Here is a 103401-nt window from a genome sequence, read left to right on the forward strand (position 1 = left end):
CTGCTTGGCCAGCTTACGGTGATCGCGTTTTTCCGCTTCTTCGATACGGGTGATGTAGGCCTTCAGATCTTTTTTGTCGTTCCAGGCAGTACCGTAAATACGCTGCAGCTGTTTGTTCTGCGAGTCACCACGCCAGTAAGCACCGGAAACACGCATCAGCTTAAATACACGCATAACACGGGTATTCGGCACGTGCGGGCCACGACACATGTCGATGTATTCTTCGTGATGATACAGACCAACGGCCTCTTCACCTTTCTGAATCAGGTCGTCAATCAGCTCAACTTTGTAGTCTTCGCCACGGTCAACGAAAACACGACGCGCTTCTTTAATCGGCGTCATTTTCTTGATGACTTCGTAGTCTTTCTTGATCAGCTCACCAACACGTTTTTCGATGGCGGTTACGTCTTCCGGAGTAAAAGGACGTTCAAACTCGATGTCGTAATAAAAGCCGTTATCGATAACAGGACCGATTGCCATTTTTGCTGTTGGGTACAGCTGCTTTACCGCATGTCCGACCAGGTGCGCAAAGGAGTGGCGGATAACTTCCAGACCTTCTTCATCGCGACCGGTGATCAGCGTGATATTTGCGTCTTCGGTGATCAGTTCACAGGCGTCCACCAGCTGGCCATTAATACGGCCACACACCGTTGCTTTTGCCAGACCGGGGCCAATATCTTCGGCCACCTGCAGCAGTGTTACCGGCTGGGCAAATTCGCGTTTGGAACCATCAGGAAGGGTAATAACAGGCATATCAGATCCTTGTCAGTGGTGGCCCCCACGACAGGCCACATGAATAAAAAAAGAGGACGTACTCTACAGACCGCGCCGCGTGCTGTAAACCGCGGGTTTTATCACACCAGCAACCTCAGCTCCGGTGCAGCCACTGGCGCGGCGATAATCCGCTTTCACGCTTAAACGCCCGGCTGAAGGCGCTCTGCTCGGAATAGCCCAGCAGCAACGCAATTTCGCTGTGCGTCAGGCGGCCTTCACTCAGATATTCTTTCGCCAGCTGCATACGCGTTTGCGCCAGCACCTCTTTAAAGGCCAGCTGGTGCTCTTCCAGACGACGGAATAATGTGCGCTCGGAAAGATGCAGCAAGCGGGCAACTGTACGCGAGGTTGGTTCGCCACTCTGTAAGGCTTTCAGCAGCGCCGTACGCAGACTCTGCACAAAGCTTTCGCTCTGCGGCAGCACATCCATTAATGCCTGGGCCTGCTGCTCCAGCAATTGCTTTAAGCCGGCATTGTGGTTATTGACCGGCAACGCCAGATATTCCGGCCGGATCAGAATGGCAGTTTGCGCCTGCTGAAACAGCACCTCACACCCCAGCGTCTGACGATAGGGTCCGGTATCGGCCGGCTCGGCAAAGGAAAAGTGCACCGTCTGCGGGCTTAAATCGGCTCGCGCCGTCATCTGACGGATAAAGGTGAGCATACCCACCACCAACACCTCATCCGACAATCGTGATGACGGGCCATAGTCGGTACTCCAGCTCAGACGCAGACAACCATCCTGCAGGCTGGCCGTTGCCCGGTCGCCATCGTGCAGCAGCCGCTGATAACGCTGAAACCCCTGCAGAGCGTCAGCCACCGTTTCACTCGACAGCAACAGATAACCCAGCACGCCGACAAACTCCGGCCGCACCAGCAAACCCAGCTCCAGGCCGATATGACGCTGCGGATAACGCTGCTGCAAACGCTCAAGCAGCTCCCACCACTGGCTGAAGCTGATGCGACTATCGGCGGTAAAGCCCTGCAGATAGGCATACAGGTCGCAGCGGGTATCGTCCTCCTGCTCAAGAAAACAGCGCGCCAGACCGGCCAGATCACCACTGACCTGCAGCTGCGCCAGCATTGTCATACCTGTTTCTCCATCGACCCAACGTCCTCATCAGCCCAACATCCATACGCACAACGGCAACATCATATCGCCCACACCCGTAAGATGGCAGGAATTGTCAAAATAAAGACAGCAAATGTCAATTCAGCATTCCAGCCAAGTCCTAAAGTAGAGGCCTAAAACAATAATAAGGAGTCACGCATGCAAGATGTTCTGCACGCCCTGTTTTTCGTCGTTGCCTTTGGCGGTCTGTTTCTTGGCGTTATGCTGGCGGAATACTGGTATGCCCGCCGTCAGGGTAAAACCGGCATTTACCATGCGCGCGAAACCCTCGCCAACCTGACCACCGGTTTTTCCTACAAGCTGGTCGACGGCATCGCCATTGCTTTGTTTATTCAGGCGTTCTATCTGTGGGTGTACAACTATGGCCTGCAATGGAATCCGGAATTGTCATTTTTCAGCGTGTTGGCGCTGATTGTGTTTATCGACTTCTGCTTTTACATCAACCATGTACTGATGCACAAAGTGCGCTGGTTCTGGAATGTGCACGTTACCCATCATTCGTCTGAACATATGAATTTCTCCACTGCGCTGCGCCAGAACTTTACCTTTGCCCTGTCCGGCTCCTGGTTGTTCTGGTGGATTCCGGCGGCGCTGATTGGCTTTGATAAAAACTGGGTTCTGCTCGCGATTGAAGGCAATCTTGTTTATCAGTTTTTCCTGCACACCGAGCAGGTGCGCAAGCTGGGCTGGCTGGAAAAATTTATGAATACCCCGTCACACCACCGCGTGCATCACGGCAGCAACCCGAAGCAGATTGATACCAACTTCGGCGGTATTTTTATCTTCTGGGACAAAATATTCGGTACTTTCCGGGCAGAAGATGACGCCGGCGAAATTAAGTACGGCGTAACCCGTATGCCGGCAAAACCTTACAACCCTTTCTACCTGCAAGTGCACGACTGGGTGGATATGTTCCGCGATGTCTGGCGTTATAAAGACCTGCGGATTCTGTATAAGCATCCCGACTGGGCGCAGCAGCAATACGGCAGCCGCAACGGGTTAAAATAATTATATTTAAGGACGCCTGCTGGCGTCCTTAACTACGCCAGCAACTGCACCAGAAAATACACCAACAACAAAGAAAACCGCACCAGCACACACACTGATAAAATCATCAGAAAAATTCATAACCTCCTCCCGCCATTGCTGCAAATCAAGACAGAGCGAAATTCCGCAGCAGTCATTGCTGCACTCAGCAGAGCAGTCTAAGCTCACCGATATACTGGCCAACATTTCCGACATGACTAAGCCTCCTGACACAACCGCAAATACTCCACCGGACGCAGTACAGCAAGCGGCCCAGGACTCTGCCGTTGTCACCGTTCTGAACAGCCTTGATGCGCTGATTTATGTCGCCGACATGTCGACCCATGAGCTGCTGTTTATCAACGATTATGCCCGCCAGAAATGGGGCGAACCCGGTAACAAACGCTGCTGGGAATATCTGCAGAAAGATCAGCAAGGCCCCTGTGCGTTCTGCACCAATCACAAACTGGTGGATGAGCATCAACAGCCAACGGGGGTATACGTCTGGGAATTCCAGAACACTCAGAACAAGCACTGGTATCAGTGTCGCGATGAAGCCATCCGCTGGGTCGACGGCCGCCTGGTGCGTATTGAAATTGCAACCGATATTTCCGACCGCAAACGTATGGAGCAGGAACTGGAAGCAGCCCGCCGCGAAGCTGAATATCTGGCCGGCACCGATGCCCTGACCCGGCTGAATAACCGCCGCGCCTTTTTTAAACTGGGCGAACAGGTTCTTAAAGAAGCCCTGCGTTTCAGCCGTCCAACCTCGATCATTATGTTCGATCTGGATCACTTTAAGCAGATCAATGATACCTGGGGACACAGTGCCGGTGATGCCGTTTTGCAGCGGGTTGCGACGCTGGCTGAAGCCACCGTGAGAAATGCGGATATTCTGGCCCGCATTGGTGGCGAAGAATTTGCCATCCTGCTGCCACAGACCGATATGCCGCAGGCACGTATCCTGGCAGAGCGCATCCGGCAAGCACTGACCGATGACGTATTACCCATCAACGGCATGGACATTAATGTTCAGGCAAGCTTTGGTATAAGCAGCTGCGAGCATTGCGACGATATGACGCTGGCTGACCTGCTGAACACTGCTGATGAGCAGCTTTACCTTTCCAAAAAACTTGGCCGTAACCGCATATCGTCACATCAGATCAGCAAACCTTAACCCCACCACCGGCAACGCCACCCCATCCTTTGCGAACGCAGAACCACTGCGCAGGTGATTGTTTTTCAAGCACTTATCAGACAGAAATTCATTAACCGATGGCGAAAAGCACTTGCACCTATGAAAAGGCATCGTTAATATACGCGCCACTCCAGGACTATAGCTCAGTTGGTTAGAGCGCTACCTTGACATGGTAGAGGTCGCCAGTTCGAATCTGGCTAGTCCTACCAGAATTACCTTACAAATCAGTCGCTTATAAGCGGCTGTTTTTGTTTCTGGGGTCTGGTATCAAAATAGTATCAACAGACTATCAATATCCAGTACTTCCCTAACCTCTAAAACACCAGTTCAGCAGCACATTCTGTCCATTGCTGATGTCTGTCTGTGTAGTCGTCTGTCATCTTCTGAGTTGTGTGACCCATGAGCAGATTCACATACTCTTTGCTGAATCCCTGCCTTAAATAGAGAGCACCACCCAAAGCCCGTATCTCATGAAATGTCGGACGTTCTTCTGGTTCCATTTCTTTAAAGACCGGTATCTGATCCCGCACTTTCTGAAATGTCTTCCCAAGGTAATCACCCTGAACCTGTCCGTGATGCTCCTGACCATCAAACGGAATGCGTCTGGCCGGTAGCCGGTGGACAATAAATGGACAGTTTAGGGGTTTGATTTGCTGTGATCGCTCAATGATGCCGGCAAGGCTTTCCCCTATCTGGATTTTCAGAAAGGCACGATGGCCATGCTGTTCGGTTTTTGCCTGAATGATTTTTAATCTATCGCCTTCAATATCGTTAAACCTTGCAAGCACCAAATCACCGCGGCGCTGAAGTGTCACCAGAGCCAATGCCATGGCAACCTGTAGCCATTCTGGCGCGCCTTGATAAATCAGGTCATACCATTCTTTGCTAAGCGGCCGTCTGCGCTTCTTCTCTGTGAGTCGCGGAGCAGTCATTGTGTTAAGCCCTACATTCACCCGCATCAACCCCTTTGATACTGCGAATGTACAGACTTTAATCAGCGTTCCCCGATGCTTTGTATAGGCATTGCCTTTGAACCCATCCAACCACTCAGCACAGGCTTTAACGGTCAGGTCATCTGCGAGGTAATGCCCAAGGTCTTTGCTTAGTGCATTGAGCCGGTAGTTTTCCAGCTTAACGGTTGCCGGTTTCAGTGACTCCAGCGGTTGACGTTCTTCCTGATAACGTCGAATGCAGTTAGCGAATGACTCATGACTGCTATCCAGTACAGCCCGAACAAGATCAGAGGGTTTCATCAGGATGTGATTGAGCTTTTTAGCTGCTGCAATCGCCTTGATCTTGTCTGACCCCATGCCATGCATTTTCCCGGTTTGCGGGTGCCGGTACCGGAAGTATTGGTTGTCCCTTCCGTAACGGTACAGGTTTTCGGGTAGATCGCTGTTTGCCTTGGTTCTCTGTCTCGCCACTGGTTACGCCTGCAGTACCGCATCTACCAGAGAATCGCCGGTAGTGTTCTGTTCTTCGCTGATGATCACAAACCACATGCCACCGATACGCTTGGCGGGTAGATCACCATTTTTGATCCAACGATGAACCGTTGATGTGCTGGGAGGCTTACCAACGAAACGCTTTTCCCGCCATTCAGACAGGGACATGAGCTGAGTGTTTAACCCCATGGAATCCTCCTAAAACGGAACGGCATTAATGGATTGATTGGTACCTACACCATTCATCCGGTGGAAAATGAGTTTTTCTTCTACGAATTCCATAAGCATGGATTCAAGCTCTGATGAGTTGCCGTAGAGAAGCAGGCCGAAATATTGGGCGACATCACTATCAAGCCCGGCGCTCAGGATGTGTTTTACACAGACTTCCGGTTTAAGGCCCTTTCGGGCCGCCAGCTTTAAATAGTTACCGATGAACATGGCAACGTTCCGCTTACTGGTGTCTGTCTGGGCAATTTTCTGAGCACGGGAGTACACAAAGTCTGGGTGAATGTCCTGCCACTGTATGTCTTCAATCAGCTTCTGCCAGATGGGATGCATGTATGTGGTGGAATGCTGGAGACGGAAGTTATTGAGGGCATACAGCCAAAGACCGCGCAGATGCTTTGTTAGGTCACGTGGTTCACGAATACAGATATATTCGCCGGTTTTCAGAAGGTTGCCGTTCTCAAACTCTTTGATGATTCTGTGAGAGAACCGGAATTCTACCCGGTGAACTTGATCACCCCGCTTGTATTCGGTGTCTTCTGGGTTCTCTGCACCCGGGGTTCTCTTCCAGATATCCTCCCAGAAGTCGATTTTGTCTGAGTGATTGGCTTCTTCTGTTTTGTCGTAACAGCAGAATTGCAGACCTGATGCACTGCCAAACATGTATGTTTGATTCTGTCCGTAAATAAAGGCTGCACCACGCGCGTCATAGGCCGCATTGGATATACCCGTCACCTTGAGTTGTCGCTGTGCGCGCGTAACAAGCCGTTGCTCAAAGTCTTCAGGCAGTTCAAGCCCTTTCATATCTAAAGCCATGTGAACAGCAACCCCGGAGGCAATCAGGGAGTCAGCGAACAATGAGCCTACAGTGTGCAATTCTTTGGTGAGTCGGTTCAGGCCGTATCGTTCGACAGATTCGGGGGTGACTTCGATTTTGAGGTGTGGACCTTGTTTGTCTGCTTCGTGATAGAAGCTTTTTAACAACACAACGAAGCCAATTTCTAAGTTTTTCAGCAGGTACTGGTAACCGGAGGTTTTACCGGCACGAGAAAATCGCCATGCATGCTCACCAAATACAATCAGGTCTGTTTTCTTGTTGTCGTAATGGTTAGCCAGTTTCTCAAGCACATCTTCACGAGGAACACAGTCAAAAAGCTGCTTGATGGTATCCACACCACAATGCAAAAAACGAAGACCGGACAGGTCATAAGATACGGTTGAATTTTGGTTCTCAAAAACATCACCGATTCGTTTCATTGGTTTTGATTCATAACGCATGGAAAAATCCTTTTATGAAGCATGTGGGAGGATTTACCCCCCTTTTAATATAAGTGTTACAGCAGCTTATGGCGCAGCCCAATGGCTAGCGCCCAGCTGGATCTAGTGCGCTGTTCGCTGCGTCGCCCAGCTGGGCGCGCCAGAGCATTGGAGCAGCTTCAGCACCAGATGCTGGTGCTGAACCACACAAAACATTTTGAAGACCCCACACGGCCTCCTGTTGCGTTTCAGTCACTGCTAATACATTGATTCGCATATTTTCATGCTCCGCCATTTCTGGAATTTTTCGGTTCATTATTTCGGTTAATCATGGGGCGCTACCGCCCCCATACCCCCGGCAGGCGCTCCAAAGGCGCGAGCCTTGGTTAATCAGGAAGGAGTTATCCGCCCGGTAGTACTTGGGCAATAACAGGCTCAGGGGCTTGTTCTATAGGCTCAGGTGAGCACAGTGCAAAATAGGTAATTCGCGGTAATGCAATACGGACGAGACAGCGGGATAGCTTTTGAACCTCATACCCTGCTGCTTTGAAATCATCTGATGTCAGGCTGATATAGTCGTCATCTGACACGAGGCTGAAGTGGTGCAGATTAAACGTGCCGGTGTAGTAGATTTTTCGCCCCTGAACAATATCAATGGTTTCTGTTTTTAAACCACTAACAGTCTCAGGATCAGACGCATCGCCCCGGCCATCAGGTACATGATCAGGAGCATCAGAAAAATGCGGGATACCTTGCGGAGCAGGTACAGGCTCACTGTCCGAATAGCGGTCAACAACTTTAGCCAGATTGTAGAAAAACCAGACAACAACACATGCAATAAATCCGAGCAGTACTCGTAGCTTTGGATCAGCAAAAATACTTTTATTTTCGCTAGACCCTTTAGCTTGCCCTGTTGCTGTTGATTGGTAGCACTCGAAGACTCTGGGGTCTGCCTTTCTACGGACTGGGGTTCCGATATAGTGACTAACGGATTTTCCGCTGGTTTCTGCATCATGTTTGAATTCCCGCCATGAGTTTTTCCACCACGGCACGACGCCGGACATTTCACGATGGCGGTATGCGTATTCCGCAACCGCCCGCACTTCTTTGTGTATTTTTCCGATATTGGTGGTGCTGATATAAATATCCCAGTTCATGTGCCGGTGCTGGTCGAAAGCATTTTCGACTGTACAGGGACGCTGAGCACCACTGTCTAGGGTTTCTTTTTCGGAGTCTGGCGTATCGAATACTGCCAGTGTTTTTAAACGCGTTGGGTAAACCCGCTGGCCTTCATCCATTACGATCAGAGCGCCCGGTGGTGCCCACTGAAAGAACTTAGCCATGTACTCAAAGCCTTCATCGCTATCATGTTTGATAGCGATCAGGCGAGCTTCTGCCGGCACATCAATCGCCATTGCTGACTTGATACGTTCGATATCGTCAAGACCACGGATATTTGTGCAGACTGTCCGCCCCTGCTGCAATGCAGGAATGACGACGTTCTGCACAATGGAAAAGCTTTTATATGATCCCGGTGGCCCATGATGAATAACGGCAGTCATTACATGATCCCCAGAACCAGACGTGCAGCATGGGCTGACAGCACAATATTTAATGCTTCAAGCACATTGAGGTAATCAAGAAAGGCGTACACCTGCTGATTGAGACCAGACATGGTGCTTTTTATCTGATTAACGATACCCAGCTGCTGCACCAGATGAACTGCAATGTCATAGCTAAAAGCAACTGCAAACAGTTTGATTTCCAGCCACCAGAGAATCAGCCAGGCAGCCACCCTTTCAAACACGGTATCAATCCACGTATAAGATTCGGTGGTGAACAGCGAGTCATACATAGATAAGGTTTCAACAGCTGATCCTGAATCAGCAGCCCAGCCGGAAACCGGAATAGCCAATAATAAAAACAGTGGAATATAGCGAATCATTTACGCATCCCCCCAAGCAGAATAAATGCTGCATAAACAGAAGCCATGAATAGAATTAATGCGGGTAAGAAATCTAGGAACGGCTGAAAACGTATGGTGCCGAATTCAATATCGACGCCAAATATGTTCAGTTTATTGCTGCCAAATGGGCTGCCTGAGCTGTTGTTGTTCAGCTTCAGTAAGTCTGAAAAGCGATCCTGATATTCTTCCAGCTTGTCGAAATACTCGCCCTTTTTAGCGGCGACTTTTTCTTTAAGACTTGAGAAGTTATCGATACCCAGAGGGTCACCCGTTGGGTTATCGCCACCGGTACCGCCGCCACCCGTCCCCGGATCTGTAGGATCGGTGGTGCCGCCGCCATCACCACCGGTATCGCCGCCGCCAGAATCGCCGCCATCACCCGTTCCGGGCCCTGTTGGGTCTGTTGGATCAGTAGAGGGAGGCTGGCAAAGCAGAGAGCAAGTAGCAGCATCCTGAACAATGACTTTATAGCCCTGTTCAGTTGGGCACTGAAAATTCTGAACCTCATCAGCACAGTCTTCGACGGGATCTGTACCGGGATCTGTACCGGGATCTGTGCCGGGATCTGTGCCGGGGTCTGTGCCGGGGTCTGTGCCGGGGTCTGTGCCGGGGTCTGTGCCGGGGTCTGTGCCGGGATTGTTATCTGTATCGTCCCCACCGAGGTTACGACAAGATGTGAAAATAAATTCTACAGAGCCACCCGCAGAATATTCATAACAGTTTTTTGATTCATCACCAGAGGTCGCAGGATCATCTGATGCAGCGCGACACATGCCACCCGGATTCTGAGATAAATAACTTAAACAAGAATTTTCAGCATGGGTATTCGGATCGGAGTAAGGCCCATCACACTTATGAATAGTTCCAGGACCTATTTTGCCTTCGATATTTGAACCAGAACCTGGACAATAATCAGAACAACTTTTTGATTTTTCGATGAAATAAACGGTGCCGTTCGATGAAGTACATTCCTTATTCTCTTCACCGGAACAAGTGCCGGCCGGATTATTCAATTCATCAGCATAACATCCATCTTCACTAGAATCATCAGATGGAGTTGAAGCGCAGTCTTTAGGTAATACTTCAAAAAGAATCCAAGTCCCCGCATTACCTAGATCGCCCGACTCACGACACTCAGCAGGATTCACCCTACTTGAAAGAGAAATAGCGCAATTTTCCTGTGTCATATTGAAATAACGAGGATAAGCCCCTCTATAACCATAAGGACATTGAACTGACAGCCCCGAAAAAGCATCAGCAGAAAATAAAGCGAGCAATAAAAATAGGTATTTCATATCAACGACCCGGAATATTAGCCAAAGAAAAGGCCGGATAACCGGCCCTTAACGACGCCCAGTCGCTTAACTGATCCTGCCCGTGTAGTACCCGAATACAAACGAGCTGTGCACTGCTAAACAGAGCAGGACAGTTACCAGCATGATTACGAACGACGCAGCATGCTGATGATGAAGCCAACAGCCACACCGATGGCTGCCAGACCAATCAGACCGCCTACAGCAAGCTGATAGTTGGTCTCACCAGCAGTAAAGGCATCAGTGATGTCCGTCGCGGTATCCGCAAATGCAGCAGAGCTGGCAACAGTGCCGGTGATTACGAACGCAGCACGGCGAGCGGATGCATTCAGGCGTTGAGTGATTTTTTTCATAAGGTTTCCCCTGATTTAATGGTTTGCACTAAGTGCGGTTTAAAGTTTTCACAATGACACCGGCAACATGAGCACCGATAAACGAGAGCAACAGACCACCAGTAATCATTGCGAACAGCGCCGGATCAAAACGCAGCAGGTCAACCAGCTGGTTAAAATCCGACATCTGTGCGAGCGATTCATAATCAGCCATCTGCCAGGCGGCGCACTGGACATAGCCAGAGCCATCAATCACTGGCTGATCACAAATCAGGATTTTCATTTACGCTGTCTTCTTCGGAGCTGGAGCCGGTGCAGACGCATCCGGCAGTACCTTCAGCGCAAACTCTGTCATTGTTCCGGATTTGATTTTTTGCCGAACTGAAAGCCGGACATTGATTGGATACGCTGCCCGTGGGTCGAGTGCATCGCAGACATGAGGGTCGCAAGACATACGGGTGATCTGATAACCGCCCATGCCTTCAGCATGATCAGTTTCGTCTGTTTGAAAGCCCACGTAGATAGAGGCATACACCACCCCATCAACAATGGTTTTCTTAAAGCCAAAAACGGTACGTTCGCTAATTGTTGCCATGATAATTTCCTCTGTGTTTCCTGCTTTGATGAACTGACCCCGCGCAGGATTAACGGGATCAGGAAAGCAATTACTTGACTGACAAAATATGAGGTACAGATTCACCGCGTTTAGAGCGGTTAACAGCTATGACGGTTACTACTTTGGGGTAGTCAGAAATATCTGCCGGAAGCGAATTCAGAACCGACTTTTCACACGATATGCGGGAGGAACGATATCCACGGGAGTTAGCCAATTCAGAAGTGGAAGGCGGCAATAATGTAAAGATATTGTTAATAAACTGGCCTTCCGGATACTCAATACTACTGGCACCGAGAACATACACAGACATTTCATATTCCATTTTGAAAATCCTCATTCAATTCGTCCTGCTCTGATGACCTGATCCCCGCGCAGGATTAACGGGGTCAGGAATAAAATTCAGGAGGCTGCAAAGCTCAGAATGCGTTCACGCGCTCGTTGTTGACGCTCGTCGTTCAGATCAAGACGAATCTGGTTAGCGAAGCGTTTTATTTCTTCGTTCGGCTTGTCGGTAATGATCTGAAAGATCAGATAGCGGAGTGCCACTTCTGCCAAATGGCAGCACTGGTCACGTTCGGCATTCACGTATTCCTGAATGACGACCGCAGGAGAAATTGAGAGCAACTCCCCTTGTGTGGGGATTGGTGGCTGTATGGCCTGAGTAGTTAAAGCGTCCATTGCTGGCTCCTTGCCCACCTATCAGCGCTTTACGGCTGGTACGCTTTCCGATAGCTTGGGCGGTTACGAACTTTTAAGCGGGTGCTGCAACACCCTGACAACAGAACTTTAGGAGAATTAATCATTATGATCAACTAATTAATCATAATGATTTAATTGTATTTATCTATATGGATTCCAGTATTGATAGGTTTTTGATTCTGTTTGCAGAAGAAAGGATGACGGCCCCTTGGTTAGAAGAAAAAACGGGCATAGAAGCGACACGATGGAGAAACATAAAACAAAGGAAGGTAATGAGGACGTCAGAACTTGACGCTGTTTTGAGTCTTTTCCCAGAGTACGCACTCTGGATAACAACTGGTAAAGAAATACCGGAAGCGGGCCAGATCAGCCCTATGACCAAACGGGCACAAACAAGCTTAAAGCCAACCCCCGAGGTTGGCTAATCGCAAAAAAGCCGCAGACAGGTGGAAGCTGTAGCGGCTAGAAATTAGCGAGACTTGAGCTGGTTATACTCTTCGCAAGCTTTATCCCTTGCAGACTGATTCGCGGGAGTCGGATCACCCATCACAATGGCAATTGCACCATTACATGCTGACCTAGCCTTTTCTAGGTCAGTCGGCTCATGAGCCGGCTGCATCTTTGCAACAATCGCTTTATAAGAAGAAGCCGCATGACAAAACATACTGCGCACTCTTCCCGCCCTGGCTTTTGGCAACTGGTCAAAAGACTCTGAATAACAGGCATTTCTGAATAACTGAGCAGCCGCCTGACTACACTCTGAATATTTCAATATATCCGCTTGATAAGTCGCACAAACAGATTTTGGCCGAATACGCCAAAGCTGGAAATCAAAAGGAACACCCTGCCCCTCATACTGGATGACTACAGACTTCAGGTGGTATCCGACCTTCTCAAAGTAATCATCCAAGATCACGGAGCGGGTGAACTTCATGTAGGAACCAAAAGCAGAAGCCAGCGGAGATACTGGCCGGTCAGATTGAAAAGCCCCAGCTAAAGAACTATCTTCTGCCTTAACAAAGTTGCTTAGTAAGAGCACTGCGAACAAGAAATTACGCATGACACATCCCTTTGTCGATATAGGGCATACTATAACAAACTATTGTGCCTACAGTCGAAAAAGGCATGTAAACCTGTAGAAGGATGGACTAACCGCAGGTGTGTCAAAGGAGCAAGCCTAAAGGCTTGAAAAGACATTTAAAAAGGACTTTTAAAATGTTTCACACAAAAAATATTACCATCCCCCTACTATTAACGACCCTTCTGTCAGCCTGTACTAAAGAAATAGCAGGTGATGTAAAACTGACCGACTTCCAAACCATCCCCTCTCAAATTCTGGTCTGTGCAGAGACACACAGACAATACGGCGAAATGTTCGAAGCAGCCATTGAATACAAATTAGATGATCTGGATTTTCTGGAACAGAATGCTGAACAAAATAAGCAATACGCCAAGGTATTTCGTGGGATATTCGACGGTTACGACCAGATAGAAAAAGAGAATGCAGAGGAAGAAACGGAGGAATATACAAGTATAATTAAAAAAAGAAGACCGGAAGAGATAGTAGCAATGTCGCAAAATTGTTTGTGGTTACTTGTGAGTATGACCCCCTCCTAACAGAAAGGGCATTACAAAACAAAGTATGCGAAACTAAAAAGTAGAATCTAACCAGAATCATCATTAGCAACTTTAATATGCATAGGCAACTGACCGTCTTTCGATGCTTTCTTCGCCTTTTCCTCAATCTTATTCCAGTATCCTTTATTCATACGGAGATATTTATATAGTCCAGAAAAACCTACTGGCACTATTCCACTAGAAGAAGAAAACAACTTAATATCATCCACAGAATCAAGAGGGTCGGATTCTGCCTTCCACGAAGCAAAATCAAATATTACAGCAATTGACTTAATATCAATAGACGATGATTCGTACAAAGAATCAGGACAAAAGTAACTTAGCACAAAGTGCCTCTCATTATCCAACAAAAGGGCATAATATTTAAATCGATAATACTCGTTATATTCGTCAGCAATAGACTGATAAGCTTTTCTTACGATTTTTGCCTTTATATTTTTAGCACGAACCAACATTCGAGCAGTGGTCAGCCACAACAAGCGATCATTTTCTATTGGACAGTCGCCGTTCTGAGTAAAAAGCTCGTAAGATCTTTCAAGTAAATTTTTATATTCTTTTAAATATTCCTCAGAAGCCTTATCAAGAGAATTAACTCGATAAGTGTTAAAGGCAAGTATTGCACCAGATGCAACCGATATAGAACTCACAACCTGAAGAACCGCTGGCAACTCAAAACCGCACAACAAAAGACCAGTTGCGAGTGACACCAAAAACAACACAAGCGCCAATATTAAAAACATAACAGAAACCTTTATAACTACCATCTATCGCAACAGTCTGAACAATAGTATCCCCTTAAGACGAAGGAGAAAAGAGACCAAAGAAATACCTACCGGGACGACATAAACCCGTACAACAGGCATCTGCACAACGTTTTACAAGAGCTTAGTTTTTACATCCATTTTTATCGCAAGTAATACGCTCATTACTGCTAACCCAGTGACTTGGGTTTTCATTGGTATCAAAACCACAACCGGTCTTTCCGCCTTTGACGCCCTTATGAACTTCATTAGTCGGTGTATGTTTAACTGCCATTTCATTCTCCTAAAAGGTATTGATTATCGAATGCAAAGACAAAATAACAATTTTGTCGATACCCAGAGAAAGTAACAGCGACGTAAAGGAATCAAAGGCCAATCGATCAAATGTGGTACTAAAGAACTAAAGCAGTAACTATAAGCCCGATCAACTAGCAAAGGCACTCAATGGAAGGAACCAACGGTTGTCGTCTTTTGCCAGTCTGATAAAACCGAATTTTTGATAGAAGGCTGCGGCATTATCGTCAATGGCATCGACCACCACGGCATAAATACCAATGCTTAAACTCACTGCGATGGTTCGTTTAATAGCATCAACAAGCAGAAGAGCGCCAATCCCCTGCCCCTGACTCTGTTCAGAGACTGCAAGTCGTCCGATTAATGCTGTCGGTAGTGGGTGTCTGGGGAGCTTTTTCAGCAGGTCAGAAGGCAAGGCAGACAGATCAACAGACAGGGTACTGAGTGTGTAGTAGCCAACAATGTCGGACTCGTTATCCGGCTTTGTCGCCACATATACACGGGCAATACTGCGCTTTACATCCTGACTGGCCTGGCGTTTGAGGTAGGTATCAAGGGATGGATTGCCACATACAAAAGACGGCCTATTATGGCCGCCATTCAGTTCTTCGATAATCAGTTCTGTCATCTGCTGGTCACACGACGATCATGAGCAGCAAAGGCAGCTTTCAGCTTGTCGTTGGCTTTTACAGACCCCAGAGCTTCGAAAAAGGCACGGGCATCCTGAGCATTCAGTTCCATCACTTCGTGTTCAGCGATGGTCTGTTCTGCCTGTTGCAGAGCACTTGCCAGAATAAAAGAGCTGACCGTTTTACCCTCAAGGCTTGCCGCACGCTCAAGCACCGCCTTGGCCTGATTTTTCAGACGGAGGTTGATACGTTCATCTTTGATATGTTGTACAGCACTCATGGCTACACTCCTGAGGTTTAACACTAGACACCAATTGTACGTCATTTTGGTGCCTACCAGCAAAAGAAGTTAAAGGAATATACAGTAAGAAGCCAGCGATAAAAGCAGTATAAAACGGTTGTATCTGAACAATACGGTACACCGTTACAGATACGAAAAACCATTTAAAATCATACAGATAGCCTTATTAGGCCATCTTTTTGACATGGTAGAGGTCGCCAGTTCGAATCTGGCTAGTCCTACCAGAATTAAAAAAACCGGCTTCTGGCCGGTTTTTTCGTTTCTGCACTTTGCTTCAGTTCTGTACGTGGCTTTTTATCAGACTGCGCCAGTGAAACAAGAACAGCCTCAGCTGTTCTCGATCACCTTATTTTTCATCTGATGCAATAAGTCACGCAGACGCGCCGCTTCTTCAAAATTCAGATCCTTCGCGGCCTTAAACATCTGATCTTCGACTTTAGCCATGCGCTTAACCAGCTCAGCGGCAGACAATGCCTGCCAGTCATCCGCCGCATAACCGGCCTGATCTTCAGCCACTTTACGCCCACGGGTCTTACCTTTGCCTTTCTTACCCAGCGGTGGCGCCGCTTCGAGAATGTCTTCCACCGACTTGGTCACCCCAACCGGAGTAATGCCATGCTCGGTATTGAAAGCCACCTGTTTTTCACGGCGGCGGTCGGTTTCATCGATGGCTCTCTGCATCGAATCGGTCATGCGGTCAGCGTAGAGAATCGCTTTACCATTGAGGTTACGCGCAGCCCGGCCGATGGTCTGAATAAGCGAGCGCTCAGAACGCAGGAAGCCTTCTTTATCAGCATCGAAAATCGCCACCAGCGACACTTCCGGAATATCCAGACCTTCACGCAATAAGTTAATACCCACCAACACGTCAAACTCGCCCAGACGCAGGTCGCGGATAATTTCCACCCGCTCAACCGTATCAATATCAGAGTGCAGATAACGCACGCGGATACCCTGCTCGAGCAAAAACTCGGTCAGGTCTTCGGCCATGCGTTTGGTCAGCACGGTAATCAGAATCCGCTCGCCGTTGGCGACGCGCTCGCGCAATTCATGCAGCACATCGTCCACCTGGCCGGTGGCCGGACGCACTTCAATTTCAGGGTCAATCAGACCGGTCGGACGCACCACCTGCTCAACCACAGCATCCTGATGCTCTTTTTCATAATTACCCGGCGTCGCCGAAACAAAAATGCACTGCGGCACAATGGCTTCCCATTCTTCAAAGCGCATCGGCCGGTTATCCAGCGCCGACGGCAGACGGAAACCAAACTGCACCAGGGTTTCTTTACGCGAGCGGTCACCGCGGTACATACCGCCGATCTGCGGAATGGTCACATGGGATTCATCGACAAACACCAGCGCATCGTCGGGAATATAATCAAACAGCGTTGGCGGTGGCGCGCCCTCTTCACGCCCGGATAAATAGCGCGAGTAATTTTCGATACCGGAGCAATAACCCAGCTCCTGCATCATCTCGATATCATAACGGGTGCGCTGCTCCAGCCGCTGCGCTTCCACCAACAGATTATTATCGCGGTAATACTGCAGGCGTTCTTCCAGCTCGACCTTAATACCTTCAACCGCATCAAGGATGCGCTGGCGGGGGGTCACATAGTGGGTTTTCGGATAAATAGTTACCCGCGCCAGACGGTTCAGCACCTCACCGGTCAGCGGGTCAAAACTGCTGATCTGCTCAACTTCATCGTCGAACAGTTCAACACGTACCGCTTCGTCGTCGCTTTCCGCCGGGAAGATATCAATCACATCACCACGCACCCGGTAAGTACCGCGATGAAAATCCATATCGTTACGGGTGTATTGCAGCTCAGCCAGACGACGCAGCACGGTGCGCTGATCAATGCGGTCACCACGCACAATGTGCAGCATCATTTTCAGATAGGAGTCCGGATCACCCAGACCATAAATCGCCGATACGGTAGCCACAATCACCGCATCGCGACGCTCCATCAGCGCTTTGGTTGCTGACAGCCGCATCTGCTCAATGTGCTCGTTAACCGAAGCATCCTTATCGATAAAGGTGTCGGACGATGGTACATAGGCTTCCGGCTGGTAGTAGTCGTAGTAAGAAACGAAATACTCAACCGCGTTATTGGGGAAAAACTCTTTAAACTCACCGTACAGCTGAGCCGCCAGGGTCTTATTATGCGCCATGATAATGGCCGGGCGCTGACACTGAGCGATTACATTGGCCATGGTGTAGGTCTTGCCTGAACCGGTCACACCCAGCAGGGTTTGCTTCAGCAGACCGGCATTTACACCACCGACCAGCTGGCGGATGGCTTCCGGCTGATCACCGGCGGGAGAATATTTGGCAGAAAGCTCAAATGCCTTGCTCATCAGGATTCCAGTTATAGGTTAAATCAAGTAGCATTATACGGTTTTTTTTACCGGCAGGACTTGGCGCTTTACGCCCGTTTCTGCCGCCGACCATCGCGTTATTGAGGATACACATTTTGGATCTGCAATTGTCTGATCGCGTTCAACAGATCAAGCCCTCCCCAACACTGGCCGTGACTAACCGTGCTGCCGAACTCAAGGCTGCAGGCAAAGACATTATTGGCCTGGGTGCCGGTGAGCCGGATTTCGATACCCCCGAGCATATCAAGCAGGCGGCGGTTGAGGCTATTAACAACGGTTTTACCAAATACACCGCGGTGGACGGTACTCCGGGTCTGAAGAAAGCGATTATTAACAAGCTGCAGAACGATAATGGCCTGAGCTACGAAGCCAACCAGATTCTGGTGTCCTGCGGCGGCAAGCAGAGCTTCTTTAACCTGGCTCTGGCCTACATCAATCCGGGCGATGAAGTTGTGATTCCGGCGCCATACTGGGTTTCTTACCCGGACATGGTCGTGATTGCCGGTGGCGTGCCGGTGGTTATCGAAACCGATGAAAGCACCCGCTTTAAAATCACCGCCGAGCAGCTGGAAGCGTCGATCACCGATAAAACCAAACTGGTGGTGCTGAACAGCCCGTCCAACCCGTCTGGTGTGGCCTATACCGCCGACGAACTGAAGGCCCTGGGCGCCGTTCTGAAAAAGCATCCGCAGATCATGATCGCTACCGATGATATGTACGAGTACATCTGGTGGGCAGATTTTGCCTTCGAAAACATTCTTACCGTCTGCCCTGAACTGTACGACCGCACCATCGTGCTGAACGGTGTATCCAAGGCGTACAGCATGACCGGCTGGCGTATCGGCTATGCCGCTGGTCCGGCCAAGCTGATTGGCGCGATGAAGAAGGTACAGTCGCAGAGCACCTCTAACCCGACTTCTATTTCCCAGGTAGCGGCAGAAGCGGCACTGAATGGCGGGCGCGATTGCGTTCTGCCAATGGTTGAAGCGTTTAAAGAGCGTCACGACTACGTGGTGAAAACCCTGAACGAGATTCCGGGCTTCAGCTGCATCCCGGCCGACGGCGCTTTCTACGCCTTCCCGAATGTCAAAGGCGCCATGGATAAAGCCGGTATCGATAACGATGTCGACTTTGCCGAAAAACTGTTGCTGGAAGCCGGTGTCGCGCTGGTTCCGGGTTCTGCCTTCGGCTCACCGGGCTATATGCGCCTGTCATTCGCGACCAGCATGAAAACTCTGGAAGATGCCCTGAACCGCATCAAAAAAGCACTCAGCTGAGTGCTTTGACGACACGGTTCACGCACATAAAAAAACCGCCTGCTGGCGGTTTTTTTATGTCTGCTGTTCATCTGGCTCCCACGCTCTGCATGCTAGCCCTTGCTGGCACAGTTGCATTCCCACGCGGAGCGCAGGAACGAGGAAAAAAGCTTACCAGCCCATTTCCGCCTTAATAAAAGGAATGGTCAGCTTACGCTGGGCCGACAAAGAGGCCTGATCGAGGGTTTCCAGCAAATCAAACAGGCCCTGCATATCACGCGGACCACGGGTCAGAATAAAGCGCGCCACTTCATCACTCATATTCAGACCACGGCGCTTGGCGCGCAGCAACAGAGCCAGTACTTTATCGTTATCTTCCAGCGGCTCGACCTGATACACCATGCCCCAGCTGAGACGGGATGACAGATCGGGCAGCTGCACACCGATATGACCCGGCGCCTGACTGGCGGCAATCAGTAAGTGCCCCTGACGGTCACGGATACGGTTAAACAAATGAAACAGCCCTTCTTCCCAATCCGGGCGACCTGCAACGGCCTGAATATTATCCAGCGCAACCAGCGGTAACTGCTCCATCGCATCCAGAACCGCCGGGCTGTATTCCACCAGTTCGTCCAGCGGCAGATAGACGCTTTGATGTCCCAGCCCTTCAGCATAATGACAGGAAGCCTGCAGCAGATGACTGCAGCCAACTCCCGGCGCGCCCCACAAGTACAGGTAAGGCTCGCCATGCACCGTCCACTGCTGCTGCAGCGATTGCACGATCTGCTCGTTCGGGCCGGCGTAATAGTTAGCAAAGCGCGCATCATCGCGCACCGCGACCGACAGGGTCAGTTGTTGATGATGATCCATGATCTGCATTTATGGCTGCCAGCGAAAAACCTGCTCCTGCTCCGTGGCGAGCAGGCGCTTATCCAGGGCCAGAGTGCTCCAGACCTGCGCCCAGTCGGCCGCCAGATCCAGCTCCAGTGTTAAATCCTGCTGATTAACCGCCAGCACACGTACCGAGTTCACCGCCACATTGGCGTTCAGATAACTGATCACATCGTGATACTGGCGGAAATTCTGCACGCCCTGAATCATCAGCTGATGACCACCGGCAATACCATCACTGCGCAGGGCATAGCGCGCAGAAAGAAAACCAGCCACCTGATCGGCCACCTGCAGCAGTACCGCATTCACGTCATCGCCTTCGGCCTGCAGGTCGAGCCAGTCACCCTTATGCTGAATAAAGCCCTGATAAAGCCAGCCATTATCGCGCCCCGGAGACAAACGCCCGGCCATAAACGCATCGGCGGCATAACGGGCGGAGGCTTTCTGCACGTCATCTTTAAACAGGCCCCACAGGCGCTCCACCGGCAACACCAGTTCGTCTTCCAGATCCTGCGCTGGCCATAACAGCGGAATTCCGCGCTCACTCATGGCGCGCTCAAGCCGTGCACGCCAGGCGCCGCTGTTCTGATTCAGCGCCTTGCGCTGTAATTCATCTTCAACCCCCTGCCACAGCAATACCAGCGGACGGCTTTTACCCCACACCGGCTGCTGAGCGTCTTTTAACAGGGAATCAATCAGGTTCTGGGCAAATAAAACTTCAAGCAGCAGACTGTCGTCGGCTTCGTCACGGCTGTAGCGAAAACTTTTTACGTAACGGTCAGCATTGGCCGCCGCAGCCTGTACTGTCTCATTCTGCACACTGGCCGTCTGGCCGGAGACCTTCACCAGCACCTGCTGCAGCGCATCCTGAATACCGCTCTGGCGGCTGCCCTGCGACTGATCGGCAACCGGCACACGTACCTGATACAGGTCAGAGACGGTCACCGCATGACTGCCAAGGCTTAGAAACAACAATAAAATCAGACTGGCTGCACGCACAGACAGGTTCCTTACAGCTGAAGATTTAAATCGGGCGGTATTGTGCCACGAATGTTCAACATAACCACTATCATGACCGAAATTGTGCCGCAGGCCGCAAAATAACGGTTTAACATAACCACTACCGCAGCCGAAATTGTGCCGCAGGCCGCAAAATAAGAATGTGCCTCCCGCCGTCTTTACTCACAACATCTGTGCGAAAATCTGACCATACAGACAGCTTTCGGCCACTCTCAGATTTGCTCATTTCCATGATGCAGGACGGCGCACAAATCGTTAGAATACGCGCCTTTCTATGGGCCACCCAGTGACGACGGCATGAGTGAACAACAATCCCTGAGCTACAAAGACGCTGGTGTCGATATCGACGCCGGAAATGCATTGGTCGAACGCATCAAAGGCGTTGCCAAACGTACCCGCCGCCCGGAAGTGATGGCCGGACTGGGTGGTTTTGGCGCCCTGTTCGAGCTGCCACAGGGCTACCGCCAACCGGTTCTGGTATCCGGCACTGACGGTGTAGGCACCAAGCTGCGCCTGGCAATGGATCTGAAAAAGCACGACACCATCGGTATCGATCTGGTGGCCATGTGTGTGAACGATCTGGTGGTTGCCGGCGCTGAACCGCTGTTTTTCCTCGACTACTACGCCACCGGCAAACTGAACGTGGACGTAGCCGCGGCCGTGGTCAGTGGTATCGGTGATGGCTGTGAACAGGCCGGAGCCTCTCTGGTCGGTGGCGAAACCGCCGAAATGCCGGGCATGTACGAAGGCGAAGACTACGATCTGGCCGGTTTCTGCGTAGGTATCGTTGAGAAAGACGACATCATCGACGGCTCCAAAGTAAAAGCCGGCGACAAGCTGATCGCTATGGCGTCCAGCGGCCCGCACTCCAATGGTTACTCGCTGATCCGTAAGATTATCGAAGTATCCGGTGCCGACCTGAGTGCCGATCTGGATGGCCAGCCTGTTGCTGATGCGCTGATGGCGCCAACCCGTATTTATGTAAAATCCGCACTGAAACTGATTAACGCTTCTGACGTACACGCTATGTGCCACGTCACCGGCGGCGGTTTCCAGGAAAACATTCCGCGCGTTCTGCCTGACGACTGCAAAGCCGTTATCGATACCAACAGCTGGAAATGGCCTGCGGTTTTTGAATGGCTGCAGAGCAACGGCAAAGTGGCTACCTCAGAAATGTTCCGCACCTTTAACTGTGGTGTCGGCATGATTGTCGCGCTGCCGGAAGAAAAAGCCGATGCCGCTATCGCCCTGCTCAACGCCGAAGGCGAACAGGCATGGCTGATTGGTGAAGTTCAGGCCAAAGGTGAGGCTGACGAACAGGTTGAATTTACCGGTAACCGCAGTCTATGAACGACAGCAGCACCCACGATAAGCCTGCCGTACCGCGTATCGTGATTCTGATCTCCGGCAGTGGCAGCAATATGGTTGCCATTGCCGATGCCATTAAAAGTGGCAGTATGGAAGCCGAAATCGCCGCGGTTATCTGCAACCGTCCGGAAGCCGCGGGCCTGCAGAAAGCCCGCGACCGCGATCTGCCAACCTCCGTACTGGATCACAAAGAATTCAGCAGCCGTGAAGACTTCGACCGCGCACTGATGGCAGAAATCGACGAGCACGCTCCCGATCTGGTGGTGCTGGCCGGATTTATGCGTATTCTGACGCCGGATTTTGTCGCTCATTATCATGGCCGCATGCTGAATATTCACCCGTCATTACTGCCGAAATATCAGGGGCTGCATACCCATCAGCGCGCCCTTGATGATGACGAGAGTGAGCATGGTGTGACGGTGCATTTTGTAACCGAAGAACTAGATGGCGGACCTAACGTGATTCAGGCCGTGGTGCCGGTATACGACGGCGACGATGCCGCCAGCCTGCAGAAACGCGTACAAATTCAGGAACACGTGATTTATCCGATTGCGGTTAAATGGTTTGTTGAAGGCCGCCTGACCATGGCCGGCAACAATGCCCGCCTGGATGGAAATGTGATTCCCGCCACCGGATTGCAACTGACGTCCTGATTTTGCTCCGATATACTGTTGGCCAAATGGACTTGGCTGACCTTTATGACTTCCTTTTTACTTCCCCGCCTTCTGGCCTTTGCCCTGATCGCCTGCCCCACTTTTTCTTTTGCAACAGCCGCAGAAGAGACTGCTGACAAAGAAAAATCTGCTGCCAGCCATCGTGAATTCACAACCCTTAAACCTTTTTCTGCACGCTACAAAACAGAGTGGAAACTCGGCTGGTTCAGCATTGATGTAGAAGCCGAACGCAACTTACGCCAACTCCCCAGTGGCCACTGGCTGTTAACGTTTGAAGCAGAAACCAGCGCCGCCGCACTGAAAGAAACATCCGAATTCAGCTTTGATGACGGCCAGATAAAACCACTGGAATATCGCTACCGCGCCACCGGCTTGTTTAACGAGGCTGACCGCACGCTGTTATTTTCCCCACAACTGAAGCTGATCAAAGACCTGGAAAACAACAAAGACTATCCGAAGGCATGGACAAACGAGGTTCATGACAACCTAACCTATATGCTGCAGGCCAGTCTCGATCTTTCTACCCTCAGAAAAGACACAGGCAGCCCCGAGAACCCAGCCAACAATCATGAGCTGAGTTACCCCGTATTTGAGAAAAAACGTGTTAAAGATTTCCAGTTCAGAATTATCGGCGAAGAGCAGCTGAGTACACGGATAGGTAAGCTGAAAACCATCAAGGTTGAACAGATTCGTCAGAAAAAAGGCCGCGAAGTCTTTGCCTGGTTTGCCATCGATCGCGGCTATCAGCTGGTACGCCTGGTCGACAAAGAAAAAGGCAAAACCCGCTATCAGATTGATATTACCGACCTCAAGGGCTGAACATTTCACCCGCTTCGCGCTGCTGCGCTTTTCAGGTAAACTGCGCCCTCTTTTTTACTCAACAGGAAGCACAGCATGCGACTCAGCGACGGCGATATTGAACAGCGCATTGCCGATGGCAGCATTGTTATCGATCCAAAGCCAGCCAGCGATGCCATTGCCGGCATCAGCGTAGATCTGCGCCTCGACCACCGCTTCCGCGTATTCAACAACAACTCAGTGACCCACCTCGATCTGTCCGGTGACCGCATTCAGCTTGAACGCGATATCAACCGTATTATGAGTAAAGAGATCGAGATTGAAGCCGATGACGCTTTGTTTATTCACCCGGGAGAACTGGTGCTGGGAGCAACACTGGAATCGGTCTGCGTACCCGAAGATCTGGTCGGCTGGCTGGATGGCCGCAGCTCCCTTGCCCGCCTGGGCCTGATGGTGCATGTGACCGCAGGACGCATTGATCCGGGCTGGCAGGGGCAGATCGTGCTGGAGTTCTACAATAACGGCAAGCTGCCACTGGCACTGCGTCCGGGTATGGTGATCTGCGCCATGTCATTTGAGATGCTTTCAAGCCCGGCGCTGCGCCCTTATAACAAGCGTGAAAACGCCAAGTATCGCGATCAGAAAGGGGCAACCTTCAGCCGGATTGCGAAGGACTGATCCTCAGATAACAGGCATAAAAAAGCCCGGCAAGGTTGCCGGGCTTTTTTGTATCCATCACCTGAGGATGTGCAGCCTTAACCCTTTACGCGTGAAGACAGCATAGCCGCCCGGATCAATGCCAGCATAACCCCAAGCATTCCGCCCAGAATAATTCCCAGTGCCAGATGCAGCCCCATTTTCCGCCCCATCTGAAAGCTTCCACCACGCACTACCGGCGCAGCATCTGCCACAAACAATTGCCCACCACTTTGCAATGTCTGCTCGCGATAAGCTCCGATAAAATTATCGAGTTGCTGCTGAATCGTGTTCAGATTAGTCTCAACGCCTTCCAAAGCAGCCTTTAAAATTGACTGTGAGTCCAGGTTGCCATAGGTCTTGTCATCAGATCCCGCCAGAATCGCAATCTCTTTCTCAAGCTCCAGCAACTCTTCGGTCGCAGCTGTACGGCGCTTGAATAAATCCTGACGCATCTCTACACCACCCAGCTTATTACCCAACACCAGCAGGGAGTCTAAAAATGACTGGTCAAACTGCGCCCCGGAAGATTCATTACTGCCAGCCGTTTTATTCAGGTCCTGAGTGCTGGTGCTCGACAGCTGATTCAGTGCGGAATCGTAGGAAGCAACTAACTTCGTTAATCGCTCATGCTCCAGACGCAACAAACGCTGACGGGAAAACAGACGGACCATGATTGCCGGATCTTTCGCAGCCAGCTCAGAAGAATTTGAATAGGCAAACTCACGCAAAGGGCCGATATCACTACCCTCCAGCATCACCAACTGACGGCGTACATCATTCAGAGTCCGCCCATCGACAACCATGCTGCCGGAACCTGGCATTTTGGACAACTTACTTACCGCAGACCGCAGTGCTTCCAGATAGGTGGTAGCACCATCGTAAACGTCAATCAGATTAGTACCTTCAACAGCACTAAAGGCAACCAAAGGCCGGTCAATATCAACATTCGTTAAGCCGCGTTCAATCGACAGCTGCGCCCAGGTATCCACCACCGCAGTCAGCACCTCCGTACCTTGCACGACATTCAACCCGGCCTCCTGAAGATTCAGACTGAGGGTAAGAAACCCATGGGATTTATCATGCAGTTCAGTCAAAGCCGTATCCGCAGCGGTACGTATTTCCTGCGGTGTTTTGGCGTTCGCCAATAACTCGTTCAGCTTGTCTTCACTCTCCTGATAAAGGGAATTAGAATATGATACGTTCAGCGCATTCACCAATTTGTCGGCTGATACTGCAATTTCGCCCCGTGCAGCGAGTGCGTTGATCACCGCTGGGGCGATAATATCACGGGGACTGAATACTGTTCCGTTCGGGTATTTACCGTCGCTCAGGAAAGTCAGAGCAATGGGGTATTCAACCTGCTGCGGCACAGAAAAAGACGCCTTGAAAAAATGGAATGCCATAACAGCCACTCCCATAAATAAGGTAACCCCGATCACCAGCCCCCGCTGACGCCAGATATTACGGAACAGATCCGTCAAATTAATTTCATCGTCTGGACCGACAACAGGGGTCGTAACCGCAGAGTTAGCGGGGTATTGCTGGTTCATACAAGCTCCATTGGACTAAAGCGAAATCTGATTGCCAAGAATACCTTAAATTTATGACAGATAAAGCATCTCCGAGGTTGTTAATCGTCCTGCAATCAGCCTCCTCACTGTTGACGCTAAAAATTAAAAGCCAACAAAATCAAACAGATGCTTGACAGAGAAAATCTGCATCAGCATAATGCGCGCACTTGCTGATGTTCCCCGATAGCTCAGTCGGTAGAGCAGTAGACTGTTAATCTATTGGTCGTTGGTTCAAGTCCAACTCGGGGAGCCATTTCAGCAGACACCTCCTATTGCAACACACATAATCTCAGGATGAGATCAAGATTACTGCACCCTCAAGCATCGCTATAATTTACAGTCCGCTGCAGCACAAACGCGGAGAAAATTGCTAAACTTCAGGGAAGTCACAATAAAATGAATTTCAGCCCCATGATTAATTTCCTGCTGAATGCTCCCCGCCCGACTAAGCGTTTTATTTCTGTATCCTATGACCTTATAGCAATTCCCGTTGCTATTTACTTGGCTCTGGCTCTGCGCTATGGAACCATTACGCCGAGAATAGACAACGCGGTTATTTCAGCAACGCTGATCACAACCTTTTTGACGCTGACTGTCTTCGTCAGACTCGGCCTGTATCGTGCCGTTGTCCGTTTTATGGCTGGCCAGGCGTTTACGACCATGGCTCTGGGAATCGCTATTTCTGCCATTGCACTCGCCAGCAGTTCATTCTTCACGCATGCAAACGTCCCCCGCTCCAGCCTGATCATTTATTTTTTTACGGCATTCGCACTCCTGGGCACCCCCAGACTATTTATACGCAGTATTGTTGGCCAGTTAAGCAAAGGTAAATGCGAACCGGTTCTGATTTATGGTGCAGGGCAGCAGGGTGTCGCATTAGCCAAAGCACTGGCGGGCAGCGACCACTATCGCCCCTTTGCTTTTATTGATGACGATAATAAAAAGCAAAATATGAATATTCATGGCCTCAAAGTCTATCGTGCCAACAATATAGAAAACATCATCGAGCATCATAATATTAGAAAAGTTTTACTGGCTCTGGGCCGAACCAGCATATCTGAGCGTAAGCAGCTGATTGAAAAGCTAACGGAAAGCAAGCTGGAGGTTCTTACCGCTCCCTCAGTAAACGATATCGTCAGTGGTAAAGCACGCATAGAAGAAGTTCGTGAAGTAGAAATCGAAGACCTACTAGGCCGGGATTGCGTTAACCCCAGAATAGAGCTATTACAAAACAATATCCTCAATAAAGTCGTATTAGTTACCGGAGCAGGCGGCTCAATTGGCTCGGAGCTATGCCGACAGGCCCTTTTACAACAGCCCAAACAACTGATTCTGTTTGAACTAAACGAATACAGTCTGTATGCCATTGAGCAGGAACTACAACAACTGAAAAGTGCCCATGAATTAGCTACTGACATTGTCTCTATTCTCGGCTCAGTACAAAAGCAGAATCGCCTGGAAACCATTTTCCGCACCTTCTGCGTACAAACCATCTACCACGCCGCAGCTTATAAACACGTGCCCATGGTTGAACATAACGTGGTTGAAGGTGTGCGTAACAATGTATTTGGTACCTGGTATTGTGCTGAAGCGGCGATAGCTGCCGGCGTAGAGCGCTTTGTATTAATCTCTACCGATAAAGCCGTTCGCCCCACCAATGTCATGGGGGCTTCTAAGCGTATGGCGGAACTTGTTTTGCAGGCACTGGCAAACCGTCAGAGTGACACCCTGTTCTGCATGGTGCGTTTTGGCAACGTGCTGGGCTCATCCGGTTCGGTTGTGCCTTTGTTCCGCAAACAAATTAAAGATGGCGGCCCGATTACCGTTACCCACCCTGATATTATTCGTTATTTTATGACTATACCCGAAGCCTCACAGTTGGTTATTCAGGCAGGTGCCATGGGCAAAGGTGGTGATGTATTCGTATTGGATATGGGTGAACCGGTAAAAATTACCAGCCTAGCCAAGAAAATGATTCGCCTCTCAGGGCTGACCGAAAAGACCGACCAGAACCCTCATGGCGATATAGAGCTGCAATTTACCGGCTTACGCCCAGGCGAAAAACTCTATGAAGAGCTGCTAATTGGCGACAATGTGGAGGGCACTGATCATCCACGAATTATGACGGCAAACGAAGTACACCTATCCTGGCCCGAGACACACAACTTGCTGAATCGCCTGGACAAAGCCTGTCACGACTTTAAAGTCGAAGAGGTTATCAATCTGCTACTTGAAGCCCCAGCCGCTTACAATAAACAAGGCGAGTGCCCAGACTGGGTACTGAATGCATCAAAAGTAAGCCACTAAAATGTTCCGATAATACCCGCCCTTTGATGAACATTTTCAAAAATGGCGGAGCCGAAGCATGTGAATGAAAAACAATACCCGCAAAGCGGGTATTCTGAAAGACTCTATAGATGGCATGGTTTGCAAACAGATCTCACCATCAACTCACAATACACTACTCAGTAAGCTTTGCGCTTCATCAATAAGTTGTTGCAGATGTTTATCATCCACAAAACTTTCAGCATAAATTTTGTAAATATCTTCAGTGCCACTTGGACGTGCAGCAAACCACCCCTGCGCCGTACTCACTTTAATACCACCAATAGAAGCACCATTGCCAGGTGCTTCGGTATGCACTGCAATAATATCGTAACCTGCTAACTGTGAAGCAGTAATACTAGCTGCCGTCAGCTTCTTAAAGGCTGCTTTTTGATCCGGTGTTGCTGGTGCGTCAATACGGCGGTAGACAGGGTTGCCATGTTGCTGCACCAGTTTTGCGTAATACTCCGATGGTTTCAAACCCGTTACAGCCATAATTTCAGCGGCGAGCAGACAGAGTAAAATACCATCTTTATCGGTAGACCAGGGCTTGCCATCAAAGGTTAGAAAGCTTGCTCCGGCACTCTCTTCACCACCGAATGCCAGCTCGCCATTAAACAGACCTGCGACAAACCACTTAAATCCTACCGGAACCTCATACAGTTCGCGGCTGTTTGCCTGCACAACACGATCCATCATTGAACTGGTAACCAGGGTTTTACCCACTTTAAGAGTGGCTGGCCAATGTGGACGATGGGTTAATAAATAATCGACACATACGCACAGGAAATGATTCGGATTCATTAAGCCTGCAGAATCGACAATACCATGACGATCGGCATCGGGGTCGTTACCAAAGGCAATATCAAACTGATCTCTGACCTTAAGCAAATTCGCCATCGCAGCGGTACTGGAACAATCCATACGGATACGGCCATCGTGATCCGGCGGCATAAAAGCAAATGCCGGATCGACCTGCTGATTAACCACGCTGATCTTCATACCGGCTTCAGCGCCCAGCGCCTGCCACACCGGCAGCGCAGTACCGCCCATAGGATCAGCACCCAGCTTCAGCCCGCTGTTACGGATAGCCTGCAAATCAACAACCTGACCCAGCTGGGCAATATACTCAGCAACAAAGTCGTATTCCTGCGCCTGCGTGCGGGCCGTACTGATATCCAGGCGCTTCACATCCGTGCAGCCATTATGCAGATATTCATTAGCACGCTGTTCAATCCAGCCGGTAACGTCACTATCGGCAGGGCCGCCATCCGGGGTGTTGTACTTAATACCACCGTCCTCCGGCGGATTATGCGAAGGCGTAATAATCAGACCGTCGGCCTGCCCTGCCGGCTCAGACGCGTTAAAACTGAGAATGGCACGGCTGACCAGCGGCGTTGCCGTAACCTCTCCACCCGCGGCAATACGCACATCAATATTGTTAGCAGCCAGCACCTGCAAAGCGGTTTCCCAGGCAGGCTGTGACAAAGCATGAGTATCCTGACCGAGAAACAGTGGCCCACCAATATTGGCCTGAGCGCGGTAATCGGCCACAGCCTGAGCAATACTCAGAATATGCCACTCGTTAAAGGTACTTTTTAATGCAGAGCCACGGTGCCCGGATGTGCCAAAAGCAACGCGCTGCGCCGCGACAGAGGCGTCTGGTTTAACTGCATAAAAAGCATCCGGTAAATTCTGAATCACACCTGTATCCTCATTTTTGGTGTTCTGATAATGGCCCCATAATAGCATGAGTGGCTCCTGTAACACGGAGCTCCGGGAGTGACACGTCTTTCGCGATGAACCCCTAAGAGCGGAATTTCTGCCGCGACACATCGTTTTGTGCAGGAGCGGCCCATGGCCGCGATGCCCGCCAACGGCGGGCCGATAAACATCAACGCTGCATAGCCACTGCTGTCCCATAGTTTTTAATCAGCACCGTAGCTGACAAAAACTGCACTATTTAACATCCAGGTCCAATGCCTCGCAGGGGAACTTATCCCCTTGCCGGCGGGCCGACCCCAGCTTCGCGCTTTCTGGGCCGTATTCCTTGAAACCTTGATATTTACTGGCCTCGTGCCTCATCGGCCATCCATGGCCGGAGCCACTTGTCCGCATCCCTGCGGACAGGCCAGACATATCTGCGGTTTCTGCAGCGGCCCCAGAGGCGCAGAAAACCATCACCGCAATGCCACTTTTCAGATCAAACGCATTTTTTAAATATCATGTCTCAAACACGGTTTCCGTTGAAATACGGCTGAGCGGATTACTTAAACCGGCGATCGTGCGGCGCCAGACAACCAGATGATTCTGCGGCCTTCAGAGCAAAACCCTGCCCCGGGACGATACAAGTTGTTGGTGTTTTAAAGTGTCGTTCCGGGCGGGCTAAATGGCAGGAGCCATTTCAACAGCCGCAGGCTGGCCCGAAGGGTGAAGGGCATGGATGCCCGGAGTCATTGTTTTGCGTGCCGCATAATTATTGCCGTTGGCTGGATGAAGCCGAACGCGCCGAAAAGAGAGGATCGTAAGGAGATACCTCTCCTTACAGGGGGCCAGGGGCTTGCCCCGGAAAAGCGTTTCAGATTGAAAAACAGTAGTCGATGAATGCTGCGGTTTGGAGTGACACAATGTCACTCCAAGCTGTGGGACAGTAGTGACTGCATAGCGACTTTAAAAACCCGATTCGCGGCCATGGGCCGCTCCTACCCAATCACCACATCGGTATCCGGTAACATCTCCCGGTAGAGCCGCCGCAATTCACGCTTCGCCTCATCATCACCATGCACAATACGGATATGCTGCGGCTTATGGCGCATACGTTTGACAAAATTAAGCAGGTCGCGCTGATCGGCATGGGCACTGTATCCACCAAGCGTATACACACCCGCTTTAATATCTACCCGCTGACCATCCAGCACCACGTAACCAGGTGATTTACCCTCGCGGAAACGCGGGCCATATTGCTGAATATCTCGCCCCGCTGTACCACGCGCCTGATAACCAACAAATATCACATCGGTACGCTCATCCGGCAGCAGGGCTTTTAAATAATTCTGAATACGGCCACCGCTGCACATTCCACTGGCGGCAATTACAACAGCCGCACGGCCGGTCTTTTTAAGATAAGCAACGGTATTCAGATGATCGGCATGGCGGTTAACAGTAAGCAACTGCTCAAAATCCAGCGGATGCCGCCCTGCCCTTACCTTATTGCGCGCCTCAGCATCCCACAGATGCTTTAATGCGCGATAACTGGCGGTAAATTCAGCAGCCAGCGGCGAATCGACAATAATATCCAGATGCTCCCACACATTGTCAGAGCCACTGTTACGGGTATTGGCCGCGCTTACCCGGTGAATAATCTCCTCAAGCTCGTACAACAACTCCTGCGTACGGCCAATCGAAAATGCCGGGATTAATACCGTTCCGCCATTCTTCAGACACTTTTCAATAACCTGCTGCAACTGTGCGCGGCGCTGGCGGCGCGATTCATGCACCCTGTCACCATAGGTGCTTTCAATAACCAGGGTATCGGCGCGATACGGGGCTTTTGGCGCAGGTAATAACGGTGAATACGGTGCACCCAAATCACCGGAAAATACGATTTTATGGGACTTTTTCCGACCATGCTTTTCTGCCGGAGAGGCAGCCTCTGCCAGAGAGGCGGCAGCCAGATCAAACTCAACATAGGCAGAACCCAGAATATGCCCTGCACAATGAAATTTTGCTTTTAAACCGTCGATACCCGCAATATCAAACCACTGCTTATAAGGCACCGGCACCAACAGCGACTGCAACTTCTGCAACACCGAACGAATTAACCGCTCATCACGACTGACGCCCACTTTAATAGCATCTTCAATTACCAGAGGCAGTAACTGTGCCGTTGCCTCACTGGCATACACCGGGCCGTTAAATCCCGCCGCCAATAAATAAGGGATACGCCCAACATGATCAATATGGCAATGGGTAACCACTAAAGCCTGAATACCTGCCAGCGGAAAATCGATTTGCTTGCGGTTAAAATCTTCGTTACCGCTTTCCCGGTCAATGGACTCCGCCCCCTGAAACAAACCGCAATCAACCAACAACGACAGCCCGCTCGCCAGTTTCAGCTGATGACAGGAACCGGTTACACCATTAACCGCACCATGATGAAGTATTTCAAACATAAAAATCCTTTTAAATGCTGCAATAACCACATCAGTATGCTGACACGCCCCTGAACCCAAACCTATCAGGCATGTTTCGGATGCGCTGCAAACGTTACGGGATTATTACTGTAGGAGCACGCAGAACGTCCAACGTTAAACCCTCAACGCCTTAACCTATTCCGGTTATCCCGACTGCTTTTTATCAGCTCATCCCCTGATTTAATGTCCTTTGCCGGGCCAAGCTTTGCCAAGCGGTCATAAAGCACAACATTAACCGTTGCTGACAGATTCATACACCCCACCGTAGGGATATAAACCACCTCATCGGCAGCACTGACAATATCCTGCGGAATACTGCCATCTTCAGGGCCGAACACATAAAGTGCATGCTCAGGATGCTCAAACTCCGGCAGCGGCGTTGCACCGACAACCAGCTCCACACAAATCAGGCGGGCATCATCCGGCAATTGCTCTTTAACCAGAAGCAGACTCCCGACATGAGACATCTGCGCTTTTTCTGCCACGTTACGCGTATCGGTACTGTGCTTTACGGCACGGTCATAACGGCTGCCGGTGTAAAAGATGCCATCAGCCTGATAACACCCCAGCGCCCGTAAAACCGAACCGACGTTACCGGCATCTTTGGGGTTTTCTAAACCAAGATAAACCATAAACTTTTGTAAAAATCCTGCTGCAGGGTGGGAATTATCCTTTCACTCTGTCACCAGAACCTTTACCGGTAACTGTCTGAAGAATATAGCGAAAGTAGTTGGCAACAGACATTTCTGCAATCATCTTTGCATCGGTCTCTGCCAACAACTTCGGCGTAGACATATCAATCTCATTTACCTGCGCCAATCCGGTAATACCCGGCCGGACTGCATACACACCCAGCGCATCACGTTCGGCAATTAATTCATCCTGATTAAACAAGTTCGGGCGCGGGCCAACCAGACTCATTTCACCTTTCAGCACATTCCAAAGTTGTGGCAGCTCATCCAGCTTGGTTTTACGTAAAAAACCACCCATGCGGGTAATAGATGCTGTAGATGCAAGATGACTGGCTACCGACGCAGTATCAACGGCCATAGTCCTGAACTTCACCAGCGTAAAGGGCTTTTTATAACGCCCAACCCGTTCCTGTTTAAACAATGGCGAGCCAGTATCAAACATTCCCAGAACATAAATAACGAATAATACCGGAGAGCCAAATAACAGTCCCAATAGAGCAAGGGTAAAATCAAACACTCTTAACATATTTATCTACTTTATCAACAAGTTTTAAAGCTAAATTATCATAAAGATGATTTTCAATAATATATTTTTGTGCGTTTTTCTTCATAAGACTATACTCTTCGGTGCTTAGTGAAGTTAGTTTTATAATTGCTCTATAAAATTCTTGCAAGTCACTCGACGTAACTTGCTCACCACACCCTGCATCCCTGACCGGGTGATACCCAACAGTATCGATATAGTAAAGAACAGGCACACCAGAATAAATATACTCGTATAGTTTATTAGGAGAAACACCATAACGATACAACGGCGAGGGCTTAGCACCCACACACAAAACATCCATCATAGACTGGACTTTATAAACATCTGCCTTGGTAACAGCATCCATGAAAATAACATTAGTGATATTGTTATCTTCGCAATATGAAATCAGTGAACTCTGTTCCTTTCCACTACCCACAATTAAAAATACATACTCAGGCTTATCTATAAACAAACGTGCAACCTGAAGTAATGTAATAATAGAGTTAGCTTCCCCCAGAGTCCCAGTATAACCAATAACTTTTTTATTATTACATTGAATTGGAAGTTTAATATTTGAATTTGTCAGACTAAACTCTACACCCTTAATATCGACACCATTTGAGATCCACAGAAAATTATCAACATTCAAGCCAAGTTCATTAAAACGAACCTCCAAATTAGCAAGATTAGAAGTCACAACATCAGCATTTCTATAGCTAAACGACTCCACCCAACCAAGAAAGCGAACAAATAAATTTCTACGCGATATACCGCCTATCTCAATCAGTGTTTCGGGCCAAACATCTCGAACATCAAAGACGGTTTTAGATTTAAACAACTTAGAAAGCAAGCAAACACCTAAAAAAGGAATCGGTGAAGGCGATGAAAAGTGAATTTGCTTAGGTCGAGCCTTCAACAAGCGCAGAAAAGGCATATACAAAGCAAACAAAAACCAATTAATCACACGTATTGGGCTGTTTGCTCGAGTGTAAGGCAGGGTTTTTAGCCAAAGAACATCTAGACCATCATAATTCGAAAAATGCCACAAACCATTGAATACAGGTTTTTGCCTCAATAAATGGTGATTTGAACTGGTTACTAAAAGTACTTTCTCACCATGCTCTTGCAGCACCTTAGAAAAATAATAGTAACGCCCACCAAATCCCTCTACTGGAGTAGAAGCATATTGATTAATGAAAAGATAATCTGCCATTACAAATCTCTTATTTTCTTAGCGGGATTACCTGCATAAACGGATTTAGCAGAAACATCCTTTGTAACAACCGCCCCAAGACCCACAATTGAATCATCACCAATTACAATTTTTTGATGAGTACAGCTATTCGGTGCAATCCAAGAATTTCGACCAACTTCAACACCACCACTTATCTCAGCACAAGCGATAACAAAAGCACCATTTCTTACTAAACAATTGTGCGCAATATGAACAAGATTATCAATTTTTACATTATCTTCAATAACTGTATCCGATAAAGTTCCGCGAGCAACTGCTGTGCATGAACCTATCTCTACATCATCACCAATCACAACACCACCAAGATGAGGAAATCTCAACGGCGTACCATCCTGTAAACGTTCAAACCCAAAACCATCACCTCCGATAGATGAGCAAGAACGTATCCGGCTATTTTCTCCAATACGTGTACCAGCATGTAACACAACATTATGCTCAATAATTGTGTTAGCACCGACAAAACAACCATCTTCAACAACTACGTTTTGGCCGATTTTAGCTGTAGGATGAATAACAGAAGGTGAATCCCATGTTGAAAACCCTATCTCACTCACTAAAAAATTGAGAGCTTTGATAAACGTCAACCGAGGATTATCTGAAAACAAAACACCTGAAAATTCAATATCCAGTGATGAATCCGAGATTCTTGTGATAAGTGCAATCCCAGCGGCACCTTGTGCAGCCTGCTTTAAAAAGGTTAAATCAGACTCAAGTGCAGTATTAAATGACGATACACCTTCAATTTTAATATCCACCCCCTTCCATTCACACTCCAACTTGGCAGCAAGAACGGAAAGCATTATCGGTGCATTTAATTTATAACCCATCTCACCACCTCAAAACTTTCGGCATACTCCGCACCGATTTGAACACCACGGGTTTTTGCCAGAGCAAAAATAAAGTCTCTACTCATGTAATCTCGACCAGACTGAGAAGTGTAGCACTGCAATGCGGAATACTTCGCCTCAATATGTCTAGACTCAAGCTTAATAAAAGATGTAGTATCAAAGCTTAGGTTATTCCAGATCAATTCATAACCTAAAATCGTAGTCCCTTTAAAAGCACGAAGCCCTTCCTGAGCAATGGTAGTATGATCCTGGTGAATATCCTTAAGCGAAGGCATCAACACCAAGTCAAAATTACTACTCTTACGAATTCTAACTAAATCCTCTAAAATCTCCTGACGAGCATAATTTAATTTACGAACCTGATAATTTAAAATAACTAAATTATTTTCAGACATACCAAGCTTACCGGTCGCACTACGAACTTCAGTCTTCAGAATATCTCTAGGCAAATGGTCTGGAACTGATTCTTCAGCAGTAGAAAAAGCCACATAGGTTACTTTAGCCCCCTGCTCAATTAGTTTTGAGATAAAACCACCGGCACCCAACTCTCCATCATCAGTATGAGGAGCAAGCACTAACACGTTAGAAAAATTCATATTATTTATTTCCAAACTACATATATCAAAAATCTACACAATGAGATTTTCATAAATCTTCAACATTTTCTGGACACAAGCATCCCATGAATAATTTTTAGCTACATGCTTCTGGCCTGCAAAACCCATACGGTGGCGCAGAACAGCATCCAACACTAGCTCTTCTAAAGCGGCCGCAGCCGCCTGGGGGTTTTCCCTAGGGACCACAAAACCCGTTTCACCATTAATGGTTACTTCTGGAAGGCCACCCGCATCAGATACAACCACCGGGCGACCTGCCGCACCGGCTTCAATAATAGCTACACCAAAGCTTTCAATACGACTTAATGCAACGTAGATATCGAGCCTTGCCAGCTCCTTAGGAACTTCATTATGCGAAACACGGCCAACAAAATTGACACTATCAGCAACTCCTAAACGCTGACTCAGTGCCTGCAACTCAGTTGTTTGATCTCCACCGCCTACCAATCGCAGTTCTAGTTCTGGCGTATCTAATTTTGGCTTGGTCTTTAACGAGTTCCGCAATAATGCATAGGCTTCAATCAGTGTATCCACACCATATGTAGGCTTCATAGTCTTAACTGTACCAATCACCAATTTAGGCTTTTGCTCAGCCGACACTGGCTTGATGTCCCCATAAGCACTAAGTTCAACACCAAAGGGCGTGATAGCGATATCAGTAAGTTCTGGAGTTAAGGTTCGGGTTTCATCAGCCATACAATAACTGGTAGAAGCAACCCGGTCTGCACCCCGTAGGTTTTTCTTGACCAGCCATTTGTGTAAGGATGATTTATGCGGGAAGTCATAGACGTCACTCCCCCAAACTGACAGCACCCACGGGCGATAACCGACTAGCCGAGCCGTGGTGCCATAGCCACTGGCATAATGGGCATTAACAATATCAGGGTTAATTTCACGTAGCAGCTTACGTACTGCTGGGACCATGGTGAAGTAACCCAAGACACCACGATTGCGAAATAGATGTAGCTTTACTGCTGAGCTGAAAGGGTCAACGACCGGATGTTGAGAGATGACATGAACTTCATGGCCAGCTTCGGCAAAGCCATTAGCCCAGCGGACGGTGTGGATAGAACTGGCACCAGACAATAGGACAATACGCATAAAAACTCAAATAAACAGAAATACAAAGTGAGAAACAATAGCAACACCGATAAATCTCCCTATCATAATATAATATATTGTATTTATCGAATCTTGATCTTTAGTGTCAATTCGCCTTGCTAAGGCAGGCTCCACTATAAATGTCAACAAAACTGTAGCAAAACCATTAATAACACCTGATAACTGACTAATAGTAACCCTATATTCATAAAATTGCAGAGCATAATAAAATGAGGCGAACACACCTATTGAATATACACAAAATACGACACATGACAAAAAGACTATTTTCTTATTATTAAGAAAACCACAAAAAGAAAATTTCCTGTATGCCGTATCAAAGACAACAGGAGCACCAAGGCGCCGCTCAAAAAACTTGACAATACCACCTCTAAAAAAATACGCGACAGCATAAAAAAAACCCGCACTTAAAAGACTTAAGTGAACAAGCTCTTTGTACAAATCCAGACGAATATTACTATCAACAACAATCCCCAACAAAGGCATCAACCCTATATAGAAAAACCTTGTCACAACAAAACACATCTGCTGATATGAATACCCCAAAAGAATAGACGAGGTCCTCAAACCTGCAACTCTAGCGTAGTAGCTAGAAAACTCGAAGAAATGAATCCCTGCAAATGCAACTGGAATAGCATAAAATAGAAACTCAAATTTGAAATAAGGATTCATACCCTACACCTATCAAATCCAATCATAAAACCAATAAATGCCCAAGCAGGATAACTTAGTGCCAAATTATTTTGCAACAGCGTAACTTCAAAGTTCTGAACCAGCAAAATATAAAGAAACACAGACAGAGAACCTTTAAAACCCAGAACATTCTGAATTTTTAGAATTGAATTAAAAATAGAAAAAATAATCAACAGAAGGAAAAATATACCGACAAAACCAACTTGAATAAAAGTTTGAATATAAAAATTGTGCGCTGAAAGATTAACACCGACAATATCATAAACCTGCATCCCTGCCCCCCAACCCAAAAGTGGCTTATAAAATGCATACTCCATTAACAACGGCCAAATTTCATTTCTACCAGAAAGTAGATTTTTACCGGAATAATTTCTGACCAACTCATTAATCGCTACAACATCTGACGACGTAGAATCGATATTAACATAAAGATACAACAGAACAAATGAAGAAAATAAAACAATCACAAGCATCGAATAACTGACAAACTTATTTCTCAAAACTCTAACAGGCAATAGAAACACTATGAAACACAGAAAATATGCAGCAAGCGCCGTTCTAGACGAGCTAATATAGATCAAATAAATGGTTAACACAGGAAGTAAAATTTTTTGAATACAGCCTTCGTCTTTCCATCCTTGCAGAAGAACCAAACCAAACAACCCCACCCAAAGACCGAATCCATTCGGATTAAGAAGCCCCCCATCAAAATTTGAATACTGCGCAAAAACTAAAGAAATACAGAAGTAAAAAATGAACAGGAACTTTAGCAACAAAATTACATAAGGAAAATAATCATCATTTACTTTCCTTCCCAAGAAGTAAAAAACATAAAAAACCGATAAAACTGAAACTACCTGAAAACCTCTTTGCAACCCTGTAAAAACATTCAAGCCATTAAAAGAAAGAATACAATATAAAATCGAGTACAACGAAAAGCTCAGGAGCACAACCAATATAGATCTATCTATAGGAAGGAATATTGACCTTATAATAAGAAATGACACACAGGCGACCGACAACAGAATTAGTATAATTTTAAAAGAGTACGAAATATAAGCCTGCTGACTCCCATTATTAACAATAAATATCAACAAAGAGAAAAGAAATAAAAAATAGAAGCCAACCAATGAACGTTTAAACAATCAGATCACCATAGAATACATAAACCCATAAATAACAATATTGTATATTATAAGAAATACTAAAATACAAGATCCTAAATATTAACTAAGAAGCCCTTTACTATCCGATCAACATCAATGCTTTTCATGTACGGGTACATAGGCAGACTCATTACCTGATCAGCCACCTCGTCGCCTACTGGTAATAATGCCTCGACATTCGCTACAGCCGGTTGTTTGTTAAGTGGAATGGGGTAATGCACAGCGGTAGGTATGCCCTGCTCGTTTAGCCTCTTTTGTATATGTTCGCGGTTTTTAACTCGAATTGTGTATTGCGCCCATGCACTAATGTTATGTTCTGCGATATACGGAGTCGTGGTTATGCCGGCTGCGTTTAACTGTTGTGTGTAAGCTTGCGCTATTTTATTACGCAGCTTGATTTCTTCCGACAGTATTTCCAGTTTCGGTAACAAAATGGCGGCTTGCAATGTATCTAAACGGCTGTTTACCCCTACACGGATATGGTGATAGCGTCGATTCTGCCCGTGGCGAGCGATCTGACGCAGCACAACAGACAGCTCGTCATCATTAGTGAAGAGAGCACCACCATCGCCATAGCATCCCAGAGGCTTGCTAGGAAAGAAGCTTGTACAGGCCACCGTGCTTAAATTACCGGATCTTTTGCCTTTGTAGCTTGCACCAAAGCTTTGGGCTGCGTCTTCGATTACGGGAATACCGTGTTTGTTTGCAATAGCGTTGATGGCATCGAAGTCGGCACACTGGCCGTACAGGCTTACTGGGATAATGGCTTTGGTTTTTGTAGTAATGGCCGCTTCTAGCTTGGTTGGGTCAAGGTTGTAAGTTTTAGGGCAAACGTCTACATACACGGGTTTCGCGCCCAGCAGGGCGACCGTTTCTGCAGTGGCTATGTAGGTAAATCCGGGGGTAATTACCTCATCGCCAGGGCCAATACCAAAAGCCATTTGGGCAATTTGCAGAGCGTCAGTGCCGTTCGCAACTGTAATGCAGTGTTTAGCACCAGTGAAAGCGGCAAGTCTTTCTTCCAGCTCGGTCACTTCGGGGCCGAGGATGTATTGGCCGTGGGCCAGCACTTTTTGAATATTAGCGTTGATCTTATCTTTTATGCGGGCTTGTTGAGCGGCAAGGTCGATGAACTGCATGATTATTATCGCGACAGAAATGTCGCTCCTACAGAAAGTGGTTATTGCGGCAGTAATGCCGCACATACAAGATTATGATCGCGACAATAATGTCGCTCCTACAGTGTTCAATCGCGGCAAGAAGACCGCGGATGTAAAAATCACTATCGCGCCAGTAATGTCGCTTCTACATTTCAACTTTTGTTAGTTGGGTGCCGTTGAGCGTGTATTTTGCGCCAGTGTGCGGACAAGTTACTTCCGCGTTACCATGTAATGGTAAATCCAACTGTTCGCCGAATTCACTCATCCAGCCTTTTTGCTTGGCAGGCACGCCTACCATTAGGGCATAAGCGGGTACGTCTTTGTTAACAACGGCACCCGCTCCAACAAAGGCGTATTCGCCAATGGTAACGCCGCATACAATGGTGCAGTTGGCGCCGAGGGTGGCGCCTTTTTTTACCAGTGTGTCGCGGTATTGGTCTTTGCGTTCGATGAGTGAGCGTGGGTTATATACATTGGTGAACACCATGCTGGGGCCACAGAATACCCCCTCTTCCAGGTGCACGTTATCGTATACCGATACGTTGTTCTGAACTTTGCAGTGGTCGCCAATGGTTACTTTGTTGCCGACAAATACGTTTTGGCCCAGCGATACGCCTTTGCCAATTTTTGCGCCGCCGCACACATGCACGAAGTGCCATACACGGCTGCCTTCACCAATTTGGGCACCATCGTCTACGATGGCGCTTTCATGTTTGTAGTAGCTCATGCTTGTGCGCCTTTTACCTTCGCCAACAATGGGTGGGCATTGGCAGGGTTGTTTACGATTGGGGCATTACGCATTTTCGCCACAGTTTCAATGGCAGCACGGTTGTCTTCTACGCCATAGCCCTGGCCGGCCAGAATACGCTGGTAGCTTTGGGTGTGCAGGTCGGTAAAGCCGCCAGAGAACTCCAGCTCTTCCCCTTCAATATCAATGCTACGGTAGGTAAGTTTTTCACCCTGAACGGCATTATCGGGCAGGTGGTTGGCATCAATCGACAAGAACCAGCGCACATTAGCACGCTCGTAGCGCAGGAACCCGCAGGATGTTTTTTCATCGCGGTAATGCACTTCGTTATGCAAAATTTTACCGAAGATGAAATGCAACATGTCGTAAAAGTGCACACCAATGTTAGTGGCCACACCACCAGACTTTTCGTCAAAGCCTTTCCAGCTTTTTAAGTACCACTTACCCCGCGAGGTTAAATAGGTAAGGTTTACATCAAAGACTTTATCAGCAGGAGCTGCCGCTACCTTGTCGCGCAGGGCAATAATAGACGGATGCAGGCGCAACTGAAGAATGGAGTTTACTTTGGCCTCGTATTGCTGCTCGTAGCGCTTCAAGGTATCCAGATCTTCGGTATGCAGTACCAGCGGTTTTTCACAAATAACGTCAATACCATTTTGCAGGGCAAACTTCATGTGTGGTAGGTGCAGATAGTTTGGTGAACAAACGGCTACATAATCCAGTTTTTCACCTTTCTGCTTCAGATCTTCTACAAAGCCTGAAAACTGTTCAAATTCAGTAAAGAATTCAGCTTCTGGGAAGTGGCTATCCATAATTCCAACTGAATCGTTAATATCCATAGCTACAACCAGATCGTTACCGGTTTCTTTAATCGCTTTAAGATGGCGTGGTGCGATATAACCTGCGGCACCAATAAGGGCAAATTTTTTCATATTTTTACTATCCGAAATTACAGGCGGAATACGGTGAAGCCAGCAGCGGCTACATCATCACGCTTGTACAGGCTTTTCACATCAGCCAGTACTGGTTTGTCGGTGCGAACAAAACTACGCAGCTGTTCTGAGGTTAACTCACGGAACTCATGGTGGCCAACCGCCACCACCAGGCTGTCTACCGGATTATTTTCGTCAATAGTACCTAGCTCTACACCGTATTCGTGTCTAACTTCTTCAGCATCGGCCCATGGGTCTGCCACTATTACTTCAGCCCCCCACGCTTGAAATTCTTTAATTAAATCAGCTACTTTGCTGTTGCGGATATCCGGGCAGTTTTCTTTGAAGGTAATACCCAAAACGCCCACCTTCGCACGGGGTACGTCAATGCCGTTTTTCAACATGTGCTTAATTGTATTACGAGCAACGTAGCGGGCCATATTGTCATTAATACGACGCCCAGCAAGAATAACCTGCGGGTGATAACCTACTTCTTCCGCTTTGTGCGTTAAGTAGTAAGGATCTACACCAATGCAGTGACCACCAACCAAGCCCGGACGGAAAGGCAAGAAATTCCACTTACTGCCTGCAGCTTCCAGAACATCCACTGTATCAATACCAATACGATCAAAAATAACGGACAGCTCGTTTACCAAGGCGATGTTGAGATCGCGCTGGGTGTTTTCAATTACTTTGGCAGCCTCGGCTACTTTAATGTTGGCAGCCTTATGGGTACCGGCGGTAATGATACTGGCGTATAAGCTATCGACCACGGTAGCAATTTCTGAAGTGCTGCCGCTGGTGATTTTTTTTATTTTGGTCAGAGTGTTTACCTTATCACCCGGGTTAATACGCTCCGGGCTGTAACCGGCAAAGAAATCGACGTTAAACTTCAGACCAGAGATTTTTTCCAGTACAGGCACACAGACTTCTTCTGTCGCACCGGGATATACGGTGGATTCATAAATAACAATGTCGCCTTTCTTCAGCGCCATACCTACAGTGTGGCTGGCTTTCTGTAACGGTGTTAAATCCGGGCGATTCACCTGGTCTACCGGGGTTGGTACGGTAACAATGAAGATGGTACAGCTTTTTAAATCTTCGATGTTGCAGCTGTAACTGAGTTGTTTGGCTGCTGCCAGGTTTTCTGGCTCGATTTCTAAGGTTGAATCTTTACCTGCTTGGAGTTCTGCTATGCGGGCCTGATTAATATCAAATCCCAGCACTTCACGGTGCTTACCGAATTCTACGGCCAGTGGCAGGCCAACATACCCTAAGCCGATGATGGCGATTTTGGCGTTTTCGTGTGACAGCATTCAGGATTCCTTGCTGAAATGTTTATTTATGAGTTTTAGGACCCGCCAATACTGAGTATCTGAGAGGGTAGCCCTTACAAATTATCGCGACAAAAATGTCGCTCCTACGCAATTTACGTCATCGTAGCGATGAGCCGTACCTGCTTTAATCACTACCAAACAAATCACGGGTGTAGACTTTGCTTGCTACATCTTCCAGCTCGGCGGATGGCCGGTTGGCGACAATCACATCTGCAGTCTTTTTAAATTCTTCAAGGTTATTGATCACCCGCGAGTGGAAGAATTCTTCTTCTTCCAGTACCGGCTCGTACACCACCACTTCGATACCCTTGGCTTTAATACGCTTCATTACGCCCTGAATGGCCGAGGCACGGAAGTTGTCCGAGCCGGTTTTCATGACCAGACGATAAATGCCAACCACTTTCGGATTACGGCGCAGAATCGAGTCGGCAACAAAGTCTTTACGGGTGGTATTGGAGTCTACAATGGCACGGATAATGTTATTGGGTACATCATCAAAGTTGGCCAGCAGCTGTTTGGTATCTTTCGGCAGGCAGTAACCACCGTATCCAAAGGATGGGTTGTTGTAGTGGTTGCCAATACGCGGGTCGAGTCCTACCCCCTGAATAATCTGTTTGGCATCCAGGCCATGGGTTTCGGCATAGGTGTCGAGCTCGTTGAAGTAAGCAACCCGTAATGCCAGGTAAGTGTTGGAGAACAGTTTTACTGCTTCGGCTTCGGTACTGTCGGTAAACAATACCGGAATATCCTGCTTAACCGCTCCTTGCTTCAGCAAGCCTGCAAAGGTTTCTGCGCGCTTGCTTTGCTCACCAACAATAATCCGTGACGGGTACAGGTTATCGTACAGAGCTTTTCCTTCACGCAGGAATTCCGGCGAGAAAATCAGGTTGTCACAGCCAAACTCTTCTTTCAGTCGCTTGGTATAACCTACAGGGATGGTGGACTTAATCACCATTATCGCAGCAGGGTTGATCGCCATAACATCTTTAATAACCGATTCAACGCTTTTGGTGTTGAAGTAGTTGGTTTGCGGGTCGTAATCGGTTGGCGTAGCAATAATTACGAACTCAGCACCTGCGTAGGCTTCTTCTTTGTTCAGTGTTGCACGGAAGTTGAGTTGTTTGTTCTGCAGAAAATCTTCGATCTCAGCATCGACTATGGGAGATTGCTTGTTGTTAAGCAACTCGACTTTTTCGGCAATAATATCAACTGCAACCACTTCGTTGTGTTGTGCCAGTAACATGGCATTGGAAAGACCGACGTAACCAGTACCGGCGATGGCGATTTTCATATTGGTTCCTTGCTTAACACCCGCTGATTGCGACAAAGATGTCGCGCCTACCGTGGGTGGTGCTAATTATTCGTATATTTATTTGCTTGCTGGTGCAGGCTTTCTGTAATTTTTTTGCGACAGATTACAGGCTTTTAATCCACTCACTGAAGGCCTTGCCTTCTGTTTCATGACGCATGCTGTATTCAACAAAGGCTTTCATATAGCCCAGCTTGCCGCCACAATCATGGGATTTACCGGTCATGTAGAACGCATTAACAACATCCTGCTTCATCAGGGTAAAAATCGCATCGGTCAGCTGGATTTCATCCCCGGCACCAGGAGCTGTGTGCTCAAGAATTTCCCATATACTAGCTGGTAATACATAACGGCCAACAACAGCAAGATTGGATGGCGCTTCTTTAATTGCTGGTTTTTCAACAATGGTTGAAATCGGGGCGCTTTCACCGGGTTTGAGTTCGGCCCCTGAAATATCCACGATGCCGTATTTGTCCACGTCCTGCTGAGCAACCGCTTCTACCAGAATCTGGCTGGCGCCGGTTGTTTCGTACTCGCGGATCATGGCGGCGAGATTTTCCTGCTCCAGATCGGCACTGGCGTCATCAATCAGCACGTCTGGTAACACCACAGCAAATGGAGCATCGCCAACCAGTGGCTTGGCACAGAGTACGGCATGGCCAAGGCCTTTAGCCTGTCCCTGGCGAATATGCATAATGGTTACCCCTTTCGGAGTAATAGAACGGACTTCGTCCAGCAACTGGCGCTTAACCCGGGCTTCCAGTGCCGATTCCAGTTCAAAGGAGGTATCAAAGTGGTTTTCAATCGCATTCTTTGAAGAGTGTGTTACCAGGACAATCTCAGTAATACCCGCTGATGCACATTCATTAACGACATATTGAATCAGCGGCTTATCAGCCAGTGTCAGCATTTCTTTGGGAATGGCTTTGCTGGCAGGGAGCATGCGGGTGCCAAGACCAGCAACGGGGATTACAGCTTTAGTGACCTTTGTCATAATAAATCGGGATAACCCACTCCTGGTTTAAATAAATAGTGCCAGACGATTCAGCGTGCCGGATCAGCAGGAAAAGCTTATCCCGCCAGCATTCAGACACGCTGCCGCCCGAGGGTTATTCGCGAATAGTCCCTGATATCGCATCATTGCTCTTAATTTTCATTCGGCCAATTTTTCAGGCCTGCAGCAGTTCGCTCAATTCCACAAGCAATTCGCTCTGCTGCCCCAGCAGAGAAAGTAAAATAACGGCTCTCTCTGCACCATCATATTCCTGAAAGATGGCTTCATAATGCTTAAAAGGCCCGCTCTGCAGCGTGACTTTTTGGCCCTCTTTATACAGGGCGTCATTTTCGTTGCAAAGACTGCGTCGCTGCAAGTCATTAACCAGTAAAGTGCTGACAACCGCTGGCTGTGTGCCGAAATACAATAAGCCCCGCGCGCCAAGCGTGGAGCGGATCTTACTCAACAACGGATCAGCAGGGCCAGATTGTAAAAAGAGATACCCGGGAAACAAAGGCTCAGCGCGAAGTGTGCGTTTACCCTTGGTAATATGCTCACGCTGGAAAAGAGGCAGAAAAGCACAGGCACCTTGCTGCTCAAGATGCTCCAGTGCACGCTGTTCCTGACGGGGCTTGGTCAGAACAACATACCATTGTGTTGATACATCCATGTTGTTCAAGAAGCCTCAGCCAAGACCTGCCAGTATCTGCTCACAAGCCAGAGCAGGATCCGCAGCCTGGGTAATTGGCCGACCGATAACCATATAGTTAACCCCGGCAAGTTGCGCCTGGCGCGGCGTCAACACCCGGCGCTGATCGCCCTGCTCCGTCCCCTCTGGACGAATACCTGGCGTGACCGTCAGGAATTCCGAACCACAGGCTGTGCGGATAATAGCAACCTCCTGCGCAGAACAGACAACACCATCGAGTCCGGATTGCTCCGTTAATTTTGCCAGTCGTTCGACCTGAACCTGGGGATCGATATCCAACCCGATATCAGCCAGGTCTGCACGCTCCATCGACGTCAGCACGGTAACGCCAATCAGCAGAGGTTTATGCGATTTTTTTTCAATCTCATTGCGGGCGGCTTCCATCATACGCCGGCCACCGGAAGCATGAACATTCACCATCCATACACCGAGTTCAGCAGCAGCACCGACGGCTTTTGCGCAGGTGTTGGGAATGTCGTGAAATTTGAGATCAAGAAACACGTCAAAACCGAGGCCGTGAAGCGATTCAACAACCGCCGGGCCCGCTGCAGTAAAGAGTTCTTTACCAACCTTAACCCGGCACTGGGCAGGATCCAGCAGGCCTGCCATAGCCAAAGCCTGCTTCTGATCGGGATAATCCAGCGCAACCACAACAGGAGAACTGACAGTACAGGAAGAGCCTGTATTTTCAGCAGAAAAAGATTGCTTATTCATAAATCGAGCTTCGCTTTTGGCAACTGCGGCACAAAAGAATTAATGGTCGACCAATCCTTACAACTAGGACAGCGCCAGTGAAATTCCTTGGCCTTAAAACCACAATTTTTACAAACGAACTTAGGCTCGTTTTCAACAATGCGGCGCAGAATATCATACACAACCAGCAACTGCGACTTGTCGAGCTGCTGCCTGTGACGCACAACCAATTCAACCAGGGCAAAAAAACCCAGATTCGATGGTTGCTCCGCCAACTCCGAGAGCAATGTCGTCATTGCCCGGCTGATGCCCTGCACTTCCACATCACACTCAGCCCGGGCGACCAAAGCTGGTACATACTGTGTTGCCTGCCACTGCCTTGCCAGATGAGCAACCAAGCCAGAACCATCATCAACCTGGCGGAAAGACTCAACCATTCTTTCCAGCACAGTAACAATTGCCTGACTATCCACATCAACAGCCTTTAAATAACAGCGAATTGCTTCCCGCGGTTCTTTCTGGCCATAAGCCATATCACCCTGAACAACAAATGCACGCGCACAGCGATTGTCTATTTTAAGCGCCTGACGACACAACTGCTGAGTTTCGAGAAAGTCGCCACGGGCAGACGCATCTTCTGCCAGCTCGCACACAGCATGGGCAATACGTTTATCCAGCGAGGCGTTGCCTGCCAGTTTTTTGTCCCGATAAAGATCAAAAATCCGCTGCCATTCACCCTCTTCTTCATACAGTTCAACCAGATAACGCGACGCCTGCTCCTGCACACGGCCACGCGCACCCAGCAATTCAACAAACAACCGCTCAGCCCGATCCAGCAAGCCGGCATAGGAGTAATCAATAGCCAGCTCCAGTTCGAGCAACATCTGCGTATTACGCGCAAGATCGGTACGGGCGAAGAGCGCCTGATGCAGATGAATTGACCGGTCAACCTCTCCTTTCTCACGTAACGAGCGGCCAAGCTTAAGAAACAGGTCGATAGCATCATCATCAAGCTGAGGAATATTTAAAAGCCGCTCAAGCGAAGCATCATTGGCTTCTGCAAGCAAAAACTCGACACTGGGAATCCAGTCAGGGGGAGAATCTTTTTTAACCTGGCGGGCAAAGCGATAACCCAGGGTCCAGCCGATGGCAACACCCAGCAGCAGCAGCACATAAACCAGTGCAGAATCCATCATAGGTGCCTACGGCAGTTTATTCAGGCGTTGTTTTGTGTCAGCAAGCTCTTTTCGTAACTGTCGTAACTGCAGCTTCTGACGGGCATTAATCACCACACCACTGACAAGTCCTGCAATTGTTCCTAATAGCAGCACAAGCCCCAACCACAGGGATACCGGTAAAGTAACGGGCGCTCCCAGCAGAAAGTTTAACTCTACCAGCAGGCTGTTTTGTGCAGCAAACGCCAGCGTATAGGCCAGTACGACAACAAAAAGTACAACACTCAGGCCTACTTTCAGCGTTTTCATAGCATCGACTCCATATGCCGGGACATTTACTCGTCTTCCGGGCTGTCATTCACCTGGTCACGCAGCTCTTTGCCGGGCTTGAAGTGAGGAACAAACTTACCCTTGAGATCGACGGTCTCACCGGTTTTGGGATTACGCCCCATACGCGGCGCACGGTAATGCAGCGAAAAACTGCCGAAACCACGAATCTCAATGCGCTCACCTGATGACAGCGTTTGCGACATATGATCCAGCAAGGTCTTAACCGCAAGCTCGACATCTTTCGATGACAACTGTGGCTGGCGGCTGACGATTTTTTCTATCAGTTCAGATTTTGTCATGTCTTTTCCCTCCTTGAGAACGAAGCATGGCAATAAACCTAGCCAAATCATGCAGTTAGCTCAACCCTTTTGCAAGTGTTGATTGTTTGTACAACAACTTTCCGCTGATCCTGACCAAAATCTGTAACAAACAACGTCAAAGCAGCCAGGCACAGGCCCCGATTGATCGGGAACAACGCTTAACGTACGCAGTACGGCCCGTAAGGTGACAGCCATGGATGGCAGCGCCGGGAGCGTTGATCAACATTGCGTAGCGATGGCCCGGGGTGGCGGCCATGTATGGCAGGCATAACATCAGCGCCGGGAGCGCTGATCAACATCGCGTAGCGATGGCCCGCAGGGTGCGGCGCCACGGACGGTGCCCATAAAAAAACCCGCCGCAGCGGGTTTTTTCAGATCAGCTTAATTCAGCAAGACTTAGTCTTTCTGGTTCAGCTGCTCTTTGATCAGGTCACCGATAGTGGTAGGACCAGTCATTTCGGCATCAGCCTTAGCACGCTGTTCTTTCAGAGCCGCTTTGTCTTCTGCACTGTCTTTTGCTTTAACAGACAGGCTGATAGCGCGGTTCTTACGGTCAACGGCAGTGATCACAGCTTCAACAGCGTCACCTTCGTTCAGCACGTTACGGGCATCTTCTACCTTGTCGCGGCTGATGTCAGAGGCTTTCAGAGTGCCTTCAACGCCAGGAGCGATTTCAACGATAGCGGCTTTAGCATCTACAGAGATCACTTTACCGGTGATCAGAGTGCCTTTGTCGTTTTCAGCAACGTACTCAGAGAACGGATCGCTTTCCAGTTGCTTAACGCCCAGAGAGATACGCTCACGCTCAGGGTCGATAGACAGGATCACAGTTTCCAGTTCGTCGCCTTTCTTGTAGTTACGAACGGCTTCTTCGCCGCTGTCGTTCCAGGAAATGTCAGACAGGTGAACCAGACCGTCGATGCCGCCATCCAGACCGATAAAGATACCGAAGTCAGTGATGGACTTGATCTTACCGGAGATCTTGTCGCCTTTATTGAACTTGGTACCGAACTCTTCCCATGGGTTCATGGTGCACTGCTTGATACCCAGGGAGATACGACGACGCTCTTCGTCGATGTCCAGAACCATAACTTCGATTTCGTCGCCAACCTGAACCACTTTGCTTGGGTGGATGTTTTTGTTGGTCCAATCCATTTCGGATACGTGAACCAGACCTTCAACACCCTCTTCCAGCTCGGCGAAACAGCCGTAGTCAGTCAGGTTAGTTACGCGTGCTTTAACACGGGCGTGCTCTGGGTAACGCTCGTTGATGTTCACCCATGGATCATCACCCAGCTGCTTCAGACCCAGAGAAACGCGGTTGCGCTCACGGTCGAACTTCAGCACTTTAACGTCGATTTCATCGCCAACAGCAACGATTTCGCTTGGGTGCTTGATGCGCTTCCACGCCATGTCAGTGATGTGCAGCAGGCCGTCAACACCGCCCAGATCTACGAAAGCACCGTAGTCGGTCAGGTTCTTAACGATACCTTTAACAGACTGACCTTCCTGCAGGTTAGCCAGCAGTTCTTCGCGTTCCTGGCTGTTAGCAGCTTCCAGAACGGCACGACGGGATACAACTACGTTGTTACGCTTGGCATCCAGCTTGATAACTTTGAATTCCAGCTCCTTGCCTTCCAGGTGCAGAGTGTCGCGTACCGGACGTACGTCAACCAGAGAACCTGGCAGGAAGGCACGGATGTTCTTCAGATCAACAGTGAAGCCACCTTTGACTTTACCATTGATGATACCCATAACCATTTCGTCAGCTTCGAAGGCTTTTTCCAGCTCAATCCAGCTTTCTGCGCGTTTCGCTTTTTCACGAGACAGGCGGGTTTCACCGAAACCATCTTCAACGGCTTCCAGGGATACCTGAGTGGTGTCGCCGATAGCAACTTCCAGCTCGCCTTTTTCATTCAGGAACTGGCTGCGTGGGATAACAGCTTCAGATTTCAGGCCAGAGTTAACGGTAACCCAATCGCTGTCGATATCGACAACAGTACCGGTAACGATGGAACCTGGCTGCATGTCCAGTTCTTTAAGGGATTCTTCAAATAATTCTGCAAAGCTTTCGCTCATGCTCATGAGTATGTACCTATCTCGTTAAGGCGCGCTTCCGTGGGGTAATTAATGGAAGACAACGCGTACCAAATGGCCAGACATTCGGGGTTAGTCAAACATAAAAACCTGTGCGTTTTCTCATTTTCCCGCCGCGGGGACAGAGCCGGCTAACGCACCGGTTTCATCTCAGATCAGTCCAGTAGTACGGACAAGATTCATTACCTGATCGCATACTTCCTCAATGCTCATTGAGGTGCTGTCGATCAGTACAGCATCTTGCGCGGGCTTCAATGGGGCGACAGAACGGTTGCTGTCACGCTCATCGCGAGCTCGGATGTCTTCGATAAGGGCGGGTAAACTAGCACTAAATCCCTTTTCAAGCAACTGCTTGTAACGGCGCTGACCACGTTCTTCGGCACTGGCGGTGAGGAATACCTTGACCGGTGCATCCGGGAAAACCACCGTGCCCATATCGCGGCCGTCGGCAATAACACCCGGTGCGGTGCGGAAATCACGCTGGCGCTGCAGTAATGCATCCCGCACCGCCGGTAACGCCGCCACCTGGGAAGCCAGACTGCCGACTTCTTCGGTGCGGATTGAATCGGTTACGTCATCCCCTTCCAGGATAACCCGCACGCCGACAGGGGTCGGTTCAAAACGCACATCCAGACTACCGGCGACCGCAGCAACCGCCGCTTCATCATCCAGTTCCAGACCTTTGCGGCTCGCGGCCAGACCGGTAATACGGTACAGCGCACCGCTGTCGAGCAACTGCCAGTTCAGCACCTGCGCCAGACGGGCACACACGGTGCCTTTACCGGCACCGGACGGGCCATCGATTGTAATTACAGGGGCGGCGGACAGGTTCATCAAAACTCCTTTATTCGGCAGCAGGCTTGCTGATCATATCCAGTTGCAGACCGGCATTATTGGCCAGGCCGACGAAATCCGGGAATGAGGTTGCTACGTTGGCGCAGTCAAGAACGATGATCGGCTCGGCGGCACGCAAGGAAGCAATGGCAAAACTCATGGCGATACGGTGATCGTGATGAGTAACAATTTCGCCACCACCAAAACGGCCGATTGCTCCCATACCCTGAATGATTGCGCCGTCTTCGGTGCCTTTGGCATCCACACCCAAAGTAATCAGACCATCGACCATGGCCTGAATACGGTCACTTTCTTTTACCCGCAATTCTTCTGCACCGGTAAGAACGGTTTCACCTTCGGCACAGGCGGCGGCAATAAACAGCGCCGGGAATTCATCGATGGCCAGCGGCACCTGATCTTCCGGAATATGAATACCTTTTAACTGTGCGCTGCGGATACGGATATCCGCCACCGGCTCACCGCCCACTTCGCGCTCGTTCAGCACCTCAATATTGCCGCCCATGGCGCGCAGAATATTGATTACACCGATACGGGTCGGGTTAATGCCCACGTGCTCAAGCGTGATATCGGAACCTTCGGCAATGCTCGCGGCGACCATAAAGAAGGCTGCCGATGAGATATCCGCCGGCACGTCAATGCTGGTTGCGGTCAGTTTGCCGCCGGACTGCAGCGTTACCGTGCTGCCATCAACCTTTACGTCATAACCAAAGCCTTTCAGCATACGCTCGGTATGATCGCGGGTTGGCGCAGGCTCAGTCACCGAGGTTTCGCCTTCAGCGTACAGACCGGCCAGCAGCACACAGCTTTTTACCTGGGCACTGGCCATCGGCAGATCGTAGTGAATGCCTTTCAGTTTACCGGCACCGAATACTTTGATTGGCGGACGACCGGCTTCGGCGGTTTCCACCACTGCACCCATCAGCTTCAGTGGATCAGCTACACGGCCCATCGGACGCTTGGACAGCGACTCATCGCCACTCATTTCCACATCAAAATTCTGACCGGCCATTAAGCCTGCAAGCAGACGCATTGAGGTACCTGAATTACCCAGATACAGCGCATTCGGTGGAGGCTGCAGACCGTGCAGACCAACACCATGAATGGTTACCCGGCCACGGTGCGGACCTTCGATCACCACGCCCATATCACGGAATGCCTGCAGCGTTGCCAGGCTGTCTTCCCCTTCAAGGAAGCCACTGACTTCGGTCGTGCCTTCCGCCAGCGAGCCCAGCATGATGGAACGGTGGGAAATGGATTTATCTCCGGGAACACGGAAACTGCCGCTCAGCGAACCGGCAGGTGATGCGATATAGGTAACAGATGCGGTTTTCATAGGTTCAACGTAGGCCCTGCGGGCGAGTATTTTAGAAAAATGGTCGCGCGCCACTTTAGCACGGGTCAGCACCCCCATCACCGTGGTGGTGTCTTCCTGCTCGATCGCGCTGCGTAAAAAATTCAGATCGTGCTGAAACAGGTCCAGCGTTTTCAGAATCTGCTCTTTATTGGCGGAAAAAATATCACGCCACATCACCGGGCTGCTGGCAGCGATGCGGGTAAAATCGCGAAAGCCGCCGGCGGCATAGTTAAAGATTTCTTTGTTTTCGTGGCTGTTGGCCAGGGTATCGACCAGCGAATAGGCCAGCAGATGCGGCAGATGACTGGTCGCCGCCAGCACTTCATCGTGATGACTGACCGCCATATCCTCAACATCCGCGCCCACCGCCTGCCAGGCGGCACGCACCAGACGCAAAGCCGCCTGATCGGTATGCGGTTGCGGAGTGATAATGACTTTATGGCGAACATACAGATGTTCATCGGCGGCGCTCACCCCGCTGCGCTCGGAGCCTGCAATCGGATGGCCCAGCACAAAGCGACCGAAATCAGCGCCAAACACGGCTTCAACATCACCGGCCACCGAGCCTTTCACCGAGCCAACGTCGGTCAGCACAGTAGCGTCACCGATGGCCGCTGCAATATCCTGCAGCACCTGACGCACGGCCAGAATCGGCACCGAAATAATCACCAGATCCGCGGCGCGCACCACCTCGGTGATATCGCTGCTGAATTCATCAATCAGGCCGACATCCAGCGCCTGCTGCATCGAATCCAGATTGCGGTCGAAACCGGCAACCTGACCGACACAGCCGCGCACGCGCAAGCCTTTCACCCAGGAACAGCCGATCAGACCGAGGCCAATAACGGCAACCCGGGGAATAAACAACGTCGCTTTTCTGCTCAAGACAACACCGCGGTCAAAGCATTGATAAAGGTGGCATTTTCGGCCTGGGTTCCAATAGAAACGCGCAGATATTGCGGCATCTCGTAGTTAGCCACCGGGCGCACAATCACCCCTTTTGCCAGCAGTTGGTTGTACACATCCATCGCGCCCATACCCTCCGGCACACGGAAGGCAATAAAGTTACCAACCGATGGAATATAACTCAGACCCAGCACATCAAACGCTGCGGTCAGCTGCTGCATACCGGCCTTATTCGCCGCCACACTCTGTGCCACATAATCGTCATCGGACAACGCCGCCGCTGCGGCAGCCAGCGCAAACGAATCAACGTTAAACGGCGGACGTACACGGTTGAGCAAATCGGCAATCTGCGGACTGGAAATGCCATACCCCACGCGCAGAGACGCCAGACCATAGGCCTTGGAGAAGGTACGGGTAACAACCAGATTCGGATAACGGCTCAGCAGCTGAATACCATCGGGGTATTCGGCTTCATCAACGTATTCAAAATAGGCTTCGTCGAGCAGCACCAGCACGCGCTCCGGCACCTTATCGAGGAAGGCGGTCAGCTCGTCTTTTGCCAGCCAGGTGCCGGTCGGGTTATTCGGATTGGTAATAAATACGATGCGGGTTTTATCGCCGATCAGCGCCAGCATGGCGTCGAGGTCGTGGCCGAAATCTTTCGCCGGTGCCGCCAGAGTACGGGCACCGACCATGCGCGCGACCAGCTCATAAATGGCAAAGGCGTGCTGTGACACCACGATCTCATCGTCGTCATTCACAAAGACACGGGTAATGAAATCGAGAATATCGCTGGAGCCGTTACCCAGAGTAATCTGCTCTGGCGCAACCTGATAAGCATCGTTGCTCAGTTTATTGCACAGGGCTTTTTTCAGCTCAAAACCGGCACCATCGGGGTAACGGGTCAGATCCGCCAGTTCCGCCTGAATGGCCGCCAGCGCTTTCGGGCTTGGGCCCATTGGGTTTTCGTTACTGGCGAGCTTAACAATGTCGGCTTCTTTCAGGCCGAGCTCGCGCGCCAGTTCATCAATAGGTTTACCCGGCTGATAGGGCATCAGGCCACGAACGCCTTCCACTGCCAGCTGCTGAAAATCGACTGCCATAGTGCCTGCCTTACAATGCGTTAATAGGGAAGAAAAGCCGGCTTACAGCACGGCTTTCGGATAGGAGCCCAGCCATTTGAAATCCAGCGCGACGTGGCGCAGATCATCAATTAACGGCGCAATGCTTGCGTCGTGGCGGTGACCTTCGAAATCGATAAAAAATACGTAATTCCAGGTACCGCTGCGCGCCGGACGGGTTTCAATCCGGGTCAGGCTGATACCAGCCTTATGAAACGGTTCCAGTACCTGATACAGCGCACCAGGCTGGTTGCGGCTGGATACCAGTACCGAGGTTTTATCATCACCGCTCGGCGTGGTTGCCTGACGGCCAATAATCAGGAAACGCGTGGTGTTATCCGGACGGTCTTCAATATTGGCCGCCTGAATCCGGAGCTGATACAACTCCGCCGCCGCTTCACTGGCGATGGCCGCCGCATTGGCTTCTTTGCTGGCGCGACGTGCCGCTTCGGCATTAGAGCTGACGGCAATGCGCTCAACATTAGGATAATTCTGATCCAGCCAGCGGCGGCACTGCCCCAGTGACTGGGCGTGGGAATAAATACGCTCTACCGGCCCTGCATCGGCTTTCACCAGCAGGTGATGATGAATGCGCAGCGTTACTTCGCCACAGATCTGCAGATTGGAGTCGAAAAAACTGTCGAGGGTATGGGTTACCACGCCCTCAGTGGAGTTCTCAACCGGCACCACACCGTAGTTAGCGGCGCCGCTTTCCACTTCGCGGAATACATCGGCAATCGACACCTGACCGCGGCACTGCACCGCATGACCAAAATGTTTCACCGCCGCCTGCTGGGTGAAGGTACCTTCCGGCCCTAAATAGGCCACCTGCAGCGGCTCTTCCAGTGCCAGACACTGCGACATGATTTCGCGGAACAGTCGCGCCATAGCCTCATCCGGCAACGGCCCCTGATTACGCTCCATCACTTTACGCAGCACCTGAGCTTCACGCTCAGGCCGGTAAAACACCACAAGCTCGCCGGGCGATGCGTACTTCTGCTTAACCTCTGCCACCTGCTGGGCGCATTGGGCGCGCTGGTTAATCAGATCCTGAATCTGCTGATCCAGTGAATCAATCTGCTGACGCAGCTGATCCAGCTCTTGTGCTTCGCTCATAGTGTTCTGCCGTTTTCTGTCTGTTTAGCCATGATCTGCAAGCCAGCGTCACTTAACCGTGACGCTTGGCGAAATCACCCATAAAGCCGATCAGGGCATCAACCGCCTGCTCCGATACCGCGTTATAAATAGAGGCGCGCATACCGCCGACACTGCGGTGACCGGCCAGATTCAGCAGACCAGCCGCTTCACTTTCCGCCAGGAAGGTTTTATCCAGCGCAGCATCGGCCAGGGTGAAGGGTACGTTCATGATGGAGCGGTTATTTTTGACCACAGGGTTGGCGTAGAAGCCGCTGTTATCGATGTAATCATACAGCTTGGCTGCTTTGCGGTTATTCACCACACTAATAGCCTCAACACCGCCCTGAGCTTTCAGCCACTGGAACACCAGACCAGCCAGATACCAGCTGTAAGTCGGAGGGGTGTTGTACATAGAATCGTTATCCGCACACACCTTGTAATCAAACATGGTTGGCGTGCCCGGCAGAGTGTCACCCAGCAGATCTTCACGTACGATCACCACACACAGACCGGCAGGGCCAATGTTTTTTTGGGCACCGGCGTAAATCAGACCGAATTTCGATACATCAATCGGCTCGGACAAAATAGCAGACGAGTAATCCGCTACCAGTACTTTGTCACCGACGTCCGGAATGTAATCGAATTTAACGCCACCAATGGTTTCGTTCGGGCAGTAATGAACATAAGCTGCATCAGAGCTCAGATTCAGTTCGTGCTGAGCCGGAACGGAGGTGAAATTATTGCCTTCGGTGGTCGCGGCAATGTGTACATCAGCGTAGCGTTTGGCTTCGCCAACGGCTTTTTTCGACCACTGACCGGTAACAATATAGTCGGCCTTTTTACCGCCACGCAGCAGGTTCATCGGCACCATGCTGAACTGACTGTGCGCCCCGCCCTGCATAAACAAAACTTTGTAATTCGCAGGAATGGCCATCAGATCACGCAAATCCTGCTCGGCCTGTGCTGCCACACCAACAAACTCTTTGCTGCGGTGGCTCATTTCCATGATCGACAGGCCCTTGCCATGCCAGTCCGCAATTTCCTCACGGGCACGTTCCAGAACCGCCATTGGCAATGCCGCAGGCCCCGCACAGAAGTTATATGCTCGACTCATTTTGCTTTGAACTCACTGATAACAAAAAGGCGCGGCTTTGTTAAAGCCGCACCGGAAAAAGAACACTCAGAGTTTTCGTTACCCTACCATCAGCGGGATGATCAGCATCCCTGCAAGGCGGCGCGACGACCTCTCTCAGAATTTCTGCGGCGAGCCTGAGCCGCCGCCAATAAAGCAAACACAACGCCTGCCATACCACCCGCAACACCCGCCAAGGCAACAATCATTACCTTACGTGGTTTAACCGGTTTTAACGGCAATACAGCCGACTGATCCAGCTGTACAAAGCGGACTTTATCCCAGCTGACCTCTGCCCTTTTCAGATTCTGAATTTTCCAGTTCAACTCTGGCAATCCGCTGATATAGGCATCCTCACCATGTTCAGCACGGCTGCGGATCTGCGACAGTTCAGAATTAATAACCGTTTGCCCCATCATAAACAATGGCGGCTGAGAGCCCAGCAAAGCGTTATTATTACCTGAATAAAACGGCATTTTTTGCTTAATAGAAGCGGAAATAGAAGAGGCTTCTTCCAGCATAAGCATGCGCTGATTTTTCTGAGCCAGATACTTTGTGCGTAAGCCATCCGCCTCAAGTTCCAGGGCTTCAAGCCTGGCATCTCTGGTCAGTTCAAGCGTATTGCGTACCTCGTCGAGATAACGTTGCAGAATAAAATCACTGTAACGATTCAACAGCTGCGTCGCCCACTGAGGATCGCTTAATTCAAACTGAATCCGCAGCCATACATCCGTCTCTTTCGCTCCCGGATCAGCATAGGTAAAACGCTCAGAAAACAATACAAAGTTTTGCTCTTCTGTCAGTTTTTCCTCGTAAATCAATGCTGATAACTCAGCATTATTTTCAGCAAGCAGCTGATTATAAAAAGCTCGTTTACTATTACCGGAGCGCGCAAGCGCCCTCACTTCTTTAAAAGCCTTTTCGCGACTTAAAGAAAAAATCCCCTGTAGTCGCGGCTGATTAAGTGGCAGTAAATCGACATCAGACACCTCTTTGTACACTACCTCGGTCTGATAAACCGGCGTGGTTGCATACGCATAAACCAACGCCAGACAAAAAGACAGTAGGACGGTGCCAACCAGCCAATACCGTTTCTCTTTAATGTCATCGACCAAGTCAAACAGATCTATTTCGTCACTGCTAACACTATATGCGGAATCCATGCCCATTGAACTTATTATTCCTCAGCACCCGCATCCGAGTCGCCTGACTGATCATCATCAGCCACAACAGCAGAATCCTGCTCAGCAACGACTTCACCGTCCAGTACTGACTCTTCGTCTTCTTCGGCATCACAGATGCGCTCAACACCAACCAGTTTTTCTTTCTCGGATACTTTAATCAGAGTCACACCCTGGGTGTTACGGCCCAGTACAGACACTTCATTCACACGGGTACGAACCAGCGTGCCCTGATCACTGATCAGCATCACTTCATCGCCTTCAAACACCTGAACCGCACCGACCAGCGGACCGTTACGGTCACTGGTTACCATGGCGATAACACCCTGAGTGCCACGGCCTTTGGTTGGAAACTCGGTGACCTCGGTGCGTTTGCCGTAACCACGCTGTGAAGCGGTAAGGATGGTGCCACCCTCTTCCGGAATAATCAGCGAGATAACACGCTGACCTTCCGCCAGTTTGATACCTCGCACACCGCGGGCGGTACGGCCCATGGCACGCACATCGGATTCTTTAAAGCGTACCGCTTTACCAGCATCGGACAGCATCAGAATGTCTTTGCTACCATCGGTGATCGCGACCCCCACCAGATGATCGCCTTCGTCCAGTTCACAGGCAATCAGCCCCGAGGAACGCGGACGGCTGAACTGATCCAGCGTGGTTTTCTTCACGGTACCGCGTGCCGTCACCATAAATACATAACGGTCTTCGCTGTATTCTGTGACCGGCAGAATAGCGGTAATGCGCTCGCCTTCTTCCGACATATTCAGCACGTTCACAATCGGACGGCCTTTGGCATTACGGCTGGCCTGCGGAATATCGTATACGGTCAGCCAGTACACCTTACCGGCGTCGGTAAAGCACAACACGGTGTCGTGGCTATTGACCACCAGCAGGCGTTCAATAAAGTCTTCATCTTTAACAGAGGTTGCCGACTTACCTTTGCCACCACGCTTCTGCGCCTGGTAAGCATCCATCGGCTGAGTCTTGGCATAACCACCGTGCGACAGGGTCAGTACCAGAGTTTCTTCCGGAATCAGATCAGCCATGGTCAGGTCACGCTTAACCGCCATAATTTCGGTCTTACGGGCATCACCGTATTCTTCACGCACCGCTTCCAGCTCTTCGCGGATCACCTGCATCAGGCGATCGGCACTGCCCAGAATTTCCAGATATTCAGCAATTTCGGTCAGTTTCAGCTGATATTCTTCAATCAGTTTTTCGTGCTCAAGGCCGGTCAGTTTCTGCAGACGCAGATCCAGAATCGCCTGTGCCTGAGCCGGTGACAGATAGTAGTTACCATCGCGGAAACCGTATTCTTCCGGCAGATCATCCGGACGGCAGGCATCCGGGCCGGCACGTTCCAGCATATCCAGCACATCACCCGGCGCCCACGGCGTGGCAATCAGATTTTCTTTCGCTTCGGCGGCGGTCGGAGACTTTTTGATCAGCTCAATCACCGGATCAATATTCGCCAGTGCCAGCGCCAGACCTTCCAGCAGGTGACCACGTTCACGCGCCTTGCGCAGATCGTAGATGGTACGGCGGGTCACCACTTCACGACGGTGTTTAACAAAGGCTTCGAGCAGTTGCTTCAGGTTCAGGATTTTTGGCTGACCATCAACCAGCGCCACGGTATTAATACCGAACACGCCCTGCAGCTGGGTCTGGGCAAACAGGTTGTTAAGCACCACTTCCGGCATTTCACCACGGCGCAGCTCAACCACAATACGCATACCGTCTTTGTCGGATTCGTCGCGCAGCTCGGTGATGCCTTCCAGCTTCTTCTCTTTAACCAGCTCGGCGATCTTTTCGATCAGACGGGCTTTGTTCACCTGATACGGAATCTCGGTGAAAATAATCGACACCTTGCCGTTACGCTCATCTTCTTCAAAATGATGACGCGCACGCAGATAAATACGGCCACGGCCAGTGCGGTAAGCTTCAACAATGCCATCACGGCCATTAATAAAGGCACCGGTCGGGAAATCCGGTCCCGGGATATATTCCATCAGCGCATCGACATCCAGTTCCGGATTATCAATCAGCGCCAGACAGCCGTTCAGAACTTCGGTGAGATTGTGTGGCGGAATATTGGTCGCCATACCCACCGCAATACCGGACGAACCATTGACCAGCAGGTTCGGGATACGGGTCGGCATCACCGCCGGAATTTGTTCAGTGCCGTCGTAGTTAGGCACCCAATCCACGGTTTCTTTGTCGATATCAGCCAAAATGTCATGGCTGATCTTTTTCATCCGCACTTCGGTATAACGCATCGCCGCCGCAGAGTCGCCGTCGACCGAACCGAAGTTACCCTGGCCATCGACCAGCGTGTAACGCATGGAGAAGTCCTGCGCCATCCGCACGATGGTGTCATACACCGCAGAGTCACCGTGTGGGTGGTACTTACCGATCACGTCACCGACCACACGCGCCGATTTTTTGTAAGGCTTGTTCCAGTCGTTACCGAGCACGTTCATCGCGTGCAGTACACGACGGTGTACGGGCTTAAGGCCATCGCGTACATCCGGCAGTGCACGTCCCACGATCACGCTCATGGCGTAATCGAGATAAGACTGCTGCAGCTCGTCTTCAATGTTAATCGGAAGAACTTCTTTGGCTAACTCACCCATAGATACTCGGCCCGTGTTCTGCGGATCACCCTTTTATGGTCATTTTCAGGTGATTCTGTCCTTGTTGTTGACCACCTCCCCGGATGCACAAGGCTCTGTGCTGACACCGTCCGGACAAGGCTGCCAATAAAGTGCCGAATCATACCATAAATCAACAAGATACCTAGCGAGTCCGGTAACAGCCTGAACGCGAGACGGGAGAAGCCTGCGCGTTTATAATGCTGGCCTTTATGCGTACGGAAAGAGAGCCGAGACATGCAGGCCGACCTGAGAATTAACGCCCGCTGGGTAATCCCGATGAGTAATCACCAGAGCGGCAGCCAGACCAGCAACGCTGCCAGCCTGCTGCATCATCAGGCGGTGTTTATCAAAGATGGACGGATTCTCGCCGTGCAGGATCAGGCAGCCGTGAGCCACGAGGCCACCGAAACCCTCGACCTGCCTGACCACGTGTTGCTTCCCGGGTATGTAAACGCTCACGGCCATGCGGCCATGTCGCTGTTTCGCGGTATGGCCGATGATCTGGCCTTAATGACCTGGCTGCAGGAGCATATCTGGCCGGCCGAAGGACGCTGGGTGGATGACGCCTTCGTGCGTGACGGTACCCGTCTGGCCATCGCCGAGATGCTGAAGTGCGGCACCACGACCTATGCCGATATGTATTTTTATCCGGGCTCGGGGGTGGAAAGCGCCCTCGAAGCCGGTATCCGTAACGTCAGCTTTACCCCGGTACTGGATTTCCCCACCAATTTTGCTCAGAACGCCGACGAGTACATCAAAAAAGCCCTCGCCGTGCGCGACACTTACAAACATCAACCATTGCTGACTCTGGGTCTGGGCCCACACGCGCCTTACACCGTTTCCAACGGCCCACTGCAGGAAATTACCACGCTGGCCGATCAGCTGGAGATGCCGATCCAGATCCATCTGCAGGAAACCGCCTTTGAAGTGGCGCAGAGCATGGAGCAGTTTGGCTGCCGGCCAACCCAGCGCCTGGCCGAACTGGGCTTTATGACCGAGCGCGTAAGCTGTGTACACATGACCCAGATCAGCGCTGAAGACATCAGCGTCCTGCAACATAGCGGCGCCTCGGTTGTGCACTGCCCGGAATCCAACCTGAAACTGGCCTCCGGTTTCTGCCCATCGGCACAGCTGCTGAGCAGCCGGATTAATGTCGCCCTCGGCACCGACGGTGCCGCCAGCAACAACGATCTGAATATTCAGGGCGAGATGAAAACCGCCGCCATGCTGGCCAAAGCCGTCGCCGGCGACGCCGCCGCCGTACCTGCGGTCCAGGCGCTGTATATGGCAACCCTGGGTGGCGCCAAAGCACTGGGACTGGACGACCAGACCGGCTCGCTGACCCCCGGCAAATGGGCCGATCTGCAGGCGGTTGATCTGTCGCAGCTGGCGCAGCAGCCGCTGTACGATCCGATTTCCCAGCTGGTTTATACCGATAGCAGCCGCGCCACCAGCCATGTCTGGGTTGCCGGTAAACTGCTGCTGAACAAAGGCGAGCTGACCACCCTGGACGAACAACAGATACAGCACAACGCCCGTCAGTGGGCTGACCGTATCCGCCAGTCCTGAACTAACGAATTACTTTTTGCAGGAGCCGAGCATGGAACAGACACAAAACGTTGATCGCGCCGAAATCGCCAAATTCGAAGCCCTCGCCTCGCGCTGGTGGGATCTGGAAAGCGAATTTAAACCGCTGCACGACATCAACCCGCTGCGCACCAATTACATCGACCGCTATGCGCCACTGGCCGGCAAAACCGTGCTCGACGTCGGCTGTGGCGGCGGCATTCTGAGCGAAGGCATGGCCAGCCGCGGCGCCGTAGTGACCGGTATCGATATGGGCGAAGCCAACCTCAACACCGCCAAACTGCACGCGCTGGAATCCGGCGTAAAGGTCAGTTATCAGTGCATTCCGGTGGAAGAGCTGGCGGCACAGCAACCGGAAAGCTTTGACGTGGTTACCTGCCTGGAAATGCTGGAACACGTACCGGACCCGGAATCCATTATCCGCGCCTGCTATCAGCTGGTAAAACCGGGCGGCCAGGTGTTTTTCTCCACCATTAACCGCAATCCGAAAGCCTATGCCTTTGCCATTCTCGGTGCCGAATACCTGATGCGCCTGCTGCCGGCCGGCACCCACGATTACCACAAGTTCATCAAGCCCAGCGAGCTGACCCGCTGGTGCCGTAACGTGGGGCTGGAAGTGCAGCATATGACCGGCATGGTCTATAACCCACTGACCAAAATCTACAAACTGAAAGACAACGACGTCAGCGTGAATTACCTGATGGCAACGCGTAAACCGGACAGCGCCGTATGAGCCTGAGCCGCCCCAAAGCCATCCTGTTTGATCTGGATGGCACGCTGGTCGACACCGCGCCGGATTTCTATGACGTGGTAAACGGTCTGCGCAAAGAGCTGGGTAAACCGCTGCTGGCCGATGAAACCATCCGCGAGCAGGTATCCAACGGTGGCGCCGCACTGACCCGTCTGACCTTTGATCACCCGGACCATACCGGACGTGATCTGGCCAGCGCAGCGCAGGAATTTCTCGACCAGCGGCAACAGATTCTCGACCGTTATCTGCAGAACATCGGCCTGTTAAGTGGTTATTTTCCCGGCTTTCAGGAGGTTATTACCACCCTCGAACAGCAGGATATCCGCTGGGGAATTGTGACCAATAAGCCACGGCTGTATACCGAAGCCCTGCTGGCAAAACTCGCTATTACAGGCGATGTGGTGGTGTGTCCGGATGATGTCACAAAATCCAAACCCCACCCCGAGCCATTATTAAAAGCCGCCGCCGATCTTGGCTTGCAGGCCACTGATTGCTGGTATGTCGGCGACCATATCCGCGATATCGACGCCGCCCGTGCCGCCGGCATGCTCAGTGTTGCCGCCACCTTCGGTTATATCGAAGCCGGTGATCATCCTGACAACTGGCAGGCCGACCGGCTGATTCATCAGCCGTTGGATCTGCTGAGCTTATTGCAGGCCAGCCACGGATAAAGCCCGGAACCGGATACGGCCACGCGCCATTAACAACAACCCTATATACAGAAAAAAAGGTAGACCGATGGAAACCGCCCAGAACTCACTGACAGGCCGCACTATTCTGGTAACCGGCGCCGGCTACGGCATCGGCCGGACGGCCGCCCTCACCTATGCCCGGGCCGGAGCCACCGTTTTACTGCTGGGCCGCACCCAGGAAGCACTGAACGATACCTACGACCTGATCGAGGCCGAAAACCTGCCACAGGCCGCCGTGCTGCCCTTCGATCTGGAACAGCATGACGAAGAGCCTTTCCGCCAGCTGGCCGAACTGATTGACGAAAACTTCGGCCATCTCGATGGTGTACTGCTCAATGCCGGCGTTCTCGGCCAGCGCACCAGTCTGGAAAACTACGACTGGAATACCTGGCAGAAGGTGATGCAGATTAACGTTAACGGTCAGTTCGCGCTGATGAAGCACCTGCTGCCCCTGCTGCGTAAGGCGCCGGCGGATGCTTCGGTTATTTTCACCACCAGCAGTGTTGGCCGCGAAGGCCGTGCTTATTGGGGAGCCTATTCGGTCTCCAAGTTTGCCACCGAAGGCTTAATGCAGGTTATGGCGCAGGAGCTGGAAAACACCAGTAATATCCGCGTTAACTGTATTAATCCCGGCGGTACCCGCACCAGTATGCGCGCTGCCGCCTACCCGGCCGAGCATCCGAGCAAAGTGCCGGAAGCCGATACCATCATGCCGCTCTACCTGCATCTGATGAGTCCGGAATCCATCGGCACCCACGGCCAGAGCCTGGACGCACAACCGAAAAAATAATCCGTTATCGCCTGCCCGCGCAGCACTGTAGTCACAGTTTAGTAACGCTGTTTAGTACTACTGTTGCTGCAGCGGGCACGGTTTTTCCCGCTCTCCCCTCACGCTTTTGCCCAACCTGCTCTTTACCCCACCGTGCTTTTCCTGTCCAATCCGTCAGATATTACCGATTGATCAGAGCGCAGATGCGCAGGAGGCACACCGTATGGCTGGCTTACTTCCCACTCCCGATCCCGAAGGCCTGCTCGAATATTCCGTGGTATTTACCGACCGCTCTCTGAACCATATGTCCAAACGTTTTCAGGGCGTTATGAAGGATATTTCCAGCACCCTGAAGTCGGTTTATAACGCCGATGCGGTGGCCATCGTTCCCGGTGGTGGTACCTATGGTATGGAAGCCGTGGCGCGCCAGTTCGCTCAGGATAAAAAGACGCTGGTAATCCGCAATGGCTGGTTCAGTTACCGCTGGACCCAGATTTTTGACATGGGCAATATTCCGGCGTCCAGCACGGTATTAAAAGCACGCCGCACCGACAGCTCTCAGACTCCTGCGCCCTTTGCACCGGCACCCATCGCCGAAGTCGTCGCCACTATTCAAAAAGAAAAGCCGGATGTCGTCTTCGCGCCCCACGTCGAAACCGCGTCCGGCATGATTCTGCCGGACGATTACCTCAAAGCCGTTGCCGATTCCGTACATTCGGTGGGCGGTTTACTGGTACTCGACTGCGTTGCCTCCGGCACCCTGTGGGTCGATATGAAAGCCGTGGGCGTCGATATTTTGATCAGCGCCCCGCAGAAAGGCTGGAGCTCCTCCCCTTGCGCCGCATTGATCATGATGAATCAGGCCGCACTGGATGTGATGGCAACCACCACCAGCACCAGCTTTGCCGCCAACCTGAAACAATGGCATATGATCATGCAGGCCTACGAAAACGGTGGTCATGCCTACCACGCCACCATGCCGACCGATGCCCTGGCCAAATTCCGCGACACCATGCTGGAAACCCAGGCCTACGGTTTTGACAAAGTGCGGGACGAGCAGCTGGCCCTGGGCAAACGCGTACGCCAGATGCTGGAAAGCAAAGGTATACACAGTGTCGCCGCCGAAGGTTTTAAAGCACCGGGCGTGGTGGTTAATTACACCAGCGATGCAGAACTGCAGAACGGTAAAAAGTTTGCCGCACTGGGCTTACAGGCCGCCGCCGGCGTGCCGCTGATGTGCGATGAAGGTGACGATTACCGCTCATTCCGCATTGGTTTATTCGGACTTGATAAGCTGCACGATATCGACGGTGCCGTTGCGCGCCTGGAGAAAGTGGTCGACCAGCTTGTTTAACCCCTGATCGGCGACTGTAGTCAGCGGCAAGGGTCAGCGGCATACCTCTGCCGCTGACCCGGTAAACTTCCTACCTTCTTCCTAAATCTGATCACTTTATTATCTATTTCTGCCGATAACAGATCAGACCTGCACAGTTTTTGTCCGGTTTTTGTCATTATTCTCTGACCAAGCAGTCATTTTATTGGCAAAAAATCAGTATGACCTTTTGTCAAATTGCCAACATCCTGCCACTCACCCACAGAGATCGAACCTAATTCATTGTTTTTTAAGGGAAAATAATCTCTTGAAATACTGGCACAGAAATAGCTTTCCACTGATCAGGAATCATTTACCTGTACGAGGTAACTCATGGTCAGTCCGTTACACAGCAACGGCCGGGCAGAACTCCAGGACGACAAGATCGTTTCCAGTATCGGAGATCTGGCACCGAAGCCCGATATACGCCCGGAAGTGCTGCTGAAGCTGTCAGGCAAACTGCAGACAACATTAGAACTGTCGCAACTGCTGGAAATTTTCTTTGAGGAAATCCAGCAAGCGGTACTGGTCGACGGCATCAGCTTCAGCCATAACGCCCACAACCTGCTGTTGAGCTATGGCCGCAACAGTGTGCACAGCGCCAGCTATCGGCTGCAGACGCAGCAGGATTATATGGGCGATCTGGTATTTCACCGTTCGACCCGCTTTCGTGAACATGAACTGGCCAATCTCGAAGGTTTGCTGACCACACTGGTTTATCCGATGCGTAACGCGCTGCGCTACCACGAAGCGCTGGCCGCCGCTTTCCGCGACCCACTGACCGGTGCCGGCAACCGTGTTGCGCTGGATAAAACCCTGCAGCGGGAAATCGAGCTGACCAAACGCCACGGCCAGCAACTTTCAATACTGATGCTGGATCTGGACCACTTTAAACTGGTCAACGATGAATTCGGTCACAGTATGGGTGACAAGGTACTGAAGGAAGCCGTCGGCTGCATTACCGGTTGTATCCGCCAGACCGACATGTGCTTCCGCTATGGCGGCGAAGAGTTTCTGATCATGCTCAGCAATGCCGAACACGCCGGTGCATTACGCATTGCCGAACGCATCCGCATGAGTATCAGTGCTCTGGATTTCAGCAACGATAAGGGACGATTACAGGTCACCACCAGCATCGGCTGTGCCACGCTGATGATAGAAGACAGCATGGACTCGCTGGTACAACGCGCCGACAAAGCGCTGTATCAAGCGAAACACAGCGGTCGTAACCGGGTGGTATGTGATACCGATGACGAGCTGGATACACCGGCATCAAAGAGCCTGTTGTAAATTCGTAAAGCATAAAAAAGCCGCTCAATGAGCGGCTTTTTTATGGCTGAGCAATACAGCGAATACAGAGGTTCAGTCGATCTTTTTCTTCTGGCGCGGTTTCGGCGCTGACGTTTTACGCGCGGTCGCCTGCTGGCGGATTTTCTGGCGTTTGGCCACTCGCTGGAACTGCTCTTTCTCACGGCCAACCATGCGTTTGGTTTGCTTACGTTCGATGCCAACCAGATCCGCCAGGTCGTTCACTTCACGCTGCCCAAGTTCAACCCAGGTACCAACAGGAACGTTAGACGGCATAAAGATACAGCCATATCGCACGCGCTTAAGGCGGCTCACGGCAATGCCCTGGCTCTCCCACAGACGGCGGACTTCGCGGTTTTTACCTTCCATCAGCACTACGTGAAACCACTTGTTCTGGCCTTCACCATCAAAGAATTTCACGTCGGTAAAACGCGCAATGCCGTCATCAAGCATCACCCCTTCTTTCAAGCGTTCGATCATGGCTTCATCGACGTCACCGCGCACACGCACCGCATATTCACGGTCAACACCGGAAGACGGATGCATCAGCTTGTTGGCCAGTTCACCATCGGTAGTGAACAGCAACAGACCACTGGTATTGATGTCCAGACGGCCGATATTTACCCAGCGCTCGCCTTTGGTTTTCGGCAGATGGTCAAACACCGTTGGCCGGCCTTCCGGGTCTTTCAGAGTACAGACTTCACCCACCGGCTTGTTATAGGCCAGCACACGGCGTGAGCGACCGGCGTCTTCCAGTTTGATCTGGCGGCCATCGACACGCACATCGTCGTAGCGGCTGGCACGGTCGCCGAGCTTGGCGGTTACGCCGTTAACACTGACACGGCCTTCACCGATCCAGCGTTCAACTTCACGACGGGAAGCCACACCAGCCAGTGCCAGCAATTTTTGGATACGTTCATTCATAATTTATCGATCTTCTTCATCCGCAGCTGCGTCAGGGGCATCCGGCCGCATCGTGTCAGGGGTTTGGTTAAATAAACTCGGAACATCCTGAGTCCGTTGAACGGCAATATCGTCAGCGTCATCGCCGTACTCTTCGCCGTCAGTTTGTGTATGTTCTGTTGCTTCGCGAACGCCAGCATCTTCGCCCACGCTCTCTTCTGCAGCCTGCTCAGACTCTCCGGAATCAGGCTCTCCGGAATCAGGCTCTCCGGAATCAGGCTCTCCGGAATCAGGCTCTCCGGAATCAGGCTCTCCGGAATCAGGCTCTTCGGAGTCAGCCTCTGCCGCTGCTGATTCTGCAGCCGCCTGCTCTTCTTCAACGGCTTTCTGTTCCAGCCGCTGCAGCAGATCGCCGATGCTGCGTTTTTTCGGTTCGCCGTCATTATCCGCTTCGTCGCCGTCGTCGTCATCCCGTGCGAACAGATTACTTTCTACCCGCGCGACAATGTCAGCCGCTTTTGCCAGATCTTCTTCGGTGGCAGCCAGTACATCGGCGCCACGCTGGGCCACTTCTTCGTCGCTGCGGAATTCAAAATCTTTCGCCGGTTCTTTGCGTGCTTCGGCATCATCGCCCAGCTCCAGCTTACGGTTGGCGTCATCCAGCTCGCGGATTTCGCCCAGACTGGGCAGGTCTTCGAGACTTTTTAAACCAAAGTAATCGAGAAACTCGCGCGTGGTGGCGTACATCGACGGCCGCCCCGGCACATCACGATAGCCCACAACCCGTACCCACTCACGCTCCAGCAGGGTTTTCATAATGCTGGAGCTGACCACCACACCACGCACATCTTCGATGTCGCCACGGGTAATGGGCTGGCGATAGGCAATCAACGCCAGGGTTTCCAGCAACGCGCGCGAATAACGCTGTGGCCGTTCATCCCACAGACGTGCCACCCAGGGCGCAACTTCGGTGCGTACCTGCAAACGATAGCCGGAGGCCACTTCGACCAGTTCAATACCGCGCCCGAGCAGATCCTGCTTCAGTTCAGTCAATGCGGCTTTCAATTCAGACGGTAACGGAATACGGTCTTCATCAAACAGACTTTGCATACGCTCCAGCGATAACGGGCCGCCAGCCGCCATCAGCGCTGCTTCGAGAATGTTTTTTAACGGCGGTTGCGTCATTGCGGCTCTCCGTCCTGCTGATACGAGGGCGCCCCTGCGGCGCTGTGCTCCCGGGCACGTAAATGAATCGGGCCGAAAGTATCCTGCTGCACAATGTCGATCAAGGATTCTTTCACCAGCTCAAGAATCGCCAGAAAGGTCACCACCACACCCAGCTTGCCTTCACTCGGATCAAACAAGGCGCGGAACGACATGAAGTGTCCGCTTTGCAACCGTGCCAATACATCGCTCATCCGCTCACGGGTGGACAGCTGCTCACGCTGAATTTCGTGATGCTCAAAACGCTCAGCGCGGCGCAATACTGCGGCAAAGGCCAGCATCAGTTCACGCATTTCCACTTCAGGATGCACCCGCTCCTGAATGCGGTCGGGCGCATCCACTTCCGGCAGGAAGATATCGCGTTCCAGCCGTGGTAATTCGTCGAGGTTTTCTGCGGCCGTTTTAAAGCGTTCATATTCCTGCAAACGGCGCAGCAGTTCCGCCCGCGGATCGTCTTCTTCCTCGTCACTGCCGTCTTCGCGGTTACGTGGCAACAGCACACGGCTTTTAATTTCCGCCAGCATCGCCGCCATTACCAGATATTCACCTGCCAGCTCCAGCTGCATGGCCTGCATCATGTCGATGTATTCGATGTACTGGTCAACAATCTCAGAGACATTCACTTCGAGAATGTCGAGGTTCTGTTTGCGGATCAGATACAGCAGTAAATCCAGCGGCCCTTCGAACTGCTCAAGGATGACTTCCAGCGCATCCGGCGGAATATACAGATCCAGTGGCAGCTGGGTCATCGGCTGCCCCTGCACCAGAGCAAACGGCATTTCCTGCTGGCCGGTCTTTACCCGTATGCTGGCTTTCGCCAGATCGGGTACCGGCGTAGCAGTCACTTCTGCGGCCGGTTCTGAGGAATGTCCGGTGACGTCCTGTGTGCTCATCGATAACCCAGCCCCATTACTTCACGCACATCGCTCATAGTACTGCGTACGGCATCCCGCGCACGCTCGCTGCCTTCGGCCAGAATACGCGCCAGCAGTTCCGGGTTTTCCTCAAACTGCTGTGCACGCTCACGGATCGGAGCCTGTTCCGCAATAATGGCATCGGTCACCGGCTGTTTGCATTCAAGGCAACCCCAGGCTGCGCTGCGGCAGTTGGTTTGCACCCGCTCGCAGGTCGCCTCATCGGAATACACCGTGTGGAAATGCCATACCGGACATTTTTCCGGATCTCCGGCATCACTCAGGCGGATACGCGCCGGGTCGGTCTGCATGGTACGGATTTTTTTCGCCACGTCGTCGGGCTCGGCCCGCAGCGGGATCATATTGCTGTACGACTTGGACATTTTCTGGCCATCAAGGCCCGGCATTCGCGCTTCACTGGTCAGCAGCGCCCGCGGTTCGGCCAGAATGCTTTTACCAATACCTTCGAGGTAACCCAACAGCCGCTCTTTATCGGCCAGTGTCAGATTGCTTTGTTCTTTCACCAGCGCCTGCGCCGTTTGCAGGGCTTCAACATCACCATGACTGATATAAGCGGTGCGCATCTGCTGATACAACGCGGAGGCTTTTTTACCCAGCTTTTTCACCGCAGCCACAGCGTTGGCTTCAAAGCCCGGTTCACGGCCATAAAGATGATTAAAGCGACGGGCAATTTCACGCGCGATTTCAATATGCGCCTCCTGATCACCACCGACCGGCACCAGACCGGCGCGGTAAGCCAGAATATCGGCGCTCTGCAGCAGCGGATAACCGAGAAAACCGTAGGTGCTGAGATTTTTGTCCCGCAGCTTTTCCTGCTGGTCTTTGTAGCCGGGCACCCGTTCCAGCCAGGACGTTGGCGTAATCATCGACAACAGCAAATGCAGTTCCGCCAGCTCCGGCACCTGACTCTGTACAAACAGGGTGGCCGAACCGGGATTCACCCCGGCAGCCAGCCAGTCGATCAGCAGATTACGGCTTGAGCGGCGGATACCGGCGGCGGTTTCGTAATCGGTGCTCAGCGCATGCCAGTCAGCAATAAAAAAGAAGCACTCAAACTCATGCTGCAGTTTTACCCAGTTTTTCAGCACACCATGATAATGCCCAAGATGTAACTGACCGGTCGGGCGCATGCCCGATACCACCCGCCTCTGCGGATCGACGCTGCTCACAGGGAATGCCTCTCAGTGCTGTCGTTCACAGATATCAGGCCAGCTTAAAGATGCCAACAGCTTCACGTACCTGCTCCAGCAGCGGCTGGCTGATGGCACGGGCTTTGGCAGCACCTTTCTGCAGTTCGGCTTCAATATCGGCCGGACGGGCCAGCAGGTCGTTGTAGCGTTCACGCGCTTCGCCGATTTCAGCGTTGATCAGGGTAAACAGCTGCTTCTTGGCATCGCCCCAGCCAATCCCCTCAGCAAATGCCTGACGCATTTCAGCAGTCTGCTCAGGTGTGGCAAATGCCTGCCAGATCTGAAATACGGTCGAGGAATCCGGATCTTTTGGCTCACCCGGTTCCAGCAGGTTGGTTTTGATTTTGTTGATGTGCTTCTGCAGCTGTTTCTCGGTTAAAAACAGCGGAATGGTGTTGCCGTAACTTTTGCTCATTTTACGGCCGTCCAGCCCCTGCAGTACCGACACCTGATCATCAACCTGATAATCCGGCAGACTCAGTAACGGCTCTTTTTTGCAGTAGATATGGTTAAAACGGCCGGCAATATCGCGCGCCATTTCGACGTGCTGAATCTGATCTTTGCCGACCGGTACTTTGTTGGCGTTAAACATCAGAATATCGGCGGCCATTAATACCGGGTAGCTGAACAGACCCATGGTGATGGCTTTGTCGGCGTCTTCGTTTTCGGCCAGATTGGCATCCACTGCAGCTTTGTAGGCATGGGCGCGGTTCATCAGACCTTTGGCGCAGACACAGTTCAGAATCCAGCTCAGTTCCGGAATTTCACGGATATCAGACTGGCGATAGAACACAGAATTATTGGTATCCAGACCCAGTGCCAGCCAGGTGGCGGCAATTTCCATGGTCGACTGGTGCACAGCCGCCGGGTCCTGACACTTGATCAGGGCATGATAATCGGCGAGGAAATAAAACGTATCGTTAGCCTGATCCTGGCTGGCGGCAATGGCCGGACGGATAGCGCCAACATAGTTACCCAGATGCGGGGTGCCTGTGGTTGTAATACCGGTTAATACACGCTGCTTGCTCATACTGCCCTGCTTGGTGAAATTCTGAATCTGAAAACGCGCCATCATACCGGTTTTAGCGGCGCGTTTCAGTCTCCTTAAACACTAATAGCAGTGGGTCAGAGGCGCAGGTCAGAGAAAATCGCTGGCGTCGCCGACGCCCTGACGCAGCACGACCGGTATTTCATCGGTCATATCAATCACGGTGGTGGCCTCGAAGCCACAGTGACCGCCATCAATCACCAGCTCCAGCTCATGTTCCAGCGACTGACGGATATCGTAAGGATCAGACAACGGCAGCTCATCACCAGGCATAATCAGCGAGGTGGTCATCAGCGGTTCGTTCATTTCTTCCAGCAGCGCCATGGCAATCGGATTATTGGGTACGCGGATGCCGATGGTGCGCTTTTTCGGATGCATCAAAAGGCGCGGCACTTCGCGCGTGGCTTCCAGAATAAAGGTAAAAGCACCGGGCGTGTGCGCCTTGAGCATGCGGTATTTGGTGTTATCCACCTTGGCAAACAGTGACAACTCGGACAGGTCGCGGCACAGCAGGGTGAAATTATGCTTCGGCGGCAATTGCCGTAAACGCTGTACCCGGTCGGTGGTTTTTTTATCGCCGATACGACAGGCCAGCGCATAGGCACAATCGGTCGGAATCACAGCCAGGCCGCCATTACGGATAATTTCTGCGGCCTGCTTGATCAGCCGCGCCTGAGGATTATCAGGGTGAATCTGGAAAAATTGGCTCACTAAAGCTCCTTAACCCACGCACAACATTCGCTATGTCAGGGAATTATGCTGTGCCCGATCAGGCCCAGCTCTGCCATACAGGGGTAACATCCGCCGGAAAGGCCGGCATCACGCCCAGATCAAGTCCGAAGCGGTTCGGACCATGGAAATCGCTGCCGCAGGAACCCAGCAACTCAAATTCACGCGCCAACACCGCCATCTGACCGCGCTGGTTGTTATCCATCTGACCATACGCCACTTCCAGACCACGACCACCGGCCTCGACAAAGTCGGCCAGACAGGCACGCAGCTTGGTGCGGGTCATATTATAAAGATGCGCGTGGGCCATTACCGGGATACCACCGGCTTCAATAATCCACTGCACCACGGTGGCCATTTCCGGCCAGCTGGCTTTGACATCACCGGGTTTACCAGCACCGAGGTATTTATTAAAGGCAACGGCCATTGACGGCACCAGCCCTTTATCGATCAGATACTGGGCAAAATGCGGACGCCCCACCGATTCTCCACCGGCATAGGCCTGCACTTCCTGCAGATTAATATCGTGTTTAAGACGTTTGCCGACCCGTTCGGCAATCAGCTGGGAACGACTGCTGCGCGCTTCGGTCTGAGACTGCTCAGCGGCACGCATAGCCGCCGACTCAGGATCAAAATTAAGGCCGACAATATGAATCGTGACACCGCCCCAGATACAGGACAACTCAATACCGGGAATCAGCCGCACGCCCAGTTCCAGTGCCGCGGCCTGTCCCTGACGATAGCCTTCGGCGGTATCGTGATCGGTGATCGCCAGGGTTTTTACGCCGCGCTCCGCCGCCCGCGCAACCAGTTCAGCCGCCGGTAATTTGCCGTCGGAAGCGGTGCTGTGGCAATGAAGATCGATTTCTGAGTTCACGTGGACGCTCACTCCTGGTTACGCCATAATCGCCCCATTGTAATGACACTGAAGCCACTAAGCGAATGAAGTTACTTCTCGACTACCTGCCCATCGTCCTTTTCTTTCTGGTTTATAAGTGGGCTCCCGAGCTGACCGGGCAATTGGCGCCTTATCTGTCTGACGAATACATCACCCTGTTTAATGAAATGCCGATGCTGCTGGCCACCGCCGTTTTAATTCCGGCCACGATTCTGCAGGTTCTGTATATCCGCGCCACCACCGGTAAGGTGGAAAATATGCATCTGGTCACCCTCGCCTTAGTCGTCATTCTTGGCGGTGCGACCCTGTTGCTGCGCGATCAGGCCTTTATTATGTGGAAGCCGACCATCGTTAACTGGCTGTTTGCTGCAGCCTTCCTCGGCAGTCAGTGGTTTATGAAAAAATCCCTGCTGCAGCGCATGATGGAACAGGCCGTTACCCTGCCTGCCGATATCTGGGCGCGACTGAATTACGCCTGGGTGGCTTTTTTTGTCTTAAGTGGTATCGCCAATTTATACGTGGCCTACACCTTCTCTGAAGATATCTGGGTTGACTTCAAACTCTTCGGTTTGCTGGGGCTGACCGTCCTGTTTATTATCGGTCAGTCGCTGTTTTTATACCGCTACATGAATAAAGAGGAGCAGTAAGCATGTGGTACGCCATTATCAGTCAGGATGTGCCTGACAGTCTGGAAAAACGCCTGTCAGTACGCCCGGCTCACCTGCAGCGCCTGCAGGATTTAACCGCCGCCGGCCGTCTGCTGATTGCTGGCCCGCACCCCGCCATCGACAGCGAAGATCCTGGCAGTGCCGGCTTCACTGGCAGCCTGGTAGTGGCCGAGTTTGCGTCTCTTGCAGATGCTCAGGCCTGGGCCGATGCCGATCCTTATGTCAGCGCTGGTGTTTACCAGCAGGTAACGGTTAAACCGTTCCGTAAAGTCCTTCCCTGAACGGAAAAAATAAAAAGGTATATGCTGTGAAAAAATTTCTGATTGCCCTCTCCCTGCTGGCCACTGCTGCCACGGCTGCTGCCGTTGAAAAACGCTACGTTACCGACACTCTGTGGCTGCAACTGCGCTCCGGCCCCAGCCAGGAATTCCGCATTCTGAAAGCGTTACCAAGCGGTGAACATCTGATATTTATCGAAGAAGATGCAGAAACCGGTTACACCAAAGTACAGACCGACAAAGGGGTTGAAGGTTACGTACTGACCCGTTTTCTCGAAATGGAGCCCATTGCCAAAGAAAAATTAATCCTGGCCAACCGTGAACTGGAAAAAGTAAAAGCTGAACTGGAAACCACAAAAACCCAGCGCGCTGAATTCCAGAGCGAAGTTGAGAAGCTGAAAAGCGACCGTTCCGGCCTTGGCCGTGAGAACAGCGATCTGGAAAAAGAACTGGAACGCATTAAAAGTATCTCAGCCAATGCTCTGGCACTGGATGAAAAATCGAAAAAACTGACCATGCGCAATCAGGAGCTGGAAATTCAGGTAGAAGCCCTGACCGCGGAAAATGCCCAGCTGCAGGATAACCGTCAGCAGACCTTTATTCTGTACGGCGGTGGCCTGGTCATTATCGGTATTCTGGCGGGTCTGATTCTGCCGTCTATCCGTGGCAAACGCAGCAGCGGCTGGTCATAAAAACCACCGTCATAAAAGAGGGAGCACTTTGCTCCCTTTTTTATTGCTTTCCGTTTCATTGTTTCCCGTTTTATTGCTGTCTGGGCTTTTAATCTCCACCACTGTCCAGATCGCAATGCCCCAGCGACGCCTCCGGGGCAATGCAGTCGCGCAGCAGGCGCTTCAATTCGGCAATTTCCGGGAAACCGCCCTGCTCTTTACGGTCCCACAGGCACTGATCATTTGCCCAGACCTGAAATTGCCCGGATTCGCCAACCACCAGTTCGATGGCTGCAAGCTTGCCGTGAAAGGTCGAAAACAGTTCCTGTGCATACCAGCCAGAACGCAAAGCCCATTTACAGCCTTCACAAAATACAATTCTTACTTTAGCTTTAGCCACAAGCCTGACCCTATATGAACCATTTAACGAATTCCGGTACTAAACCGGATACTTTTCTTGCGGAGATCATTAATGCAACGTCTGATAAAAACAACCCTGCAAAGCGCTGCCCTGAGCCTGTCGGTGCTGCTCGCACCTCTGAGTCTGCAGGCCGAAGAAAGCGCCGATAATGTTCATGTTCTGATGAAAACCAGCGCCGGCGATATCGAGCTGGAACTGGACCGCAGCAAAGCACCGCTCAGCGTTGATAATTTTTTAACCTATGTTGAAAGCAAGCACTACGACGGCACCATTTTTCACCGCGTGATCCGTGACTTTATGATCCAGGGCGGTGGCTTCAGTGCCGATATGCGCCAGAAAGCCACACTGCCACCGATTAAAAATGAAGCAGAAAACGGCCTGAAAAATACCCGCGGCAGTATCGCCATGGCACGTACCAGCGTTATCGACAGCGCCACCAGCCAGTTTTTTATTAATGTAAAAGACAACAGCTTCCTCGATCACGGTGCGCGGGATTTCGGTTATGCCGTGTTCGGTAAGGTCGTGAAAGGCATGGATGTGGTCGACAGCATCGCCACCAGCCCAACCGGCGCCCGCGATATTCCGCGCGAGAGCATCCTGATTGAATCCGTCAGCGTGATCAGCGACGACAATAAAGCGGAAGCAGCAGAAGCTCAGTAAGGCCTGATTAAAGCAGCCACCAGAGCAGTGCCGGAATCGTGATGAATGAGAGCAGTGTCGACATCACCACCATTCCGGCCACCGCTTCCGGAGCACGCTGATAGCGCTCCGCAAATAAATAATTGAACACCGCGACCGGCATGGATGCCTGCAACAGCACAACGCCTTTTTCCGTTCCGGAAAGATCCAGCACACTCACGACCAGCAACCCCACTGCCAGACCACCGAATATCCGTAACAGGCTGTAAAGCAGGGCCTGACGCCACTGCCGGACCTGCAAACGCTGCAACGAAACACCCAGGGTAATCAGCATTAACGGAATCGTCATACCACCGATTAAACGCACCGAATTCTGCACCGCAGCCGGTAACGTCCAATCCGCCCATAACAACAGCAATGCAATCACAATGGCATATAAAATTGGCATTTTAGCCAGCCCGGCAAGACCACCGGCCTGACGTCCGCCTGCCAGCAAAATCCCGGCCGGAAAATGCGCAACAGACAGCACCATAAAAAATGCCAGCGCCAGTGCCAGACCTTCCTGTCCGAAAGCCAGCAGACATACCGGCAACCCCATATTGCCGACATTAGGAAAGACAAAAGATGGCAGATAAGCGCGTACATCATCGCCCAGAAGGCGCGTAACCAGGATGCCCAGAACCGCCATCAACGCGGCCACCAGCACACAGGCCAGCGCGGTGCGCTGAAAAGCCACAATATCGATTTCAACAGAGCCCAGTACCGACAGCATCAGACAGGGCGCTGCAACATTCAGCACCAGGCGGGAAATAAATTCCGGATCAAACGCATAGCCCTGGCGCGCCCAGAAAAAGCCGATGGCGGCACAGGTCAGTACAGGCGCCATAATGGCGAAAATTTCGGTTATCATGGGCGGATCATACGTGAGCGCTGTGCTTTTTGTCTGCAGTGTACTGACGGTAAAATAGCGGCGTTTATACTCACCCATTCTGAGAATATCTGTGTCTTCCATCTCTTCCGACCAGCCGGCCAGCCATCAGCCGGCGCCTGACACTCCCAGCAACAATCAGGCCCCCTCTGCACCCGACCTGCTGTGGAATGACGACGGCCTGCCGGTTTCCCGTGAATTTGATGATCCGTATTTTTCCGTGGATAACGGTCTGGAAGAAAGCCGCTATGTTTTTTTACAGCACAATGGTTTGCCACAGCGCTGGTCTGACTGGCAGAACGATTTCAGTATTGTCGAAACCGGATTCGGCACCGGACTGAATTTCCTGATGACCTGGGAAAGCTGGCGCCAGAGCAACAAACACGACAGCGCCTGGCTGCATTTCACCAGCATTGAAAAATTTCCGCTGACGCTCAGCCAACTGCAACAGGCACTGGCATTGTGGCCGCAACTCAGTGAACTGAGCGCCCAGCTGTTTGCCCAGTATCCGTTGCCGGTTGCCGGTTTCCATCGTCTGGTCTGGCCGGAAGAACGTATATCCCTGACGCTGATCTTTGCCGATGTCAAAGAGGCTCTGCCGCAATTAAGCGGCCCGGTGCATGCCTGGTATCTGGATGGCTTTGCCCCCTCAAAAAATCCACAAATGTGGTCAGAAGAATTATTCAGCGGTATGCGCCGCTTAAGCCAGCGCCAGCCAGACCAATATCAGGGAGAACAGCCCGCCACGGTCGCAACCTTCACCTCGGCAGGCATTGTCCGCCGTGGCCTGCTGGGTGCAGGCTTTAACGTGAAGCGGGTGCCCGGTTACGGCCGTAAACGCGAGATGCTGGCCGGCAGCTTTAACCGCCGTCAGGGACCAGAGCTGGCGCCCTGCTTTCTGCACAAACCCTGGTTGCTGCAACAGAACACACAAGCCGATGACGCAGAGGTTGTTGTCATCGGCGCCGGACTGGCCGGAGCCACCACCGCCAGAGCGCTGGCCGAACGTGGTCTGAAGGTACAGGTGATTGATGCGGCAGGCATTGCCCAGCAGGCCTCCGGCAACCCTCAGGGCGGGCTCTATGTAAAACTCGCTGCCGGCGATAACGCCATTCATACCGATTTTTATCTGGCCGCCTTTCAGTATGCTCTGCCCTATATGCGCCGCTATTTAGGCGCCGCTGACGCGGATAACCCCTACTGGTCACAATGTGGCGTGCTGCAGCTGGCTTACGATGATAAAGAAGCCCAGCGTCAGCTGAAATTCAGCCAGACCCGCAGCCTGCCCGAGGCTCTGGTACAGCCGCTGGACCAGACCCAGGCGGGGAAAATTGCCGGAGCCCCGCAACAGAGCGGCGGTCTGTTTTTCCCACAAGCAGGCTGGGTCAGCCCGGCGGATTTATGCCGGATTCTGCTGCAACACACGAATATCCGCTTCACACAACGTCAGGTCAGCGCGCTGCAACAAATCCCACAGGGCTGGCAGATTCAGTGCAGCGACGGCACCATCCTGAAAAGCAGCCAGCTGGTACTGGCCTGCGCCAATGCGGCCACAAACCTGCTGCCTGAGGCGTATCTGCCACTGAAGCGCATCCGCGGCCAGCTCAGTTATTTAAATCCAGCACAGACTCCTGCACTGAATACCGTACTCTGCGGCCGCAGCTATATGGCGCCAGCACGTAATGGCCGGCTGTGTCTGGGGGCAACCTATAACCTGCGGGATGATGACACTCAGCTGCGTGACAGCGACCATCAGACCAACCTTGATCATCTGCCGGATTTCGGCCCGCAATGGCAGGATCTGAATAAGCAGCAGGGCATGAAGCTGATTCTCGGCGGCCGGGTTGGCTTCCGCTGCACCACTCCCGATTATTTGCCCATGGTCGGCGCGGTGCCAGAGAGCCGCGGGTTTGTGCATCGCTTCAGCGGGCTGGTGCGTAACGCCAAACGCATTCCGGCCAAAGCAGCACCGCAGTATCCGGGGCTATGGCTGAATATCGGTCATGGTTCACGTGGGCTGGCTTCGGCTCCGCTCTGTGCCGAGCTGCTGGTGCAACAAATGCTGGGGGCTCCGCTGCCTGTGGCACTGGATGTGGCCGAAGCCTTATGGCCGGGACGGTTTTTACTGCGGGATATGGTGCGGCGCAAATTGCCGCCGGAACTGGCTCAGGGCTGAGCCGGAAAGATCAGACAACGCGTTTGATACGCTTACGCCGCTCAGCTTCCAGTCTTGCCTGTTCAGCATCTTCGCGGATCTGGCGCATAGCGGCGGCCAGCTCAGCACAGCAGCGGCGGACTTCAGCCAACTGGGCTTTCATCTCATCAATCTCGCCAATCGCCGTGCGCAGGCGTCGTTTCAGTTGTTGCTGTTTAAGGTCGTCCATAGTCACCACCAGACCAGCCATGACTGCGTAATACGCGGGTCATTTCAATGTGGCAGGTCTGTTGGACGGGGTCAAACAAAAGCATGGCACTGCCATCGGCTAACTGGGCTTTAACCTGAGCTTTTTTATCTTCCAGGCTGACGTCGTAATCGCCGTAATCTGTGCCTTCACGGCAGACAAAGTCTTCCAGAATGCCGTCCAGCGCCTCAGCACTCAGCTGTTGGTAAGGAATTGCCAGAACGCCTTCCTGCGGCGCATCTTCACCGTAAGGAGCCTCTTCGCTATCAGAAGTACGGGCGTAGTTGTGATCATCGGGCGGGAGGGAATCAGATGGCAAAACCTGCCTCCCTCTCCCACTCACAGCTCATGCGCAGATCGGCATCTGAAGGCACATGGCCCTGGTCGGCGTTCCAGTTAAAAGTGTGCTTACCGGACAGCTCGGTTTCCAGGTGCACGGTGGCCGACACCCAGTACATGCTTTTCAGCAAAGCCTCGAACTGACGCAGCCACTGTTCCCACTCATACTCCACCGCTTTATAGGAAGCAGCAAAGTGAATCAGCTGAGTGTGGTAAGTGCCACTGAACACATCATCGCCGGGCATGGAGAACATTTCCCGGCACAACAGTGACCAGTCATCATCGACACCTAAGGGCAATGACTGAATGGCACTCCAGTTGGCGCGGCGGTGAAGACGGGCACTGAACTCATCGGTAGCCGGTATATGGCGGATCACGCCGTAGACGATGGATTCCTGATCGAATTGTGACACGCAAAATCCTTACAACTGAATGCTGCGGCCATCATAGCGGAATTATGGAAAAACAAAAACGGCGCCGAAGCGCCGTTTTTGTGAGCCAGTAATCAGGGCTGATTACTTAGTCAGCACATCAATGATGCGTTGTTTAACATAACGCCCCGGAGCATCTTCGATAATACCGAGCTTACCGCTTCCAGGCTCACGTGCGTCGGTCTGCTCAGAGCCACCCTGAGCGGTTGCCCACTGCTGCCAGTCAAGCCACCACGAACCTTCATGCTGCTCTGCATTGCGGTACCACTCTTCCGGATCCTGAGGCAGAGCTTCGTTCGTCCAGTAGCCATATTTATTGGCTGAAGGAGGATTAACAACCCCGGCGATATGGCCTGAGCCACCCAGCACAAAGCGGTTTTTACCACCCATCAGCAGCGGACCTTTATAGGTTCCCTGCCACAGAGCAATATGATCCTGAGCGGTAGAAAGGAAATAGGTCGGAATGCTGATCGCACTCAGATCGATTTTCTCGCCATCCAGTTCCAGTGCATTTTTCTGCACCAGTTTATTTTCCAGGTACATATTACGCAGGTAGAAAGAATGCATCGCCGCCGGCAGGTTGGTGCTGTCGGTATTCCAGTACAACAGATCAAAAGCCGCCGGGCGCTCACCTTTCAGATAGTTGTTAATAAAGAACGACCAGAACAGATCATTTTCCCGCAGAGTATTAAAACTGAAAGCCATTTGCCGGCCGTCGTAATACCCGAGTAAATTCATCTGTTTTTCCAGCGCCGCAATGGCCGTCTCATTGATAAAGACGCCAATCTCTCCCGGTTGGGAAAAATCAGTCAGGGTCGCCAGAAAGGTTGCAGACTTAATCGGTTCTTGTTTCTTTTTCTTCAGGTAAGCCAGCGTGGCTGCCAGCAAAGTACCGCCCAGACAATAACCGATGGCGTTAACTTCTTTCTCACCGGTAGCCTGCTCAATGGCGTCCAGTGCCGCGATCGGGCCTTCGAGCATATAGTTGTCGAACCCTTTATCGCGCAGCGACGGCCCCGGATTAATCCAGGAAATACAGAACACCGTATGTCCCTGATCAACCAGCCATTTCAGGTACGAATTACTCTCGCGCAGATCAAGAATGTAATACTTGTTAATAAATGGCGGAATAACCAGCAGCGGACGCTTATACGTTTTTTCCGTTGTTGGTGTGTACTGGATCAGTTGAATCAGGTCATTCTGATACACCACTTTGCCAGGAGTGGTCGCCAGATTGCGGCCAACCTGAAACGCACTGGTGTCAGTCATGGCAACGTTCAGCGCCCCTTTTACACTGGCCTCCAGATCTTCACCCAGCTGTTCCATACCGGCATAAAGATTGGCACCACCACTTTCCAGTGTTTTACGGATGACCTCAGGGTTCAGTGCGGCAAAATTGGTGGGCGCCAGGGCATTGACGTACTGGCGAACAAAATACTCAACTTTCTGGTGCGCATGCTCGCTCAGGCCGTCGGTATCTTTGACCATCTGCATCAGGGTATTGCCCTGCAACAGATAGAGTTGTTTGATGTAATCGAACAGCGGATTCTCGCTCCACTGTGCATCTTTGAAGCGCTTATCGCTTTTATCCGGTGTAACTACCGGATCAGCGTCTTTCCCTAAAAAGCGCAAAGCCGTGTGCTGATACAGTTCCTGCTGTTTTTTCAGCAGATCCATCTGGTAACTCATCAGCTTGCCCGGGTTCTCCAGCATGTGCTCGCCCAGCTCACGGAAGGCTTCGCTGAAATCGGTCAGCACAGATGCTGCCGGGTCATCAGCCGTGGTTGGCTGGTTAACCGCCTTTTCCAGCAGACGTCCGTACTGCTCGGCTGCCCGGCTGGCCATATCATAAAAATCACTAACGGCTGTTTCTATGCTTTCCATTGGCATATTCATGTATCACCTGCATTCAGAAACGATTGAGCAAAAAAGGCCACCCGAAGGTGGCCTCTGACATCAGACGAGATCAGGCAGCTGATTTAGGTTTAGCAGCAGCTGGCTTAGCGGTGGTGGTGGTAGCCGCTGCAGTTGAGCGGGCTTCTTCCATGATGGATTCGATCTGAGTTTTGAATTCCATCGCCATGTCAGAAAATGCCTTGGCATCTTCCATCACTTTTTTGTTCAGTGCCGAAGCAGTTTCCGCCTGGTTAGCAGTAAAAGAACGCATGCTTTCTGCATCTTTCACTTCAGCAGCTTTTTTCATCTGCTCCAGACCCAGGTCTGCATACGATTTGATGGCGTTCAGTTGGAACTCCGTCATTTTTTCCATGTTGTCGACAAACAGACTGTTAAATTTCGCCATGGGTGCGTACATGGTTTTAGCCTGCTCTGCGAATGCATTAAGAATATTCTCTTGCATAGTCTTGCTCCTTCAAAAGTCTAATAGCAGTTGGGGTGAATCCATACTAGGGCATTTTATCTTACACTTAAATGACAGCAGCGCATTCAACGATAAATTTCTTGATTAATATCAGCCTTTATCATGATCGATTTTTAAAGCACTTAACAATGAGGCCAAAGGCTGGCGCCAATTGCCCTAGAGCATTCACTTTAAATTCTAACTGTTCTCTTTATCAGAAGAAGATGCACCCGACATCATGCTCAGCATCATTTTCTGAAACTGTCCCATTGCATTCATGCCTTCGTTAAACATTGGCTGATATAAACTCATGGCATCGTAGCCGTCTTCGCCGGATTTCATTTTTTCCAGCATGCTGGCAAAAAGTTCTTTCTGGAACTCCTGTACATCCGGCAGTCCCATTACCCGGCGAAATTCTTCCGGCGTAAGATCAAAAGTGACATTAATTTTCATTGTTTATTCCCTGTCGTTCTATGATTTATTTTTATAGCGTACTGTTAAAAAATATTGCCGTCAGCATTCCTTCTCATCAAGTCCTTTCCAGGCGACAAAAGCCCCCAGTAACGCTGCCAGTGTAGCCAGAAAAAAGACCTGACTGCCACCCAAAGACAACCACAGGCTGCCGCTTAACCAGGCGCCAAGCGCACCGCCGATGCCAAAGCCGACACTGGAATACATCGCCTGTGCCCGCCCCTGCAGTGGCCGCGGAAATAAATGCTGAATATAGCGCATAGATACCGCATGCATAGCCGCAAAGCTGAACGCATGTCCCAGCTGTGCCAGCAACAGCCAGCCCCAGAAATCCACCAGACTGCCAATCAGCGTCCAGCGTACCGCTGTAATTAATAAACTTAATACGCACCAGGTCCGCCAGCTGAAAAAGCTGACCAATCGGTGAAATTTCCAGAATAAAAAAACTTCGGCAATAACCCCAAGTGACCACAGCAAACCGATCTCTGCTGGTTTATATCCATGATTTTCAAGATAAATACTGAAAAATGTGTAATAAGGACCATGACTGATCTGCAGCAGAATATTCATCAGAATAAACACCTGCACCGGACGTGATTTTAATAAATTTAAAAATTGTCCTGACGGCGCCGGCTGCGGATGCCCTTCGGCAGGTTCCGGCAAGGTCAGACTGTTAATACCGATCAGCGCCATCAGGCTCAGCATCAGCAGCGGCAACCAGCCAACGGAAATCCACTCGAATAAATAACCTGCGCCCAAAACCACCAGCACAAAACCGATAGAGCCCCACATACGGATACGGCCATAGATATCAGCCTGTGTGCCACAGTGCTGTAATGTCATGGCTTCGTACTGTGGCAGCATGGCAGCCCAGAAAAAACCGTACAGAATCATCACCGCCGCCATGCTGACAAAGCTGTCAGCCCACCAGATCAGCGAGAAGCACAGCATGGTCAGCATCCCGGCCCAGCGCACCATCTGCATTGGCGTACGGAAATAACGGCTCCAGTAAGCCCAGAGATTCGGTGCAAGAATTCGTACCAGCCCGAAGCAGGCCATCAGCTGACCGATCTGCTCCGGATTAAAACTGCGGTTCTGCAGAAATAACCCCCAATAAGGAGCGATACAACCCAACAGGGCGAAATACAGGGCGTAAAAGAAAGAGAGCCGTTTAAACGGCAAAGCGGAAGACATCATGGCGTTGAACGCTCAGCCTCATGCCTGAAGTGCGGTTATACAAAAAAGGGCCGGCAGAGCCGGCCCTTCATTTTACTGTTTTGCCTCAGCGGCAATCACCGGTGTTGTGCAGTGCACATCAGCGTTCTGGCCACGATGACGCAGCAGATGATCACACAGCACCATCGCCATCATCGCTTCGGCAATGGGCGTGGCACGGATGCCCACACAAGGGTCGTGACGACCTTTGGTAATCACTTCAATCGGGTTGCCATCAGAATCAATGGAACGGCCCGGAATGATCAGGCTGGAGGTCGGCTTCAGCGCGATATGTGCAATGATGTCCTGACCGGTGGAAATACCACCCAGCACACCACCGGCATGGTTACTTAAGAAGCCTTCCGGCGTCATTTCATCACGGTGCTCGGTGCCTTTCTGCTCAACACAGGCAAAGCCATCGCCAATTTCAACACCTTTTACCGCATTGATGCTCATCAGCGCATGGGCCAGCTCGGCATCCAGACGATCAAAAATCGGCTCACCCAGGCCCGGGAACAGACCGGTCGCCACCACAGAGATTTTCGCACCAACGGAATTACCTTCTTTACGCAGCGCGTTCATGTAGGTTTCCATTTCGGCCACTTTAGAGGCATCCGGGCTGAAGAACGGGTTCTGCTCCACCTGATCCCAATCGAACTGTTCGATTTTGATCGGCCCCAGCTGGCTTAAGTAACCACGCACCTGAATGCCTTTCGCTGCCAGCACTTTCTTGGCAATAGCACCCGCCGCCACACGCATTGCGGTTTCGCGGGCTGACGAACGGCCACCGCCACGGTAATCACGGAAACCGTATTTCTGTGTATACGCATAATCGGCATGGGCCGGACGGAAGGTCTTGGCGATGTCAGCGTAATCTTTCGAACGCTGGTCAGTGTTCTCGATCAGCAGGCCAATCGGTGTGCCCGTGGTTTTGCCTTCAAACACGCCGGACAGGATTTTCACCACATCGTCTTCACGACGCTGGGTGGTATAGCGTGAGGTACCGGGCTTACGGCGATCAAGATCAAGCTGCAGATCGGCTTCACTCAGTTCAATACCCGGAGGGCAGCCATCAACGACAGCCACCAGCGCCAGGCCATGACTTTCACCGGCGGTGGTCACGGTGAAACTTTTGCCAAAGGTATTTCCGGACATAATCAGTCTCTTATTTCAGGGCCGGTCAGGCGGCCGTCTATTAATTCAATAAATCTAATTCAGCAAATCTAAGTCGCGCGCCTGCAGCACAAACACGCCGTGTCCGCCGTGTTCAAACTCCGGCCAGACAAAAGGTAACTGCGGATACGCCGCGGCCAGAGCCGGCCAGCTGTTACCGACTTCCACCACTAGCAGACCATCATCGGTCAGATACTGGCGGGCTTCTTTTAACATGATGCGCACCAGATCGAGGCCATCTTCCCCGGCTGCCAGCGCCAGTTCCGGCTCGTGGTGGTATTCCTCCGGCAGGCAGCTCATATCATCGGCATCGACATAGGGCGGATTGGACACGATCAGATCGTATTTGCCGCTGGCGGCAGCAAACAGATCCGACTGCAGTGCCATCACCCTGTCTTCCAGCTGGTGACGCTGAATATTTTCATCGGCAACTTCCAGCGCCTCGAACGACAGATCGAGCAGCTCAACCTCGGCCTGCGGGAATTTTTTCGCCATAGCGATACCGATACAACCACTGCCGGTGCACAGATCCATAATACGCTGTGGCTGCGGCTGACCGTCCAGTGTATGGCCCTGCCACCAGGGCGCAAAGCCCTGATCAATCATCTGGCCAATAGGCGAACGTGGAATAAGTACCCGCTCATCCACCACAAAAGGCAGATTGCAGAACCAGGCCACGCCGGTTAAGTAAGGTGCCGGTACGCGCTGTTCAATACGGGTAAGAATCAGCTCAATCGCCGCCTGACGCTCTGTCCGGGTCAGCTGCGCGTTGCGCCATTCGTTGGCCAGATTCCACGGCAGATGCAGGGCGTGGGTAACCAGTAACAAAGCTTCATCCCAGGGATTATCAGTGCCGTGACCATAGTAAATACCAGCCTCTGACATACGGCTGACCGACCAGCGGATCACATCCTGCAGGGTGTTAAGTTCATCAACGGCACATTCGGCGTGATGCTGTAAATCCATAAAAGAAAAGCTCTGTGAGATGAATCGGGCAGAAAGTGCGCTAGTTTACCTATTTTGCCGGCTTAGGGCATCTTTCCACCGTACGATTCGCTGCCTGACTCAGGGCCTTCAGCCCATACGCTGGCCATACAGGCTGCTGTTACCGGCCTCAAACGCATCCAGCGCCTGATCGGCAATATGACGACCCAGCGCGATCATTTCTTCGGCACGGTAAAACTCGTAGACCTCACAGCAGTTCAGCGGGATTTTGATCAGCAGATCCGGCGGGTAACCGGCAATTTTGTACTGAGTCAGCGATGCTGACATCACCTCAAACACCTGATTCAGAATATCCAGTTTGCCGAGGCTGTCATTCGCTTCTTTGCGCGCATTGCTTTTGTTTTCGAACCACTGACTGGCCTTATCCACCAGCGTGTTGAACCAGTCCTGCTTTTCTTTGCGCTCGCTTTCCGGATCGTGTACCAGCTCCTGCGGTACCGGCACTTCAGCGTTCAGATCCACGGCAATAATAAAGTCAGCATGGGCGGACACACAGGGGGTAATCGGCAGCGGATTCAGCACCGCGCCATCCACCAGCATACGGCCATTGTTCGCCACCGGGGTCAGCAGACTGGGAATAGCCGCCGATGCCCGCACCGCATCCTGCAACGAACCACGCTGAAACCAGATTTCTTTTTTATTGGTCAGATCGGTGGCAACCGCCGTAAAGGGAATCGGCAGGTCTTCAATGTTACGGCCGTTGAGCATTTCACTGATGATGTTAAACACCCGGTCGCCACGGATAACGCCACCGGATAACAGACTCAGATCCACCAGCTTCAGCACATCCAGATATTTCAGACCGCACACCCAGTTACGGTAAACATCCAGCTGACCGGCGCAATAAAAACCACCGACCACCGCCCCCATCGAACAACCGGACACCATTACGATGTCATAACCACGCGCTTCCAGCGCATCAATCACACCGATATGGGTGTAACCACGGGCCGCACCACTGCCAAGTGCCAGTGCTACTGTTTTTTTCATGCTTATCTCCCTGGCCAGAATATAAAACGTAAAGCCGGCTGCAGGCTGTTATCCGGCGCTGGCGTCAGCGCGCCATGACCATCAATATTCAGTTCATACTGACCGTCAAAGGTTGCCAGCCGCAGCTGTTTGGCCAGACGCTGCGAACACTGAATATTGTCATTCATATGACTGGCGTCGTAGCAATGGACCAGCAGATATAAACGGCGTTTCATCCCCGGGGCAAGATTTTTCAGATACGCAATCAGCGCACTGCTCTGCTGTTCATTAATCTGGCCATTTTCGACCACCAGCCCCGGCAGCCAGCCATGACTGCTGACCAGTGCCTGCTGAATCAGCACATTCATATCCGCTCTTTCCTGCACAGCATCGCTGGTGGTCAGCACATCCAGATTCACCATCACCTGCTTTGAGCCACGCTCTATCACATAGAGAACGTAGAGTTTTTTCTCCTTACTCCCTTCCTGCTCTTTCAGCGCCACCATATAAAACTGATTCTGCTCACGTCCGCCCAGACGGGCGTTATGAAATATTTCATTGGCCCAGAATGGGTTGCTGCCGCAATCAAGGGCACGGCATTGATAAATCACCCGACTGTCGTTCAGCTGCTGCGTGTAATGATTAATCACTGTATCCAGCGGCACCCGGTCTTCCACCGCCCAGACCCGGCGCCAGAGCGTACCTTTCAGACGCCGTTCATGCTCGCCATAGGTGGTGGCCTGATTGCGCTTCAGTTCTGAAATAACCAGACGATAATTACTGACATCCTGTGTTTTGTCTTCCAGCAGACCCGCCTGTGGAAAAGCATCCAGCGCCCAAAGCGGCGACACCAGCAAACCTGTTAACAATACCAACCAGCGCATGGGTTACTCCTTTCTGAAATACGGCGTTAGAGTAACACGGCGCACACGGCACACCCTATGCTGTGAATAAAGCGGCCCTTTAAGGCTCCCCTTCCGCCCTCCTCTTTAACCCCTGCCCTTGTGGCTGTTACACTCGGCCGCGCCATTTTTCAGAGTCAAAACCGTGTTGAAACATTCGTTACTCCGCCCCGTCACTCTTTCCTGTCTGCTCGTTCTCGCTGGCTGTCAGGCCATGCTGCCAAAGCCAGATACTGATACTCAGGCAACGGTTTACAGTCAGGAGCAACAACAACAGGCAAACGCCGCTGCCGATGAGTTGTTTAATGAGTATTACCAGTTTGCGGTGGAACAGAGCCCGGTACTGCGCAGCCAGCTGGGCATCAGCGGCCAGTTTGACTGGGACGATATTTCTCCTGAGGCACGGGAGCAGCAGGTCGCGTTTTATCAGGACCTGCGCAGCCGCCTGCACGCCATCGATGAAGAAGCGCTGTCAGCCGACCATCAGGCCAGCTACCGCACCCTGTTGTCAGATCTGGAATTCAGCCTGTTAATGGTGCCGTTTGAACATCATCAGTACGCCTTCAGCCAGATGGGCGGCTGGCATACACTGGTGGTGGATGTATTAATCAATAACCACCCGATCAGCAGCGTGCCCGAAGCCCGCGATTACATCAGCCGGCTGGAAGCGGTGCCGGCATTATTCAAGCGCTGGGGCGAGAATATCCGCGCTGCGGAAGAAGACGGCATTATTCCGCCGGCCTTTGTTTACCCGGCCGTCGAGAGCAGTATGGAAGCCATTATCAAAGGCATTCCTTTTGATAACGGCCCGGACGCTTCACCACTGTGGGCCGACTTTAACAGCAAGCTCGACCAGCTGAACCTGTACCCATCCAGCCGCAAGTTACTGGAGCGCAAAGCCCGTTCAGCACTGCTGCAGGATGTATTACCGGCCTACCGCAATATGCTGGCACTGGTACGCGAGCAGAAGCAACGCGCACCGCAGCATCAGGCAGCGCTTAACCTGACCGATGGCCTGCGTTACTACCAGCTGCTGCTGGCGCATTACACCAACAGCCAGTTTGATGCCGACCGTATTCACCAGCTGGGGCTGACCGAAGTTACCCGCATTCAGCAGGAAATCATTGCCCTGATGCCGGCCCTCGGCTATCAGCCAGCCGAAGGCAGTAACAGTCAGCAGCAGTTACGCGACTTTTTTCAGTGGATGGAAGAACGCAGCTACCGCTTCCCCGATGACCAGCAGGGACGGGATGAATTTATTGGCTATCAGAAAAATAAAGTGCGGCAGATGGCCGAACGCCTGCCCTACTTTTTTACCCGCCTGCCGGTCAGCCCGATCGTGGTTAAAGCGGTGGAAGACTATCGCCAGAGCAATGCCCCTATCGCTTTCTATGAGTCACCGTCGATGGACGGCACCCGTCCCGGTATTTATTACGTCAATCCGGCGCGTATGAACGACCTGCCACGCTACCGTCTGGCGGCCCTTGCCTTCCATGAAGCCCTGCCGGGTCACCATATGCAGATTGCCCTGACCCAGGAAAATGAACAGCTGCCGGATTTCCGCCGTAATCTCAGTTACAGCGCCTTCAGCGAAGGCTGGGCTTTGTATGCCGAAAAACTGGCCGCCGAAATGGGCGCTTACGAATCGGCAGAAGAAGAATACGGACGCCTGATTATGGAACTGTGGCGCGCCATGCGTCTGGTACTGGATACCGGCCTGCACGCCAAAGGCTGGAGCCGTGAACAGGCGATTAATTTCCGCCTGGAAAATACACCGTTTTCCCGTGCCGACAGCGAAGCGGCCGTTAACCGCTATCTGGTGATGCCAGGGCAGGCCACCTCTTACAAGATGGGTGAATTACGTATTCTGTCGATTCGCCAGCAGGTAAAAGACATTCTTGGCAGCCGCTTTGATCTTGCCGGTTTCCATTCCGCCCTTCTCAGCCAGGGAGCACTGCCGCTGGATGTGTTGCAGGAGTGGATGATCCGCTGGGCAAAGCAACAGAAAAACAAACAGCCGAAAGCGACAACAGCGGCAATGAATAACGCTCCTGACATCGCAGACAAAACCACCGATAAGGAATAAACCTGCCGGTACCCCGAAAGGACACCAAATTTCTGTCCTTTCGGGCCAGATACTTCCGGCGTCCAATACTGACGATTGTGCCTGAAGCCTGCCTGCATTAGCCTCCGTCAGGCAAAGGAATGCAGCAATCCCTCCGGATCGCTGACCTCATGTAGCCGTTCTGTCGCTTCGTTCTGACGATTTCCTCTGCAGCGCTTCCCGGCGTATTTCCGGGCCAATACTCCAGCAGAGACCTCCCCATGATAAGAATCCTGTTTCTCCTTTCCGCACTGCTGCCACTGCAGGCTTTCGCTGAAGCCAGGTCGCTGGCATCAATAGAAAAAACCAAAGAACTGGCTGAGGCGGTCATGACCGATGTCGGTAATAACGCCATGCTCAAAGGCCTGGCCCTGTTAAAACCTTATGTCATGTTTTCAGAAGCGGAATTTAACGCGCAGATGAATAATGTCAGCTCGCAACTGCCGGTAATGGATCAGCATTATGGCAAATCCTTAGGCTACGATTTTGTATCCAAAGAGCTGATCGGCGACACTCTGGTTAAATATATATTTTTGCAAAAATTTGAACGTCACCTGATGACCTGGCATTTTATTTTTTACAAGCCAAAAGATAAGTGGCTGCTGAATACCTTTTATTTTAACGACGATTCAGCAGCACTGTTTCTGCGCTGATAGCTGCGGCACTTTTTCTACACAGATAGCTGTGGCACTTTTCTAAACTGACAGCTGTGGCACTGGCATTCATAGGCACATAAAAAAGAGCGGCGTTATAGCCGCTCTTTATCTTTCACGCTGTAGCGTTTAAACAATGCATAGTCGTAGGGGATATTCATCGTCAGATCCCTTGCCTGCCATAACGCCCCCTCTGAAGGCCGGCAAAAATCGTAAGCGGGCTTCATAAAGTTAATGCCTTCCGGCGCCTCCTGGTAGCGGTTAACCGTATCGTCGTATAACAGCACCATACAGCTGATGCAGCGGTAGTTACCATCGGTCCGCGGATTGTTGTAACAGGTTCCCAGCCGGATGGTTAAGCCCTGTTCACGGATGACATCCAGCAGTAAACCCTCAGTCAGACGAATCAGTCCACTCTGGGCATTTTCATCAATCGGGTAATCATCAGCAATTTCAAGTCGTTCAAAATGTTCTGCCTGTATTGCCTTAATTTCTTCAGCTTTACGCTCCGGATCGATGATTTTATTGATGTCGAATGGATAACGGACCTCAGGAGCATCAACAGCGACGGTAAAATCCTGTGCCGATGCCGAATTTTCAGCCCAGGCAGAGTCTGCATTATCGTTTTCATCGCGGGCTTCCGGTACATTATCCAGATCTGAAAACTCTTCTCCGCCCAGATGCAGCACATTAATCCGGAAGCTTTCCCAGTGCGTTGGAATATGATGAAAGCCCACGACAAAATGCAGAAATAACAGCATCAGGATGAACACCACCAGTAGTGAACGCCCATGTTTATGCAGCCAGGACGCCGTTCCGTTTTTTTGCACATTATTATCCATATTTTTTCCTGAGCAGATGCAACGTCATGATTAAAAGATCTGACAACGCGCGACGATGACAGAAACGCGACAATAACAGAGGCGCGACAATAACAGAGGCGCGACAATAACAGAGGCGCGACAATAACAGAGGCGCGACAATAACAGACACACGACGATAAACCAGTGGCCAGCATGCGGCAGAAAAACAAAGTACGCCCCTCTGTAAACAGTCCTGGCAGATCAATTTTCCCTGCAGCCACCATCTGCCAGATACAAAAAAGCCCGGAAATCCGGGCTTCTTCACTATCCGTTGATCGCCAGCATCAGTAACGTAATTCGATACCGGCCTGCCAGTAGCGGTCATCGGCTGGTGTGGCTTTTACCTGCACGCCGGTGGTATCGGTTGCCACAATACGGCGATGACGCATCTGGCCCAGCTCTGCTGTCAGCCATAAAGCACCGCGCCAGTGAAATTCACCACCCAGTCCAAGCTTCCAGTTAGTGTAATTTGCCTTAAAAGTACCGGTCTGATCTTTCACTTCTTCAACCCAGACACCACCGGCCGGACGCAAATGCACATAGGACGATAAATCGTTGCTCCAGCGTGTCTGGATTCTGGTTTGCGGAAAACCCAGTAACACTTCGGTGTCGCGTGTTGCTTTAGTTGCCATACCGATTACCGGACGCGGGTTAAAGTCACCGAACTCACGATTAACAGTAAGACCGAACTGCCAGAACGCACCGCTGCGACGGTAAATGCGACCAATCAGATCGGCATTCATCGCCAGGCTCTCGCTGTCGAGGACATTAAAATCGGTCATAAAGCCCGGCTCTGCACGTAATAAAAACTCGGCATTTTTGCCACGCTTCTGACGATACTCCAATGGTAAAGAAATCCAGAAATAATCGTTTTGTAAGGCGGTGGTGCCGCTCCAGCGGAATTTACTCATATCCAGATGAAATGATGATGAAACCTGCTCTGCTCCGCGTTTTTTGTACTCCAGTGGAAGTGTCAGGCTCAGCTCGCTGCGGCCAAATTCTGTTCCGGCACCGTTTTCCGGTGCCGCCGGCCCTTCATTGGCCCAGTACAGGCCATTAGCTGCAGCAGCACAGCTGCACAGGCAGCCTGCCACTACAGTGCCGATATTACGTACATCAATTCTCATCGGAATAAAGGTCATTGTATGCTTCCTGAACGCTGGCATAACTGGCCAGTGCACCTGTCGATTGCTCATTTTTGCGGACGGTATCGAGTGCGGTCAGAACATCGAGAACATTCTCGAAACCGGCCACTATATCATCCGGTGCTCCCGCCTCTTTCAGCAGATCAGTGTAGTTGGCAACGTAGTCAAATGCTTCGGTTTCGGCGCGGCGCTGAGCTGGTGTGGCACGTTCATCCATACGGCCAATCACATCCACAACATTCAGTAATGATTTGGCGGCTTCGCTGTCACCATCCACGGCTTCGTTCAGAATAAAACTGTTAAGAAAATTGGAAGCCTCGGCAATGGCTGATACCTGCTGTGTTTGCCCACCCAGCGCCTGAAAATCACTGTTGGATAAAAAGCCATCTTCATACAAGCGCTGGGTCAGCGCCGGAATCTGGCTGGAATTAATAGTGCCGGAAAAAAACTCTGCACTGATGCGGCTGAGTTTTTCTGCGCGATAGGAAAAAGAGACTTTATCACTGCTGTCGGTATTGATCTGGCCTGCAGCCGCAGACCTGGACTGACCGGCCGCAGCCGCCTCACCACTTTCAGCGGTCTGGCTGCTGTCGCCATTCAGCGCGCCGGTTGTTGAAGCAACGCTTTTACCCAACATCGCCAGCAGGTTCTGATAACCGGACGAGGAATTATTGATATCCACCTGACATCCTCCCAAAGAGACTGAAAAGAGAGGAGCAATTACCAGGCCAGACGAACAATCCTGTTAATAATCAATAATTTATAAATAAAAGCGGCAAGCACTCGCCGCTTTGCGTCAGCTTTTTGCCGCTACTTTCCCTTTTGGCCATCCGTATCCTGAGCCGCACCGGGCTCACGGGCACGGCGGGTAATATGCTGACGCAGACTGTGTACGCCCCAGTACACGGCCCCCAGCACAACGGGTAAGGCAATGCCTTTCAAAAGATCGCTATTGATATTCAGACCCGCTGCTTTCAGGGCGGTAAAAGCAATGCCAAGCAAAGCCAGAATGTAGTAACCGATGGCCACTACCGACAAGCCTTCCACGGTTTGCTGCAGCCGCAGCTGCAGCTGACTGCGGCGGTTCATGGAAGACAGTAAATGCTGATTCTGCTCCTGAATCGACAGGTCGACGCGGGTGCGTAACAGACTGGTGGTGCGGTTGATGCGGCGCGATAAATCTTCCAGCCGGTCACGCACCGAGTTACAGGTTTTAATGCCTGGCGTCAGGCGCCGTTCAAGAAACTCACGCAGACTCTGCATGCCTTCAATCGGGCTTTCTTTCAGCTGGCGCAGACGGTCACGCACCAGATCGTGGTAGGCCACGGCCGCCGAAAAACGGAAGTTGGTGTTGGAGCGGTGACGTTCAACTTCGGCCGCCAGCTGCGACAATTCCTGCAGCAGTACACGTTCGTCTTTACCGGCATCAATATCGGAAATGCTCTGATTCAGCGTCGCCAGGTTATCTTCGATACGGCTTAATTCGCCACCCATCTGGCGGGCAATCGGCAGCGCCATCAGCGACATCAGGCGGTAGGTTTCCAGCTCGAATAAGCGTTGTACCAGGCGCCCGGTCTGATACGGTGTCAGTTGTTGAGTCGTGGTTGCGGCGCCTTTATTGCACACCACGATGCGGCCAAAACCATCAGAGTGCAGCTTAAAAGCTGTCCACACCTGGGCTTTATCATCGGCCACCCAGGCGCCGGAAACCCGCTGCCCCTCGAACCAGCGCTGAATCTGTTTCTCATCCGGCTGCTCGCCGACCAAGGCCAGATTCACCGCCACCACCAGCTCACCGGGCATCGCCGCCAGCCAGTCTTTCGGTACAAAGCTCAGCGCATCGGCAGAAAAAGGCTCAACATCGGGACAGATAAAGGTGAAGTTGGCAAACTCCAGGTGACGCTCCCAGCGCAGCTCAAAACCACCGAAATCCTGATACAGGCAGGACGATTCCGGTGCTGGCGCAGGAACGCTGAAACGGCGGCAAAGATCGACCACATGGGCATGCAGATCTTCGCGGTTATCGTTCAGCAGAACCGTAAAGTGAGCAACGTGACAGCTGCCTTCAATGATCGGTGAAGGGCGGTTGTGCAGCTCTTCATACAGAGCCGAACGCCATGGATGCACCTTCAGGGCGACCGAAGGTGCGGCGATGTCCGGTGCCTGATCCGTTAGGGCGTTTTTCATAATTCCATCCCGCTGCCTGCTATAAAAGTGCGCGGATTCTACCCAAGCAGACGCACAGATGCGACTTTTCAGGCCGGTTCGCGCTCTTCCTCAGCAGTAATGGCCCCTGCCGGCAACAATTCGCTTAATGGCATATCGAGCAAGCTACTCCGCTGTTCAAGCCACTGTTGCTGCCAGTTTTGCAGAGCACGGAACGCCGCTCCACTGATGTTATCGGGTAATGGTTGCTGCAATTGCTGCAGTGTCAGTGTGCGGAAAAAAGACGCCAGACTGAGACCATTCAGATCGGCAATCCATACCCATTGCTGATCCTGCGTCTGGGTCGCCCAGCCCTGCTGCTGAAACTCCTGCAGCAGGCGTCCGACATCGGCCGCCGGCAGATCACGGGCCAGCCGGCACAGGCGTGCTTCATCCGGCAGCTGACCGGATTGCTGTGCCTGCCACAGCGTCTGCAACAGCAACAGGCGCTGCCATAACAACGGCAATCGGCGCTTCTGACTACGTACATGGCTCAGGCTGTAGCTCAGCTCGGCGCCCAGCAATAACAGCATCCAGGCCAGATAAATCCACAGCAGAAACAGCGGAACCGCGGCAAAAGCACCGTAAATTAACTGGTACGACGGAAATAACCCGACCATTTTGGCAAACAGAAACTTACCGGCTTCAAATACCGTAGCTACCAGCACCGCCGCCAGTAAGGCATTACGCCACGGCACGCGGCAATTGGGTACCAGCATATACAGCGCACAAATAGCGCCACTGCTTAAAAGCCAGGGCAACAGCCTGACGGGTAAGGCAATCTGGCCGGTTAAGGCACCGGCATCCTGCCACAAAGGCATCGCCGCCAGCAGCGAGCTGGCGGCGAAGGCTGCCCCGAACAACAGCGGGCCAAGACTGAGTACCGCCCAGTAACGGAAAAAGGTTTGCAGGCCGGAACGCGGCTTATCAACATTCCAGATGCGGTTGAACTGCATCTCGATGGTACGCAACAACATAAAAGCCGTTACAAACAGAAAAACGACCCCAACCCAGGTCAGCTTGCGCGCCTGTTGGCTGAACTGCACCAGATAAGTCGAAATCGTTTCACTGCCCTCCGGCATGACATAAGCCAGAAGCTCACCGTGGGCCTGATCGCCCCAGCTTTGCAGCTCAGGAATGGCACTGAGAATGGCATAGGTCACGGTGATCACCGGCACCAGCGCAAACAGTGTGGTGTAAGTTAACGCGGCGGCATCACGACGCCGCTCTTCCCCTTCGAAGCGTTTCAGTGTCTGCCATAAAATCTGGCCTGTCAGGCGTAAACGCCGCCAGAAGCGCCGCACCGGGGTAAGAATCGCTGCCGCTTCCTGTCCACTGACTGTCATATTCAATTTCCCGTTCGTCTGAGTGCTGCCGGAAACAAAAATACCGGCTTTTTACGCAAGCTTTTCCTCAGCGCAGGCATCCTTTGTTAAGATACCGGCCATTCAGTCCGTGAGACAAAATTGCCCGACAGGCTGTTCACGGCCGCCAGACATCATCCGCTGCCGGTAATACCGGACAACGACACAGGACACGCAAAGCATGAGCGAAATACAGATCTACCACAATCCACGCTGTTCCAAATCCCGCGAAACCCTCGCCCTGCTGCAGGAACAAGGCATTGAACCAGAGGTGATCGAATATCTGAAGGATGTGCCCTCTGCCGCCGAACTGAAAAGTGTGCTGAGCAAACTGGGCATCGGCGCCCGTGATCTGCTGCGCACAAAAGAAGCCGAATACAAAGAAGCCGGCCTCGACAATCTGCAGCTGAGCGATGATGACATCATTGCCGCCATGTGCGCGCACCCGAAGCTGATTGAACGCCCGATCGTGATCAAAGGATCACAGGCGCGTATCGGCCGGCCGCCACAACAGGTTCTGGAGATTCTGTAATGGCCCAGCCTTACGTTCTGGTGCTGTATTACAGCCGTCATGGCAAAACGGAGCGCATGGCACAGCAGATGGCGCGCGGCATCGAAAAAGTCAGCGGTATGGAAGCCAGGCTGCGTACCGTGCCGGAAGTTTCGGCCGATACCGATGCCAGCCTGCCAGCGGTTCCGGACAGCGGCGCCGTATACTGCAGCGCCGATGATCTGAAACACTGCGCCGGCTTACTGCTTGGCAGCCCGACGCGCTTTGGCAATATGGCCGCACCACTGAAGTTCTTCCTCGATGGCACCAGCCCGTTGTGGCTGACCGGCGCGTTAATCAACAAACCGGCCGGGGTGTTTACCTCCAGCTCGTCACTGCACGGCGGTCAGGAAAGTACCCTGCTGAGTATGGCGCTGCCACTGCTGCACCACGGCATGGTATTCGCCGGTATTCCCTACAGCGAAGCCGCCCTGCTCAATACCCAGAGCGGCGGTACACCTTACGGCGCCAGCCACTGGGCCGGAGCCGATAACAATAACGAACTGAGTCAGGCCGAAAGCCAGCTCTGTCAGGCGCAGGGGCAACGTATTGCCACCCTGGCCAAAGCACTGGCGGAGGCCAACTGATGAAAACCCTGAATGCATACCGCATCATGCTGGCCAGCTATCTGGCGGTTCTGCTGGTGTTACTGTACAGCACGCTGAGCAACGCTCCGGCGGGCAGTGAAGGCACTGCCAATTACGCCGTTGGCGTACTCTGGTGGCTGATTAAAGTGCTGCCTTTCCTGCTGTTTATTCCCGGCCTGATCAAGCGCTCACACAAAGCCGCGGCCTGGCTGTCGTATATGGCGATTCTGAGCTTTGCCGTACTGGTTGGCCTTGGCTCATTCACGGCCGCCAGCCTGTGCATCGTACTGTTTCTCAGCAGCATGCTGTACACCCGCTGGGCCAAGGCCGATGCTGCAGCTGTCAATCAAACGGCTGCGACCACCCACGAATAACAGGAATTCATACCATGAAACTGACCGTGTATTTATCCGGCGAAATTCATACGGACTGGCGCGACGATATTGCCCGTGGCGTTGCTGATGCCGGGCTGGACGTTGAACTGACCGGGCCAAATACTAACCATGGCGCCAGCGACGACTGCGGCGACCAGATTCTGGGCGCCGAAGAGAAACCCTTCTGGAAAGATCATAAGGCCGCCAAGATCAATGCACTGCGTACCCGCAAGCTGATTGCCGATGCCGATATTGTGGTGGTGCGTTTTGGTGACCAGTACAAGCAGTGGAATGCGGCCTTTGATGCAGGCTACGCTGCGGCGCTGGGGAAATCGCTGATCGTGCAACACGATCCGGCCCTGACTCACCCGCTGAAAGAAGTGGACGCTGCGGCAATGGCGGTCTGTGAAACGCCGCTGCAGGTGGTGGAGATTTTACGTTATATCAACCGCGACAGCTGAACTGTTCAAACCGCTGTTCAGCGCGCCAGCAGTCATGCCCGGGAGCCTGCTTCAGGCTCCCACAATCAGAACGATTACTCGTCGTCCCAGTCACCATCGGTACTGTCATCGGCAATCTCGGTGGTTACCGGCTCGCCACATTTGGCGCACTTACCTTCGATAAAGATCACACCTTCCTGCTCAAATTCTACCGGCTCAACCATGCCCAGATCGGCTTCCATACAGTTGTTGCACCAGGTCTGGCTCAGGAAAGCATCCTGATCTTCTTTATCACGTGCGAAAAAGTCGCGTTCAGTTCGTTCCATTGTGTTACTCCGGTTTTAATACTAAATCACCACAGAATGGCGTGAGATTATCACGATATTCCCCGATAAATACGGAGGTTTATTCTACGCTTTATCGTAAAGCCTGAATATGGACCCTGTTAATGAATATAAAACACCAATTGGTACTGACGATTGTTGCCAGTACTCTCTGCGCCGTTGTTCTGACAGCCCTCGTCGGCAGCCAGACCTCCATAACCACCGCCAGGGAAGGTGCTGATCAACAGGTCGTTCAGGCATTGGTCAGCCGCCGGGACCTGAACAAGGCAAGCATCGAACGCTACCTGGCCACACTGGAATCTCAGCTGATTACCTTAAGCAGCAGCCCACTGATTCAGCAGGCCAGTGTGCTGATGAAAACTGCATTCTTTGATTATCCACTGCAATACGGTGAGTCACTGAATGAACAGCCGCTGAAAAACTACTACGCCAACGAGTTCAATAGCACCTTTGCCAAGCTGAACGATGGTAACGACTCACCGCAGCAACAGATTTACGCCGGCCTGAGCGATAACGCCCGTTACCTGCAAAGCGCCTATATTTCCGGCAACAGTAACCCTCTGGGGGCCAAGTCCGAGCTGAACGCCCTGAATAACGGCACCGAATACGACGATTTACACCGCACCATTCATCCTTATCTGCGTCAGTTTCAGCAACGCTTTGGCTATTACGATGTATTTATCGCCGATGCTGACAGCGGGCATATTATTTACTCGGTCTTTAAAGAGCTGGATTTTGCCACCTCTCTGCGCACCGGCCCCTATAAAGACAGTGGCATCGCCGACGTATTCAACAAAGCCATGAGCCTGCCAGAAGGCCAGGTCGCATTCAGTGATTTTGCCGTTTACATGCCCTCTTACAATGCCCCGGCCTCTTTTATTGCCACGCCCATTTTTACCGATGGTAAACGCAGCGGAGTCCTGATTTTTCAGATGCCGGTCGATAAAATTAACGGCATTATGACCAACGACAGCCGCTGGGCTGAAGTCGGCTTTGGCCAATCCGGCGAAAGCTATCTGGTCGGCCAGGATATGACACCACGCAGTCAGAGCCGTTTTTTAATCGAAGACAAACCCGCCTATCTTAAGGCTCTGCAGCAGGCTGGCTTATCCAAAACGCTGCTGAATGAAATTGATCAGCGCAATTCCTCCATTGGCCTGCAGCCGCTGGATACGCCATCGGTCAAAAAAGCATTACAGGGCGAAAGTGGTATACAAACCATCAACGACTACCGTGATGTTCCCGTACTGTCGGCCTATACCTATATCGATTTTGTCGGCACCCGCTGGGCACTGATCAGCGAGATTGACCGCGATGAAGCCTATGCAACCGTCAGCCAGATGACAGATACGCTCATAATGGAAAGCATCATTCTGATCCTTGTAATGGCCGGTCTGATGACGGCAATTGGTATCTGGAGCGGTAACCGCGTCACCCGCCCGATTGTCAATGTGATTGACCGGATTCGTCAGGTCGCTGAACGGCGTGAACTGAACGCAACCTTCAGCGAAAAAGGTGCTGCCGAATTTGTTCAGCTGGGCCAGGCACTGAATCAGTTATTCCGTCAGCTGCAATCATTTTTTGGTGAAATGCAGCAGACCGCAGATACCCTGACCCGCCATTCGGAACAACTGAAAAAATCGAGCAGCGCCACTGCCGATCAGGTAACACGACAGAATGAAGAAGTGAATTCTGCAGCAACCGCCACCACCGAAGTCAGTGCGTCAGTGAGTGAAGTGGCAAGCCACGCCGAGCTGGCCGCCGAAAATATGCGTAACACCCGTAACCGGGTAAAAGAAAGCCACGACATGTCCAACACCGCACGCACCACCATCAACCAGCTGCAGCAAAATATGAGCGTATCTATTGCTGGCATGGAACAACTGGCCAAAGAAAGCGAAGGTATCGGTGCGGTGCTGGATGTGATTCAGACCATTGCCGAACAAACCAACCTGCTGGCGCTGAATGCGGCGATTGAGGCTGCCCGCGCCGGTGAACAGGGTCGTGGTTTTGCCGTGGTTGCCGATGAAGTCCGGACACTCGCCTCCCGCACAGCACAGAGCACTGAAGAAATCCGCAGCAAAATTCAGTCACTGCAACAATGCGTCAGCAGTGCACAACAGGCCATGAGCACATCACAGGAAGGCACGGACGACAGTCTGGAAAAAGTGGAAGGAACCGCTCGCCTGATGGATGAAGTGTCAACCCTGATTGATCAGATGGAAGAAATGAGTGCCCAGATCGCGACGGCAGCAGAAGAACAAAGCTGTGTAACCACTGAAATCAGCCGCAATATTACCCATGTAAAAGACCTGTCTGATGGCATCCTTGATGCGACGGCCATGATTCAGAATTCCAGTGCGGATCTGGATAACATCACCACCACCATCCGCAGTCAGATCAGCGAGTTTAAATTCTGATACCCCTGACCGGTGTGCGGATAAAAATCTGAACGCACACCGGGCCTTCCAAACGCCACAGGGCAGCGATTTCCTTCCCGGGTAAAAATAATCCACTGGCACAAATGACTCTGCGCAATGAATGATTTTACCTGCATTCTTAGGGCCTGTTGACACTAAGTGAATCGGGCCTGCTGAGAGCCAGTTTTTCTCAGAACAAGGAGAGAGGAGTGATATTAGCGGGCTA

General features: G+C 51.4%; 105 protein-coding genes and 2 tRNA genes (1 of these 107 running past the window's edge). 29 read left to right on the top strand and 78 right to left on the bottom strand.

Annotation, left to right across the window (positions count from 1 at the left end; all coding sequences use genetic code 11):
• Together thrS and HUF18_RS00795 are read right to left on the bottom strand one after the other, a co-directional pair.
• Positions 1–753, bottom strand: the 5' portion of a protein-coding gene (gene thrS / locus HUF18_RS00790) for a threonine--tRNA ligase (protein WP_145470285.1). It extends 1179 nt beyond the left edge of the window; 753 of the gene's 1932 nt are visible here — the first part of the coding sequence; its start codon is at positions 751–753; the stop codon falls past the left edge of the window.
• Between the two features lie 115 nt (positions 754–868).
• Positions 869–1864 (bottom strand): AraC family transcriptional regulator, encoded by a 996-nt coding sequence (locus tag HUF18_RS00795; protein ID WP_225690759.1) that lies wholly within the window; start codon positions 1862–1864, stop codon positions 869–871.
• Between the two features lie 180 nt (positions 1865–2044).
• Here HUF18_RS00795 and HUF18_RS00800 point away from each other — a divergent pair, with 180 nt between their 5' ends.
• The gene (locus tag HUF18_RS00800; RefSeq protein WP_225690760.1) at positions 2045–2914 is read left to right on the top strand and encodes a sterol desaturase family protein; all 870 of its coding nucleotides are present in this window, start codon (positions 2045–2047) and stop codon (positions 2912–2914) included.
• 6 nt (positions 2915–2920) lie between these two features.
• Here HUF18_RS00800 and HUF18_RS00805 read toward each other — a convergent pair whose 3' ends face one another.
• The gene (locus HUF18_RS00805; RefSeq protein WP_225690761.1) at positions 2921–3148 is read right to left on the bottom strand and encodes a hypothetical protein; all 228 of its coding nucleotides are present in this window, start codon (positions 3146–3148) and stop codon (positions 2921–2923) included.
• On the opposite strand from HUF18_RS00805, the gene HUF18_RS00810 reads away from it, so the two are divergent.
• Together HUF18_RS00810 and HUF18_RS00815 are read left to right on the top strand one after the other, a co-directional pair.
• Positions 3147–4109, top strand: a complete 963-nt coding sequence (locus tag HUF18_RS00810; RefSeq protein ID WP_225690762.1) for a GGDEF domain-containing protein — start codon at positions 3147–3149, stop codon at positions 4107–4109. The two genes, HUF18_RS00805 and HUF18_RS00810, sit on opposite strands and share 2 nt — an antisense overlap.
• Positions 4110–4262: 153 nt before the next feature.
• A tRNA-Val gene (locus tag HUF18_RS00815) sits at positions 4263–4339 on the top strand.
• Positions 4340–4444: 105 nt separating this feature from the next.
• On the opposite strand, the gene HUF18_RS19745 is transcribed toward HUF18_RS00815, so the two are convergent.
• The 12 genes from HUF18_RS19745 to HUF18_RS00875 all read right to left on the bottom strand — a co-directional run bounded on the left by HUF18_RS19745 (position 4445) and on the right by HUF18_RS00875 (position 13043).
• Positions 4445–5554 carry a phage integrase Arm DNA-binding domain-containing protein gene (locus HUF18_RS19745; protein WP_225690763.1) on the bottom strand — a complete coding sequence of 370 codons (1110 nt, stop codon included), beginning with the start codon at positions 5552–5554 and terminating at the stop codon, positions 4445–4447.
• Between the two features lie 3 nt (positions 5555–5557).
• A complete protein-coding gene (locus HUF18_RS00825) occupies positions 5558–5764 on the bottom strand; it encodes a helix-turn-helix domain-containing protein (protein ID WP_225690765.1) in 207 nt (68 codons plus the stop codon).
• 9 nt (positions 5765–5773) lie between these two features.
• Positions 5774–7078: a hypothetical protein gene (locus tag HUF18_RS00830; RefSeq protein WP_225690767.1), complete on the bottom strand. Its 1305-nt coding sequence runs from the start codon at positions 7076–7078 to the stop codon at positions 5774–5776.
• Positions 7079–7458: 380 nt separating this feature from the next.
• Positions 7459–8619 (bottom strand): zonular occludens toxin family protein, encoded by a 1161-nt coding sequence (locus tag HUF18_RS00835; RefSeq protein ID WP_225690769.1) that lies wholly within the window; start codon positions 8617–8619, stop codon positions 7459–7461.
• On the bottom strand, positions 8619–9002 hold the full coding sequence (locus tag HUF18_RS00840) for a DUF2523 family protein (RefSeq protein WP_225690770.1): 384 nt from the start codon (positions 9000–9002) through the stop codon (positions 8619–8621). The genes HUF18_RS00835 and HUF18_RS00840 overlap by 1 nt, the downstream gene beginning before the upstream one ends.
• Positions 8999–10318 carry a hypothetical protein gene (locus tag HUF18_RS00845; protein ID WP_225690771.1) on the bottom strand — a complete coding sequence of 440 codons (1320 nt, stop codon included), beginning with the start codon at positions 10316–10318 and terminating at the stop codon, positions 8999–9001. Before HUF18_RS00845 ends, HUF18_RS00840 begins: the two co-directional genes overlap by 4 nt.
• A 146-nt stretch (positions 10319–10464) precedes the next feature.
• Positions 10465–10689 carry a hypothetical protein gene (locus tag HUF18_RS00850; protein ID WP_225690772.1) on the bottom strand — a complete coding sequence of 75 codons (225 nt, stop codon included), beginning with the start codon at positions 10687–10689 and terminating at the stop codon, positions 10465–10467.
• 28 nt (positions 10690–10717) lie between these two features.
• Entirely contained in the window at positions 10718–10951 is a 234-nt protein-coding gene (locus HUF18_RS00855) for a hypothetical protein (RefSeq protein WP_225690773.1), read from the bottom strand.
• On the bottom strand, positions 10952–11263 hold the full coding sequence (locus tag HUF18_RS00860) for a hypothetical protein (RefSeq protein ID WP_225690774.1): 312 nt from the start codon (positions 11261–11263) through the stop codon (positions 10952–10954).
• Between the two features lie 70 nt (positions 11264–11333).
• Positions 11334–11606 carry a hypothetical protein gene (locus HUF18_RS00865; protein ID WP_225690775.1) on the bottom strand — a complete coding sequence of 91 codons (273 nt, stop codon included), beginning with the start codon at positions 11604–11606 and terminating at the stop codon, positions 11334–11336.
• Between the two features lie 77 nt (positions 11607–11683).
• Positions 11684–11962, bottom strand: a complete 279-nt coding sequence (locus HUF18_RS00870; protein ID WP_225690777.1) for a hypothetical protein — start codon at positions 11960–11962, stop codon at positions 11684–11686.
• 490 nt (positions 11963–12452) lie between these two features.
• Positions 12453–13043, bottom strand: coding sequence for a hypothetical protein (locus HUF18_RS00875; RefSeq protein ID WP_225690778.1), 591 nt, complete (start codon positions 13041–13043; stop codon positions 12453–12455).
• A gap of 155 nt (positions 13044–13198) precedes the next feature.
• Here HUF18_RS00875 and HUF18_RS00880 point away from each other — a divergent pair, with 155 nt between their 5' ends.
• The gene (locus tag HUF18_RS00880) at positions 13199–13600 is read left to right on the top strand and encodes a hypothetical protein (protein ID WP_225690779.1); all 402 of its coding nucleotides are present in this window, start codon (positions 13199–13201) and stop codon (positions 13598–13600) included.
• Between the two features lie 47 nt (positions 13601–13647).
• On the opposite strand, the gene HUF18_RS00885 is transcribed toward HUF18_RS00880, so the two are convergent.
• The 5 genes from HUF18_RS00885 to uvrB form a co-directional block, all read right to left on the bottom strand.
• Entirely contained in the window at positions 13648–14361 is a 714-nt protein-coding gene (locus HUF18_RS00885; protein WP_225690780.1) for a hypothetical protein, read from the bottom strand.
• A 145-nt stretch (positions 14362–14506) separates the two neighbouring features.
• On the bottom strand, positions 14507–14656 hold the full coding sequence (locus HUF18_RS00890) for a hypothetical protein (RefSeq protein WP_225690781.1): 150 nt from the start codon (positions 14654–14656) through the stop codon (positions 14507–14509).
• A gap of 150 nt (positions 14657–14806) precedes the next feature.
• Positions 14807–15304 (bottom strand): GNAT family N-acetyltransferase, encoded by a 498-nt coding sequence (locus tag HUF18_RS00895; protein WP_225690782.1) that lies wholly within the window; start codon positions 15302–15304, stop codon positions 14807–14809.
• Positions 15301–15585 carry a type II toxin-antitoxin system TacA family antitoxin gene (locus HUF18_RS00900; RefSeq protein ID WP_225690783.1) on the bottom strand — a complete coding sequence of 95 codons (285 nt, stop codon included), beginning with the start codon at positions 15583–15585 and terminating at the stop codon, positions 15301–15303. Before HUF18_RS00900 ends, HUF18_RS00895 begins: the two co-directional genes overlap by 4 nt.
• Positions 15586–15933: 348 nt before the next feature.
• The gene (gene uvrB / locus HUF18_RS00905; RefSeq protein WP_225690784.1) at positions 15934–17964 is read right to left on the bottom strand and encodes an excinuclease ABC subunit UvrB; all 2031 of its coding nucleotides are present in this window, start codon (positions 17962–17964) and stop codon (positions 15934–15936) included.
• Between the two features lie 113 nt (positions 17965–18077).
• Between uvrB and HUF18_RS00910 the strand changes: the two genes are divergently transcribed.
• Positions 18078–19262 (top strand): pyridoxal phosphate-dependent aminotransferase, encoded by a 1185-nt coding sequence (locus HUF18_RS00910; protein WP_328296354.1) that lies wholly within the window; start codon positions 18078–18080, stop codon positions 19260–19262.
• Positions 19263–19412: 150 nt separating this feature from the next.
• Here HUF18_RS00910 and hda read toward each other — a convergent pair whose 3' ends face one another.
• Both hda and HUF18_RS00920 read right to left on the bottom strand, forming a co-directional pair.
• Complete coding sequence (gene hda, locus HUF18_RS00915) at positions 19413–20120, bottom strand: DnaA regulatory inactivator Hda (RefSeq protein WP_145470279.1); 708 nt, start codon at positions 20118–20120, stop codon at positions 19413–19415.
• Complete coding sequence (locus HUF18_RS00920; RefSeq protein WP_225690788.1) at positions 20121–21131, bottom strand: DUF2066 domain-containing protein; 1011 nt, start codon at positions 21129–21131, stop codon at positions 20121–20123.
• Positions 21132–21449: 318 nt separating this feature from the next.
• On the opposite strand from HUF18_RS00920, the gene purM reads away from it, so the two are divergent.
• The 4 genes from purM (at position 21450) to dcd (ending at position 24670) form a co-directional block, all read left to right on the top strand.
• Positions 21450–22502, top strand: coding sequence for a phosphoribosylformylglycinamidine cyclo-ligase (gene purM, locus HUF18_RS00925; RefSeq protein ID WP_225690790.1), 1053 nt, complete (start codon positions 21450–21452; stop codon positions 22500–22502).
• A complete protein-coding gene (purN, locus tag HUF18_RS00930; protein WP_225690793.1) occupies positions 22499–23173 on the top strand; it encodes a phosphoribosylglycinamide formyltransferase in 675 nt (224 codons plus the stop codon). Before purM ends, purN begins: the two co-directional genes overlap by 4 nt.
• An 18-nt stretch (positions 23174–23191) precedes the next feature.
• Positions 23192–24013 (top strand): DUF3108 domain-containing protein, encoded by an 822-nt coding sequence (locus tag HUF18_RS00935; RefSeq protein ID WP_225690795.1) that lies wholly within the window; start codon positions 23192–23194, stop codon positions 24011–24013.
• Between the two features lie 75 nt (positions 24014–24088).
• The gene (gene dcd, locus HUF18_RS00940; protein WP_225690797.1) at positions 24089–24670 is read left to right on the top strand and encodes a dCTP deaminase; all 582 of its coding nucleotides are present in this window, start codon (positions 24089–24091) and stop codon (positions 24668–24670) included.
• Positions 24671–24747: 77 nt separating this feature from the next.
• Here the strand turns inward: dcd and HUF18_RS00945 are convergent, their stop codons facing one another.
• Positions 24748–26241, bottom strand: a complete 1494-nt coding sequence (locus HUF18_RS00945; protein WP_225690799.1) for a hypothetical protein — start codon at positions 26239–26241, stop codon at positions 24748–24750.
• Between the two features lie 198 nt (positions 26242–26439).
• Between HUF18_RS00945 and HUF18_RS00950 the strand changes: the two genes are divergently transcribed.
• Positions 26440–26515, top strand: a tRNA-Asn gene (locus tag HUF18_RS00950).
• A gap of 143 nt (positions 26516–26658) precedes the next feature.
• Entirely contained in the window at positions 26659–28569 is a 1911-nt protein-coding gene (locus HUF18_RS00955) for a polysaccharide biosynthesis protein (protein WP_225690801.1), read from the top strand.
• Between the two features lie 144 nt (positions 28570–28713).
• On the opposite strand, the gene pgm is transcribed toward HUF18_RS00955, so the two are convergent.
• The 29 genes from pgm to gyrA all read right to left on the bottom strand — a co-directional run bounded on the left by pgm (position 28714) and on the right by gyrA (position 61828).
• Positions 28714–30339 carry a phosphoglucomutase (alpha-D-glucose-1,6-bisphosphate-dependent) gene (gene pgm, locus HUF18_RS00960; protein WP_225690803.1) on the bottom strand — a complete coding sequence of 542 codons (1626 nt, stop codon included), beginning with the start codon at positions 30337–30339 and terminating at the stop codon, positions 28714–28716.
• Between the two features lie 950 nt (positions 30340–31289).
• Complete coding sequence (locus tag HUF18_RS00965; RefSeq protein ID WP_225690805.1) at positions 31290–32759, bottom strand: MBL fold metallo-hydrolase RNA specificity domain-containing protein; 1470 nt, start codon at positions 32757–32759, stop codon at positions 31290–31292.
• Between the two features lie 143 nt (positions 32760–32902).
• Entirely contained in the window at positions 32903–33412 is a 510-nt protein-coding gene (locus HUF18_RS00970) for an RNA methyltransferase (protein ID WP_225690807.1), read from the bottom strand.
• A 34-nt stretch (positions 33413–33446) separates the two neighbouring features.
• Positions 33447–33998, bottom strand: coding sequence for a sugar transferase (locus tag HUF18_RS00975; protein WP_225690809.1), 552 nt, complete (start codon positions 33996–33998; stop codon positions 33447–33449).
• The gene (locus tag HUF18_RS00980; RefSeq protein ID WP_225690810.1) at positions 33982–35214 is read right to left on the bottom strand and encodes a glycosyltransferase family 4 protein; all 1233 of its coding nucleotides are present in this window, start codon (positions 35212–35214) and stop codon (positions 33982–33984) included. The genes HUF18_RS00975 and HUF18_RS00980 overlap by 17 nt, the downstream gene beginning before the upstream one ends.
• Positions 35214–36083 carry a UDP-3-O-(3-hydroxymyristoyl)glucosamine N-acyltransferase gene (locus HUF18_RS00985; protein ID WP_225690811.1) on the bottom strand — a complete coding sequence of 290 codons (870 nt, stop codon included), beginning with the start codon at positions 36081–36083 and terminating at the stop codon, positions 35214–35216. Before HUF18_RS00985 ends, HUF18_RS00980 begins: the two co-directional genes overlap by 1 nt.
• Positions 36068–36700, bottom strand: a complete 633-nt coding sequence (locus HUF18_RS00990) for a PIG-L deacetylase family protein (RefSeq protein ID WP_225690812.1) — start codon at positions 36698–36700, stop codon at positions 36068–36070. Before HUF18_RS00990 ends, HUF18_RS00985 begins: the two co-directional genes overlap by 16 nt.
• Positions 36701–36733: 33 nt before the next feature.
• Positions 36734–37822: a glycosyltransferase gene (locus tag HUF18_RS00995; RefSeq protein ID WP_225690813.1), complete on the bottom strand. Its 1089-nt coding sequence runs from the start codon at positions 37820–37822 to the stop codon at positions 36734–36736.
• Between the two features lie 6 nt (positions 37823–37828).
• On the bottom strand, positions 37829–38515 hold the full coding sequence (locus tag HUF18_RS01000) for a lipid II flippase family protein (protein ID WP_225690814.1): 687 nt from the start codon (positions 38513–38515) through the stop codon (positions 37829–37831).
• Positions 38512–39468, bottom strand: a complete 957-nt coding sequence (locus HUF18_RS01005; protein WP_225690815.1) for an O-antigen ligase family protein — start codon at positions 39466–39468, stop codon at positions 38512–38514. Before HUF18_RS01005 ends, HUF18_RS01000 begins: the two co-directional genes overlap by 4 nt.
• A gap of 287 nt (positions 39469–39755) precedes the next feature.
• Positions 39756–40841 carry a DegT/DnrJ/EryC1/StrS family aminotransferase gene (locus HUF18_RS01010; protein ID WP_255605516.1) on the bottom strand — a complete coding sequence of 362 codons (1086 nt, stop codon included), beginning with the start codon at positions 40839–40841 and terminating at the stop codon, positions 39756–39758.
• Positions 40842–41007: 166 nt separating this feature from the next.
• Positions 41008–41589 (bottom strand): acyltransferase, encoded by a 582-nt coding sequence (wbpD, locus tag HUF18_RS01015; RefSeq protein ID WP_225690816.1) that lies wholly within the window; start codon positions 41587–41589, stop codon positions 41008–41010.
• Positions 41586–42542 carry a Gfo/Idh/MocA family oxidoreductase gene (locus HUF18_RS01020; protein ID WP_225690817.1) on the bottom strand — a complete coding sequence of 319 codons (957 nt, stop codon included), beginning with the start codon at positions 42540–42542 and terminating at the stop codon, positions 41586–41588. Before HUF18_RS01020 ends, wbpD begins: the two co-directional genes overlap by 4 nt.
• A gap of 17 nt (positions 42543–42559) precedes the next feature.
• Positions 42560–43858 carry a Vi polysaccharide biosynthesis UDP-N-acetylglucosamine C-6 dehydrogenase TviB gene (gene tviB / locus HUF18_RS01025; RefSeq protein ID WP_225690818.1) on the bottom strand — a complete coding sequence of 433 codons (1299 nt, stop codon included), beginning with the start codon at positions 43856–43858 and terminating at the stop codon, positions 42560–42562.
• 145 nt (positions 43859–44003) lie between these two features.
• Positions 44004–45170 (bottom strand): nucleotide sugar dehydrogenase, encoded by a 1167-nt coding sequence (locus HUF18_RS01030; RefSeq protein WP_225690819.1) that lies wholly within the window; start codon positions 45168–45170, stop codon positions 44004–44006.
• Between the two features lie 124 nt (positions 45171–45294).
• Positions 45295–46182, bottom strand: a complete 888-nt coding sequence (galU, locus tag HUF18_RS01035; protein ID WP_225690821.1) for a UTP--glucose-1-phosphate uridylyltransferase GalU — start codon at positions 46180–46182, stop codon at positions 45295–45297.
• 175 nt (positions 46183–46357) lie between these two features.
• On the bottom strand, positions 46358–46852 hold the full coding sequence (gene rfaH / locus HUF18_RS01040) for a transcription/translation regulatory transformer protein RfaH (protein WP_225690967.1): 495 nt from the start codon (positions 46850–46852) through the stop codon (positions 46358–46360).
• A 15-nt stretch (positions 46853–46867) separates the two neighbouring features.
• Positions 46868–47605 carry an orotidine-5'-phosphate decarboxylase gene (gene pyrF / locus HUF18_RS01045; protein ID WP_225690823.1) on the bottom strand — a complete coding sequence of 246 codons (738 nt, stop codon included), beginning with the start codon at positions 47603–47605 and terminating at the stop codon, positions 46868–46870.
• Positions 47602–48780 (bottom strand): hypothetical protein, encoded by a 1179-nt coding sequence (locus tag HUF18_RS01050; protein WP_225690825.1) that lies wholly within the window; start codon positions 48778–48780, stop codon positions 47602–47604. Before HUF18_RS01050 ends, pyrF begins: the two co-directional genes overlap by 4 nt.
• Positions 48781–48786: 6 nt before the next feature.
• Positions 48787–49068 (bottom strand): lipopolysaccharide assembly protein LapA domain-containing protein, encoded by a 282-nt coding sequence (locus HUF18_RS01055; RefSeq protein WP_225690827.1) that lies wholly within the window; start codon positions 49066–49068, stop codon positions 48787–48789.
• 26 nt (positions 49069–49094) lie between these two features.
• On the bottom strand, positions 49095–49388 hold the full coding sequence (gene ihfB, locus HUF18_RS01060; protein WP_145470233.1) for an integration host factor subunit beta: 294 nt from the start codon (positions 49386–49388) through the stop codon (positions 49095–49097).
• A 417-nt stretch (positions 49389–49805) separates the two neighbouring features.
• A complete protein-coding gene (rpsA, locus tag HUF18_RS01065; protein ID WP_145470562.1) occupies positions 49806–51488 on the bottom strand; it encodes a 30S ribosomal protein S1 in 1683 nt (560 codons plus the stop codon).
• A gap of 168 nt (positions 51489–51656) precedes the next feature.
• Positions 51657–52340, bottom strand: coding sequence for a (d)CMP kinase (gene cmk, locus HUF18_RS01070; RefSeq protein ID WP_225690829.1), 684 nt, complete (start codon positions 52338–52340; stop codon positions 51657–51659).
• Between the two features lie 10 nt (positions 52341–52350).
• A complete protein-coding gene (locus HUF18_RS01075) occupies positions 52351–54600 on the bottom strand; it encodes a bifunctional prephenate dehydrogenase/3-phosphoshikimate 1-carboxyvinyltransferase (protein ID WP_225690831.1) in 2250 nt (749 codons plus the stop codon).
• Positions 54597–55724, bottom strand: coding sequence for a histidinol-phosphate transaminase (gene hisC / locus HUF18_RS01080; protein ID WP_225690833.1), 1128 nt, complete (start codon positions 55722–55724; stop codon positions 54597–54599). The genes HUF18_RS01075 and hisC overlap by 4 nt, the downstream gene beginning before the upstream one ends.
• A gap of 42 nt (positions 55725–55766) precedes the next feature.
• Positions 55767–56858, bottom strand: coding sequence for a prephenate dehydratase (pheA, locus tag HUF18_RS01085; RefSeq protein ID WP_225690834.1), 1092 nt, complete (start codon positions 56856–56858; stop codon positions 55767–55769).
• Between the two features lie 52 nt (positions 56859–56910).
• Positions 56911–57993: a 3-phosphoserine/phosphohydroxythreonine transaminase gene (gene serC, locus HUF18_RS01090; protein WP_225690835.1), complete on the bottom strand. Its 1083-nt coding sequence runs from the start codon at positions 57991–57993 to the stop codon at positions 56911–56913.
• A 101-nt stretch (positions 57994–58094) separates the two neighbouring features.
• Entirely contained in the window at positions 58095–59180 is a 1086-nt protein-coding gene (locus HUF18_RS01095; RefSeq protein ID WP_225690836.1) for a Wzz/FepE/Etk N-terminal domain-containing protein, read from the bottom strand.
• Positions 59181–59188: 8 nt separating this feature from the next.
• Entirely contained in the window at positions 59189–61828 is a 2640-nt protein-coding gene (gene gyrA, locus HUF18_RS01100; RefSeq protein ID WP_225690837.1) for a DNA gyrase subunit A, read from the bottom strand.
• Between the two features lie 297 nt (positions 61829–62125).
• Between gyrA and HUF18_RS01105 the strand changes: the two genes are divergently transcribed.
• The 6 genes from HUF18_RS01105 (at position 62126) to HUF18_RS01130 (ending at position 68310) form a co-directional block, all read left to right on the top strand.
• Positions 62126–63418: a TRZ/ATZ family hydrolase gene (locus HUF18_RS01105; RefSeq protein ID WP_446751458.1), complete on the top strand. Its 1293-nt coding sequence runs from the start codon at positions 62126–62128 to the stop codon at positions 63416–63418.
• Between the two features lie 31 nt (positions 63419–63449).
• Entirely contained in the window at positions 63450–64169 is a 720-nt protein-coding gene (gene ubiG / locus HUF18_RS01110; protein ID WP_145470215.1) for a bifunctional 2-polyprenyl-6-hydroxyphenol methylase/3-demethylubiquinol 3-O-methyltransferase UbiG, read from the top strand.
• Positions 64166–64858: an HAD-IA family hydrolase gene (locus tag HUF18_RS01115; protein WP_225690839.1), complete on the top strand. Its 693-nt coding sequence runs from the start codon at positions 64166–64168 to the stop codon at positions 64856–64858. Before ubiG ends, HUF18_RS01115 begins: the two co-directional genes overlap by 4 nt.
• A 67-nt stretch (positions 64859–64925) precedes the next feature.
• Entirely contained in the window at positions 64926–65669 is a 744-nt protein-coding gene (locus HUF18_RS01120; RefSeq protein ID WP_225690840.1) for a YciK family oxidoreductase, read from the top strand.
• Positions 65670–65871: 202 nt separating this feature from the next.
• Positions 65872–67002, top strand: coding sequence for an aminotransferase class V-fold PLP-dependent enzyme (locus HUF18_RS01125; protein WP_225690841.1), 1131 nt, complete (start codon positions 65872–65874; stop codon positions 67000–67002).
• Positions 67003–67353: 351 nt separating this feature from the next.
• Complete coding sequence (locus tag HUF18_RS01130; protein WP_145470207.1) at positions 67354–68310, top strand: GGDEF domain-containing protein; 957 nt, start codon at positions 67354–67356, stop codon at positions 68308–68310.
• Between the two features lie 72 nt (positions 68311–68382).
• On the opposite strand, the gene rluB is transcribed toward HUF18_RS01130, so the two are convergent.
• The 7 genes from rluB to HUF18_RS01165 form a co-directional block, all read right to left on the bottom strand.
• Positions 68383–69252 carry a 23S rRNA pseudouridine(2605) synthase RluB gene (rluB, locus tag HUF18_RS01135; protein WP_186436001.1) on the bottom strand — a complete coding sequence of 290 codons (870 nt, stop codon included), beginning with the start codon at positions 69250–69252 and terminating at the stop codon, positions 68383–68385.
• Positions 69253–69255: 3 nt separating this feature from the next.
• Positions 69256–70416, bottom strand: a complete 1161-nt coding sequence (gene scpB / locus HUF18_RS19750) for an SMC-Scp complex subunit ScpB (RefSeq protein ID WP_342453554.1) — start codon at positions 70414–70416, stop codon at positions 69256–69258.
• Positions 70413–71348, bottom strand: coding sequence for a segregation and condensation protein A (locus tag HUF18_RS01145; RefSeq protein WP_446751459.1), 936 nt, complete (start codon positions 71346–71348; stop codon positions 70413–70415). The genes scpB and HUF18_RS01145 overlap by 4 nt, the downstream gene beginning before the upstream one ends.
• Entirely contained in the window at positions 71345–72559 is a 1215-nt protein-coding gene (locus HUF18_RS01150) for a tryptophan--tRNA ligase (protein ID WP_225690842.1), read from the bottom strand. Before HUF18_RS01150 ends, HUF18_RS01145 begins: the two co-directional genes overlap by 4 nt.
• A gap of 34 nt (positions 72560–72593) precedes the next feature.
• Complete coding sequence (trpS, locus tag HUF18_RS01155) at positions 72594–73610, bottom strand: tryptophan--tRNA ligase (RefSeq protein WP_225690843.1); 1017 nt, start codon at positions 73608–73610, stop codon at positions 72594–72596.
• Between the two features lie 108 nt (positions 73611–73718).
• Positions 73719–74339: an L-threonylcarbamoyladenylate synthase gene (locus HUF18_RS01160; protein WP_145470195.1), complete on the bottom strand. Its 621-nt coding sequence runs from the start codon at positions 74337–74339 to the stop codon at positions 73719–73721.
• Between the two features lie 58 nt (positions 74340–74397).
• A complete protein-coding gene (locus HUF18_RS01165; RefSeq protein ID WP_225690844.1) occupies positions 74398–75234 on the bottom strand; it encodes a PHP domain-containing protein in 837 nt (278 codons plus the stop codon).
• Positions 75235–75299: 65 nt separating this feature from the next.
• On the opposite strand from HUF18_RS01165, the gene HUF18_RS01170 reads away from it, so the two are divergent.
• Genes HUF18_RS01170 through HUF18_RS01180 form a run of 3 tightly spaced genes read left to right on the top strand, consistent with a single transcriptional unit; the run spans position 75300 to position 76893 of the window.
• Complete coding sequence (locus HUF18_RS01170) at positions 75300–75902, top strand: septation protein A (RefSeq protein WP_145470193.1); 603 nt, start codon at positions 75300–75302, stop codon at positions 75900–75902.
• 2 nt (positions 75903–75904) lie between these two features.
• On the top strand, positions 75905–76204 hold the full coding sequence (locus HUF18_RS01175; RefSeq protein WP_145470192.1) for a YciI family protein: 300 nt from the start codon (positions 75905–75907) through the stop codon (positions 76202–76204).
• 26 nt (positions 76205–76230) lie between these two features.
• Complete coding sequence (locus HUF18_RS01180) at positions 76231–76893, top strand: TIGR04211 family SH3 domain-containing protein (RefSeq protein WP_186436000.1); 663 nt, start codon at positions 76231–76233, stop codon at positions 76891–76893.
• Between the two features lie 88 nt (positions 76894–76981).
• Here the strand turns inward: HUF18_RS01180 and HUF18_RS01185 are convergent, their stop codons facing one another.
• Positions 76982–77272 carry a SelT/SelW/SelH family protein gene (locus tag HUF18_RS01185; protein ID WP_225690845.1) on the bottom strand — a complete coding sequence of 97 codons (291 nt, stop codon included), beginning with the start codon at positions 77270–77272 and terminating at the stop codon, positions 76982–76984.
• Between the two features lie 72 nt (positions 77273–77344).
• On the opposite strand from HUF18_RS01185, the gene HUF18_RS01190 reads away from it, so the two are divergent.
• A complete protein-coding gene (locus HUF18_RS01190; protein ID WP_145470186.1) occupies positions 77345–77953 on the top strand; it encodes a peptidylprolyl isomerase in 609 nt (202 codons plus the stop codon).
• Positions 77954–77960: 7 nt separating this feature from the next.
• Here the strand turns inward: HUF18_RS01190 and HUF18_RS01195 are convergent, their stop codons facing one another.
• A complete protein-coding gene (locus tag HUF18_RS01195) occupies positions 77961–78842 on the bottom strand; it encodes an AEC family transporter (RefSeq protein ID WP_225690846.1) in 882 nt (293 codons plus the stop codon).
• Positions 78843–78933: 91 nt separating this feature from the next.
• On the opposite strand from HUF18_RS01195, the gene mnmC reads away from it, so the two are divergent.
• A complete protein-coding gene (mnmC, locus tag HUF18_RS01200; RefSeq protein ID WP_225690847.1) occupies positions 78934–81036 on the top strand; it encodes a bifunctional tRNA (5-methylaminomethyl-2-thiouridine)(34)-methyltransferase MnmD/FAD-dependent 5-carboxymethylaminomethyl-2-thiouridine(34) oxidoreductase MnmC in 2103 nt (700 codons plus the stop codon).
• 10 nt (positions 81037–81046) lie between these two features.
• Here the strand turns inward: mnmC and HUF18_RS01205 are convergent, their stop codons facing one another.
• The 11 genes from HUF18_RS01205 to HUF18_RS01255 form a co-directional block, all read right to left on the bottom strand.
• Positions 81047–81244 (bottom strand): hypothetical protein, encoded by a 198-nt coding sequence (locus HUF18_RS01205; RefSeq protein WP_225690848.1) that lies wholly within the window; start codon positions 81242–81244, stop codon positions 81047–81049.
• Positions 81231–81581, bottom strand: coding sequence for a YheU family protein (locus tag HUF18_RS01210; protein WP_225690849.1), 351 nt, complete (start codon positions 81579–81581; stop codon positions 81231–81233). The genes HUF18_RS01205 and HUF18_RS01210 overlap by 14 nt, the downstream gene beginning before the upstream one ends.
• A complete protein-coding gene (locus tag HUF18_RS01215) occupies positions 81571–82014 on the bottom strand; it encodes a hypothetical protein (RefSeq protein WP_145470179.1) in 444 nt (147 codons plus the stop codon). The genes HUF18_RS01210 and HUF18_RS01215 overlap by 11 nt, the downstream gene beginning before the upstream one ends.
• A gap of 102 nt (positions 82015–82116) precedes the next feature.
• Positions 82117–83928, bottom strand: coding sequence for a class I poly(R)-hydroxyalkanoic acid synthase (gene phaC / locus HUF18_RS01220; protein ID WP_225690850.1), 1812 nt, complete (start codon positions 83926–83928; stop codon positions 82117–82119).
• A 70-nt stretch (positions 83929–83998) separates the two neighbouring features.
• Entirely contained in the window at positions 83999–84391 is a 393-nt protein-coding gene (locus HUF18_RS01225) for a phasin family protein (RefSeq protein WP_145470175.1), read from the bottom strand.
• A 198-nt stretch (positions 84392–84589) separates the two neighbouring features.
• Positions 84590–84844 (bottom strand): DUF6489 family protein, encoded by a 255-nt coding sequence (locus HUF18_RS01230; protein WP_145470173.1) that lies wholly within the window; start codon positions 84842–84844, stop codon positions 84590–84592.
• A 60-nt stretch (positions 84845–84904) separates the two neighbouring features.
• The gene (locus HUF18_RS01235) at positions 84905–86059 is read right to left on the bottom strand and encodes an MFS transporter (protein ID WP_225690851.1); all 1155 of its coding nucleotides are present in this window, start codon (positions 86057–86059) and stop codon (positions 84905–84907) included.
• A 72-nt stretch (positions 86060–86131) separates the two neighbouring features.
• Entirely contained in the window at positions 86132–87232 is a 1101-nt protein-coding gene (gene aroC / locus HUF18_RS01240) for a chorismate synthase (protein ID WP_145470169.1), read from the bottom strand.
• A gap of 54 nt (positions 87233–87286) precedes the next feature.
• Positions 87287–88216, bottom strand: a complete 930-nt coding sequence (prmB, locus tag HUF18_RS01245; RefSeq protein ID WP_145470168.1) for a 50S ribosomal protein L3 N(5)-glutamine methyltransferase — start codon at positions 88214–88216, stop codon at positions 87287–87289.
• A 108-nt stretch (positions 88217–88324) separates the two neighbouring features.
• Positions 88325–89245, bottom strand: coding sequence for a patatin-like phospholipase family protein (locus tag HUF18_RS01250; RefSeq protein WP_145470166.1), 921 nt, complete (start codon positions 89243–89245; stop codon positions 88325–88327).
• 2 nt (positions 89246–89247) lie between these two features.
• On the bottom strand, positions 89248–90108 hold the full coding sequence (locus tag HUF18_RS01255; protein WP_225690852.1) for a DUF4892 domain-containing protein: 861 nt from the start codon (positions 90106–90108) through the stop codon (positions 89248–89250).
• A gap of 232 nt (positions 90109–90340) precedes the next feature.
• On the opposite strand from HUF18_RS01255, the gene HUF18_RS01260 reads away from it, so the two are divergent.
• Together HUF18_RS01260 and HUF18_RS01265 are read left to right on the top strand one after the other, a co-directional pair.
• Positions 90341–92212 carry a DUF885 domain-containing protein gene (locus HUF18_RS01260; RefSeq protein ID WP_225690853.1) on the top strand — a complete coding sequence of 624 codons (1872 nt, stop codon included), beginning with the start codon at positions 90341–90343 and terminating at the stop codon, positions 92210–92212.
• 239 nt (positions 92213–92451) lie between these two features.
• Positions 92452–92883 carry a hypothetical protein gene (locus HUF18_RS01265; protein WP_225690854.1) on the top strand — a complete coding sequence of 144 codons (432 nt, stop codon included), beginning with the start codon at positions 92452–92454 and terminating at the stop codon, positions 92881–92883.
• A 95-nt stretch (positions 92884–92978) separates the two neighbouring features.
• Here the strand turns inward: HUF18_RS01265 and HUF18_RS01270 are convergent, their stop codons facing one another.
• The 5 genes from HUF18_RS01270 to HUF18_RS01290 all read right to left on the bottom strand — a co-directional run bounded on the left by HUF18_RS01270 (position 92979) and on the right by HUF18_RS01290 (position 98442).
• Positions 92979–93725: a hypothetical protein gene (locus HUF18_RS01270; RefSeq protein WP_225690855.1), complete on the bottom strand. Its 747-nt coding sequence runs from the start codon at positions 93723–93725 to the stop codon at positions 92979–92981.
• A gap of 305 nt (positions 93726–94030) precedes the next feature.
• Positions 94031–94888, bottom strand: a complete 858-nt coding sequence (locus HUF18_RS01275; protein WP_225690856.1) for a hypothetical protein — start codon at positions 94886–94888, stop codon at positions 94031–94033.
• A complete protein-coding gene (locus HUF18_RS01280) occupies positions 94863–95573 on the bottom strand; it encodes a hypothetical protein (protein ID WP_225690857.1) in 711 nt (236 codons plus the stop codon). Before HUF18_RS01280 ends, HUF18_RS01275 begins: the two co-directional genes overlap by 26 nt.
• 128 nt (positions 95574–95701) lie before the next feature.
• Positions 95702–97078 carry a DUF3422 family protein gene (locus HUF18_RS01285; protein WP_145470154.1) on the bottom strand — a complete coding sequence of 459 codons (1377 nt, stop codon included), beginning with the start codon at positions 97076–97078 and terminating at the stop codon, positions 95702–95704.
• A gap of 68 nt (positions 97079–97146) precedes the next feature.
• Positions 97147–98442, bottom strand: coding sequence for a YihY family inner membrane protein (locus HUF18_RS01290; protein WP_225690858.1), 1296 nt, complete (start codon positions 98440–98442; stop codon positions 97147–97149).
• Positions 98443–98641: 199 nt separating this feature from the next.
• On the opposite strand from HUF18_RS01290, the gene arsC reads away from it, so the two are divergent.
• The 4 genes from arsC to HUF18_RS01310 are packed head-to-tail and all read left to right on the top strand — an operon-like array spanning position 98642 to position 100432.
• Complete coding sequence (gene arsC / locus HUF18_RS01295; RefSeq protein ID WP_145470150.1) at positions 98642–98992, top strand: arsenate reductase (glutaredoxin); 351 nt, start codon at positions 98642–98644, stop codon at positions 98990–98992.
• Positions 98992–99597, top strand: coding sequence for an NAD(P)H:quinone oxidoreductase (wrbA, locus tag HUF18_RS01300; RefSeq protein WP_145470148.1), 606 nt, complete (start codon positions 98992–98994; stop codon positions 99595–99597). Before arsC ends, wrbA begins: the two co-directional genes overlap by 1 nt.
• Positions 99597–99971, top strand: coding sequence for a DUF2069 domain-containing protein (locus tag HUF18_RS01305; protein ID WP_225690859.1), 375 nt, complete (start codon positions 99597–99599; stop codon positions 99969–99971). Before wrbA ends, HUF18_RS01305 begins: the two co-directional genes overlap by 1 nt.
• Positions 99972–99985: 14 nt before the next feature.
• Positions 99986–100432, top strand: coding sequence for a YtoQ family protein (locus HUF18_RS01310; protein WP_225690860.1), 447 nt, complete (start codon positions 99986–99988; stop codon positions 100430–100432).
• Positions 100433–100506: 74 nt separating this feature from the next.
• Here HUF18_RS01310 and HUF18_RS01315 read toward each other — a convergent pair whose 3' ends face one another.
• Entirely contained in the window at positions 100507–100737 is a 231-nt protein-coding gene (locus tag HUF18_RS01315; protein ID WP_145470142.1) for a hypothetical protein, read from the bottom strand.
• Positions 100738–100859: 122 nt separating this feature from the next.
• Here HUF18_RS01315 and HUF18_RS01320 point away from each other — a divergent pair, with 122 nt between their 5' ends.
• Positions 100860–103175 (top strand): methyl-accepting chemotaxis protein, encoded by a 2316-nt coding sequence (locus HUF18_RS01320; protein WP_225690861.1) that lies wholly within the window; start codon positions 100860–100862, stop codon positions 103173–103175.
• Positions 103176–103401: the final 226 nt, after the last annotated feature.

This window comes from Thalassolituus sp. ST750PaO-4, assembly GCF_020320405.1.
In the GTDB taxonomy this organism is placed as follows: domain Bacteria; phylum Pseudomonadota; class Gammaproteobacteria; order Pseudomonadales; family Oceanobacteraceae; genus Venatoribacter; species Venatoribacter alkanivorans.

What these genes read in the sequence shown, in the direction of transcription:
- HUF18_RS00865 (WP_225690775.1), bottom strand. Translation starts at nt 11,606, where the DNA reads ATGGAATATGAAATGTCTGTGTATGTTCTCGGTGCCAGTAGTATTGAG.
- HUF18_RS00970 (WP_225690807.1), bottom strand. Translation starts at nt 33,412, where the DNA reads ATGGTTTATCTTGGTTTAGAAAACCCCAAAGATGCCGGTAACGTCGGT.
- HUF18_RS00795 (WP_225690759.1), bottom strand. Translation starts at nt 1,864, where the DNA reads ATGACAATGCTGGCGCAGCTGCAGGTCAGTGGTGATCTGGCCGGTCTG.
- rpsA (WP_145470562.1), bottom strand. Translation starts at nt 51,488, where the DNA reads ATGAGCGAAAGCTTTGCAGAATTATTTGAAGAATCCCTTAAAGAACTG.
- HUF18_RS00840 (WP_225690770.1), bottom strand. Translation starts at nt 9,002, where the DNA reads ATGATTCGCTATATTCCACTGTTTTTATTATTGGCTATTCCGGTTTCC.
- HUF18_RS01235 (WP_225690851.1), bottom strand. Translation starts at nt 86,059, where the DNA reads ATGATGTCTTCCGCTTTGCCGTTTAAACGGCTCTCTTTCTTTTACGCC.
- purM (WP_225690790.1), top strand. Translation starts at nt 21,450, where the DNA reads ATGAGTGAACAACAATCCCTGAGCTACAAAGACGCTGGTGTCGATATC.
- pheA (WP_225690834.1), bottom strand. Translation starts at nt 56,858, where the DNA reads ATGAGCGAAGCACAAGAGCTGGATCAGCTGCGTCAGCAGATTGATTCA.
- HUF18_RS01120 (WP_225690840.1), top strand. Translation starts at nt 64,926, where the DNA reads ATGGAAACCGCCCAGAACTCACTGACAGGCCGCACTATTCTGGTAACC.
- HUF18_RS01095 (WP_225690836.1), bottom strand. Translation starts at nt 59,180, where the DNA reads ATGGGCATGGATTCCGCATATAGTGTTAGCAGTGACGAAATAGATCTG.
- HUF18_RS00965 (WP_225690805.1), bottom strand. Translation starts at nt 32,759, where the DNA reads ATGTTTGAAATACTTCATCATGGTGCGGTTAATGGTGTAACCGGTTCC.
- prmB (WP_145470168.1), bottom strand. Translation starts at nt 88,216, where the DNA reads ATGGATTTACAGCATCACGCCGAATGTGCCGTTGATGAACTTAACACC.
- HUF18_RS01275 (WP_225690856.1), bottom strand. Translation starts at nt 94,888, where the DNA reads ATGACCTTTATTCCGATGAGAATTGATGTACGTAATATCGGCACTGTA.
- rluB (WP_186436001.1), bottom strand. Translation starts at nt 69,252, where the DNA reads ATGAATGAACGTATCCAAAAATTGCTGGCACTGGCTGGTGTGGCTTCC.
- pyrF (WP_225690823.1), bottom strand. Translation starts at nt 47,605, where the DNA reads ATGAATAAGCAATCTTTTTCTGCTGAAAATACAGGCTCTTCCTGTACT.
- HUF18_RS01230 (WP_145470173.1), bottom strand. Translation starts at nt 84,844, where the DNA reads ATGAAAATTAATGTCACTTTTGATCTTACGCCGGAAGAATTTCGCCGG.
- HUF18_RS00955 (WP_225690801.1), top strand. Translation starts at nt 26,659, where the DNA reads ATGAATTTCAGCCCCATGATTAATTTCCTGCTGAATGCTCCCCGCCCG.
- HUF18_RS00995 (WP_225690813.1), bottom strand. Translation starts at nt 37,822, where the DNA reads ATGCGTATTGTCCTATTGTCTGGTGCCAGTTCTATCCACACCGTCCGC.
- HUF18_RS01255 (WP_225690852.1), bottom strand. Translation starts at nt 90,108, where the DNA reads ATGCGCTGGTTGGTATTGTTAACAGGTTTGCTGGTGTCGCCGCTTTGG.
- HUF18_RS00825 (WP_225690765.1), bottom strand. Translation starts at nt 5,764, where the DNA reads ATGGGGTTAAACACTCAGCTCATGTCCCTGTCTGAATGGCGGGAAAAG.
- tviB (WP_225690818.1), bottom strand. Translation starts at nt 43,858, where the DNA reads ATGCTGTCACACGAAAACGCCAAAATCGCCATCATCGGCTTAGGGTAT.
- HUF18_RS01205 (WP_225690848.1), bottom strand. Translation starts at nt 81,244, where the DNA reads ATGGACGACCTTAAACAGCAACAACTGAAACGACGCCTGCGCACGGCG.
- HUF18_RS01250 (WP_145470166.1), bottom strand. Translation starts at nt 89,245, where the DNA reads ATGAAAAAAACAGTAGCACTGGCACTTGGCAGTGGTGCGGCCCGTGGT.
- HUF18_RS01310 (WP_225690860.1), top strand. Translation starts at nt 99,986, where the DNA reads ATGAAACTGACCGTGTATTTATCCGGCGAAATTCATACGGACTGGCGC.
- purN (WP_225690793.1), top strand. Translation starts at nt 22,499, where the DNA reads ATGAACGACAGCAGCACCCACGATAAGCCTGCCGTACCGCGTATCGTG.
- HUF18_RS00810 (WP_225690762.1), top strand. Translation starts at nt 3,147, where the DNA reads ATGACTAAGCCTCCTGACACAACCGCAAATACTCCACCGGACGCAGTA.
- HUF18_RS01265 (WP_225690854.1), top strand. Translation starts at nt 92,452, where the DNA reads ATGATAAGAATCCTGTTTCTCCTTTCCGCACTGCTGCCACTGCAGGCT.
- hisC (WP_225690833.1), bottom strand. Translation starts at nt 55,724, where the DNA reads ATGGCAGTCGATTTTCAGCAGCTGGCAGTGGAAGGCGTTCGTGGCCTG.
- HUF18_RS01195 (WP_225690846.1), bottom strand. Translation starts at nt 78,842, where the DNA reads ATGATAACCGAAATTTTCGCCATTATGGCGCCTGTACTGACCTGTGCC.
- HUF18_RS00895 (WP_225690782.1), bottom strand. Translation starts at nt 15,304, where the DNA reads ATGACAGAACTGATTATCGAAGAACTGAATGGCGGCCATAATAGGCCG.
- HUF18_RS01270 (WP_225690855.1), bottom strand. Translation starts at nt 93,725, where the DNA reads ATGGATAATAATGTGCAAAAAAACGGAACGGCGTCCTGGCTGCATAAA.
- HUF18_RS00980 (WP_225690810.1), bottom strand. Translation starts at nt 35,214, where the DNA reads ATGGCAGATTATCTTTTCATTAATCAATATGCTTCTACTCCAGTAGAG.
- HUF18_RS01290 (WP_225690858.1), bottom strand. Translation starts at nt 98,442, where the DNA reads ATGACAGTCAGTGGACAGGAAGCGGCAGCGATTCTTACCCCGGTGCGG.
- HUF18_RS00855 (WP_225690773.1), bottom strand. Translation starts at nt 10,951, where the DNA reads ATGAAAATCCTGATTTGTGATCAGCCAGTGATTGATGGCTCTGGCTAT.
- HUF18_RS00870 (WP_225690777.1), bottom strand. Translation starts at nt 11,962, where the DNA reads ATGGACGCTTTAACTACTCAGGCCATACAGCCACCAATCCCCACACAA.
- HUF18_RS00885 (WP_225690780.1), bottom strand. Translation starts at nt 14,361, where the DNA reads ATGTTTTTAATATTGGCGCTTGTGTTGTTTTTGGTGTCACTCGCAACT.
- HUF18_RS01305 (WP_225690859.1), top strand. Translation starts at nt 99,597, where the DNA reads ATGAAAACCCTGAATGCATACCGCATCATGCTGGCCAGCTATCTGGCG.
- HUF18_RS01225 (WP_145470175.1), bottom strand. Translation starts at nt 84,391, where the DNA reads ATGCAAGAGAATATTCTTAATGCATTCGCAGAGCAGGCTAAAACCATG.
- HUF18_RS01055 (WP_225690827.1), bottom strand. Translation starts at nt 49,068, where the DNA reads ATGAAAACGCTGAAAGTAGGCCTGAGTGTTGTACTTTTTGTTGTCGTA.
- HUF18_RS01315 (WP_145470142.1), bottom strand. Translation starts at nt 100,737, where the DNA reads ATGGAACGAACTGAACGCGACTTTTTCGCACGTGATAAAGAAGATCAG.
- HUF18_RS00880 (WP_225690779.1), top strand. Translation starts at nt 13,199, where the DNA reads ATGTTTCACACAAAAAATATTACCATCCCCCTACTATTAACGACCCTT.
- uvrB (WP_225690784.1), bottom strand. Translation starts at nt 17,964, where the DNA reads ATGAGCAAGGCATTTGAGCTTTCTGCCAAATATTCTCCCGCCGGTGAT.
- HUF18_RS00835 (WP_225690769.1), bottom strand. Translation starts at nt 8,619, where the DNA reads ATGACTGCCGTTATTCATCATGGGCCACCGGGATCATATAAAAGCTTT.
- HUF18_RS00975 (WP_225690809.1), bottom strand. Translation starts at nt 33,998, where the DNA reads ATGTTAAGAGTGTTTGATTTTACCCTTGCTCTATTGGGACTGTTATTT.
- phaC (WP_225690850.1), bottom strand. Translation starts at nt 83,928, where the DNA reads ATGAATATGCCAATGGAAAGCATAGAAACAGCCGTTAGTGATTTTTAT.
- HUF18_RS01115 (WP_225690839.1), top strand. Translation starts at nt 64,166, where the DNA reads ATGAGCCTGAGCCGCCCCAAAGCCATCCTGTTTGATCTGGATGGCACG.
- HUF18_RS00985 (WP_225690811.1), bottom strand. Translation starts at nt 36,083, where the DNA reads ATGGGTTATAAATTAAATGCACCGATAATGCTTTCCGTTCTTGCTGCC.
- dcd (WP_225690797.1), top strand. Translation starts at nt 24,089, where the DNA reads ATGCGACTCAGCGACGGCGATATTGAACAGCGCATTGCCGATGGCAGC.
- HUF18_RS01260 (WP_225690853.1), top strand. Translation starts at nt 90,341, where the DNA reads ATGCTGCCAAAGCCAGATACTGATACTCAGGCAACGGTTTACAGTCAG.
- pgm (WP_225690803.1), bottom strand. Translation starts at nt 30,339, where the DNA reads ATGCTATTATGGGGCCATTATCAGAACACCAAAAATGAGGATACAGGT.
- HUF18_RS01105 (WP_446751458.1), top strand. Translation starts at nt 62,126, where the DNA reads ATGAGTAATCACCAGAGCGGCAGCCAGACCAGCAACGCTGCCAGCCTG.
- HUF18_RS01130 (WP_145470207.1), top strand. Translation starts at nt 67,354, where the DNA reads ATGGTCAGTCCGTTACACAGCAACGGCCGGGCAGAACTCCAGGACGAC.
- HUF18_RS01050 (WP_225690825.1), bottom strand. Translation starts at nt 48,780, where the DNA reads ATGATGGATTCTGCACTGGTTTATGTGCTGCTGCTGCTGGGTGTTGCC.
- HUF18_RS00860 (WP_225690774.1), bottom strand. Translation starts at nt 11,263, where the DNA reads ATGGCAACAATTAGCGAACGTACCGTTTTTGGCTTTAAGAAAACCATT.
- HUF18_RS01030 (WP_225690819.1), bottom strand. Translation starts at nt 45,170, where the DNA reads ATGAAAATCGCCATCGCCGGTACTGGTTACGTCGGTCTTTCCAATGCC.
- HUF18_RS00845 (WP_225690771.1), bottom strand. Translation starts at nt 10,318, where the DNA reads ATGAAATACCTATTTTTATTGCTCGCTTTATTTTCTGCTGATGCTTTT.
- HUF18_RS00805 (WP_225690761.1), bottom strand. Translation starts at nt 3,148, where the DNA reads ATGTCGGAAATGTTGGCCAGTATATCGGTGAGCTTAGACTGCTCTGCT.
- galU (WP_225690821.1), bottom strand. Translation starts at nt 46,182, where the DNA reads ATGACAAAGGTCACTAAAGCTGTAATCCCCGTTGCTGGTCTTGGCACC.
- HUF18_RS01190 (WP_145470186.1), top strand. Translation starts at nt 77,345, where the DNA reads ATGCAACGTCTGATAAAAACAACCCTGCAAAGCGCTGCCCTGAGCCTG.
- cmk (WP_225690829.1), bottom strand. Translation starts at nt 52,340, where the DNA reads ATGAACCTGTCCGCCGCCCCTGTAATTACAATCGATGGCCCGTCCGGT.
- HUF18_RS00800 (WP_225690760.1), top strand. Translation starts at nt 2,045, where the DNA reads ATGCAAGATGTTCTGCACGCCCTGTTTTTCGTCGTTGCCTTTGGCGGT.
- scpB (WP_342453554.1), bottom strand. Translation starts at nt 70,416, where the DNA reads ATGACGCAACCGCCGTTAAAAAACATTCTCGAAGCAGCGCTGATGGCG.
- wbpD (WP_225690816.1), bottom strand. Translation starts at nt 41,589, where the DNA reads ATGAGCTACTACAAACATGAAAGCGCCATCGTAGACGATGGTGCCCAA.
- serC (WP_225690835.1), bottom strand. Translation starts at nt 57,993, where the DNA reads ATGAGTCGAGCATATAACTTCTGTGCGGGGCCTGCGGCATTGCCAATG.
- HUF18_RS00830 (WP_225690767.1), bottom strand. Translation starts at nt 7,078, where the DNA reads ATGCGTTATGAATCAAAACCAATGAAACGAATCGGTGATGTTTTTGAG.
- rfaH (WP_225690967.1), bottom strand. Translation starts at nt 46,852, where the DNA reads ATGGATGTATCAACACAATGGTATGTTGTTCTGACCAAGCCCCGTCAG.
- HUF18_RS00875 (WP_225690778.1), bottom strand. Translation starts at nt 13,043, where the DNA reads ATGCGTAATTTCTTGTTCGCAGTGCTCTTACTAAGCAACTTTGTTAAG.
- HUF18_RS01175 (WP_145470192.1), top strand. Translation starts at nt 75,905, where the DNA reads ATGTGGTACGCCATTATCAGTCAGGATGTGCCTGACAGTCTGGAAAAA.
- HUF18_RS00890 (WP_225690781.1), bottom strand. Translation starts at nt 14,656, where the DNA reads ATGGCAGTTAAACATACACCGACTAATGAAGTTCATAAGGGCGTCAAA.
- HUF18_RS00850 (WP_225690772.1), bottom strand. Translation starts at nt 10,689, where the DNA reads ATGAAAAAAATCACTCAACGCCTGAATGCATCCGCTCGCCGTGCTGCG.
- wrbA (WP_145470148.1), top strand. Translation starts at nt 98,992, where the DNA reads ATGGCCCAGCCTTACGTTCTGGTGCTGTATTACAGCCGTCATGGCAAA.
- HUF18_RS00900 (WP_225690783.1), bottom strand. Translation starts at nt 15,585, where the DNA reads ATGAGTGCTGTACAACATATCAAAGATGAACGTATCAACCTCCGTCTG.
- trpS (WP_225690843.1), bottom strand. Translation starts at nt 73,610, where the DNA reads ATGAGCAAGCAGCGTGTATTAACCGGTATTACAACCACAGGCACCCCG.
- gyrA (WP_225690837.1), bottom strand. Translation starts at nt 61,828, where the DNA reads ATGGGTGAGTTAGCCAAAGAAGTTCTTCCGATTAACATTGAAGACGAG.
- HUF18_RS01285 (WP_145470154.1), bottom strand. Translation starts at nt 97,078, where the DNA reads ATGAAAAACGCCCTAACGGATCAGGCACCGGACATCGCCGCACCTTCG.
- HUF18_RS00990 (WP_225690812.1), bottom strand. Translation starts at nt 36,700, where the DNA reads ATGAATTTTTCTAACGTGTTAGTGCTTGCTCCTCATACTGATGATGGA.
- HUF18_RS01020 (WP_225690817.1), bottom strand. Translation starts at nt 42,542, where the DNA reads ATGAAAAAATTTGCCCTTATTGGTGCCGCAGGTTATATCGCACCACGC.
- aroC (WP_145470169.1), bottom strand. Translation starts at nt 87,232, where the DNA reads ATGTCCGGAAATACCTTTGGCAAAAGTTTCACCGTGACCACCGCCGGT.
- HUF18_RS01145 (WP_446751459.1), bottom strand. Translation starts at nt 71,348, where the DNA reads ATGAGCACACAGGACGTCACCGGACATTCCTCAGAACCGGCCGCAGAA.
- HUF18_RS01010 (WP_255605516.1), bottom strand. Translation starts at nt 40,841, where the DNA reads ATGCAGTTCATCGACCTTGCCGCTCAACAAGCCCGCATAAAAGATAAG.
- HUF18_RS01000 (WP_225690814.1), bottom strand. Translation starts at nt 38,515, where the DNA reads ATGAATCCTTATTTCAAATTTGAGTTTCTATTTTATGCTATTCCAGTT.
- hda (WP_145470279.1), bottom strand. Translation starts at nt 20,120, where the DNA reads ATGCAGATCATGGATCATCATCAACAACTGACCCTGTCGGTCGCGGTG.
- HUF18_RS01170 (WP_145470193.1), top strand. Translation starts at nt 75,300, where the DNA reads ATGAAGTTACTTCTCGACTACCTGCCCATCGTCCTTTTCTTTCTGGTT.
- arsC (WP_145470150.1), top strand. Translation starts at nt 98,642, where the DNA reads ATGAGCGAAATACAGATCTACCACAATCCACGCTGTTCCAAATCCCGC.
- ubiG (WP_145470215.1), top strand. Translation starts at nt 63,450, where the DNA reads ATGGAACAGACACAAAACGTTGATCGCGCCGAAATCGCCAAATTCGAA.
- ihfB (WP_145470233.1), bottom strand. Translation starts at nt 49,388, where the DNA reads ATGACAAAATCTGAACTGATAGAAAAAATCGTCAGCCGCCAGCCACAG.
- HUF18_RS01125 (WP_225690841.1), top strand. Translation starts at nt 65,872, where the DNA reads ATGGCTGGCTTACTTCCCACTCCCGATCCCGAAGGCCTGCTCGAATAT.
- HUF18_RS01320 (WP_225690861.1), top strand. Translation starts at nt 100,860, where the DNA reads ATGAATATAAAACACCAATTGGTACTGACGATTGTTGCCAGTACTCTC.
- HUF18_RS00945 (WP_225690799.1), bottom strand. Translation starts at nt 26,241, where the DNA reads ATGAACCAGCAATACCCCGCTAACTCTGCGGTTACGACCCCTGTTGTC.